General features: G+C 46.6%; 76 protein-coding genes, 1 tRNA gene and 1 pseudogene. 53 read left to right on the top strand and 25 right to left on the bottom strand.

All coding sequences use genetic code 11. The annotated features are described in order from the left end of the window. Positions 1 to 231 precede the first annotated feature (231 nt). The 3 genes from DCCM_RS14770 to DCCM_RS14760 are packed head-to-tail and all read right to left on the bottom strand — an operon-like array spanning position 232 to position 4,826. Positions 232 to 1,962 (bottom strand): hydantoinase B/oxoprolinase family protein, encoded by a 1,731-nt coding sequence (locus DCCM_RS14770; RefSeq protein ID WP_104373155.1) that lies wholly within the window; start codon positions 1,960 to 1,962, stop codon positions 232 to 234. Next, a complete protein-coding gene (locus tag DCCM_RS14765; RefSeq protein WP_104373154.1) occupies positions 1,950 to 4,058 on the bottom strand; it encodes a hydantoinase/oxoprolinase family protein in 2,109 nt (702 codons plus the stop codon). Before DCCM_RS14765 ends, DCCM_RS14770 begins: the two co-directional genes overlap by 13 nt. A gap of 12 nt (positions 4,059 to 4,070) precedes the next feature. Next, on the bottom strand, positions 4,071 to 4,826 hold the full coding sequence (locus DCCM_RS14760; RefSeq protein ID WP_231702785.1) for an alpha/beta hydrolase: 756 nt from the start codon (positions 4,824 to 4,826) through the stop codon (positions 4,071 to 4,073). Between the two features lie 256 nt (positions 4,827 to 5,082). Here DCCM_RS14760 and DCCM_RS14755 point away from each other — a divergent pair, with 256 nt between their 5' ends. The 9 genes from DCCM_RS14755 (at position 5,083) to DCCM_RS14715 (ending at position 16,932) form a co-directional block, all read left to right on the top strand. Further along, positions 5,083 to 5,997, top strand: coding sequence for an isoaspartyl peptidase/L-asparaginase family protein (locus DCCM_RS14755; protein WP_104373152.1), 915 nt, complete (start codon positions 5,083 to 5,085; stop codon positions 5,995 to 5,997). Positions 5,998 to 6,253: 256 nt separating this feature from the next. Continuing rightward, a complete protein-coding gene (locus tag DCCM_RS14750; protein WP_104373151.1) occupies positions 6,254 to 6,673 on the top strand; it encodes a nucleoside recognition domain-containing protein in 420 nt (139 codons plus the stop codon). Positions 6,674 to 6,682: 9 nt separating this feature from the next. Continuing rightward, a complete protein-coding gene (locus DCCM_RS14745; RefSeq protein ID WP_112787740.1) occupies positions 6,683 to 7,117 on the top strand; it encodes a nucleoside recognition domain-containing protein in 435 nt (144 codons plus the stop codon). 314 nt (positions 7,118 to 7,431) lie between these two features. Beyond that, positions 7,432 to 8,499: a DUF6765 family protein gene (locus DCCM_RS14740; RefSeq protein WP_104373149.1), complete on the top strand. Its 1,068-nt coding sequence runs from the start codon at positions 7,432 to 7,434 to the stop codon at positions 8,497 to 8,499. 88 nt (positions 8,500 to 8,587) lie between these two features. Next, entirely contained in the window at positions 8,588 to 9,397 is an 810-nt protein-coding gene (locus DCCM_RS14735; RefSeq protein ID WP_104373148.1) for a class I SAM-dependent methyltransferase, read from the top strand. Positions 9,398 to 9,462: 65 nt separating this feature from the next. Further along, positions 9,463 to 9,951, top strand: a complete 489-nt coding sequence (locus tag DCCM_RS14730; RefSeq protein WP_104373147.1) for a hypothetical protein — start codon at positions 9,463 to 9,465, stop codon at positions 9,949 to 9,951. Positions 9,952 to 10,125: 174 nt separating this feature from the next. Beyond that, a complete protein-coding gene (locus tag DCCM_RS14725) occupies positions 10,126 to 14,553 on the top strand; it encodes a DEAD/DEAH box helicase (RefSeq protein WP_165792184.1) in 4,428 nt (1,475 codons plus the stop codon). 444 nt (positions 14,554 to 14,997) lie between these two features. Next, complete coding sequence (locus tag DCCM_RS14720) at positions 14,998 to 15,204, top strand: transposase domain-containing protein (RefSeq protein WP_444979470.1); 207 nt, start codon at positions 14,998 to 15,000, stop codon at positions 15,202 to 15,204. A 222-nt stretch (positions 15,205 to 15,426) separates the two neighbouring features. Further along, positions 15,427 to 16,932, top strand: coding sequence for a hypothetical protein (locus tag DCCM_RS14715; RefSeq protein WP_104373144.1), 1,506 nt, complete (start codon positions 15,427 to 15,429; stop codon positions 16,930 to 16,932). A gap of 184 nt (positions 16,933 to 17,116) precedes the next feature. On the opposite strand, the gene DCCM_RS14710 is transcribed toward DCCM_RS14715, so the two are convergent. Next, entirely contained in the window at positions 17,117 to 17,953 is an 837-nt protein-coding gene (locus tag DCCM_RS14710) for a TrmB family transcriptional regulator (protein ID WP_104373143.1), read from the bottom strand. Between the two features lie 187 nt (positions 17,954 to 18,140). Here DCCM_RS14710 and DCCM_RS14705 point away from each other — a divergent pair, with 187 nt between their 5' ends. Continuing rightward, positions 18,141 to 19,088, top strand: a complete 948-nt coding sequence (locus DCCM_RS14705) for a DMT family transporter (RefSeq protein WP_104373142.1) — start codon at positions 18,141 to 18,143, stop codon at positions 19,086 to 19,088. 467 nt (positions 19,089 to 19,555) lie between these two features. On the opposite strand, the gene DCCM_RS14700 is transcribed toward DCCM_RS14705, so the two are convergent. Together DCCM_RS14700 and DCCM_RS14695 are read right to left on the bottom strand one after the other, a co-directional pair. Beyond that, positions 19,556 to 21,280: a stalk domain-containing protein gene (locus DCCM_RS14700; RefSeq protein ID WP_104373141.1), complete on the bottom strand. Its 1,725-nt coding sequence runs from the start codon at positions 21,278 to 21,280 to the stop codon at positions 19,556 to 19,558. A 157-nt stretch (positions 21,281 to 21,437) separates the two neighbouring features. Beyond that, positions 21,438 to 23,009, bottom strand: a complete 1,572-nt coding sequence (locus tag DCCM_RS14695) for a diguanylate cyclase (protein WP_165792183.1) — start codon at positions 23,007 to 23,009, stop codon at positions 21,438 to 21,440. Between the two features lie 656 nt (positions 23,010 to 23,665). Here DCCM_RS14695 and DCCM_RS19540 point away from each other — a divergent pair. Together DCCM_RS19540 and DCCM_RS14685 are read left to right on the top strand one after the other, a co-directional pair. Continuing rightward, positions 23,666 to 23,800, top strand: coding sequence for a hypothetical protein (locus DCCM_RS19540; protein WP_269433759.1), 135 nt, complete (start codon positions 23,666 to 23,668; stop codon positions 23,798 to 23,800). A gap of 137 nt (positions 23,801 to 23,937) precedes the next feature. Then, a complete protein-coding gene (locus DCCM_RS14685) occupies positions 23,938 to 24,618 on the top strand; it encodes an N-acetylmuramoyl-L-alanine amidase family protein (protein WP_104373139.1) in 681 nt (226 codons plus the stop codon). 69 nt (positions 24,619 to 24,687) lie between these two features. Here DCCM_RS14685 and DCCM_RS18740 read toward each other — a convergent pair whose 3' ends face one another. Then, on the bottom strand, positions 24,688 to 24,861 hold the full coding sequence (locus tag DCCM_RS18740) for a hypothetical protein (RefSeq protein WP_165792182.1): 174 nt from the start codon (positions 24,859 to 24,861) through the stop codon (positions 24,688 to 24,690). 76 nt (positions 24,862 to 24,937) lie between these two features. Here DCCM_RS18740 and DCCM_RS18335 point away from each other — a divergent pair, with 76 nt between their 5' ends. After that, complete coding sequence (locus DCCM_RS18335; protein WP_128739161.1) at positions 24,938 to 25,123, top strand: hypothetical protein; 186 nt, start codon at positions 24,938 to 24,940, stop codon at positions 25,121 to 25,123. Here DCCM_RS18335 and DCCM_RS14680 read toward each other — a convergent pair. From DCCM_RS14680 to DCCM_RS14660, 5 genes are all read right to left on the bottom strand, one after another. Next, positions 25,062 to 26,282 carry an MFS transporter gene (locus tag DCCM_RS14680; RefSeq protein ID WP_165792181.1) on the bottom strand — a complete coding sequence of 407 codons (1,221 nt, stop codon included), beginning with the start codon at positions 26,280 to 26,282 and terminating at the stop codon, positions 25,062 to 25,064. The two genes, DCCM_RS18335 and DCCM_RS14680, sit on opposite strands and share 62 nt — an antisense overlap. Positions 26,283 to 26,407: 125 nt before the next feature. Beyond that, positions 26,408 to 26,596 carry a hypothetical protein gene (locus DCCM_RS14675; protein ID WP_104373137.1) on the bottom strand — a complete coding sequence of 63 codons (189 nt, stop codon included), beginning with the start codon at positions 26,594 to 26,596 and terminating at the stop codon, positions 26,408 to 26,410. Between the two features lie 236 nt (positions 26,597 to 26,832). After that, positions 26,833 to 27,303 (bottom strand): bifunctional nuclease family protein, encoded by a 471-nt coding sequence (locus tag DCCM_RS14670; protein WP_104373136.1) that lies wholly within the window; start codon positions 27,301 to 27,303, stop codon positions 26,833 to 26,835. A gap of 126 nt (positions 27,304 to 27,429) precedes the next feature. Further along, a complete protein-coding gene (gene asnS, locus DCCM_RS14665; RefSeq protein WP_104373135.1) occupies positions 27,430 to 28,719 on the bottom strand; it encodes an asparagine--tRNA ligase in 1,290 nt (429 codons plus the stop codon). A gap of 67 nt (positions 28,720 to 28,786) precedes the next feature. Then, entirely contained in the window at positions 28,787 to 29,242 is a 456-nt protein-coding gene (locus tag DCCM_RS14660) for a pyridoxamine 5'-phosphate oxidase family protein (RefSeq protein ID WP_104373134.1), read from the bottom strand. Positions 29,243 to 29,428: 186 nt separating this feature from the next. Between DCCM_RS14660 and DCCM_RS14655 the strand changes: the two genes are divergently transcribed. Further along, the gene (locus DCCM_RS14655; RefSeq protein WP_104373133.1) at positions 29,429 to 29,653 is read left to right on the top strand and encodes a hypothetical protein; all 225 of its coding nucleotides are present in this window, start codon (positions 29,429 to 29,431) and stop codon (positions 29,651 to 29,653) included. Positions 29,654 to 29,840: 187 nt separating this feature from the next. Further along, on the top strand, positions 29,841 to 31,298 hold the full coding sequence (guaB, locus tag DCCM_RS14650; RefSeq protein WP_104373132.1) for an IMP dehydrogenase: 1,458 nt from the start codon (positions 29,841 to 29,843) through the stop codon (positions 31,296 to 31,298). 62 nt (positions 31,299 to 31,360) lie between these two features. Here the strand turns inward: guaB and DCCM_RS14645 are convergent, their stop codons facing one another. Further along, positions 31,361 to 31,999 carry a GNAT family N-acetyltransferase gene (locus DCCM_RS14645; RefSeq protein ID WP_104373131.1) on the bottom strand — a complete coding sequence of 213 codons (639 nt, stop codon included), beginning with the start codon at positions 31,997 to 31,999 and terminating at the stop codon, positions 31,361 to 31,363. Between the two features lie 262 nt (positions 32,000 to 32,261). Here DCCM_RS14645 and DCCM_RS14640 point away from each other — a divergent pair, with 262 nt between their 5' ends. The 11 genes from DCCM_RS14640 (at position 32,262) to DCCM_RS14590 (ending at position 46,456) form a co-directional block, all read left to right on the top strand. Beyond that, positions 32,262 to 33,665, top strand: a complete 1,404-nt coding sequence (locus DCCM_RS14640; RefSeq protein ID WP_104373130.1) for a phage-shock protein — start codon at positions 32,262 to 32,264, stop codon at positions 33,663 to 33,665. 63 nt (positions 33,666 to 33,728) lie between these two features. Next, the gene (locus DCCM_RS14635) at positions 33,729 to 34,445 is read left to right on the top strand and encodes a response regulator transcription factor (RefSeq protein ID WP_269433758.1); all 717 of its coding nucleotides are present in this window, start codon (positions 33,729 to 33,731) and stop codon (positions 34,443 to 34,445) included. Beyond that, the gene (locus tag DCCM_RS14630; RefSeq protein ID WP_123057290.1) at positions 34,442 to 35,944 is read left to right on the top strand and encodes a sensor histidine kinase; all 1,503 of its coding nucleotides are present in this window, start codon (positions 34,442 to 34,444) and stop codon (positions 35,942 to 35,944) included. Before DCCM_RS14635 ends, DCCM_RS14630 begins: the two co-directional genes overlap by 4 nt. 71 nt (positions 35,945 to 36,015) lie before the next feature. Beyond that, entirely contained in the window at positions 36,016 to 37,599 is a 1,584-nt protein-coding gene (locus DCCM_RS14625) for an ASKHA domain-containing protein (RefSeq protein ID WP_104373128.1), read from the top strand. A 20-nt stretch (positions 37,600 to 37,619) separates the two neighbouring features. Next, positions 37,620 to 38,657 (top strand): threonine aldolase family protein, encoded by a 1,038-nt coding sequence (locus DCCM_RS14620; protein WP_373855488.1) that lies wholly within the window; start codon positions 37,620 to 37,622, stop codon positions 38,655 to 38,657. A 60-nt stretch (positions 38,658 to 38,717) separates the two neighbouring features. Further along, on the top strand, positions 38,718 to 39,989 hold the full coding sequence (locus tag DCCM_RS14615) for a M48 family metallopeptidase (protein WP_231702783.1): 1,272 nt from the start codon (positions 38,718 to 38,720) through the stop codon (positions 39,987 to 39,989). Between the two features lie 111 nt (positions 39,990 to 40,100). Beyond that, positions 40,101 to 40,421 carry a sporulation peptidase YabG gene (locus tag DCCM_RS14610; protein WP_104373126.1) on the top strand — a complete coding sequence of 107 codons (321 nt, stop codon included), beginning with the start codon at positions 40,101 to 40,103 and terminating at the stop codon, positions 40,419 to 40,421. Between the two features lie 132 nt (positions 40,422 to 40,553). After that, positions 40,554 to 40,820 (top strand): hypothetical protein, encoded by a 267-nt coding sequence (locus DCCM_RS14605; protein ID WP_104373125.1) that lies wholly within the window; start codon positions 40,554 to 40,556, stop codon positions 40,818 to 40,820. A gap of 328 nt (positions 40,821 to 41,148) precedes the next feature. Further along, positions 41,149 to 42,675, top strand: coding sequence for a hybrid sensor histidine kinase/response regulator (locus DCCM_RS14600; protein ID WP_104373124.1), 1,527 nt, complete (start codon positions 41,149 to 41,151; stop codon positions 42,673 to 42,675). 121 nt (positions 42,676 to 42,796) lie between these two features. Further along, complete coding sequence (locus DCCM_RS14595; protein ID WP_165792180.1) at positions 42,797 to 45,733, top strand: ATP-binding protein; 2,937 nt, start codon at positions 42,797 to 42,799, stop codon at positions 45,731 to 45,733. A 120-nt stretch (positions 45,734 to 45,853) separates the two neighbouring features. Next, complete coding sequence (locus tag DCCM_RS14590; protein ID WP_104373122.1) at positions 45,854 to 46,456, top strand: DUF2680 domain-containing protein; 603 nt, start codon at positions 45,854 to 45,856, stop codon at positions 46,454 to 46,456. Between the two features lie 91 nt (positions 46,457 to 46,547). Here the strand turns inward: DCCM_RS14590 and DCCM_RS14585 are convergent, their stop codons facing one another. The 3 genes from DCCM_RS14585 to DCCM_RS14575 all read right to left on the bottom strand — a co-directional run bounded on the left by DCCM_RS14585 (position 46,548) and on the right by DCCM_RS14575 (position 50,205). Further along, positions 46,548 to 48,407, bottom strand: a complete 1,860-nt coding sequence (locus DCCM_RS14585) for a SpoIIE family protein phosphatase (protein WP_104373121.1) — start codon at positions 48,405 to 48,407, stop codon at positions 46,548 to 46,550. Between the two features lie 28 nt (positions 48,408 to 48,435). After that, positions 48,436 to 49,413 carry a sensor histidine kinase gene (locus tag DCCM_RS14580; RefSeq protein ID WP_104373120.1) on the bottom strand — a complete coding sequence of 326 codons (978 nt, stop codon included), beginning with the start codon at positions 49,411 to 49,413 and terminating at the stop codon, positions 48,436 to 48,438. A gap of 81 nt (positions 49,414 to 49,494) precedes the next feature. Further along, positions 49,495 to 50,205, bottom strand: a complete 711-nt coding sequence (locus DCCM_RS14575) for a response regulator transcription factor (protein WP_104373119.1) — start codon at positions 50,203 to 50,205, stop codon at positions 49,495 to 49,497. 290 nt (positions 50,206 to 50,495) lie between these two features. Between DCCM_RS14575 and DCCM_RS14570 the strand changes: the two genes are divergently transcribed. Beyond that, positions 50,496 to 52,124: a bifunctional diguanylate cyclase/phosphohydrolase gene (locus tag DCCM_RS14570; protein ID WP_104373118.1), complete on the top strand. Its 1,629-nt coding sequence runs from the start codon at positions 50,496 to 50,498 to the stop codon at positions 52,122 to 52,124. A gap of 137 nt (positions 52,125 to 52,261) precedes the next feature. Here the strand turns inward: DCCM_RS14570 and DCCM_RS19535 are convergent, their stop codons facing one another. After that, complete coding sequence (locus DCCM_RS19535; protein ID WP_193872611.1) at positions 52,262 to 52,390, bottom strand: sporulation protein YjcZ; 129 nt, start codon at positions 52,388 to 52,390, stop codon at positions 52,262 to 52,264. 318 nt (positions 52,391 to 52,708) lie between these two features. Between DCCM_RS19535 and DCCM_RS14565 the strand changes: the two genes are divergently transcribed. Continuing rightward, positions 52,709 to 53,134 (top strand): DUF2680 domain-containing protein, encoded by a 426-nt coding sequence (locus tag DCCM_RS14565; protein WP_165792179.1) that lies wholly within the window; start codon positions 52,709 to 52,711, stop codon positions 53,132 to 53,134. A 187-nt stretch (positions 53,135 to 53,321) separates the two neighbouring features. Here the strand turns inward: DCCM_RS14565 and DCCM_RS14560 are convergent, their stop codons facing one another. Further along, positions 53,322 to 53,768, bottom strand: a complete 447-nt coding sequence (locus DCCM_RS14560) for a DUF3795 domain-containing protein (RefSeq protein WP_104373116.1) — start codon at positions 53,766 to 53,768, stop codon at positions 53,322 to 53,324. 450 nt (positions 53,769 to 54,218) lie between these two features. Further along, positions 54,219 to 54,401, bottom strand: coding sequence for a diguanylate cyclase (locus tag DCCM_RS19765; protein ID WP_373855487.1), 183 nt, complete (start codon positions 54,399 to 54,401; stop codon positions 54,219 to 54,221). Here DCCM_RS19765 and DCCM_RS19530 point away from each other — a divergent pair. Together DCCM_RS19530 and abc-f are read left to right on the top strand one after the other, a co-directional pair. Next, a complete protein-coding gene (locus DCCM_RS19530) occupies positions 54,381 to 54,629 on the top strand; it encodes a diguanylate cyclase (RefSeq protein ID WP_104373115.1) in 249 nt (82 codons plus the stop codon). The genes DCCM_RS19765 and DCCM_RS19530 overlap by 21 nt on opposite strands. 354 nt (positions 54,630 to 54,983) lie before the next feature. Next, positions 54,984 to 56,819 carry a ribosomal protection-like ABC-F family protein gene (abc-f, locus tag DCCM_RS14545; protein ID WP_104373157.1) on the top strand — a complete coding sequence of 612 codons (1,836 nt, stop codon included), beginning with the start codon at positions 54,984 to 54,986 and terminating at the stop codon, positions 56,817 to 56,819. A 219-nt stretch (positions 56,820 to 57,038) separates the two neighbouring features. Here the strand turns inward: abc-f and DCCM_RS14540 are convergent, their stop codons facing one another. Next, on the bottom strand, positions 57,039 to 57,641 hold the full coding sequence (locus DCCM_RS14540) for a class I SAM-dependent methyltransferase (RefSeq protein WP_104373114.1): 603 nt from the start codon (positions 57,639 to 57,641) through the stop codon (positions 57,039 to 57,041). A 122-nt stretch (positions 57,642 to 57,763) separates the two neighbouring features. Continuing rightward, complete coding sequence (locus tag DCCM_RS19850) at positions 57,764 to 58,012, bottom strand: DUF7670 domain-containing protein (RefSeq protein WP_444979468.1); 249 nt, start codon at positions 58,010 to 58,012, stop codon at positions 57,764 to 57,766. Positions 58,013 to 58,376: 364 nt separating this feature from the next. On the opposite strand from DCCM_RS19850, the gene DCCM_RS14535 reads away from it, so the two are divergent. The 4 genes and pseudogenes from DCCM_RS14535 to DCCM_RS14520 all read left to right on the top strand — a co-directional run bounded on the left by DCCM_RS14535 (position 58,377) and on the right by DCCM_RS14520 (position 61,856). After that, a complete protein-coding gene (locus DCCM_RS14535) occupies positions 58,377 to 59,930 on the top strand; it encodes an eCIS core domain-containing protein (protein ID WP_104373113.1) in 1,554 nt (517 codons plus the stop codon). 189 nt (positions 59,931 to 60,119) lie between these two features. Next, positions 60,120 to 60,461: pseudogene (locus tag DCCM_RS14530) on the top strand (MerR family transcriptional regulator). 12 nt (positions 60,462 to 60,473) lie between these two features. Next, entirely contained in the window at positions 60,474 to 60,815 is a 342-nt protein-coding gene (locus DCCM_RS14525; protein ID WP_444979469.1) for a cation transporter dimerization domain-containing protein, read from the top strand. Between the two features lie 63 nt (positions 60,816 to 60,878). Further along, a complete protein-coding gene (locus DCCM_RS14520) occupies positions 60,879 to 61,856 on the top strand; it encodes a cation diffusion facilitator family transporter (protein WP_104373111.1) in 978 nt (325 codons plus the stop codon). Between the two features lie 289 nt (positions 61,857 to 62,145). On the opposite strand, the gene DCCM_RS14515 is transcribed toward DCCM_RS14520, so the two are convergent. After that, positions 62,146 to 62,577 (bottom strand): hypothetical protein, encoded by a 432-nt coding sequence (locus tag DCCM_RS14515; RefSeq protein WP_104373110.1) that lies wholly within the window; start codon positions 62,575 to 62,577, stop codon positions 62,146 to 62,148. A 544-nt stretch (positions 62,578 to 63,121) separates the two neighbouring features. Between DCCM_RS14515 and DCCM_RS19525 the strand changes: the two genes are divergently transcribed. Together DCCM_RS19525 and DCCM_RS14505 are read left to right on the top strand one after the other, a co-directional pair. Next, positions 63,122 to 63,247: a hypothetical protein gene (locus tag DCCM_RS19525; RefSeq protein WP_269433757.1), complete on the top strand. Its 126-nt coding sequence runs from the start codon at positions 63,122 to 63,124 to the stop codon at positions 63,245 to 63,247. A gap of 699 nt (positions 63,248 to 63,946) precedes the next feature. Further along, positions 63,947 to 64,804, top strand: coding sequence for a class I SAM-dependent methyltransferase (locus DCCM_RS14505; RefSeq protein ID WP_104373108.1), 858 nt, complete (start codon positions 63,947 to 63,949; stop codon positions 64,802 to 64,804). A 377-nt stretch (positions 64,805 to 65,181) separates the two neighbouring features. Here DCCM_RS14505 and DCCM_RS14500 read toward each other — a convergent pair. Next, positions 65,182 to 65,256, bottom strand: a tRNA-Trp gene (locus DCCM_RS14500). Positions 65,257 to 65,529: 273 nt separating this feature from the next. Between DCCM_RS14500 and DCCM_RS14495 the strand changes: the two genes are divergently transcribed. The 13 genes from DCCM_RS14495 to DCCM_RS14445 all read left to right on the top strand — a co-directional run bounded on the left by DCCM_RS14495 (position 65,530) and on the right by DCCM_RS14445 (position 77,259). Then, the gene (locus DCCM_RS14495; protein ID WP_104373107.1) at positions 65,530 to 66,468 is read left to right on the top strand and encodes a D-alanine--D-alanine ligase; all 939 of its coding nucleotides are present in this window, start codon (positions 65,530 to 65,532) and stop codon (positions 66,466 to 66,468) included. A gap of 107 nt (positions 66,469 to 66,575) precedes the next feature. After that, entirely contained in the window at positions 66,576 to 67,598 is a 1,023-nt protein-coding gene (locus DCCM_RS14490; protein WP_104373106.1) for a hypothetical protein, read from the top strand. A gap of 144 nt (positions 67,599 to 67,742) precedes the next feature. Continuing rightward, complete coding sequence (locus tag DCCM_RS18735; protein WP_165792178.1) at positions 67,743 to 67,919, top strand: hypothetical protein; 177 nt, start codon at positions 67,743 to 67,745, stop codon at positions 67,917 to 67,919. A 39-nt stretch (positions 67,920 to 67,958) separates the two neighbouring features. Beyond that, entirely contained in the window at positions 67,959 to 70,709 is a 2,751-nt protein-coding gene (locus tag DCCM_RS14485; RefSeq protein WP_104373105.1) for a UPF0182 family membrane protein, read from the top strand. Positions 70,710 to 70,778: 69 nt separating this feature from the next. Further along, positions 70,779 to 70,931, top strand: a complete 153-nt coding sequence (locus DCCM_RS18330) for a hypothetical protein (RefSeq protein ID WP_207655614.1) — start codon at positions 70,779 to 70,781, stop codon at positions 70,929 to 70,931. Between the two features lie 98 nt (positions 70,932 to 71,029). Then, positions 71,030 to 71,791 carry an alpha/beta fold hydrolase gene (locus DCCM_RS14480; RefSeq protein ID WP_104373104.1) on the top strand — a complete coding sequence of 254 codons (762 nt, stop codon included), beginning with the start codon at positions 71,030 to 71,032 and terminating at the stop codon, positions 71,789 to 71,791. 45 nt (positions 71,792 to 71,836) lie between these two features. Beyond that, positions 71,837 to 72,931: a 6-phosphofructokinase gene (locus tag DCCM_RS14475; protein ID WP_104373103.1), complete on the top strand. Its 1,095-nt coding sequence runs from the start codon at positions 71,837 to 71,839 to the stop codon at positions 72,929 to 72,931. Positions 72,932 to 72,952: 21 nt separating this feature from the next. After that, a complete protein-coding gene (locus DCCM_RS14470) occupies positions 72,953 to 73,828 on the top strand; it encodes a radical SAM protein (protein ID WP_104373102.1) in 876 nt (291 codons plus the stop codon). Between the two features lie 155 nt (positions 73,829 to 73,983). Then, the gene (locus tag DCCM_RS14465) at positions 73,984 to 74,448 is read left to right on the top strand and encodes a hypothetical protein (protein ID WP_104373101.1); all 465 of its coding nucleotides are present in this window, start codon (positions 73,984 to 73,986) and stop codon (positions 74,446 to 74,448) included. Positions 74,449 to 74,527: 79 nt separating this feature from the next. After that, positions 74,528 to 75,682, top strand: coding sequence for a glycosyltransferase family 4 protein (locus tag DCCM_RS14460; protein ID WP_104373100.1), 1,155 nt, complete (start codon positions 74,528 to 74,530; stop codon positions 75,680 to 75,682). Between the two features lie 30 nt (positions 75,683 to 75,712). After that, positions 75,713 to 76,198: a ferritin family protein gene (locus DCCM_RS14455; RefSeq protein WP_104373099.1), complete on the top strand. Its 486-nt coding sequence runs from the start codon at positions 75,713 to 75,715 to the stop codon at positions 76,196 to 76,198. A 113-nt stretch (positions 76,199 to 76,311) separates the two neighbouring features. Further along, the gene (locus DCCM_RS14450) at positions 76,312 to 76,854 is read left to right on the top strand and encodes a DUF2179 domain-containing protein (protein ID WP_104373098.1); all 543 of its coding nucleotides are present in this window, start codon (positions 76,312 to 76,314) and stop codon (positions 76,852 to 76,854) included. 108 nt (positions 76,855 to 76,962) lie between these two features. Then, entirely contained in the window at positions 76,963 to 77,259 is a 297-nt protein-coding gene (locus DCCM_RS14445) for a DVU0772 family protein (protein ID WP_104373097.1), read from the top strand. Positions 77,260 to 77,300: 41 nt separating this feature from the next. Here DCCM_RS14445 and DCCM_RS14440 read toward each other — a convergent pair whose 3' ends face one another. Further along, positions 77,301 to 77,873 carry a hypothetical protein gene (locus DCCM_RS14440; RefSeq protein WP_128739158.1) on the bottom strand — a complete coding sequence of 191 codons (573 nt, stop codon included), beginning with the start codon at positions 77,871 to 77,873 and terminating at the stop codon, positions 77,301 to 77,303. A 13-nt stretch (positions 77,874 to 77,886) separates the two neighbouring features. Then, the gene (locus DCCM_RS14435; RefSeq protein WP_104373095.1) at positions 77,887 to 78,474 is read right to left on the bottom strand and encodes a 5' nucleotidase, NT5C type; all 588 of its coding nucleotides are present in this window, start codon (positions 78,472 to 78,474) and stop codon (positions 77,887 to 77,889) included. A 231-nt stretch (positions 78,475 to 78,705) separates the two neighbouring features. Here DCCM_RS14435 and htpG point away from each other — a divergent pair, with 231 nt between their 5' ends. The 4 genes from htpG to DCCM_RS14415 all read left to right on the top strand — a co-directional run bounded on the left by htpG (position 78,706) and on the right by DCCM_RS14415 (position 84,031). Next, positions 78,706 to 80,580, top strand: coding sequence for a molecular chaperone HtpG (htpG, locus tag DCCM_RS14430; RefSeq protein WP_373855484.1), 1,875 nt, complete (start codon positions 78,706 to 78,708; stop codon positions 80,578 to 80,580). Positions 80,581 to 80,758: 178 nt separating this feature from the next. Further along, on the top strand, positions 80,759 to 82,126 hold the full coding sequence (locus DCCM_RS14425) for a TrkH family potassium uptake protein (RefSeq protein ID WP_104373094.1): 1,368 nt from the start codon (positions 80,759 to 80,761) through the stop codon (positions 82,124 to 82,126). A gap of 71 nt (positions 82,127 to 82,197) precedes the next feature. Next, positions 82,198 to 82,866: a class I SAM-dependent methyltransferase gene (locus tag DCCM_RS14420; protein ID WP_104373093.1), complete on the top strand. Its 669-nt coding sequence runs from the start codon at positions 82,198 to 82,200 to the stop codon at positions 82,864 to 82,866. 280 nt (positions 82,867 to 83,146) lie between these two features. Then, complete coding sequence (locus DCCM_RS14415; RefSeq protein ID WP_373855483.1) at positions 83,147 to 84,031, top strand: ABC transporter substrate-binding protein; 885 nt, start codon at positions 83,147 to 83,149, stop codon at positions 84,029 to 84,031. Positions 84,032 to 84,451 lie beyond the last annotated feature (420 nt).

Below are 84,451 nucleotides of genomic sequence, written 5' to 3'. Positions count from 1 at the left end.
GTGGCAAGGCCTCAAGCGGAGGCGTACTCATAGTACGTCGAGCATTGAGGCCGCAGCCGCAACGCAGCAGATGGACTTTTTCAACGGCCTCCTAGAACCGGCAGAAAAAGAAAATCGCACCGGTATAAGGTGTGATTTTTTTAAAATTTAGAAATACCTATGCTTAATTCTGTCGAAGTCTGAAACTTGTTCGGCAGAAGTGAATTTCCCCATATATTCATTACAGGAATGCTATCGAATTGACAGCCGGTTTCTTTTTTCCGCAGTGGCGGAGGTATCTATTTCCAGGGTGCCTTCCTTAAAAATTACCCCGTAAATTTCCTCAGCCCGGCGTTTTGAAACCAGTTCTTCCAGGACATCCCGGCGCACATTTTCAGGGTCCCTCTCCAGCGGGCTGCCGAAGCCCCCGCCGCCGGCGGTTTCAAGCATGATGGCGTCCCCTTGCTGTAGCGTTCCGGTGAATTTGCCGCTTTTTATCAATTCCCCGCCACCATTTTTATAATTAACGGAGAGCCTGGAGGGAGCCCCGGGCAGTCCCCCGGAAATTCCCCAGGGGCTGTTCAGGGAACGCTCGGTGCTGACCGCGGCAGCCGCTTTTTCCCCCAGTATATTTATGGCCCGGTACATGCCGGCTCCACCCCTGTATTTACCGGCTCCCCCGGTGTCCGGCAGGAGGCCGTAACCCTGGACCAGGAGTGGATAATAAAGCTCAATTATCTCCACCGGCGTGTTCATTGTATTTGTCATGTTGACGTGAACCCCGTCCATGCCGTCCTGGTCCGATTTGGCACCCTGCCCGCCGCCGTATGTTTCCACGTAGGAATAATACCTGCCGGTGGCCGGGTGGATTCCGCCAATGGTAAAATTACTCATGCTGCCGGTTCCGGCGGCGGTGACCCTTTCCGGGGAGGCCTGGGCCAGGGCGCCGAGCATGGCGTCCGCTATGCGCTGGGCCGTGTTGATGTTGGCATGGGCCACCGCCGCGGGAAACAGGGGATTGACCAGGCTGCCCGGCGGCGTGATTACCTCTATGGGGGCTGTCATGCCGTGATTGGAGGGAATTTCGGGGTCCACCACGGCTTTAAGCGAGTAATACACGCAGGCCAGGGTTACTCCCCTGGTGGCGTTGACCGGCCCGCTCACCTGGGGATGGGTGCCGGTGAAATCCACGGTAACAGAATCGCCCTTTATGGTGAGGGCCACTTTAATGTTGATTTTATCCTCAGTGACACCGTCTCCCTCCAAAAAATCCTCAAAGCAATAGATGCCCCCGGGCAGTCCGGCCAGGCCGGAGCGCATGCGTTTTTCGGAGTATTTTATTATTTCCGCCATGTATTCCAGCAGTCTTTTCGGACCGTACCTGTCGGCCAGTTCCTGGATGCGCCGTTCCCCCGCGGCGTTGGCGGCAAGCTGGGCCTGGATGTCTCCCCGAAATTCCTCCGGGGTACGGACATTATTGGCAATTAGATCCACAAGCTCCTGTTTTAATTTTCCCCTGCCGCATAATTTCACCGGTGGAATTCTGATGCCTTCCTGAAAAATTTCCACTGCGGAGGTGGACATGCTGCCCGGAACTGCTCCCCCCACATCCACATGGTGGGCAAGATTGGCTGCCAGGGCGATGGGGGTGCCCCTGTAAAACAGGGGTGCTATCACGCAGACGTCGGGCAGGTGGGAGCCGCTTATATAGGGATCGTTGATGATAACGGCGTCCCCGGGATTCAGTGAGCCGGGAGGAAACCTTTCCAGCACCGCCCTTACCACTGTCGGCATGAGGCCCAGGTGCAGGGGGATATGCTCGGCCTGGGCCACCATTCGTCCATCGACGGTATATAATGCTGTGGAGCAGTCCCTCCTGTCCTTTATGTTGGGGGACAGGGCTGTCCGTATCAGCGAAAGGCCCATTTCCTCCGCCGCGGACTGAAGGGCGCAGCGTATTACCTCAAGGGTTACCGGGTCCATTGTGCCACCCCCATGTCAATAACCAGATTTTGCAAGATATCCACCCTGGCCCTCATGCCCGGCGGGATCAGTGTGGTGGAATCCTCCTGCTCCACCACCGCCGGACCCTGTATCTGGTCCTCGGGGTATAGGTTTTGGCGAAGATAGACAGCCGTGCTGTGGGAAATTCCGTTAAATATAACCTTTCGCTGCGGCACGCTGCCGCTTTTTGGGGCGAAGGTCTCCTTCCTTTTAAATACGCCGCCGGGGCGGGAAGAATCAGCGGGGCGGGAGAGGGAAACCACGGCGGCAGCCCTTATGGCGGTAAGTTCAATAGGGGCGTCTTCCCTGGCGAAACCGTACTCCGCCCGGTGAGTCAGGTGAAAAGATCTTGCCAGCAGTTTCATGTCTCCCGGGGTGAGTTTGCCCGCGGGAGCGGGCAGGTTCAATTCATAGGACTGTCCGCAATATTTGACGTCAAAACTGCGGGTAATGACAACTTTATCGGTATCAAAACCTTCTGTTGAAAAATCGCTCTTCGCCCTGTTTTCCAGGGAGATAAATCTTTTCGTCAACGCATCCGTGTCAATTTCATTCCAGGGCGTGATCACGGCGGAAGAATAGTCCCTGCGGCCGTCCGCGAAAAGAATGCCGGCAGCCGAGGAAACCCCGGGATACCTGGGAATCAAAACGGAGGAAAGGCCTATTTCCCCGGCCAGTTCCGCGGCATGCAGGGGACCTGCCCCGCCGAAGGCCAGCAGGGCAAAATCCCTGGGATCGTATCCCCTTTGAACGGATATCAGTCTGATTGCCCTGGTCATTTCGGCGTTTACCACGGTTATTATTCCCTCGGCGGCCTTTTCCAAGGACAGTCCCAGGGGGATGGCTATTTTTCCCAGGATGGCCCTCCGGGCGGCGTCCATATCCAGATGGTTGTTCTCTCCCATTTTTACAGCAGGGTTTAAACGGCCCAGAACAAGGTTGGCGTCTGTAACCGTGGGTTCCGTTCCGCCAAGGCCGTAACAGGCCGGACCGGGCGCCGCCCCCGCGCTTTGCGGGCCCACTCTCAAGGCTCCTCCCCGGTCGACAAAAGCAATGCTGCCGCCGCCGGCGCCGATGGTATGGATGTCCAGCATGGGCAGTCGCAGGGGAAAGCCGCCCACGCACCCTTCGGTGGTTTGCCGGGGACTGCCCCGGAATATCAGGCTGACGTCGGTGCTTGTGCCCCCCATGTCGGCGGTGATGATGCTGGGCCTGCCTGTTTCCCTGCCCAGCAGCACTCCCCACAGCACCCCTCCGGCGGGGCCGGACAGCACTGTGCGGGCGCTTTCGGCAGCGGCCTGGCCGGCGGAGAGTACCCCGCCGTTGGACTGCATAACAAAGAGTCCTTTTTTACCGGATGTTTCAAGGTTTGATAGTTTGGATTGCAATTCCTTTAAATAGTACGACATCTCCGGCATTACCACCGCGTTGATGGCGGTGGTGCTTGTCCTCTCGTATTCCCTTATTTCCGGCAGCAGCTCCGAGGACAACGTTACCGGCACGCCCGGCAGTTCCCTTTGCAGCGCCTCTTTGATAATGATTTCGTGGGCCGGGTTGGCGTAGGAATGAAGGAAGCTCACCGCCACGGAAACAGGATTAATGGCTTTCAACTGTTTTATAACGTCTTCAACGCCGCTTTCGTTCAGGGGTTTTAAAACCCTGCCGCCCGGAAGCATTCTTTCGTCGGCCTCCACGGTCATATGGCGGGGAATCAGGGGAGAGGGCCTGTTGATTCTGAAATCATATAAATGGGGGCGGTTCTGCCTGCCTATATGCAGCACGTCTTTAAAGCCCCGGGTTATAACCAGGGCTGTTTTTGAGACCCTGCACTGGAGAAGGGCGTTGGTGGCCACGGTGGTGCCGTGCAGCAACAGGTACAGCCCGGAAAGGTCCATCCCGCTCTTTTCAGTCAGCCGGTGCAGCGCCCGCATGATGGCCCGGGAGGGATCCTCAGGGGTGGATAGCACCTTCACCACGTGCAGTTCTCCGGTGGATTCATTCAGCATGCAGCCGTCCGTGAAGGTTCCGCCGGTATCAACGGCGGCTCTCCAGGGCCGGTTTTTTGTATCAGACATCTTTTTCTCCATTTAATTAAAAAATTTATTCAGCCATTGCAGCACAACATCCCAGGCTTCCCGGTAATGCCGGGTAAATTGGTGGTCTCCTTCTTCTATCCAGTGAATATGCTTTGGGTTGCCCGCGCTGTTATATATTTTTAAGGCGTCTTCCGGCGGAACCAGGTCGTCCTTGCGCCCTTGCATCACCAGCAGCGGGCGGGGCGATACAGTTCCGGCCAGGGCGCAAACATCGTATTTTTTAAGGTCGGTAAAAAAACTTTTTCTAAGGTGCAGCAAATCTTCCTCCCCGGCCAGCATAACCGGTGTTTCTTCTTCCTCCGGTAAATCACCGTCGATAAAGGACAGGAATAAATCTTCAAGAGCCGCCGGGGCTGCCCAGGTGCACACTCCGGCAATCCTCTGATCCTTCGCCGCGTGGCATAGGGCGGTGGAGCCGCCGAAGCTTCTGCCCAGGGTAACAATGGGCCCGAAGCCGGCCTCCGCGCAAAAATCCGCCACCGAGAGCAGATCACCAATCTGGCCGCTTAAAGTAAGGTTGATGAAGTCGCCCTGGCTTTCACCGTTGCCGGAGAAATCAAAAAGCATTGAGGACCAGCCCTGCCTGCCCAGTTCTTCGGCCATTTCCAGCGCCTTGCCTTTTCCCTCCTTGCTGCCGGTAAAGCCGTGGCAGAAAATAACCAGCGGTCCCGTGTCCTTTCCGGAATATAAAAGTCCCGCCAGGTCAAGGCCTATTCTGTTTTTTACCGTTATTTTTTCCCATTTCAAATGCCCCGCCACCTTGTATAAATCTTATATTTCAGAGAACCGGTATAATGTCAATTTTTTTACTTAATATTAGGCAACCGGCAAAAAATATCCTTCCAAAAGGATATTTCGAGGATATTTTTAATATGTTTAGCCCTGCTGAAGGTCTCCGTATTGCCGATGCAAAATAAGAATGCACGTAAATAATAACTGCGGGCATATTATTAAAGACGGTGGTAATCAATATGGATAATATACTTTTAAATGGTATGATGTCATGAATTTAATCATTGTGCATGGCGGTGTGGAAACCGGGACGGGGCCTCCCTATCTGGAGGCCCTGGGAAAAGCGGCCCTGGCCGGGTATAAGGCCCTGTCCAAAAGCCTTCTGGACGCCGCCGAGGAAACAATAAAAATACTGGAAGACGACCCTCTGTTTAACGCCGGTTACGGTTCGGTGTTGAATTATGACGGGGAGGTTGAGATGGATGCTGCCGTTATGGACGGCCGCACCAGCGGCTTTGGGGCGGTGGCGGCAATTACGGGGGTGGCGCATCCCATTTCTGTTGCCCGCCTGGTGCTGGAAAAAACAAGCCATGTGCTGCTGGCGGGCCCGGGTGCCACCAAATTTGCCAGGTCCCAGGGCTTTCCCGAAGTCAACTGTGTTTATCCGGAAATGTTGGCCGCCTGGAAAAGGGCAAGGGAAAAAATTGCCTTAAGCGGCAGTTCCCGGGCCTGTCCTTACACCGGTCTGGATGACCCCGGGGAAAGAGCCTGCGACACGGTGGGGTGCGTTATTTTTGACCGGGGTATGCTGGCGGCGGCTTCCTCCACCGGCGGCTCTTTTCTGAAAATGCCGGGAAGGGTCGGCGACACTCCTGTGCCGGGGGGTGGAATATTCGCCTCCGGTAATTGCGCGGTGGTGTGCACGGGTTTGGGGGAGGCTTTTATAGAAACCCTGACCGCAAAATATGTTGATTCACTGGTGCGGGATGGAATTCACCCCCGGGAGGCGGCGGAAAGGGCCATGAAAAGACTGCACCGGCTAAAAAAAGGAGCTGTGGGCGGCCTGGTGGCGGTGGACTCTAAAATGCGCTACGGGGCGGCTTATAATTGCCGGAGGTTTCCCGTGGCGGTGTTTGAAAACGGAGTTGTGGCGGGAGATTACAAACCTGTAAAAATAAAGGAATAGGGGCGATTACACCCGGCATTCCTGTTTTGGAAGGAGAAAACGGAGCTTTATCATAGGGATTATAAAGAGAGAGTCCGTTAAAAGCAGGACTCTTTCTTTTTACGTTTTTAACTTTTCACAGACATTTGAGCCGCAGTAAACTTATGGTGAAGGCAAATGGTTTATATGGTAATATATAAAAATGGGTTAAAGGTGCAATCTGAAAAGTTTTAACATCTTTGCTGATTGACCAGTAAAAAACCCCGGGGGTGATGCGATGGATACCGTGGCAGTATTAAAACGGGGTATGCAAAAGGGACTGCAGACCATGTGGGCGCTGGCAAAGGTAATAGTGCCGGTTTATGTAGGGGTGACATTTTTAAAGCACACCCCCCTGATGGAAATAATAGCTAACTTTTTCGAACCCTTCATGAGCATTTTCGGTCTGCCGGGAGAAGCTTCCGTTGCCCTGGTGCTGGGAAACCTGTTAAACATCTACGCCGCTCTGGGGGCAATTTCGTCACTGGATCTTTCGGCCAAGGCGATAACCACAATAGCGGCAATGCTGCTGATATCCCACAGCCTTTTGATAGAATCGGCGGTATCCGCCAGAACCGGGGTCAGCGCCGTAACAATGACTGTTTTCAGGTTGTCCCTGTCATTGGCGGCCGGGGTGTTGTTAAATATCATGCTGTAGGTGATGGACATGGAATGGCAGGCTTTTGGCCGCGAGGCCGCTCACGGTGTGGCATATAATGTTGCCTTAATGGCGGCCATTATAATTCCCCTGATGACAGTGCTTGAATTCGCCAGGGAGCTGAAGCTGCTGGATCGATTTTCCTCCAGGGTGACTCCGCTGTTAAGGATATTCGGCATGAGCGGCGAGGCTTCGCTGCCGCTGCTGGTGGGAGGGGTCTTCGGGCTGGCTTACGGGGCGGGTGTGATTATAGAATCGGCCAGGAGCGGCAAAATCAGCTGGCGCGATCTTTTCCTGGTAAATATTTTTCTTTCAGTTTTTCACGCGGCCATTGAGGATACCGCCCTTTTTATTGCCGTGGGCGCCGATCCCGTGGTGATACTGGGGGGCCGCTTTTTACTGGCGGTTGTAATAACACTGGCGGCCAGCCGGATAATCCGTTGAGTGACTTGGCTTAAAAGATAAACAGGTTGGGGCATTTTATTCCATCCTTATCTGGTTGAATTTTATGTCAATTAACCTCGTCTCATGGAAGGAATAATTGACATACGTGCCGAAAAACAATAGAGACAATAGTCCCATAAGAAAGCCCGCGCCAATTGGTGTGGGTTTTGTGATGTTTTGGGGATTCGACATTTTTAAACAATTTATTTGTCGTTTGCAATAAAGCCAAATGCCTGGGATATTTGAACATAATTTAAAAGATCTTTAGCCTGAGGTTAGTACACTACAACTTAAAAACATAAGGGGGAAGATTGATGCAGATAGATTTTCATCATGGTGTAATATATGTTCTTGCACGATTGGCAGGCTTCACAAAACAAAAAGCCAGTACAATAGCTTTTTGTTCTCAATACGTTGACGATGCCACACGTTGTACCCCTGTCAGGTTTAGTAATGGCGCAATCTATGACCCTATATGTTCAGCTCATAAAATGCTTGATTACAGAAATTTTAATACTTTAGCCAATCACCTGGTCTGGGTGCCGTTTCACTTTTTACCGGGGAATAATATGCTGCCTGCTGAATCAGAAGCAAAAGGAGATTTTATAACCAGAACAGTTTGTAAACCTGATAGTTATATTGCAAGGGATATGGTTGGTGAGTGTATAAATAATGCAAATAATATAAATGGACTTCACAGATTAGGAATAACTCTGCATGTCTATGCCGATACCTGGGCACACCAGGGTTTTGCAGGCATTCAAAATGATATTAACAAAGTTCAATATTTTACAGATGATTCAATATCCGAAAATCTTATTGAAAAAGTCTCTCAGTATTTTAAAGACCGCTTTAACAATAGCTGCAGTGAATTTGTAGATGGAATTTCGCCTCTAGGTCATGGAGCTGTACTTAGTTACCCGGATAGACCGTATTTAAAATGGAGATACATGGATTCTGGCGGGAAAGAAATATATAGAAACAACTTGGCTGAGTATAAAGATGCAGTACAAAAAATATATACTGTTATGAAACGCTTTCAAAGCAGAAATACTGATGAGCAAGTTGAGGAGATTAACCAGCAGGATCTTGAGCAGATTCTTATATTATTTGAAACATTTAAAGACAGTGACGGTGAAGTCCGTCATCAGAAATGGCTGAAAAAAATAAAAGAAGGTTTTTTCAGTTTTGGAGCAGAGGATGTTGAGTATTCTTATTTAGTTGAAGAAGATGTTTTTGGCGAAGAGAGTGAAGACAATAGATATATTTATACCAATGCTTTTTTAAAAAGTGACTGGAAAATGTTTCAGGACGCTCTCAGAGATCATCTCTATTTTTTGCAGCGCAAGCTATTCCCCAAATATGGATTATGCCTTGCGTAAGATGACTGGTAATAGTTGATAAATTTGAAAGTATATCTATAATGCCAATAAACCGGTAGCGTTTTCAAAAGTATGGGGGGATGAATAAATGTCTGGAGCGGAAGAATACCTCAAAAAGCTGGAGTTATCTAATATTTTCCGGCAACATATTATAAGAAATATAGTAGATACACTGCAGCTTCCTTCCGGGAGCAAGGGGCTGGATGCAGGATGCGGAACCGGTTTCTATACTTTGATGCTGGCAGAGGCAGCAGGAGTTTGCGGTCATGTTACCGGTCTTGATATTGAAGAAAAATTTTTAGCGAAAGGACGCTCTTTGGCATCAAAGTCAGGCCTCACGGAAAGAGTTTCTTTCATGAAGGGTGATATAAGAAAACTTCCATTTGAGGAAAATTTATTTGACTGGGCTTTTAGCATGGACCTCGTCGGCTATCCGAAAATAGACCCTGTTTTACTACTGAAAGAGCTCGCCAGGACCGTGAAACCGGGGGGTACCATATACATCCTTAACTGGTCCTCGCAAATGCTGCTTCCCGGATACCCGTTTTTAGAGGCCCGGTTGAATGCAACTTCTTTAGGGATAGCTCCCTTTGATGCGAAAATGAAACCGGAGTTGCATAGTATGCGTGCACGGGAATGGTTTAAACAGGCAGGTTTGAATAACACAAAGGCACAGACTTTTGTCGGTGATATTAATCCTCCTTTAAGTCAGGAAATGCGAAAAGCCCTGGCAGCTCTTTTTGAAATGCGTTGGGGGAAAGATAATCCGGAATTGTTGGAGGAAGAGCAATTAGAATATCAGCGTCTTTGCAGGGATGATTCACCGGACTGCATACTGAATATGCCCGGCTACTATGGATTCTTTACATATTCGTTGTTTCGGGGCAGAGTGATGTAAGAAAATGTCTATTAGGCGAATTTAAATTTATTTTATGTCATATAAAAAACCAGGAGGATTGAAATATGGATGTAAATTATACGACTACTTTGATTGAAATGGGAAAATCCCTTACAACACTTGCAGTAAAAGGAACCGTATCAGCAGTAAATACTAAAGTCAAAGCAATTAAAGAAGAAAAAAATGCAGAAAAAATAAGAGCTACTTATGATGAGATTATTAATGAATTGATTTCAGAGCGAGAGGAAGCCGTTCGTATTGCTCAAGCCTATAAATCTGAATTAGACCGGATTGAAATAAGTGATGAAAATATTAAGCATCTGAATAATACAGTGGAACGTGTTTTAGAGATATTAAAAGTTATGGCTCCCAATACTCCTCTCGAAACGTATGAACAAATAAAAGAGCTTATTAGTGTGGATACATTAAAGGCAATACAGTTGTTGGGATTTAATTATAAAGCTGCGATAGGGGAACCTTTAACACAACTTTGTGCTGATGCTATCTTATCTAAAGTAAAGGGCACTAGTAATCAAAATAAAACGAGACGATGAAATATTCTCATCATCCTTTATACATATACCAATTAGGCTAATAATGGGCAGTTTGTGAAGTTAGCGATTATAGCAATAATACGATACTCAAATTAAATCAATTGCAATATATCGTATTTTTCTTTATTTGCTCAATGGCAAATAAATTATATGTTTTTGCGGAAAGGAAATACCATGGATATTGACAAATATGACTTTGCCGCTAAGATTTTGAAATATTGGTATTTGGTTGAATTTCTTGACCAGGCTAACTTCCCTGTGGAAAGCAAAGAAAATCAGGATAACAACAAGAAAGTGGCAGATGGAAAAACCAATTGGCGTAAACAAATCACCATATATCATTCGTTCTCCCCGAAGGAGAAAGGCCCAGTTGTCGCTTTTGAGGACGACTCCCAAACCTATTCGGCACATCTGGAAATGTCTGATGAAGTTTGTATCTGCATGGGGAAGGTGCGCCGGGGGGAATGTGATGAATATCTCAAGCAGAAATTTGGCCTGGGGGATGACGCTGTCGAGAAGGATTACAGCAAAATTTGCTTAATTGGGCTCAAGTGTGATTCGCAGGGTACTTATATTGAAAAGAGTCTCAGCATTTCTCCGCTGATTTGGGGAATCGCACGCTTACAACATTGCACAGGTAAGGTAAGCAACGAAGACTTGGCAGGGTTTCTGTCATTGAATAATTACGGCATAGACATGTCCTCGATGGAAGAACAACTGATGCATAGCGACGCGGACGGAAAACGTAGCGGACAAGCACTGTCTTCCGAGTTACTGCAACAGCTATTTTATTCCGTTGCAAATTCATATATCCTCCCGCTTTTCGGCAGCAGCGATTCCGTAACATTGGAAGGTGTCATGATATACAAAAGATACCAATCCGAAGAGGACAAGGCTAAAGACGATGACTCGCTTTATTTCAGTGATCTGGGCAAAAGCTTTTTCACGAATGATTTGCAGATGATCCTTAACAGCAATATTCTACACCGTCCCCTCCGCAGCAAAGATGCTGTGCAAGAGGCGTTCATCGATTATATTGTAGGTGCTTACGCCGAAGAGCACAAAGAAACCAGCTGGATTGATTTTTCTAAACGAGTGGATATCCGAAAAGGCTGGGAGGGAAGTAATCAGGCTAACCGGGAAGATTTCTTCAACCGGTATTTTGACGTTGCTCTGGCACCAACAGGAAAATGGCCCTCAAAATACATGCCGGCGTTTATGCAGCAGCTGGCTGTCAATTTTGGCATGCATCCGGAGGAAACCGGCAGACCCATTTTTTCGGTCAATGGCCCTCCCGGCACAGGGAAGACCACGCTTTTAAAGGAAATTATCGCAGGCAATCTTGTTGAGCGGGCTAAGATTTTGGTGCAGTACAACAATCCCGATAATGCGTTTGTAGAAAAACGCTTCCAGGACGGCGACAAATCAAAAAATGGGTACAGCAATCATCACAATGTATACTACGAACTAAAAAACAGCGAGCTCAAAAAATATGGGATGCTGGTTGCCTCCTGCAATAACGCGGCAGTTGAAAACATCACAAAAGAGTTGCCCGACGGAACGGCTTTGTGCAAGGGACTGATGGCGGATGAGAAAGATGATCCAGCGGTTTGTAGCGGTTTGCATGAGGTACGTAAGCTGTTTGATATACAGGAAGCCACCCATACAGAGGACCATAAAGTCTGGAATGGCGAGCAAAACCAATATTGTTTTGAATCGTATTCCGATATTTACTTCACCAAATACGCCAATGATATGGTGAAGCCAAAAACAGAGCAGAACCGCTGGGGAATCATCTCCGCGCCGTTCGGTAAGGCAAGCAATATAACTCACTATGCTCAAAAGGTTCTCCTTCCTTATATCCAGGATTTTGGCACGAATGATAAAATTACCGAGCGCAAAGGGCAGTATACCGAAGCCGTGCGGCAATTCAAAAATCAGCTTGCCACAGTGGAAGGAATACAGCGGCGTATTGGGACCGTCAGTCACGCGAGATGTGATTTTTTGAAGAAAAAATCCCAGCTTGAACAGCAATGTAGCCATCTGTTCGAAACGATAGAGAAAAATAGACAGCATATCAAGCAGCTTCAAGCAAAGACTGCGGAATTGGAGCGCCAACAACAAGAATTGGCGGTAGCAGAACAAGAGGCAACACAAACGGCTGGTTCTCTGCAAACACAAAAAGAACGTCAGTTAAATCTTATACAGGAATCAGTGAGCAACATCCAAGACGTTCGACAGGAAATCATGGAGCTTGAGGGTAAGCGCGGTGTGAAAGACTGGTTTTTCGGGCTAATTGGAAAAGTCAGCATGCTTATCAAAACCATTGATGAAAAATATGCCGAGCTTTCCCGGAAGGAAGAAATATATTATAAGCATAACAACCAGTTACAGCAAATCCTTATGCAAATGCAAGCACAAGAAAAACGCTGCGATGAGCTGTCCTTACAAGCAGAACGGATTAATCGGGAGCGGCAGGAAGCTATCGACCTAACAAAAACATCCGCCGCCCAAATGGATCAGATGCATCAATCGATAGCTGATGCTAAGAATGCGATTAAAAAGGTCCAGGTGGATTATCAGGGCATTTTGCAGGCTGCCAAAAAGGCAGAAGATATTTTACACCAAATGACTGTTCTGGACGAAGCATTTTGGCAAATGTACGACAGCAAATCGGAAGTAAAAAACACCAAAGCACAGGTTTTGAATCCATGGTTTACCATTGAGTATAACCGGGAGCGGGAAAAGCTGTTTCACCTTGCCTTGCAGGTGCATAAGAACTTTCTTTTGGCTTCCAAGTCCTGTTTTTTCAACATCAAGAATCTCGCTCTAATGTGGCGCTTGAAAAAAGACAACGAGGACAAGTTGGCGACTTTCTCTTTCAGAGACCGGGAAAGCTGCTTTAGCGCATTGTTGAATACCCTTTTTCTATTGACGCCCGTGCTTTCCACAACCTTTGCCTCTGTGGGTAGCATGCTGTCGGATATCAAGCAACGGGGCGAGATTGGCCTGCTAATTATTGATGAAGCAGGTCAGGCCCAGCCCCAAATGGCACTGGGAGCTTTGTACCGTTGCCAGCGTGCCATTGTTGTGGGTGACCCAAAGCAGGTGGAACCGGTTGTTACCGCAGAGATGAATACAATTAAAAAAATCATCTGCAATGATGAAAACCAGTTATATCAATCAAAGAGCCGTTCCGTTCAGGAATTTGCAGATCGCATCAACCCCATCGGTACATACTACACGGATCCATCGGGAGAGCATAAAACCTGGGTCGGATGCCCCTTGGTGGTGCACCGGAGATGCATCAGCCCTATGTATGAAATATCGAACGCCATCTCGTATGACAACACTATGAAGCAGCAGACGCAGAAGCCCAAACCGGAAGATGAGGCAAACTTCTGTCTGGAGAGTTCCCGCTGGATCAATGTGTGTGGTACCGAAAACAACAGCAAGGCCAAAGACCACTATGTGAAGACACAGGGCCAGAAGGCAATAGAGCTTATTTTGCAGGCGTTTTCGAAAACAGAGGAAACGCCGAGCCTGTATATGATCTCTCCCTTTACCACAGTAAAGGAGGGCCTCAAGAAAGAACTGAAAAACTCGCCCGAATACCGGGACAACAGGCGTATTAAGGATTGGGCGGAGACCCATATTGGCACTGTCCATACCTTTCAGGGAAAGGAGGCCGACGAGGTAATCTTCCTACTCGGCTGCGATAAAAATGCTCTTCCCGCGGTGCGCTGGGTAAACACAAACATTGTAAATGTCGCTGTCACCAGAGCCAAGTACCGCTTGTACATCATTGGAGACTATATCGTTTGGCAGCATTCCAATGTGATGCAGCAGGTAAAATGCATCATGGACAGTTATGCCATCCGTGCGTTACACGAAATTGCTGAGCACCCGGAGTCAGCCGCTAACCAAAGCCAGGTAAAATCTTTGCTGAAGCAGGTTCCATCCGGCGAGTCCTTTCAGGTGGAAGATGAGATCAACGATGTTATGGTCAGCACCTTTTTGAAGGCGATTTCTGACATATGGACCGACCAGAATAATCTGCCGAAAGAAGATTTGGCCACATTTGGCCTTTCACGGCTCCATCTGCAACGCATTGAGCCAAAGGTGAAGCAGAGGATTACATGGGGCCTCAAGCTCTATTCCCTTTTTGCATTGCTAAAAGACCGATATCAATTGGAGCATATGGATTACTCCTGCAGCGGCATCATGTTGTGCAAAGCAATGGAACTGCAGCTAAAAGACTGTCTGCTGCCCAGCTTTCAGAAGCTTTTCCCGAATCTAAGTACCAATAGGACCAGATTGTCTCAGATACAGCCTGAAAAGGCGACTGTTGGAACCTTCACACAGGTTTTGAAGGAGGAAAGTAAGCGAGAGCAGTTGGTGCAGAGACAGGCAACGCATAATAACGAGCTATGTGATAAAAAGTGGTGGGACACATATTACAGAGATCTGCTTGATTTCAGGGAGCTAAGGAATACCTGCTGTCACTCAGGGTATTTTGGGTGGGGCAAAGTAGAAGAGTTAATTAATAATCTTTTTACCAATGGTGAGTTTTTAAAAACTACCGTAGGGAAGAGTTTATAACACACCACTCACTTATAGAAAATGGATGATTCAGAGAAATCTTTGTAGATACACAACAACACCCATTAGAGTGAATTGGATAGATATATGGGTTGTTGATAATTATCAGATATACTTGCAAACAGGTAAGCGGTGGAACAAATAGCAAGCCTTAGAATATCGCGGTAATTGGTCATATTGATGACCTCCTATGTTGTATTCACGCACTTGCGTGTAACAACATAGTACCGCGTGTGTGGTGTTCAAAGGCGCCGGTAACCGTGTTCAATCTTGGTGGTCGAGGTGTTCAACTCGTGCGGTCGAGCTATTCAACCTCACGCGGAATATTCAGAAAAGATGCTTCTCAAAGAAAATGAGATAAACAGAAACGGATTGAAGATCTGGAACGTAACGTTGAAGCTTGACCCAGGCACTCCTGCAGATGGCCAAGCAGCGTTTCGGTGCATCCAGCGAGAAAACGCCTTCCTGGTATTCAGCATTATTGAAACGGCGACTGCCAATGATTTGGATCCTTATGAATATCTGGTTTATATATTTAAGAGTCTGCCCAATCTGGATTTTCAAAATAACCCTGAAATCTTAGATGACTGCATCAGATCCGATTGTGATTATACAAGAGGTATTGGATGCCCGGAATCCTTTTTGTATTGAGGGTTAAAAAACACTGCTTTACGATTTGACCATTAATATGCAAATCGTCAAATTACATGTTATCTATATTGTAGTTACTGGTAAAGACTTAATGGAAGCAGTTGCAGCCCATGTATTACTAGCAAAAATGGGATCACACCCAACGACAGCAAATCTCCCTACTTTACTGGGACAGGCAATAAATCCAGATTAGTCAGGGAATACATAGAACGCGAGGTCATGATGGCAACCATTTATGAAAGATATCTGAAACTGAATATTGACGGCTCCCGCATTGGCTTGGATCGTGGCGAGAGCAAAAGCAACTACTTCTGCACACCCAAGGGTGCGAAAGTGATTGGCTGGGCCGGTGTGGATGGTATCCACTATTGCTTCGTACGTGGCTTTGGCGAAATGGTGTTTGCCGTCAGCCCGATGAACACACCGGGAAACTATGTGCAACCGGTGGCAAGAGATTTTATGGACTTTCTGCGGCTCCTGCTGGCTTGCGGCGATGCTGCGGCACTGGAGCAGGTGTACTGTTGGGAACAGGCGCAGTTTGACGCCTTCCTGCAGGACAATCCTCTTACCGCTGAACAGCAGGCTGTGCTGGATGCCATTCGGGAGATGCTGTTGCTCGCGCCAATGGAGCAGCCCTTTGCTTATATCAAAAAGCTGCAGGCTGGGTTTGATTACAGTCGCATCAAATATACGGAAGATTACTATGAGTGGGTTCCTGCCGAGCCGAAGATACCCGAATGGAGGGTTTACTTTGACGGCAACTTTTGGGGGCGTCATGGCCGTGAAAGAGCCGGCAAGGAAATTTCTCTCGATAAGCAGTTTGTCTGGAACGATGAAGTCTGGTATATTCCGGCGATTTACATCTGCAGTAAAGGCCTGGTCGTAGACTTTTGCGTACAGGTTCCAACTGAGCGCATCCGTTCCTTTGTGGACAAGTGGAATCTCTCTATTGAGAACGATGGAGCCGACTTTACCGATGAACAGCAGATGCAGATCGATGGAGAAAATCCGCTGTTCATCAATATAAATGCTGAAGTTGTGTTGAATGGAACTGTCCTTTCAGTATCTCATGGCTGCGGCGTGTCATGGAATCCCTGCTTCCCGGAGGGCAACGACCTTGAGGCCAAGAGCGCGACCCGGCATTATGGCCTTGATCCTGCCTATGGCTGGGCAATCTGGCGCGCTGCTTTTCCCTGGACGAAGAAACGCAAACCGCCGCTAACGACGCTCAGCGTAACTCTGATACAGGAGCCTGTCGCTATGACGGGACCGCATTTCCATGGATCAGCGCCTGGTGAGCGCATCGCGTTTACACACCCGACCACCGGCGCACAGCATACGCTGACCGTGCAGGAATATGAGCGGCAGGAAATGTCCCGTGAGCATTTTGTCAGGCAAAATCAGGAACTCCCGACGCACTATACTGTGATGCGCTATACGCTCTCGCCGGATCTGCCTGATAGTGCATTCACTGTCACTGATTGCGTCCGTTCCGACCAACCCCGGCAGAAGCGCACCTATCCCTATGAGCCGCAGGCATCTGGCAGCATTTGCATCGGCATCATTGGCGGCGCGGATGGTCCGACTGCCATCATTTCCGGCGGCAGCGGCCAAGGCCAGCTCCATGCAGCCTGCTCCGCACTGCACTTTGAGCCGGCGGACAAGGTGGAGTGGCGCATGGTGTTTTATGAAAAAAGACACGAAGATATTACGGTGGAGCTGATATAAACCTGATACTAAGAGATTATGAGTAATGTGCAAAATATGTCACGAACATGTTTAGTCCTAAATGTGTTTTGTCCGAGGAGTTAGGACATATTCTATTTCCACCCCGGCCGGGACATATAAGATACCACTCAAGAGAATTCCACGAACACGAAAACTATCTCTCAAAATTTTTAATTTCATATTTTCACATTCCCAATTTGGATGCAATACTAACCCCTGTCGAGCCGAACTTAAAACGGTTACGGAGGTGAATAAGATTTGGGCCAAAACTGGTTTCGAGAATAGTACGGTGCTCCTTTAGTATTTCCATAATATAAATGTCATGTTTAATAACCTCGGTCATAGGCATGACTAAACCCGGGTGCATTGTCCATGCGGCACGGCTGTCATCCCCTAACGACACTATTCCTGCCACAATTTCCCTGCCGTCAGCACTCAAAACAATCCAACGCCCGCCCCATTCGCCGGTTATTTCTTCGCTGAGGTCGTGTTGGTAAACCTGCACAAAGCCAAATTCCAAATTTCCATAAGCTACGATTAGTATTTTAACGCCATTTTTTGATGCTTCCATAAATTCTTCCTTTAATTCTTCCGCATCTTCCTTCCATATTTCAACCAGAATATGTCCTTTTGCGTTTCTTATGACTTCCCTGACACGGTCTAATATATCCTTTCGTCCTGTAATATTCCAAATGTTTTCTCTGTTTTCTTTATTATACATATATTGTTCAAGGGCATTTTGAGCCAGATCAAGTGTAGTTTCCGCTTTACGCCGTCTTTTTTCCAGTAACTCTTTCGGAGGCAGCGGAGTGTATAATGCAGGGGTCCCAGGGCTCATAATGACCTCTCCACGTGCTACCAATCCACCCAATACTTCATAAATTTTAGACCTGGGGACTCCTGAATTTAAAGCGACGGCATATCCTGAAATGGGTGATTTCTCAAGTAAAGCTAAATATGTTTTTGACTCATACTCTGTAAATCCCAAATCCTGTAAAATTTTTATTATATCAGGTTTCATAAGTCTTTCTCCCCAAACTTTAAAGCAAGTCAACTTAGTATACCATTAAATACTTGACAAAAAAAATGTCTGGAATATATGATGTTTAGTAGCTACCAAGTTAGTTACTAATATAATGCTGATGGTTTATGTTTCTGGTAAAAATTAGTGCCATTACTTATTTATGTTAGCTGGAGGAGTTTTAAAAATGGCTACAATTGTCGAACCACAAAACAAAAGTTTAAAAACAGTAAAAATCTCGAAAGATAGTTCGTATTTTTTAGCTGCAATACTCGCCATTATCATATGGAGTACATCTTTTGTCGGAACAAAAATAGCCTATACTTCGTTTTCACCTTTAACCCTGGGTGCGGCACGCTTTGTTATTGCCACTGTGGTTCTAGGGATAATTTTCCTGATTAAGAGGGACTTTACAAAGCCTACTGTGAAAGACATGGGGCTTATTTCAGTTAGCGGGATACTTGGAATTACAATATATTTTGCTTTGGAGAATATTGGGGTAAAGTTAACCACAGCTTCAAATGCCGCCCTTATTGTAGCTTCTTACCCTGCAATTACCGCTCTTTTTGAATTATTACTTTACAGAACGAAAATTTCATGGGTAAAGTTATTTGGAATTGCAACGGCTATCGTAGGAGTTTACCTGTTAGTTGACAGCAACCATGGGGATGGAGGAAAGCAACAGCTAATAGGTAATATTATATTAATAGCAACAGGAATAGTCTGGGCGTTTTACAATTTCGTGACTCGAAAAGTGGTAAAAAAATATTCCATGATTACCGTGTCTTTTTACCAAACCGTCGCAGGAACGATTGCATTTATACCGCTGGCATTGGTCGAAAGAGCAAGCTGGCAGATACCGACATTAACATCATTTTTGGTACTGCTTTATTTAGGAATATTCTGCTCTGTTACTGCATTTGTGCTATATAATTTCGGACTGCGCAAGTTGTCTCCAAGCTCTGCCGTGACCTTATTGAACCTTGTACCTGTATTTGGCGTCATATCCTCAGTAATTTTCCTCCATGAAGTGATACGGGTTAACCAATTAATAGGTGGGGCGATTGTTATTGCCGGTGTTGTTTTAAGTGTTAGACAAGTGGATGATAACTCCGCCAGGGATATCTCAAATTAACTATAAGATTCATGTTTTATTTGAAAATATATTCCTGTCTTTTTGCAGTATTTTCTTGCTAAATAAACTCCGGTGATGAAAAAGCACCGGCTCTGTATGACATGCCCAGCGCTAAAAAGTTCGACACCGGGATCGCGGCAACTGCCGTAGTAGCTAATGTTGTAACTTCTGCTCCCAGGTAAAAATGACTGGTGCTGCTCCGTACATTAAGGAACAGACAAAATTAAGGCTCAACAGGCAGTGAATAGCCGGTTGAGCCTTAAAGATGCTTATTTTGAAGTAAGCGGCGGACAAATAGCGTTATCAAAAAATCAGCCCTGATTTCAGTTTTGAAATCAGGGCAATTTATATTTCAAAATTAATCCTTAACTGGAGACATCCTGGATATACTTAGTGATTAATCGCAGCAATTTCGTAGAGATAAAATGTATATTACCTTAGAAATTCAAATAAAAATCCTGCTTTAGTCATCTTACCATGTAAATGCATAACATCTCAGGATAATAACTGCCGTAAAATCCCGGACTGCCTGTAATTCCACGTATTAATTCCACCTCACGGCCGCCGGCGGGGGGCTTATAATACAATGAACCGTTATCATAGCGCTGTAATCTCAAATAAAACAAATTACTCCCGTCCGGGGAAAGTCTCGGCGCATAATCGGCAGTATCGGCCTGACCGCTGGTAAGGCTCTTCTTCTCCCCATCAGCTGTCATGCTCCAGATACGCTGCCCGGGTACCAGTACCTTTCCCTGAAAGTTTGACGTTCCGGACATCCAATTATTCTCTTTTCCGCGGCAAAATAGCAGGCCGTATGGTTTAGTGAGTGACCAGACCGGCTGGGAATCCACCTGCCCGGCGCCCCCGCAATCAATAATTTTACCGCCCGCCTGCATATCCGCAATATAAAGGCGCTTGTCCACCGCTGCGTCACGGCCATAGCCCCTTATATAAGCCAGCCTGGTACTATCGGGAGACCAGGCCAGCCACTGGGCATATCCCAACCCGCTTCCCAATTCCAGGGGAGGTTCCGTCTGCTTTAAATCCAGCACTTGAATGTTCACGCCGTCCGCCGTCATGGAGGCTGAGCCCGGCTCCATGTAATATGCGAGATAGCGCCCGTCCGGCGACCATTTAAGACCTGTGGCGGACCGGTTTAACAAATACTGATACTCGCCTGCCGGATAAGGCTGGCCGTCTGTCAACAGGTTGGCGCTTTCCCCGTTTAAGTCGACCCTGTTTATTAACAGCGGCTGCTTTTGGCTGCGAGGTATGGAAACAGCAAGGCTTTTACCGTCAGGCGCCCAGGAAAAGCAGTCAACACCGCTGTTATCCGGTAAAAGCAGGGAGGTTGTTGTTTTTTCGTTATCTGTGCCGTCAAGAAAAGCTAATTTTAGATTTCCATCAGGCTCATAGCCTTCTTTGGAACTTTGGGTACTGTAGGCAATAATATTTGTTTTTGGCGACCAGGCAGGTGTGCCGTGCACGCGTTTCGGGTCAATCTGGAATGCCCCGGTGCCGTCGGCTTTTACCGCCCATAAGTAGTATGTATCGTCATAGTCTTTGGATGATTCACTGTATCGATACATTAGCCACCGGCCGTCGGGAGACCAGCCCTCAATTTCCGCGGTGCCTCCCCTGGTTACCTGCACAGGCCCGGAGCCGGGTTTAGTGCCGTCCACCAGCCACAAGTCACCGTTATTGGTCAAAGCCACCCTGGCCGGGAAAGAAGAATTGTACTCCAGTACCGGTTTCTCAGGAGGAGAGGAGATTACGGTCACGGTATCATTAAGCAGGCTGTACTGAACAGAAGCATGCAGGGCTTCCGACACAAATCTCAAAGGTACCATAAGCCTGTCCCCGGCCATTTGCACCGGTACGTCCAGTGTGACGCGCCGGCTGTTTTTAATCGCTTCCCCGCTGCCGTAAACCAGCTGTATTGTATCGCTCCCTTTGGTTACCGTTGCCGTGCCGGTGGCGGAATCCCAATCCACATGCGCCTGGAGAGCAGCCGCCAGACTGCGCGCGGGGGCCAACACACGGTTATCCTGAAACAGCAGTCCTTCAATGTTAATCAGTTTACTGTCGGCGGTTGTCACTGTGGCCGTCCATTCTGCGAAAGCGGGAGCGGCAGGAATTAAACCCGCCAGCAAAATCAGCAAAAGACTAATAAAATGTTTTAAAGAGCTCATTTTAACACTTCTTTCCAAGTTAATATTTACTTTCAATAGTACGGTCTTGTGGGCTTTGGATTCTTACCACAATTTACTGTTTTATTATCTGGTAGCCCTCTTTGTCATACAAATACCCATAATTTTCAATGCGCGCCTGGTGGGTTATAACCCCTGATTAGCTAACGCCCTGTTCTTTAAGGCCGCTTTCAACAATACTGAGGAATTTAGAGACTAAAAAGGGATCAAACTGAACTCCCGCGTTACTTTCTATCTCAGCCAAGGCTTCAATATTCGACATGGCCTTGCGGTAGGGGCGGTCATTGGTCATGGCGTCGTAAGCGTCTGCAATGGCCAATATGCGGCACTCCAGGGGAATCGCAGCTTCCTTTAATTTTAAGGGATAGCCGCCGCCATTCCACCATTCGTGATGTTTAAATATAAATTCGGCTATATGAGCAAGTTCCGGAGATGAACGGGCTATGCGATACCCTATTTCACAATGCCGTTCCATTTCTTTCTTTTCATCAGAATTAAAAGGGCCGGGTTTAAAAAGAATGCCATCGGGTATGCCTACCTTGCCAATATCATGAAACTGGGCAAGCAAACGCAAGTCGGTTATTTGCCTTTCGGATAGGCCTATGGCGGACGCTATGTAACAGACCAGTTGCTGTAGCCGGTCCGCGTGGCCCTCGGTTATGAAATCCCTGGCTCTCAATGCCTTCATCAGGGTCTGTACTATGGCGCTTCTGCTGCTGGTGCCATGGTGCAATTTTTGCCGGTACATGTAATCGTCTGCTTCTTTGAATAAACTTTGAATGTTAATTTTACCGCCGGGACTTAATGCGTAACCTATAGAAATACTTAACGGCAGCTCAGGATTTTGGCTATTATTAATCTCAATTTTTCGCTGCAGTTTTTTAACCGTGCGAGGTACTATGCCGTCATCGGTTAGTGGAATAACTATACAAAACTCATCTCCACCTACCCTGGCGGCAATGTCTTCCGGCCTGGTTATTTCTTTAATTATGCCGGCCGCCGTTTTAAGCAGCTTATCACCAACATCGTGGCCCAGGGTATCGTTGACCAGCTTTAAACCGTCAACGTCGCAGATGATAAAACCGACGCCAACCTTACCGTTATTAGTTTTTAAAAACTTTTCAATGGCATGTGTTAATCCGTGCCGGTTCAATAATTCTGTTAAAGAGTCATGACAGCTCAGGTATTGCATTAGCATTTCATTGTTTTTGAGCTCGGTAATGTCAATAATAAACCCTCTAAGCCCGACGGCCTTCCCATCTCTAATAACCGGAGTCGAGCGGATGATTACCGGAAATCTGGTGCCATCCCTGCGCAGCCCCATATATTCGTTAAGGCTGCTTTCCATACCAGCCGATATTTTTAGAGCGTTTTCTTTGGCCCCGGGCCTATCTTCCGGAACTATATAATCAAAAACATTGATCTGGCCGCAATCTTCCCGGGTTGCCTTAAAGAATGCGAACGCATTCTTATTAGCGTACGTTAGTCTCCCCCGCAGGTCAACCTCAAAAACAACGTCTGGTAAAGAGTCGGACAACTCCTGGAACCTGGCCTCACTTTGAGTCAGTTTGTTGTTTCTGTTTTCTAAATAGTGGATTAAAATACCGGCGGAGATGCCCATAATAAGGGCCATGGCAATAAGATAACCCCATGCAATGGCGTCCCCAATCCGTATAATAAATGGATAATCCAACAGGTGTATGCCGTACATAATCAAAAACCAGCCAACAATACTCTTTTTATTTTTTTGCAAAAACAATCTTGCATGAACAAAGTATAGTAAAACCAAATTAAGTATTGTAGGAATTATATAGATATAATAAGGTAATAGCAAAAATATGCCTGCCACATTAAAAACACTGACTGCCATAGTGACGTATATAATATGTTTTTTGACGGGTATATTAAGGAACCGGCAACTGCCAATAAATGTTAGCAGGGGGTAGAAAAAAAGTGTTAGATTATGAGCGGCAAAAGGAATTATATTATCTGCCGGTATGGGGTTTTGTATATCAAGGGGTAATACAAACCTGTTTTCCGGTATAAATAAATCCAATAGCCACAGCAGTCCGAGCAGGTTTATAAACAAGGCCCAGGTCCAGTAAGCTACATAACGCTCCCGGCTTTGAAGATATAAGGAAAAATAAATAATTGTAAAAACTGCTGTGGCGGACATTGCGCCAATTAAAACCGGAATCATTATAACCATTTTAACTTAAACCCTCGCTGTCAAGAGAGAAAGTCCATAATATATTGGTAAAAATGCAGGAGTTCTGGTTAAATTTTATACTTTTTTTTAATATTTTTAAATAGACCCGCTGAAAATAAAGGTTTCGCAGGGACGAAATTCAACAAAAGGAGAAAAAAATGATTATCAGAAGAGAAACGCCGGAAGAGTTTTCCCGGATATATGATTTGGTTAAATTTGCTTTTCAAACAGCAAAGGTTTCAAACGGCAAAGAACAGGATTTTGTTAATCAGCGGCGCGGCAGGCCGCGGTGACTGATGGATTTAAAAGAACAATGCTTTGAAGGGTGCTATAAACTTCCCCGGGCGTTAAATAACAAAACAATTTTTGCGCCATAATAACTTAAATAAACCTGGGTTCCGGTACAGATAATCTTCACCGGAGGATAGTGATGGCAAAATTTATACTGGTTCTCTTTACCTGTTTGATGCTGCCGGCCCTTGCCGGCGCTTCCTGGGCCAGCGAAATTGCTTTCATGAGCGGAAAGGTGATATTGATTGACCCCGGTCACGGCGGGTTTGATCCAGGTACTGTGCGCAAAGGTATATACGAGAAGCAAATTAATCTGGAGGTGGCGAAAAAGCTTAAACAAACCCTTGAGGAAACCGGAGCCAAAGTGACGCTCACCAGAACCGGGGATTACAATCTGGCGGTGGTGGGACTGCATGGCAAGGAGGCGCACCGTTACGATTTAAAAAAAAGGCTGGATCTGGTGGATAAAAACAAAGCGGTGCTGCTTGTCAGCCTGCATGTTAACGCATTCGGGATGTCCAACTGCAGGGGATCTGAAGTTTTTTATTATCCGGATAAACCGGGGAGTAAAGAGTTGGCTGAATACATTATGGATGAACTGCGGCAGATTCCCGGAACACCCCCGAAAAGAAGCGTTAAATCAAACGACTATTTTATTCTCCGAAACTCCGGAGTTCCCGCGGTGCTGGTGGAAACCGGCTATCTCAGCAATCCGGCGGACAGGGACAACCTGGTAAACCAGGATTATCAAAAGAAACTGGCGGAGAAAATTTCTTTCGGAATCGTTAAATACCTTGCCGTGAACGCAGCCTGCCTTTAAATCGAGTTCAGGAAGCGGGATTTCTGCCTTTAATGAGCTTAAAAGATCCGGAAAATAAATTGGCCGGCATTAAATCAAGCGCCCTCCGCAGTGGGGGCAGCTTGATATTTTGCCCCGTTTTGACACCAGCACGGAACCGCCGCAGGCGGGACACCGGGTTTGCCTGGATGTGAGAAGTTTGACCGGTATCATCAGGATCATTGCCGTTACCACAATAAAATATATTATTATAATATATTTCATAAATTCACATCCCTTTCCATATGGTAATGAATTTATAGCAAACGCCCCTCATATATTTTCCCGGGGGTGTTTTTTTGTGGAAGCGTTATTGTCGGTTCTGAGCGGCGCCGGGGGATTGGCCCTGGGAGTATGGTCTTTTTGGGATCTGGCAGTCATGGGCTCATCCGGGATCGGCCGTGGCCGGGTGGTGAAGTGTGCTCTCAAAATGCTGGGGGCTTTGTTGCTGCTTCATTTTCACTTTGAGCTTGACATGCTTGAGTGACCCGAAGGTCATCACCGGCTATGGTTGTCTTAAAAAGGCAAAGGGCCAATAAGGGTATCAACGCCGAAAGCAAAAAACCAGTGCTGAAACCCAGGTACTGGCAAATTATGCCCATGAACACGGGCCCCAAAAAGGCGCCGGCATCCACCGAGGCGGAAAAAACTCCCATGGCCAGACCGCGTCCGGCAACGGGTGAGTGCTCAACCACCCAGGCATTAAGGCTGGGGTAGGCCAGGGCGTAGCCGATGCCGTAAAGAGCCGCGTTGAGCGCCAGCGTTAGGGGGGTACGAACAGCCGACAACAGGGCAAGGGCAAAGGATAAAAGCAGCAGCGAAGGGAAAATCACCCTGGTCTTGCTGAACCTGTCGGGCAGGCCGCCGGCCAAAAATCTCATGCCTATAAGGGTTGCTGAGAAAACGCTGAAAAATATACCGGAATTGTTATAACCCCAGCTAATTGTATAAAGCGGCAAAAAGGCGGTTATTGTGCCCAGGGAAAAGGAGCAGGCGGTGAATATCAATGTTGGCACCATAACATGCGGTGATTTGAGCACTTCAAAGAAGGGGGTTGTATTTCCGGCATTTCGGGGCGCGGGTTCCTTTATCAGTAATACCATAACCAGAGCCAGCAGGGAGGCAATGCTCGGGACTGTCATCTGCACGGCAAAATCCGTTGTGGCGGACATGTGGCTGCCCAGAAGCGGGGCAAGGCCCGTGGCAATGCTAACCGAGGTGACATACAGACCGGTGGCCTGGCCAAGCTTTTCCAGGGGAACAATTTCAGGAACCAGGGCGGCCGACGCCGCGGCGAAGGAGGCGATGCCGACGCCGTGGAATATCCTGACAATGGCCAGTATATATATAGATTCAGTGGCGGCGTACAGAGGCGGAGCGGCGATAAAAATCAAAGCCCCCAGCGCCATCAGCCATTTCTTTTTAATTATGTCGGAGATCCTGCCAACCACTGGCCGCAGGAAAATAGCCGTCAGGGAAAACGCCCCTATCACCAGTCCGATCTGTGCCCTGGTGCCGCCCAGTCCGTCCAGGTGCAGGGGCAGCACCGGCACTAGATAAAAATTGGTGCCGAAAAAAAGAAAGTTGGCCACAAAGCCCAGTATAAAATTTCGTGATATTATACCGTTGTTATTTTGTCCGGGCAACTCATTAAACCTCTCATTTAATATTCATGGTTTAAAGATAAATATATTCCAGCAGTTTTTACTTGTCAATGAAGGCAAACAGCCACAGGCAAGGAATAACACCGGGAAAACCCGGTGTTTACTTTTTATCCCTGGCTTTTGGTTTTGTGAGACATGGGAAGCTTGATATCCTTGCCGTGTCCATGGTCGTGCCCGCTTTTCAACTGGGCCTGCTGGGATTTTATTTCCCTGGGGTGGGGCGAGCCCGGGGGACGGTGCAGGTCTTCAATTGTTTCAGGTTCCCGGTAATCGCCGGGCAAATCAAATCTTTTCAAATTGCAACCTCCTTGTACACACCTGCTGTGCCGGCTTAAGTTTCTTATTTATAGAAGGGGACTCAATGTGGCGGATATGATTTATAGTCCCCGTTATCGTGGAGGTTTATTAAAAGATAAATGGCCTTGCTGTGAAGGCCATTTATCTTTATTTCCTTTGTCAATGCCTTGTTTTTTAAACCGCAAATAAAAGAATCCGCCAAGGGTTCCAGGATTAAGGATAGAATCCCGGTTTTTTAGTGCAGGGATTTTTTAAAATCCTTCATGTTGAAAATTTTATCTATTTCTTTTCTGGTCTCTTCGTCAATCAGTTCTGAAATGGACAGCATGTTGTCCGCCAGCTCGTTTTTCAGGTAGATGGGGGCGGAGGATCTGATGGCCAGGGCAATGGCGTCACTGGGCCTGGCGTCCATGGGTATTGTCGCAGTCTCCGTGCTTATATATATGCTGGCATAAAAGGTGTTGTCCCTCAGGTCGGTTATTATAATCTCGGAAATGGCGGCATTGAACTGTTTGCAGATGTTCAGTATCAAATCATGGGTCATGGGCCGGGGCAGTTCGGTTCCTTCAACGGCCAGGGCAATGGAATGGGCCTCCAGCATTCCTATCCAGAGGGGAAGGACTTTTTCTTCTTCCTCATCAGTCAGCAATATGATCGGGCTGCCGCTAACGTCATAGGCGAAGCCTTTGATCATCAGTTTGATCATTCTTTCTTCCACCTCCCGTGTTTAATATATTTCGCCGGGGCTCCGATGATAATATATTAATTTTACTAATTTTATCATAATTTTTAAAAAAATAACCTTATATTATATTGTATTCTCCGGGAGAAATTAGGGATACAACCGGTAAAGGGTTCGGGGAAACGGTATGGTCTCCCGGACGTGTTCCGTGCCGCAAAGCCATGCCACGGTTCTCTCTATGCCCAGACCGAAACCGGAGTGGGGGACGGTGCCGTATCTTCTGAGGTCGGTATACCAGGCAAAGGCCTCCCCGGGAAGATTATGTTCCCGGATGCGCTCTTCCAGCAGGGAGAGATCGTCCAGCCGCTGACCTCCGCCTATTATTTCCCCGTAACCTTCGGGGGCCAGAAGGTCCGCCCCCAGGACAACGCCGGGATCCGAGGGGTCCGGCTTCATGTAAAAGGCTTTTATTTTTGTGGGGAAGCGGTGAACAAATACCGGAGCATCGAAATTATCGGATATCGCGGTCTCGTCCGGGGCGCCGAAATCATTCCCCCATTCAAACTGCCGGCCCTTTTGACGGAGCAATTCAACCGCCTGGGTATAGCTCAGCCTTGGAAAGGGAAGGCTTATTTTTTGCAGCTTTTCCACATCCCTGTTGAGGATTTTGAGGTCCGTGGCGTGTTTTTCCAGTACGGACTGGATAATGTAATAAATCAATTCCTCCTGGAGCTTCATGTTGTCTTCAAAATCAAAAAAAGCGGCCTCAGCCTCCAGCATCCAGAATTCCATCAGGTGCCGGCGGGTTTTCGATTTTTCCGCCCGGAAGGTTGGTCCGAAACAATAAATCCGCCCCAGGGCCATGGCGGCGGCCTCGTTGTACAACTGGCCGCTCTGGGACAGATATGCCTTTTCCCCGTGATAGTCAAGCTCAAACAGCGTGGTGGTGCCTTCACAGGCTGCCGGGGTAATGATCGGGGCATCCGCCAGCACGAAGTCCCGCCTGTTCAGAAAATCCCTGCAGGCCTGCTCCACGGTGGAGCGGATTCTGAGCAGGGCCGACTGTTTTGGTGTTCTGATCCATAAATGTCTTCTTTCGGCCAGGAAATCGACTCCGTGTTCCTTGAGGGTGATGGGGTAGTTTTCAGCAATGCTGATAATCCGGATATCCTTCGGCTGCATTTCCATTCCGCCGGGTGAACGGGGTTCCTCCCTTACGGCGCCGGTAATAATTATGGAGGATTCCTGGGTGATGCCCTCGACCAGTTGGAATAATTCGGGCTGTTCTTTTTTGGCTATAACGCACTGCAGCAGGCCGCTGCCGTCCCTTACAATTAAAAATATAATTTTCCCGGAGGATCTTTTATTATATAACCATCCCCTGACTTCCACTTCCTGCCCGGAATGATTTTTTAAATTTTTAATTAGCACCCATTCCAATGGCGGTCACCTCTCTTGTTAATTTATATTTTTCCCAATTGCTATTTTTCATGCTAAAAATAATGTTTCAGCCATTATTTTGCCTGCCGGATACGTGTTCAGCCGGTATTTTAATCACTGCCGCCGCGGCCGCCGCCTTTGGGGAAACAGCTTCGAAGGGCGCACCCCCAAGGTATTTTTCCGACAGTAAGTTTAAAGCCCTGACCTTTTCTTCACCCTGGGGAAGTATCCGGGCCTTTCCAAATACTTGGACGCTGCGGTAGTTTATGGAATAAGCGCAGGGCTTTTCCCGGGGCAGCCATTTGTCAACCCGGCTGATTTCAAAGCAAATGGAAGGATTGGAGATAATATTGTCAATTTTAGTGCCTTTAGGCCTGGAGTGGAGATATAGCACATTATTATCCCACACAAAACACATGGGAATAATATAAGGTCCGTCGCCGCCCAGGGTGGCAAGCCTGCCGACTTTTTCTTCGGTAAGCATTTTATGTATTTCACCCGGGGGAAGTTCTTTATGGGGCAAAATAATACACTCCTTTTAGCTGAATAATCAAAAGCCGTTTACACTATTATAGCCAGCAGCCTGTAATTTTGGAAATTAATATATTTATTTAAAAAGGAACCAAAAAAGAAGCTGTCTAACAGGTAATAAAACCTCCGGCAACGGAAAAAAATAAGATTTATTAACATAATAAAAGGGTGGTTAAATATGGAAGAGTTTATTCGTTCCAGGGTGCCCTGGAGCACCGAGCCCAGTCTTAAATTTAAAACCGAGGAAGTGGGCATAGATTTTGACGATTTCATAGACGGTCTGAAGGATAATAAAACCGACTCCGAGATGGCGGAGGAGTTTGATTGCACGGAAAAGTTAATCTATCATTTAAGGGAGCACTTTATGAGATACGGGGTAGGTTCCATCATGGGGCAGGACTGAGAGTCCGGTGAAATCCGCACCTGGCCTTGTCCGGCTTCGTCTTAGGCGCCGGGCCTGTTTTTAACCGGCCCGGTGATTTTTAATCTGGGTGGCTTTGGCCACCCTTTTTATGTTTAAAAAACACATGACCTGTTAACCGGGCTGTGCTATAATATTTGAATACAATTTGCCTAGGGGGGTTGGTATTTTGTTTCCGGACAGGTTTGCAAAGGTCGGTTTGACCTTTGATGATGTTCTTTTAGTCCCAGCTGCAAGTGAAATCCTTCCCAGGGATGTTGCCACAGGGACTTATCTTACCAGGGATATTAAGTTAAACATTCCTCTGATGAGCGCGGGTATGGACACCGTTACCGAATCCCGGCTGGCCATAGCCATGGCCAGGGAGGGCGGTATAGGCGTAATTCACAAGAACATGTCCATAGAAAAGCAGGCCATGGAGGTGGACAGGGTCAAAAGGTCGGAACACGGGGTAATTTCCGATCCGATCTATCTTTCACCGGAAAGTCCCATTAGTGAAGCTCTGCTTTTGATGGAGCGCTACCGCATTTCCGGGGTTCCCATCATCCGTGACGGGCGGCTGGTGGGTATTCTTACCAACAGGGACCTGCGCTTTGAGAAGAATTTCTCCCAGCCGGTGGGAAATGTGATGACCAGGGAAAATTTAATCACCGCCCCGGTGGGCACCAATCTGGAGCAGGCCAAGGAGATACTGCAAAATCACCGGGTGGAGAAGCTGCCCATTGTGGACGAGGAATACAACCTTCGCGGCCTGATAACCATCAAGGATATCGAGAAAGCCAGGCAATACCCCAATTCGGCCAAGGACGGGAACAGCAGGCTGCTGGTGGCGGCGGCCGTTGGTGTGGCCTCGGACACCATGGACAGGGTTGACGCTCTTATTGACGCCAAGGTGGACGTAATAGTGGTGGACACGGCCCACGGTCACAGCAGGGGAGTAATCGATATAGTTAAAGCAATCAGATCCCGCTATCCCAACATAGCCCTGGTAGCCGGCAATGTGGGAACCGCCGAAGGTGTGCGGGATTTGGCGGAGGCAGGCGCTGATTCCATTAAAGTGGGTATCGGGCCCGGGTCCATCTGCACCACCAGGGTGGTGGCGGGTGCCGGGGTGCCGCAGATCACGGCGGTTTACGAGTGCGCCATGGAGGCCGCCAAACATAACGTGCCGATTATAGCGGACGGCGGTATCAAATACTCCGGGGATATTACCAAGGCTATTGCCGCCGGCGCCGATGTTGTAATGGTGGGAAGCCTGTTTGCCGGAACGGAGGAAAGCCCCGGGGATGTGGAAATATACCAGGGCCGCAGTTACAAGGTATATCGCGGCATGGGGTCCCTGGGTGCAATGAAGGAAGGCAGCAAGGACCGCTATTTCCAGGAGAATCAGAAGAAGCTTGTTCCCGAAGGGGTGGAGGGCAGAGTGCCCTACAAGGGAGCGCTGGCCGAGACGGTTTACCAGTTAATCGGAGGACTGCGGTCCGGTATGGGCTATTGCGGCTGCAAGGACATACCGGAATTGAAGACTAAAACTTCCTTTATCAGAATAACCTCCGCCGGATTACGGGAAAGCCATCCCCATGACGTGGTGATTACCAAGGAAGCTCCGAATTACAGTTTTGAATAAGGGGCACACCTTTCGATAAGAATTGGCTCCTGAAAAAAATTAAGCAGCCCCCAGGGGGCTGCTTAATTTTTTGAGAAAATACCTTCATCGATGAAGCGCAGTTCGTCGAACTCGCGGACATCTTCCTCGCTTACATTCTTTCCTATCCTCACCATCAGCACGTTGGCCGGGTGTTCGAGTATGTCGGGGTCATTGGTGGGCATTTTTACAAGTCCCACCGAACCGAAAACACTGGTAAGCATTCTCTGATAATTCCAGAGGTCCAGTCCGGTGTTTTCCAGATCCCAGTGCCAGCTGAATTCAATGGTGAGCACAATATAATCTTCCATAACCGGGTTTTCAAACGCCACTTTCAGCAGCTTTTTGGCCAGCTTATATTTTCTCCATTTGGAACTGATCTCAATTGCCCCAAGCTCCATTATCCTGGGGTGCCTGCTCCAGCGGGCATAGGGATCGGGTTCGTGAAAGCTTACGTATCCCGCAATGGTATTTTCATGTCTGATTATGTATAGTATCCCGTCCCTTGAATCGGCGATCTGCATCAATGCTTTCTTTTGTTTTTCGGGGGGCCGGAAATTTTTTAAATCCTCTTCCATTGCCAGTTGCCCGATGTCGGTTGATTTAACCGGCCCTTCAATATAAACCTTTCCCGCAGGGGTTTCCACAACTCTGTCCGGGGGATTGTTAATACTTTCACACATAATGCCACCTCCATTGGGTTTACCGGGTGCAGCGACCAGTTTTACCGTTACAGCAGGCTTTTGTGTGTTATTATACCCTTTTTATACAATTGATTACAATACTGTACAAACAAATTTTAAGCCAATGAAAATTGGAGAACAGGGAGTGAAAATGTAGGAAAATTTTAACAGTTAATTTAAAGGAAAATGGTAATAAATGGTGTATATATCAAATGTATGCAAAGGAGATAAATAATTCAACATAAAAGGAAGGTGATGCAGGGTGAATGGCAAACTCCATTCATTAACCGATGTGCTGAAAAAAACTCTTTTTTTCTTTGAAACAATGACGGTGGCGGAGATGGCCCCACATGTACAGAAAATAATTTTGAGGGATTTTAACGGGGTGCAGGCTGAAGACAAAGTAAGCCGCTGCCTGAAGCAAAACAGGTGTTTTGAGGAAAACGGCAGCGGCCAGTGGAGTCTTAACCTTGAGGGGGAAAGGGACAATGACAGTTTTTACGCCATATTGTTGAAGCGGCAGCAGCCCATGAGCATCAAGGAGGTTTACAGGGGGGGCTCAAAGAATAAAAGAAAGTTTAAATCCATGGTCTCCGAAGTTGCCGGGTTGATATCCGACGGCAGGTTCATACAGCTGTCCAACGGATACTGGGGGCTCACCGAGTGGGAGGTGGAGACCGGGCGGTACTCATTGAAACAGCTGGTGATCAAGGCGTTGAAAACCCATCCCGGCGGACTTTCCGCCAATCAGGCATACGAGTTGGTGAATAGCTGGAAGCCCACAACAATTAAAGCCATAGAAGGAGTTTTAGAGAAATTCCCTTATTTTGAAAAGGTGGGGGACGGGGTATGGAGTTATAATTCCGCCGGTCAGATAGCTTACGACGCCCTGACCAAAAGGTTCCTGGTGTCCCTTACCCGCCAGCGGGAGCGGTGGGTTAAGGAAAGGGACAAAAGAAACGGCAAGCAGGCGGCAATTGAAAGGCAGCTGCGGGAAATAGAATCCGCCTACCGGGAAACCGCGGCGGCCCTGGCGCTGAAAATGGAGGAGTCCGGCAGGCAGGAGCAGCTGGTGACCCAGATGGCGGAGAAGGACCTGCTTCTTTCCCTGAGGAAAAAAGAAATTTTCAGATACAGGGAGCACATAATGAAATTGGAGGCAAAGTCAAACAGTATATTGTACCAGTGCAGGCTGTGGGTCAAAAAGGCCAGGGACGGCGAGGAGGATAACAGAAAGTTAAGGGAAGCCCTGCGGAAAAACCAGACAAGCCTGGAAACACTCTTCACAAAACTGCAGCAATATAAGGAGAAGGACAGGGAGAACAAGGCCCGCCTGGTGGAATTGAAAGACAGGCATGCCACCAGGGTCGCGGAGCTTCAGACGGAAATAGTGGAGCTTAAAAATAAACTGGACAGAACACTGGAAATCGCTGTTCACGAGGAAAGAGGGCTCAAGGAAGAGATTAATTCATTAAGCAATGATCTGAAGGAGGCGCTGGAGACAAGGGATGAGGCGCAAAGAAATCTGCGCTTCGCCCAGCAGGAGCTGAACAGGCACAAGGAAGAAAAAAAGAATATAGAAAGCAGAGTAAACAACCCCCTGGTAAGGATGGCCATGCGCATATATTCATGGTTCGGGGGCTATAAAAATTACACGGCGTCTTAATTGACGCCTTTATTGTTTTTGGGAGGGCAATGGCTGTGGTATATTTTAGAGGGGAAATTATATGTGGTGGTGAGAGGGTTGGCGGCTTTAAGGATTCTGGTGGTTGACGACGAAGAAAAAATACGTGATTTGGTTATAACCTATCTGCTGGCGGAAGGCTACGACGCCGAAGGGGCGGCCGACGGCAGGCAGGCTGTCCGGGCGCTGTCCCAAAAAGATTTCGACCTGGTGATTCTTGACCTGATGATGCCGGGGATGGACGGCTGGTCGGTTTGCCGGGAAATAAGAAAAAGCTCGGATATACCGGTAATTATTCTTACCGCCAGGGGCGATGAAATAGACAGGGTGCTGGGACTGGAGCTGGGAGCGGATGATTATGTGGTTAAACCCTTCAGTCCCAGGGAACTGGTGGCAAGGGTAAAGGCGGTTCTGCGGAGAGCCAGAAAACAGGAACCGGAGGCGGCTGAAGGGGAAAAGGATATTCAGCACAACGGTTTAAGGATAAACCGGGCCTCCAGGAAGGTAACCGTTAATGGACGGCTGCTTCAGCTTACTCCCAAGGAATATGATTTGATGCTTAATCTGGCCGGCTCCCCGGGCAGGGTGTTTACCAGGGAACAGCTTTTGGAAAACGTCTGGGGATATAATTTTTTCGGAGAGGCGCGCACGGTGGACACGCACATCACCCGGCTGAGGGAAAAAATATCCAGGGTGCCCGGCGCCCGGCAGTATATTCATACGGTCTGGGGAGTGGGCTATAAATTCGAGGTTGAAAAATGAAAAGAAAGACAATATTGTTTAAACTCTGGCTCGCCATGCTGGTGCTGATAACGGCGGTACTGGTTTTTTCGGGACTGATTCAGGCCGGAATACTGCAAAAGATTTACCTGGAGCAGCAATCCGGGAGAATAATTGAAAGCGGCTTGAAACTGGCCGGGTCAATGGATATATCGGATAAACCACAGTTAAACAGCCTGGCGGAAAATACCGCCGATACCCTTGGGGCCAGCGTGCTGGTTGTAAATTCACAGGGAGAAATAATTGTCTGGAAGAGGTCCGAAGGGGCCCCGGGTATGGGCATGGGAATGGGCATGGGGCACGGTGCCGGTATGGGAATGGGCATGGGTATGGGCTACGGGATGCAGCAGAAGATAAACGCGGGAATGCCTTTTACCTCCGCCGACGTGTCAAAGGTGCTGGCCGGAGAGCAATTGGTGAGACGGGAATACAACCCCTATTTCAAAACAGACATAATGCAGGTGGGCATTCCGGCTGAAAAGAACGGAAGAATCCTTGGCGCGGTTATGATCCAGACACCCCTGGCACCCATTGTGAACAACCTCAGGGCGCTTCAGCAGTCAAGCCTGTACGCCCTGGCCCTGGGCGGGCTGGCCGCGGTGCTGCTGGCGCTGCTGCTGGCCAGAGGCATCGTGCAGCCGCTTTTGAAAATGAACCGGGCGGCCAGGTCCATGGCGGAGGGAGACTATGACATACAGGTTCCGGTTGAGTCCAAGGATGAAATCGGCATACTGGGGGAATCAATAAATCTGCTGTCGGCAAAGCTAAAGGAAAAAATATCCCAGCTGGAAAAAATGGATAACACCAGGCGGGAATTCGTGGCCAGTGTATCCCACGAGCTAAGAACCCCCCTGACCATAATACAGGGCTATACCGAGGCGCTGGTGGACGGCATGGACAGGGATCAGGCGCAAAAGGAACAATACTTGAGCAATATACTGGAGGAAACCAACAGGCTGAAAAGGCTCGTGGATGATTTGCTCAATCTGGGCAGGATGGAGGCAGGCCGGGTTACCATTGAAGTTAAGGAAGTGGATATGCTTGCCGTTGTGCGCAGGGTGATGGAAAGGTTTGAAAGCCCGGCCCTGGAAAAAGGCCGGAAACTATTGGTGGAGGCAACCGGCGGAAGCTATATGGCAAAAGTAAATGAGGATAAAATGGAGCAGGTGATAATAAACCTGGTGGACAATGCGCTGCGTTTTACCCCGCCGGGCGGTGCGGTTAACGCCATAATTGACAGAACCGGGAGTCAAATCAGAATTTCGGTAAAGGATAGCGGCTCCGGAATACCGGAAAGGGAACAGCCCCTTGTCTGGGACCGGTTCTACAAATCCGATCCCTCCCGGAGCAGGGGGCAGTCGGGCAGCGGGCTTGGGTTGGCCATCGTGCGCGGAATAGTTGAATTGCACGGCGGCCAGGTGGGTGTGCAAAGCCGCCCGGACGAGGGAGCAACCTTTTGGTTTACAGTACCGGCGGTATAAATCTTAAAATTTTTGGCTCACCAAATTATGATATAATTTTCTATATTTTTATTAAAATGTAGAGGTGTGTAATGGCCGGTAAGGAAAAAACTCCAATAATACTGGAGGACAGGATCACAGCGGAATTAAATATAGACCCGTTGACTGAAAAACACTTTTTAAAACTTGTGGAGCCGGACCTGTCGGATAACAGGGGGGACGTTGACAGGGTGAGGGATGCCCTCTCCGGTAAATACGGCCCAATCGCCGTTCCCCGGGATATCATGAACGGCGTTTCCCTGGCCTGCCGTCAGGGTAATTGGGAAGTTACCGCCACTGTGGGAAGCCTGCAAAACGGATTCGGCCTGGTGGACATACAGCCCGGGGATACCAGTTCGCTGCACCTGGGGGCTGCCGTGGACATAGGGACCACCACGGTGGTTGCCTATCTGGTGGACATGAGCACCGGGAGGATTTTGAATACCGCCGCGGATTATAACGGACAGATAAAATTCGGGGAGGATATTCTCACCAGAATTTATCTGGCCGGCGAGCCGGACGGACTGGAAGCGCTGCGCCAGTCCGTGCTCCAGACCCTAAACGGCATATTTTTCAGGCTGACCGAGGGAGTGGCATTTAAGCCGCGGGATATCTCGGCTGCGGCCATCGGGGCAAATTCCACCATGATTCACCTGCTGCTGGGGCTGGACCCTTCCAGAATCTGCCTGGCGCCGTATATTTCCGTGGTCAACGCGCCCGGGGTGCTTGGCGCCGCTGAAATAGGGCTGGAAATCAATCCCCTGGCGCCGGTTTATTGCCTGCCCGGGGTGGGAAGTTATGTGGGAGGCGATGTGCTGGGAGGGGTGCTGGTATCAAACATGTACCGTAATGATGAACTGGCATTCCTGGTTGACATAGGAACAAACGGTGAAATGGTGCTGGGCAACAGGGACTGGCTGGTCGCCTGCGCCGGGGCCGCGGGACCGGCCCTGGAGGGCGGGGTTGTCAGAAGCGGAATGAGGGCTGAGCCGGGCGCCATCTGGCAGGTAAGAATCGACCAGCAAACCCGCGGGGTTGAATACAGGACCATAGGTGACCTGCCGCCGGTGGGCATCTGCGGCTCCGGTCTTATCGACTGCCTGGCGGAGATGTTTTTATGCGGAATAATTGACCGGGCGGGTAAATTTAAAGGCGGCCTGGAGCAATTTGTGGTGGTTCCCGCGGCGGAAACCCCGGCGGGGGAAGATATAGTGGTAACCCAGACGGATATAAACAATTTAATGAGAACCAAGGGCGCCGTAAACGCGGCCCTGGAACTTCTGCTGGAAAGCGTGGGCTGCGGGCTGGAACAGATTGAAAGGTTTTATGCCGCCGGGGCCTTCGGCCAGTATCTGGATCTGGAGTCCTCCATTACCATAGGGCTGTATCCGGATCTGCCCAGGGAAAAAATGGTCAGGCTGGGTAACAGTTCCGGCGAGGGGGCCAGGCAGGTGCTGCTTTCCTCCGAAAAAAGAAAGGATATTGAGACCATAGCAAAAAACATTACCTATTTTGAGCTGAACGCCAATCAGACCTTCATGAATAAATTCGTAAGCAGCAAATTTTTGCCTCACACCAACATGGACTATTTTCCCACGGTGAAGGCGAGGCTTGCGGCCCGGGGAATGCTGAAATAATAATGCGGGGAGTGTTTGATATTAAAGCGGTGGATTTGCGCAGCGACACTTTGACTTTGCCCTCGGGGGAGATGAGGGAGGCAATGGCGTCCGCCCTGGTGGGGGACGATGTTTATGGAGAAGATCCCACAGTAATACGTTTGCAGGAAGAGGCGGCAGCCTTGGTAGGCAAGGAGGACGCCATTTTTGTGCCCAGCGGCACCATGGGCAATCAATTGGCCATATTGGCGCATACCGAGCGGGGCGACGAGGTGCTGGCCGACAGCCAAGCCCACATTTATTATTACGAGGTGGGCGCCCCGGCCATGTGGGCCGGTGTAAGCATAAGGCCCCTGGACGGATTGCTGGCGGGCGGGGGCCTGGATGTGTTGCGGAATGCCCTGCGCCCGGCGGATATTCATTTCCCCGCCACCAGGCTTGTCTGCCTGGAAAACACCTTTAACCGGGGCAGCGGCACGGTAATGTTCCCGGATGAAATGAAAGACATATACCATTTTGCCGGCAGTAAAGGGCTGAAGGTGCACCTGGACGGGGCAAGGCTATTCAACGCGGCCGTTTTCCTGGGCAAGGATGTCAGGGAATTTACGGCAAATTGTGACTCCGTGATGTTCTGCCTTTCCAAGGGACTGGGCGCCCCGGTGGGCTCAATGCTGGCAGGGGACAGCGGCTTTATCGCCAGGGCCCGCAAATATCGCAAGGCCCTGGGCGGAGGAATGCGCCAGGCCGGGGTTCTGGCGGCGGCGGGGTTGGTGGCCCTTAAAAATATAAACCGCCTGGAAGAGGATCACCGCCACGCCAGGGTGCTGGCGAAGGGGCTGTCCGCATTGCCGGTTTTTGAAATTGAACTGGACAGGGTGCAGACAAACATTGTGGTGGCCAGGGTTGCAGGCGGCATACCGGCTTCCGGCCTGGTGCGCATGCTGGGTGAAAAAGGGGTAAAATGCAGCGCCTTTGGCCCGGACCTGGTAAGGTTTGTTACACACCTGAACGTTGGCCCGGAAGATGTGGAATATACCCTTAAAGCCGCCGGAGAATTGTCCGTCAATACGCCGGGGTAAAACCTGCGCGGCATACCAAAATATAGGCGGCATATTTTATTCCCTTTAAGCAATATAATTATGGTATTATCCCATGGAGAACGGGAGGGATTTAAGCTGCAGCCGAGATTCAATGTCATCTGGCTTTTCCTTATGCTGATAGCGGGGATTTTCAGCCTGCTGTATCTCTGGTATGTATTATTTCCCGGCAGGGCGGACCCGGAGGTTTTTAAATATTTCACCGCGGATCAATTCAGCCGGGCCAGGGAATATACCACTACTTTGAGACTGTTCTTTATCGGCAGCTTTTTAATACAGGCCGCCGTGCTGGGCTGGCTGGTTTTCGGCGGCAGGGCCGCCGGGTTGTCCTCCTGGGCCCGGGAACTGGCCGGAAACAGCTATATCGGCGGAGTGCTGGTGCTTTTTTTATCGGTTTGGATGTTGCAAAGGCTGATAAGCCTGCCTTTTCTCCTGTACGGGGACTATTACTGGCAACATCGCTGGGGCTTTTCGACCCAGACCATGGGCTCCTGGTGGATAGACTATTTAAAAATGGCCGGTATTGAATTGGTGCTAACCTCCCTTGGGGTTGCGGTTTTTTTCCTGATATTAAACCGCTGGCCCGGGACCTGGTGGATTGTCGGCGCATCCTTTTTATCCGTCTGGCTGGTGATACAAAGCTATATCTGGCCGGTGGCGGTGGCGCCGCTTTTTAATAGCTTTGAGCCCGCTAAAAACCAGTCGCTGATAGAAATGGTTGATGCTTTATCCTCCAAGGCCGGGGTGCCGGTGGACAAGGTGCTGATAATGGACGCCAGCCAGCGTACCACTAAAGCCAACGCCTATTTTGCCGGCCTGGGGAAAACAAAACAAATTGTGCTATACGACACCCTTTTGGAGAAATATCCCATGGAGCAGGTGGAGGCCGTTGTGGCGCATGAAATGGCCCACTGGCGCCAGGGGCATATCGTAAAGGGCATTGCCCTGGGCATTGCCGGTAATTTTCTGCTCTGGGGGCTGCTTTTCCTGCTAATAAGACTCACTGTCAGCATACCGTGGTACATGCATTATCCTCCCCATACCTGGATAATTGTCATGTTGTTTTTTACCCTGGTATCATTTAGCTCAAGCCCTTTGCAGAATTATTTTTCCAGGGCCATGGAGCGGGAGGCCGATCTGGTGGCGGTACAGCTGACGGGCAACCCCGCGGCGGCAAAAAATTTGCATATTAACCTGGCTGCCGGGAATTTATCCGATCTGTCGCCTAATTATTTTATACGCTGGTTTTCCTACAGCCATCCCCCGGTGCTGGAAAGAATAGAAACAGTTAATCAGGCTGTTTCCAAGCAATGATAAACTCCATGGGAATCAGTTATGCAAAGACCCCAAGTTTATTAATATGCACGTGCATATAAATGCCGGAATAAACATAAATAGAACAAATAACCTCCGGGGGGGCTTTACATGGATTGTATAAGGGCAGGTGATATCGTAAGACGTAAATCAGATGAGTGTGATTTGTATTTCAAGGTGGTTGAAATAAACACCGGGGAAGACGGAAAGGAGATGGCCCTGCTAAAGGGTATTGATCACCGGTTGCTGATCAAATACCCGGTTGAGGAGCTTGTTAAAGTGAAAACCTTTGAAGTGGATCATTACTGGCATAATGTTTTTGCCAAAAATGTCGAGCAGGTTAAACAGGTCTTAAGCCGCCACCAGCAGGAACATGCCGTCAATGTCGCCAGGGCGCTGGGAGGGGTTAAGGAGAATGGAGAGGACATCTGAAAATTATTTTAGTTAATAATGACCCTGGATTATCGGGGTTTTTATTTTTTTGTTTTGAACATAACGTTGTTTTTGTTGCACAGGTGAATTAAAATTGTAATAAAAAAGATGTCAGGAGGTAAAAAAACCAAAATGCGACATCCCACCAATACCAGGGTAATTTTTGCAGCATCGACGGAGGAAGCCAGAGAAAAATATTTGCGGCTGGGCATTGAAACCAAGGATAAATCCCCTGTTCTCGAGTGTTTTAAGATAACCGGGGTGGAAGACTTTGACGTATCCGCGGAATTCAATTTTGTTGGTGAAATATCCGTGGGACCTTCGGTAATGGAAACCATCCGCCAGGATCCTGAAAAAGCCTATGTATTGTATTACATGGAGGATATTACAAATAATTAAAAATAAATAGAATAAATTCATATCAAAATCTTTAACCCATTTGTAAAAAGTAGAAAACCCGGTGGTGGAACCGGGTTTTCTACTTTTTATTATCCGATAAGTGGTTTACATCAATATGTTTTTATTACCTGCCGGATTCTATCCCTGTCAAGGAGACATTATCTTAAGTTATGCGACAAATAATAACACGCAATTTAATAATAAATGCCAGGATATTTAATGCTATTATAGAAGTATTAAATAGATAAATGTAGTGACTAAATACTAAAGATAATGTTTATAAACAAATGCCCTGAATGTGATCAATTATTGAAAGAGGTTGATAAAAATGGTTTGCGACAATCTAAACAGTTTTTGTTTAGACGAAAACATGATTAGTGAAAGCAAGGACGATGCAACAGAAAAATGGAGGATTTTGATTGTTGACGACATGCAGATGCATCTTGAAACTGCCAAGCTATACCTGGAGAAGGAAGGAAATAAAGTTTTTCTGGCTTCTGACGCCAATAGCGCGTGGGCGCTTTTGGAGAAGGAGGCGCCCGACCTGATTCTTCTTGACGTTGTATTGCCGGGGGAAAATGGATTGGAACTGTTGACCAAAATAAAAACTTACCATCCCGGTATCGGGGTAATTATAATGACATCTTACAGCAGTGAAGAAGTGGCAACCGCCGCCTTAAAACTGGGAGCCACGGATTACATAAAAAAACCGCTGAAATATAGTTCGCTTAACCTTGTGGTGGAAAAAGCCCTGGCTAAACTTAAAAAGGTTAAGGACCATCAAACAGAAGTGGAATCTTTGAAGAATGCCTTCGAAGAATTACAGGTTAGCGCCGAATCAATATTGCACTGTATGTCTGCCGGTGTCGTGGCTGTGGATATTAACCTTAAAATAAAAATTATAAATCAAAGGGCCGAAATACTGCTGGGTGTGAGAAAGGATGATGTAATCGAAAAATATTACTATGACGCCTTTCCTTTTTTTGTTAATACCAGTTTACTAAAAAATACTTTGGAAAATGAAAAAAACATACGCATGTATGAAGTGGAAATCGCCGGCAGGGGCGGGGTGAGGACTTTAAATATAAATACCGACATAATATATAATTTGCTGGGTAAAAAAATAGGCGCTGTTGCGGTTTTCGATGACGTGACGGAACTTAAAAACAAGGAGCAATTGTTAAAGGAACGGGAGAGGCTGGCCATTATCGGCCAGATGGCGGCGGGTATGGCCCATGAACTTAAGAATCCTTTGACCTCCATTAAAGGATTCGCCCAGCTATTATTAAACAGATCTAATGCCGCCGCAATACCTGATGATTTTTTACAGGTGATGATTAATGAAACCAACCGGATGAACCAGGTCATTCAAGATTTTCTGCAACTGGCCAGGCCCAAACCTCCGGAGTATAAAATGGTTAATATTAACGATATCCTTATGGAGATAGCCCCGATTATAGAGCCCCAGGCCTTTTTAAAAAATATATCGTTAAATATCAATACCAGTGACGGCATGCCCCGGGGAATGATGGACCCCAACCAGATCAAACAGGTTATTTTGAATATATTGCAAAATGCCATGGAAGCCATGGAAAACCGGGGAAACATTGTGGTTGAAACAAGGTTCGTTGAGGAAAACAATGAAATCAGGATGGATATCAGGGATACAGGACCCGGAATACCGCCTGATAAAATCAATAAAATAGGTGTGCCCTTTTATTCTTCAAAACCCAACGGGACCGGGCTGGGGTTGAGTATTTCCTTTTCTTTGGTGGAACAGCACAGGGGAAGAATTGAAATACAAAGCCGGGAGGGCAGGGGGACAACTTTTTCAGTTTTTCTTCCGGTCAATTAATTAAGAAGACATTATATAAAGAAGGGAAAATTTTATGACATCGCGGTTTGAAAGACTATATAATTATTTGCCGCACTCTTTGAGAAGCAATCTCCGGTTGAAATTGCTGACGGTTACATTTATGGCGTTACTTTTACTGGGAGCCAAAAACCTTTATCTTAGCTACTGGCAAGAGATAAATAGAAGCAATGAACAAATTACAAATAATTTTACAATTATAGCGGATATATTGAAGAATGATATCACCCGGTGGCTTAACAACAGGGAAAATGAAATACTGGTTATGGCGCAAAATCCGTTGGTGAAGGAATTTGTGGATAAGGTTACTGAAGAAAACAATAATTCCGGTCAGGCTGCCGGTGATTTGGAGCGTTACTGGAAGGAACTGAGCGCCCAATACGGCATTTACGACGAAATTTATTTTGTAAACAAATCCGGCCGGATTTTGGCCTCCAGCAATTCAAACCGCAAAAATTCCTACCGGCCCGTTGATGATATAATCAACGTCCCGTTGAGAACCGGAGGCATGTATTTCCAGGATGCTTACCTGTCCCCGTCCACGGAAAAGCCCTGCATAGCTCTTTCCGTTCCGGTGGCGGCGGATAAACCCGGGGCTACGGATGCTTCTGAATATGCGGGTGTGCTGGTATACCGCATTGACATAGGCTCTGTTATACAACCTTTGCTGGAAAGCAGATTTAATCTTGGCAATACCGGCGAGGTTATTCTTATAGCAAATAATAGAACGGTTATCAGCGATTTGCGGGGTATGCCCGGAAGTGCCCTTAATTATATTTTAGATTCCGAGCCCGCCTTGAGGGTTGTCAGGGGCGAGGAAGGTTTCTGGCGAGGAACCGGTTATAACAACCGGGAAATGATAGCTGTCTACCGGCATATACCCAAAGTGCGATGGGGCTTAATCGTTAGACAGGAAACATCGGAGATATTTGGCCCGCTTAAAGTTCAATTATATAAATCTCTCATGACCAATCTTTTGGTGGTATTATTGGTTTTAGGTTTGTTCTACGGGTTGTTGTCCAAGGTTATCAGCCCTGTCACCGACATGGCAGGGGTGGCTAAAGCCATTTCCTCAGGGGATTTCCACAAGCGCGTTAAAATCCGGACAAATGATGAAATCGGGGTTCTGGGCCAGGCTTTAAATACAATGTCCGATGAACTGGGACATCATTTTACAATGCAGAAATGCGAGCAGAATGTTCTTAAAGCACTGGTCTCCACCCTGGAAATTGAAAAAATGCTGGAAAAGGGTTTGGATACGGTATGCAGGTCATTTGTTTTTAGGGTGGGAGCAATTTTTTTGCTTGATATGGAAAAAGGGGTTTTGAACTGTAAAGCATTATATTGCCCGGATCAGCATTTAATGGAGCAAAGAGAGGCAATTAAACTGGGAGAGGGACTGGAAAGCCTTTCCGTCAGAACCCGGCAGGTTCAGGTCATTACAGATTTACCCGAAGATACCTGTTATACGGTCAACTGGCTGGGAGGCAATATAATGCCGGTCAGCATTGTAGCTGTGCCGCTGTTATTCGGCACAGAGGTTATGGGTGTAATGAGCCTGGCATCCCTGCATAGGTTTGATGAGCGGTTTACCAGGGAGTTGAAAATAATCGGCGCTTTGATGGGGGTAGCCATTAACAATGCGCTGTCCTATAAAAGAACTCATGACCTGTCCAGCCGTCTTCAGCATGCCAACGAATTACTGGCTCAACAAAATGAAGAACTGACCACCCAGAGTGAGGAATTAGCCTCCCAATCAGAGGAATTGCAGACACAGACCGAGGAATTGCAGGCCCAGGCCGGGGAACTCAGGAATGTCACCCAGCAGCTTAAAGATAAAAACAAAGAACTGGAAAGGCTGGGGGAGAATAAAACCAAATATTTCGCGGCGTTGTCACATGAGCTGAGGGCGCCTTTAAACGCTGTGATTAGTTTTTCCGATGTGCTGCTGGACAAAGTGGTGGGCGGGTTAACCCGGCAGCAGGAGAAATACATACGTGAAATATATAACAGCGGGCAGCATTTGCTGAATTTAATTAATGATTTGCTGGATCTTTCCAAGCTGGAAATCGGCAAAATAGAACTTAATCTGAAAAAAATAGATCCCTCCATCCCACTGGAGGAGGCAATATCCATTGTCAGCGCGGAGGCCGCCCAAAAAAATCTGCAGGTAACCAGCATGGTTGCCCCTGATTATTATTCGGTTTATGCCGATCCGGTAAGGTTAAAGCAAATATTTTTAAACCTTCTGTCCAATGCGCTTAAATTTACCCCCCAGGGCGGCCGGATTGCCGTCGGGGCAAGGGAAAACAAAAAATATCTCCATTTGTGGGTTTCCGACACCGGTATAGGAATTCCCGGGGATTGTCATGAATCAATATTTGAAGAGTTCAACCAGGCCGGAAATGTTGCTTCTGCCGGAGTATACCCGGGTACGGGCCTGGGTCTGGCAATCACCAGAAGAATGATTCAAATGCATGGCGGAAGCATTTCCGTGGAGAGTGAGCCGGGGCAGGGCGCCACATTCACTTTTACCCTGCCCCTGGCTAACGGGGAGGACTCTTTTGTCCCGGCGCGGTCAGAATGTAAAATACAGTGTCCGCAGCAGGGTAATTGCGCCGGCTGTGACTGCCCCAGGACTGCCGCTGCTTACCTGCCGAAGCCGCTGGTTAAACCGGTTCTGATTAATAGCCTGGAAAGTATTGGATGCCGGTGGCTGGGCGGGAATCCCACTGTTCTGGTGGTTGATGACGATTCCTCGGTGAGGGATTATGTCGCCGGGATTCTGGAACCCCGCGGCTATAAAATATTAACGGCGGAAAACGGCAGGAAGGGTATTGAACTGGCCTTAAAGGAGGAGCCGGATATACTCATTTTGGATATATCCATGCCCGGAGTGGATGGTTTTAGAGTTCTGGAGGAAATTGGCAAGCACTGCTGGGAAAGAGGCCTTTCGGTTTTTATTTGCACCTCCAGGGATTTATCGATTAAAGAAAAGCACTATCTGGAGACATTGGTGAAAAAATTATATCAAAAGTAATTCTAACAATATATGGCATGGATTTTACATATCTTTTTAAGTGTTCTTTAAGAAACAAGGGTTAATATACAAACAGTCGGTGCACCGCTAATATAAATCAATTCAAAAGGAGGATTTATTTTGAAATCCAGAAAATGGCGCATTGGATCTATTCTTTTAGCCATGGTTATTTTGGTGGGGACTATGTCAAGTATGGCCTTTGCCGATACCGAACAGGCAAAAAAACCGGATTTCGCCGCCGTTTATCAAAGCTTTATATCGAAATTCGCGGCTAATCTTGGGGTGAGCGAGGAGCAGGTAAAAACAGCGGTGGAGGCTACCAAAGATCAAATGATCGATGAAGCCGTGCAGCAGGGCAAGCTCACCCAGGAGCAGGCTGATAAAATGAAATCCAATGAAGGTTTTGCCTTTTTCGGGTCTGGACATGACAGGGGCCATGGTTTTATGGGACCTGGCGGCAATCCTGAAGACATAGCCAATATACTGGGCATAACCGCCGAACAGCTTAAAACCGAGCTGCAATCAGGTAAAAAGTTTGCGGATATCATTGCCGAACATGGCATCACCATGGAGCAATTCAAGGAAAAAATGCAGGAAATCAGAAAGGATGCCATCTCCAAAGCAGTTTCAGACGGCAAGCTTACCCAGGAACAGGCGGACAAAATGATTCAAAAAATGGAACAGCGTATTAATGACATGAATCAAACGGACAATAACAATTAAACTGATAACAATATATCTTTTCGCAGATTTAACTTAATAGCAGCTTTAATATCAGGCAGTATAAAATAAAACCCCGGGATATCCCGGGGTTTTATAAAAACTTAAATGCCATAACGGTAATGTCGTCCCTTTGAATTTCGTCGCCCATGTATTTGTTCAGTTTGTCAATAAAGATATCGAATTGCAGGGCCAATGGCTTTTGATAACAGCCATTGATAACTTCAATAAACCGTTTTTTGCCAAAGGAATAGGTGTTTGACCCGCCGCCCTGGTCGATATATCCGTCGGTGGTCATATAGAGCACGTCATTCTCCTCAATATCGATCAAATTATTGGTGTAGGCATAATTTGCGTCTGTTTTTACATAACCGATGCTTTTTCTGTTGCCCTTCACAATTTTTAACTCATCATTTTTTCTGGTGTAGAGAGAGCATTTTGCCCCGGCAAAGGTGATGGTGTTTTTCCCGTTGAAATAGCAGATACCGATATCCAGGCCGTCGTCGGTGAGGGCTTGCCTATTTTGCTGACCCAGGGTCTGTTTAATTATATTATTTAGTTTTTTCAGGAGCAGGGCTGGATTTTCTTTATTATGCCCATCAACTATTTGATTGAGAATGGAGATGCTCAACATGGTCATCAGCGCGCCGGGAACCCCGTGTCCGGTACAGTCCCCCACCACCACAAGGCAATCCTTTTTAAATCTTTTTACCCAGTAAAAATCTCCTCCCACCAGGTCTTTGGGTTTCCACAATATAAAGTGTTCTTTAAATAAACCGCTTAACTTATCCTTTGAAGGCAGTACGGCTTCCTGTATTCTCACGGCGTATTCTATGCTGTCTATAAGTTTTTGATTTTTCTCGTGCAGCTCCCTGGTTCTTTCGGCCACCTTGCTTTCCAGTTCCTGGTTCATCTGCAGGGTTCTTTTATAGGGATTCGCTAAATAACGGGATACAAAATAGAAAAAGAAAGTGATCGATATAAGGGCTATTAACGTGGCTGACAGTGTATTCAACTTGATGGTTTCCAGGAAGGAAACAGTGTCGTTCCTGGGGATTTGCAATACCAGCACCCAGCCGGCGGATTTAACCGGGTAGCTGATTAAATCAATTAACTGGCCCTTTGAATTTTTATAATCCAGGTCGAAAGCACTGTTATTATTTTTGTTAAAGTTGTTAAGCAGCTGATTTTTAACGCTGTCCGGAACAAAATCCCGGATGTTTTTGCCGTTTTGTTCCACGTTGTCTGAAAGGTAAATTTTGCCCTGTCCGTCAATCACCCAGAGGTCACTGTCCTCACCGTATTTAAACCTCTGGAATTCTTTGGACAGGCTGTCCAAACTAAGCCCCACCCCGGCTACGCCCAGGGGATGTTCTATATTTCCCATCAGGGCGTCAACAAAAACAAAGGTGCCCTTGCGTTCCGCATTGTAATCAATTACAACGGAAACGGGCCGCTTGGAGGAAATTACTTCAAAAAACCAGGAGTCATCCGGATCTGCCGGAGTCATGGTGTCGATGATCCGGCCGCTTTCGGCCCAGTAGTGGTTGGTTACGGTACTGACCACAAAAGAGTTGTTGTAATCATATTTTCTGGACAGTTCCGTAATTCTTTCTATTGCATGTTTTCCCGCCGGAGAATCAGCTCTGTCTCCCCCGGTAACCCACTGGATAATTTCCGGGTCCCTGGCCAGCAAGAGGGAGGTTTCTTTTGCTCTTTCAACGCGTCCGTCAATTTTTGAGGCGATGGATTCAGCTATATATACCAGGTCTTTGCTCTTTAATTTACGGACAACTTCCTTTTCAGTGAAAAAGTAAACAAAGGAGCCCACCAGTATAATTGATAGTATAATGATGGCGCTGGCAAAAAGAATAACCTTCATAACGTCGCGATCAGGCTTAGCCGTATTCTTATTAATTTGTTCAACGTAACTGTTCTTTGATTGTTCAGACATATACCGTACCCTTTTGTTGAGATATGATTTACAGATGAGGAACAATTCTGACGGGGAGGGAAAAATAAAAGGTGCTTCCGGCATTAAGCCGGCTTTCCACACCTATTTGTCCACTGTGTTTTAGAATAATCTGTTTGGCGATGGCAAGGCCCAGCCCTGCGCCACAGAACTTTTGCGCCCTGCCCTCCCTAAAAAAGCGGTCAAATATGTAGGGAAGCGCGGACTCGTCAATTCCCGGCCCGGTATCAACTACTTTGATTATCAACTCGCCCCGCGCTTCAATGCCATTATATTTCTCCAAAAATCGCAGCTCAGGCTTAATACCTATAGTTCCTCCCGGCGGAGTATACTTCATGGCGTTTTGAACCAGGTTGTTCATTACCTGCTCAATGCGAACGGTATCAATGGAAAGAATAACCCAGGCGTCTTCCGGCAGGCTCGCGGTGAAACCCGGGGAAAAATTAAATCCCTGTTGCGTAATGTCTTCTCCAAACCTTTGGATAAGGTTGTCAACCAGTTCTTCAAGCATAACCTGCTTGTAATAAAACTTAATTTGGTCGGACTCCAGTTTGGATAATTCGTATAGATCTTCAACCAGCTGGTTTACCAGCAGTATTTTATTGTAGACCATTTCCAAATGGTATTCGTCCGGTTTTACAACCCCGTCCAGCATGGCCCTGACATAACCCTGAATGGTGGTCATGGGAGTTCCCAATTCATGAGAGATATCCGAGAAAAGCTTGCGCCGGGACTCCTCCATATGACAAAGGTTTTCATTGGCCTGTTTAATTTTGTACTCATGCTCCTTTAAAACCTGGCCCTGGATATCGCTTATCTTAGATATTTTGGCTGTGACTTTCAGTAATTTTTCGTAATGTAAAACAAGTTCTTCATATAAAGGCCATAATGGATTATCTTTAAATTGAGCGCCATTGACAGCCTTCGCCGACTCTAGAACTTTGTTTTCATTTGTAAATAGCGCTTTAGTGTCGTAATCCCTGGACAATGGATAATTAGCCGCCTTTCATTTTGACAAAAGTACTATTCTTTTCCCGGGAATAATGTTATTTTATTTACCATAACTGAACTATTCACCGTCAAATTTGTAACCGATGCCCCGGATATTTTTGATAAATTCCTTGTTTGAATGGCTGGACTTGATTTTCTTCCTGATATTGCTGACATGGGTCATTACGGTCCTAACGTCTCCGGCGCAGTCATAACCCCAAATTTTTTTGTACAAGTCTTCTGATGTAAAAACCTGGTCAGGGTGCTGCGCCAAAAAAAACAAAAGCTGAAACTCTTTGGCCGAAAGAGGAATGGGGTTTCCATCCACCAGAACCTGATAGTTTGATAAATTAATTTCCAGGTTGCCGCAGGTTAAAACATCTTTTTTCGGTGTCTCCTGAAATGTTGAGGTGCGCCGGAAAATCGGAGCCCGGCGGAGCTTGGCCTCGACCCTGGCCACCAGAACATTGGGGTCGAAGGGTTTGGTAATGTAGTCGTCTCCCCCCAAATGGAGTCCCTGAATAATGTCTTCGGAGTCCTTCTTGCAGCTAATAAATAAAATAGGCACGTTTGAGTACTTTCTTAATTCCTGGCAAACCTGATAACCATTTAATTGGGGCAGAAGAATATCTAATATGATCAGGTCCGGCTGTTCATATTCGAAAAGACGCAGCGCCTCATTACCATCTTCAGCCAGCACAACGTGGTAACCCTTTTTATTGAGGTACAGCTTTAGAAGATTCCTGATTTCCAGCTCATCCTCCACAACCATAACTTTATTGCCGGGCATGTGCTTCCCCACTTTTCAACAATATTTGATATTTTAATTTCATTTATTAATGCTCTTTTCCTTCTTAAATTTAATCTTTTTTTTCAACAGGTGCCCCGGAGTAATTTTAAGAAGAATTTAATTTCCTGTAATATATTTTAAATAGCTGACGCATTGTACGGATTATAATGTTATTAATTTAAAAAAGACGGCTGCCTGTCTTTTTCAGCACCGGTATTTATACGCAAAAAAAGAGTTGTAATTAAGTTTAGGCTTCTATATTCTGAAATAAATGATTGAAGGATAAATTGATGATAGATTGTGATTCTGAGAAGAAATTGTTTGAAAAAGAACTAAATATTTTAGAAACCGCCATGGCGGAAATTGAAGCGGGCGGGTTAACGGAGGGTGAACTATTATCCAACTATAAATCCCTTGTCATGAATTATAAAAAACTGCTTGATCTAACCAGGAAGATATTTAGAATTAATGATATCCAGACTAAAAATTTGTTCAGGCGGGAGAAAGAAATAAAAAATTTGCTGGACAATGCCGGCCAGGGATTTCTCTGCTTTGGGAAGGATCTGACTGTTAAAAGTGAATATAGCGCCGAGTGTATACGTATTTTCGGCAGGAGAATAGGTAAGGCAAATATTTTATCATTGCTGGCCGGTGACGATTTCCAGCAAAATGAACTTTTGGCCGGCGGGTTAAAGGCTGTCTGGCAAACAGAAAACGAGACACTGCAACGATTGTATCTGGACAAGCTGCCGGGATTGGTTAAAATTAACGAAAGTTACCTGACAATTGAATACAAATTAATCCCGCCGGATGAAAATGGGCTTGAGACCCAAATCATGCTTATTATCACGGATGTTTCGGATAAATATAAAGCGGAGGAGCAGGTGGCTTATCTGAGCTGCCATGACAAGCTCACATCGCTTTACAACCGTGCTTATATTGAATTATGGACATCCCAAATGCAAACCGGAGAAAATTTACCCCTCAGTGTCATTATGGCCGATTTAAACGGACTAAAATTAATAAATGATGTCTTTGGGCATCTGCAGGGAGACCTGTTGCTGGTAAAACTGGCCCGGGTATTTCTGGATTGCTGCAGGAAAAAGGATATAGTTGCCCGCTGGGGCGGTGATGAGTTTTTAATTTTATTGCCGGGTACTGACGAAAATGCATGCGCCAAGGTTTGCCGGAGGATTAAGGCGGCCTGTGGGCAGGTTAAGGATATGCCCATTGAATTGAGTGTGGCGCTGGGGTCGGCCACACAGCACAGTCCGGGCAGCGGTATATCCGAGCTGTTTAAAATAGCCGAAAAAGTGATGTACAACAATAAGCTGCTGGAAAGTCAAAAAGTTCGCCGGAAGATAATTATGAGCATGGAAGAAATCCTATATGACAGGTGTTTTGAAGACAGGGGGCATATTGAAAGGATTAAAATTTTAGCCGTCAATTTTGCCAAATATTTAGGATTTAAGGCTAAATCGGTTCAGATGCGAAATTTAAACTTGCTGGCCGCACTGCATGATATAGGTAAAGTGGCCATACCCGGGGAAATTCTGGGGAAGCCCGGTCCTTTGTCTGCGGGAGAGTGGGAAATTATGCAAGGCCATAGTGAGATAGGATTTCGCATGGCTCAATCCATTGGGGAAACCGCGGTGGCGGAAGCTATTTTAGGGCTCCATGAGCGCTGGGACGGGCAAGGTTATCCCCTGGGATTGCGGGGTGAAGAAATCCCTTTGCCGGCACGCCTGCTTGCCATTGTGGACGTTTATGATGTTATTACCCATGACCATCCATACAGGCAGGCGGTCAGTAGGAAGGAAGCCCTGAAGGAGATTGAAAAGGGTAGCGGCTCCCAGTTTGATCCGGAGCTTGTACGGTTGTTTTTAGACAATGCGAACAGACTATTACAGCATTTTTAAAGGGGCTTAGCGCCCCCCGCTTTCCATTTTCACAGACCGTTTAACTGGCGGACGGTAAAGTGATTATATGTTTTGTCAAGGCATAAAAGCCCCCCGGGTCTAGTTACCTAAACCCAGGGGGTTTTTATTTATTTTTTCTAACACCCGCCGCAATAAGGCATCGAGAAGACCAGTAGTATGAGTATTAGGAAAAGAATAAAGCTTCCATCAAAATAAGGATATCCGTAGCCGCCGCCGCCGCAGTCGCCGCCATAACCGTAGCCCATAAGAAAACCCCCTTTGTTTTTACTGACATAATATGGGAAATGGGTGGAAAGCGTTACTTTTTTATCGCATTTGGCGCGTAAAATCGCCACAGTATCTTTAAGGCGCGCGGCGCGCCGGGAGAGGAATTTTTCCTGCAAAAAATAAAATTAAATGGCCTATATATTGGGGGCGGGGTATTTAATTTACAGCTTATTTTCAGCTTGTTTACAGGTTGTTTTAAGTTAGTCCTCAGGTTGTTTTCAGTTTATTGCCTTATTATTACATTAATCGGTGCACCGCATTTAAAATAAAAACAATACATAAGGAGGAGCATGATTTTGAAATCAAAGAAATCGCGCATCGGAGCAATTCTTTTGGCCATGGTTATTTTTGCGGGGGCTATGTCCGGCATTGCCTTTGCCGATACCGGCCAGGCGGCTGACAGACCGGAAAAACCGGATATGAGTGCCATAAAAGCTAATTATGATAGCCTTATATCAAAATTTGCCACCAATCTTGGCGTTACTGAGGACCAGGTAAAGGAAGCCCTGGAGGCTACCCAATTGGAAATGATTGATGAAGCCGTGGAGGCAGGCACTATTACACAGGAACAGGCCGAGCAAATGATCGAAAGAATCGAATCCGGTGAAGATTACGGGATTATGGGATTTGGTATGGGCTTTGGCGGCCCCGGCGGGCATGGCCCCGGTCCCGGCAGGGACGGTAATGGAGCTGGCAGCAATTCTGTTAATGCAACGAATTAGCAGTTTAATCCCGGTGTAAAGAAATTCCCGGGTACGGGAACAACTAAATACCATCACCTGATCACAACATCCAAGTCGCCTGATTAAGGTGACTTTTGGGAAATAAAAGCCCCGGGGAATGAACTGAACCCCGGGGTTTTTGTTTATATTTTTTTCAGGTGAAATTTTGGGGTATTCAAAATTAATATCAATACCTTGGCAACTTAACCTGCTCAAAGTAATATTCCACTACTCCAATTTCTTTCATGCGGTTATTTATTGTTATCCATAGCTCTTTAAGCTTCCCGCTAAACTGTTTATCGCAGGGATAATCGGTACATTGAAAACAAAAATCTATGCCCTTCTCCCTGTTACAGATTTTTGCGGTACACTGAATCGGGCAAAGATCGTTTTCTCCCCTGCATCCAGTGCATGAAGCCTGCGAGAAAGAACTCAATATTTCTTTAAAATTTGAGTAATTCTTAAATATGGGATTTTTGTCGGATTTCATTTTTGCCACTATGTTGTAGTTTTTACCAAGGGCTTGCAATAGTTTTGCACTAAGTTTTCTTATTTCTCCATTTTCATAATCGGCACACCGGCCGCAGTCAAGCCCACATGGCGATAGTTGTTTTAATACCTCGTCATAGTCCATAATTCGCACCTCTTTTTTATAAATTCAATTTGCCATGTAAACTGGCAGAGTTAAATGGTTGTCCAAATTAAAGGAAAAAAAGTTCTGTCTAAATATTACTTCGTCCGGTGACGTGGGTAAATCACCCAAATAGGTGGAAATAGGGGGCATAAGGATTACGCCAATTGTGTAACTTCCGGGTTATAAGCTGGAGGCATTACTGAAGAACCAATAACTATGGACAAAAGGAATCCTGTAGAGGAAACCGCTTCTCCTCCGGCCAAATGTTATTGAGGAATAACCACTCACCGGAGTGGCCGGAACGTGGGCAGGTTCCGGATAAAGTTGGTGACGCGGAAGTTTCCAGTATTTATATACTAGTCGAGCGGTCAGCGAATTCTAAGTCAATTACTGGACAATGATTATTGCATAAGAAAGCAGGGGAACGTCCCCCTGCTTTCTGCTTCACTCCTAAATAAATCTGTTCCGGCCAGCCCGTTTTGCCCGGTATAGGGCGTCGTCCGCAGCAGTGATGATGGATATCGGCAATTCTTCATGGTTAGGTTTTCGGCATGCTATACCAATACTGATTGTCAGGTAATTGTAGGGTGAAAGTGGGTGTTTAATATTTAGATTCCTTATTTCATTGCACAGCCTGAGTGGAGCCAGGCTATTCGGAATAAAAAGGAATTGGCTCTATTGATGATCGATATAGATTATTTTAAAAAATACAATGATAATTTTGGTCACTTGGCAGGGGATAGTTGTTTTGAAAAATGTAGCCATGCTGGGGAACCAGTAATTAATATTTATATGGCATTTACTTCCAATTCTGTATTAGTTTATAATGATTCATACATATATTCTATTATGATGTGTTAAAAAATGTAAAGAGGGACAGCGATTACAGTGTGGACTTTTTAAGAAAAAACTACTAAAATATATTATGAAAAAAGCTGGAGGTATAAAAAATAGACATGCGTTCCGACCGGTAAGTCCGTAACCAAATTGGATATGGTTGCCTGGAATCTGTCTGCGGGTGCAGTGGTCGGGATAAATGTGCCTTTTTTTAATCCTCTGGTGAAGAAAAATATTTTAATCATGAGGCATTCCATAATAACACACAGGTTATTTGTGTTATGGGGCTTTAACCACTTGGCTATATCGACTCTTCGTATCCTTGCAGGCAGGAGCCTGTTTTTTTATTTGCAAAATAAGGATGCGGGGGGTTTTTTTATGTTGATATTGAAAGTTGAAGGGCTCAAAAAGGATTGGAATGGAAAGCAGATATTCGAAAATGTTAATCTTGAAATAAATCAAAGAGAACGTATTGCCCTGCTGGGACGAAACGGGGTGGGAAAAACCACACTCCTGGGGTGCCTGTTGGACCAGGTTTCTCCAGACGGGGGAAAAATTTTTCGCCGCTTGCCCGTGAAGGCATGGGGGATTATCGAACAGCATTTAATGGTCCCGGATACCTTGACAATACGGGAATTTATTCAATCGGGGCATTCGGTTTTATACCGGCTGAAAAAGGAATTGAACCTGTTGGAGGGCATATTGGAATATGAAAAAGGGGAAGAACTGAGCAGTGCCCTTGAACGTTACAGTACCGCCCAGGAACGTTATCAATCCTTAGGGGGATATGAATGGGAGTATGAGGTGGAAGCTATCCTTGGCCGGTTTACCATTTCAGGGGATGTTTTGTACCGGGAAATAAGCGGGGGGCAGAAAACAAAGGCTCAGTTGGCCCGGGTAATGGCGGGGAACCCTTCATTTCTGCTCATGGATGAACCTACCAACCACCTGGATATGGAGACGCTGGACTGGCTAACCTGCTGGGTCCAAACGTACCACGGCACTGTTCTGTTTGTGTCGCACGACCGGGAGTTTATCGATCGGGTAGCAGATAAAACGGTGGAGCTTACATCAACAGGAACCAAAACATACCCGGGTGGATACACGAATTTTCTTCGGGAAAGGGAACATGAGCGAAGGGAACAGGACTCCCTTTATAAAAAACAACAGCAGGATAAAAAGAAACTTGAAGAAGCAATTTCCCGTTACAGGGAATGGTTTGGGAAGGCCCACGAGGCAGCGGGGGAGCGGAATCCCTTTTACAAGAAAAAGGCTGAAAAAAACCGGACCCGTTTTAGAGCAAAGGAAAAAGCACTGGAACGGTTGGAAAAGGAACAGGTTGAAAAGCCAAAAGATCTCCCCGGCGTACACGTTCACTTTAAAGAAAATGTTTTGGAAGCCCGCCAGCTTGTGCGAATAGAAGATATGGAGTTCTCTTATGGGCATAAGTCGGTATTCCAGGGGGTGAATATAACCATCTCCAGGGGTGACCGGCTGGCAGTGGCGGGTCCGAACGGAAGCGGTAAAACGACACTCCTGAAACTGTTGTCTGGAAAGCTTCAGCCCCGGTCAGGCGCGGTCATCCATCATCCAAGATTAAAAATCGGTTACTTCGCCCAGGAACTGGATAACCTGAATAGTGAAGATACTATCCTGGACAGTCTGCTCCGTCTGCCGGGGATGACGCAACGGGAGGCACGGAACATTCTGGCGGGTTTTTTCTTTCGGCAGGATGAAGTATTTCGTAAAATCAGTACCCTCAGTATGGGAGAACGTTGCCGGGTAGCCTTTGTCATCCTTTATTTTTCTGAGGCCAACCTGATGGTATTGGATGAACCCACAAACTATCTGGACGTTTCCACCCGGGAGCAAATTGAGGAAGCCCTTATCCGTTATCCGGGTGCCCTGGTGGTTGTTTCTCATGATCGATATTTACTAAGAAAGGTTTCCAACCGGGTTGCCATTCTAAATGAAGGTCAGGTGGAATATTACCCCGGTAATTTTGAAGAGTTTGAAAATTACTTTCATAAGCGAACCAGCCGGCCTGCTGACCGCCGAATAGAAGACCGGATGCTCTCCCTGCACTTGAAACTGGCCCAACTGATGGCCGGGGAAGAGCCGGAAAGAGAGGATGATAGAAAAGCCTTCTATGCCGATATCCAAGAAATAAAGGTGGAATTGGACAAGTTGAGGACTGATAGCCGACTTAAGTGAACTCTCACGGATACGGATATGGTAGAAAACCTCGGGTGCGCCCTCCGAGGTTTTCTATATTATAACGCTTATTGTGATTTTTGCCGCAGCCAAAAGGGACGGGGGTTGAACCTGCGGGTTTTAGTTTTTCAGGGGTACTTGAACTATTTCCGCCGGCAGCCAGGGGAACCCGGCAAATATATAAGACATGGCCAATTTTCTTAATAGTGTGCTAAAAATTTACCCGGAACGCCTTTTCCGCATTAAGCAAACCCATGCTCTAGGCGGGTTTGGACTGTTAGAGCCAAAATGGCCTGAAACAAGCGAAAGGATTTCGAAGCAGGGCTCCACAGAGTTTACAATATCTTTAGCAGTACGCTGAGGTGGACCCGGTCTGTTGCGCTGTTCATCGGCGTTGCCAATTATACTAAGCCACAGGCCGTCTTTTTCCAAATGGGCGGCTACATTTTCAGCAAAGCTTTTCCGTTTTTCATCCGAATTTAATGAGTGAAAACAGCCTCTATCAAAAGCAAAGCCGTATGGTGCCCCTTCAATTTTGTTTGTCAGGAAGTCAATCACAATAAAGGTACATTTGACATTAGCTTTTGAAGCTTCTTCCATAGCCTTCTTTATTGCAATCTCCGAGGTGTCAATACCTGTCACCTCAAAGTCCTTTTGGGAAAGCCATATGGAATTGTTCCCGGTTCCGCAGCCGATATCCAGTGCTTTACAGGGTTTTATCGCCATCCCGGAGACAGCCTGAATAAGGTTGAAATCAGGTTTGCCAATATCCCAGGGCGTATCGCCTGCTTTATATCTTGTCTTGTAACGTTCCTCTGTCATTATGTTTTTTCACCTCCAACAACACATAGCCTGTTCTTCAATGGCGCACTATTTTCCACATCCGATGGTATAAATTAATAGGCTGTATTTCTATCCACTCTGTTTATAATGTACAATTCTCTCTATGATTTAATATCTTTTAATAGAAAATCAGAAATAATAAACAATAGTCCGGTCAATATTAATGGAAATGAAATAATTAAAAAATTAGTGAGTTCCCTATATGTTTTAAAAAATAGTGTAAATACCATACTTAGAACAATTAACACAATACCGCCAACTACTGGGCGTTTCCAAGCGATTATAAGAACGACAATCAAGATAGAGGAAGGAATGAGATGGATTATTTTAATTCTAACATTTTTTGGCATTTACCACAATAATCTACTTGTGAGTTCAAAGAAAATATATACCAGTAATTATAAGGGGGTGTCCAAACGAAAATATAGGAAAAACGGGGACAACTAACCCCAGCTTAATCCTAGACACTTTGGCCGGCTGTATTATTATCCATTGTTTTCGAAATAACCATTATTCTGCCCCCAGAGGTTTATGAGTGGTTTATAAAAGGCCTTCATGATTAGCGGAGGCCTGAATATTTTGAGTAAACCCCTGTTTACCCCAGCAAATTTGACGTAAACTGTCGATTATTGATGAAAAAAAATTACAGGAAGAAGGGAAATTGTAGAGAAAAGGTAATAATTGTTTGATTTTATAAGGAAGGGGTTGATTGGGATGAGAAGTCAAATTGACAAAAACAATAAGGAGCCTAATAAAAACCAAATGCCACAGACTAAAGCTCCAGGTAATATATTGACTCAGCAGATGAATCCATCCGCAATTATCCAGAGAGCGGAAAATACTCCTGAATTATTATCACCTCAAAATATATTACAACTTCAGCAAGCCATTGGTAACCAGGCATCTATAAGGCTTTTATCGGGAATGGTTCAGCGGCAATCTGAAAATGAGAAAGGTAATGAAGCTATAATACAGAATGCCAAAGAAGGTTTACATTCGCCATCAAGTGCTCTTCCTTATGAAGGGCAAATTCAAAAGTCGTTTGGCCAGCACGACATTAGCCAGATTCATGCCCATATCGGGCCAAAGGCTACGGAGAGTGCTTCAGCTATAAATGCGTTAGCGTATGCAACAGGTAATCATGTAGTATTTGCCGGCAGACCAAACTTACATACCGTTGCCCACGAAGTTGCCCACGTTGTTCAGCAACGCCATGGCGTATATCTTCAAGGAGGAGTTGGCAAAACAGGGGATATTTACGAACAGCAGGCTGATGCTGTTGCAAGGCGGGTAACGAAGGGTCAATCAGCGGAAGATTTATTGGCTTCTTGCCCCCAAGAGATTATAGATACATCATCAAACGTCATCCAGCGCATCTACATTAAGCGAGGCACTAAATATGAGTGGAGCGAACAAGTTCCAACCAGTGGTTACGTAAAAACCAGTGAGCGCTACAACGATGGTAGTCATGGTGAGGATGACGTATATGTCTTACCTGAGGAAATTATAGAAAAAGATAATGGTAAGGAAAAGGAAGAAGAAAAAATAACTGAAATTAAAAAGGAAGAAGAAATTAAAATAGATGAAGAGAAAAGGGGAAAGCTCTATAAATGTATTGATTTTCTCTATGAAAAGTTTCAAAATCAATCTACCGAGAAAGCAACTCAAATAATATATCAGTGGCTTAGAAAAACAGGTGAAACTAGAAGTATTACGTGGAACGAAGCTGTAAATGTATTGCCTTATTCTTTAGATAAACTGGGAAGCAGTGATATTGACTCCTTTTTACTGATGTTGACCGCTTTTGATGACAAAGAAATCGAAGAACTGTTTCCCTTGGTTTCGGATCTGTACAAGGTTATGGTAGAGGTCCTAAATAATCAGGATGACATTAAAATGAAAACTGATTACACTGATTTTTTCTATGGAGAAATGATTAGGGCTAACACCGCATTTGAGAAAATTAAGAAGGGCGAGTTTGAGGGTGGCGGAGCTGATATTAAATTTATTCTAAAATTGATCATAGGATATGAAAAAGAATTCGGCACAGAAGCTGAGTGGAATTTTGGTGACGAGTACTTTAGTAAGGAGCTTGCAGTAAGGGCTAGGGGTTTCTATAAGCTTTTGGCTGATTTGGCCGAGGCCGTAATTAATCTACCAAAAAGTGAGCGTAAGAAGCTAAATGAAAAGTTTATTGAGGATTTGCTTGGTTATCAACAATTTCAATGTCATAATAATTGTGTTAAGAAATTAAAATCTTACATGTAAGAAGGTTGAGCTATACTTCAAATATAGTAAAATAATGGTCCGGAGGGTCATGGCGAAAAAGCCTTTGTCATGTTGTATGAGTCATATAATTAAAGAATTAGACATTAACAAACCTCAAAAGTTTTTTTACATAACGTTTAACTGTACAGTTTGCGGGGCAGTTTTATATAATAAGGATGAGGTGATTCCATTGGGGAATTAAAGAAATATAAAATTGGAGAAATTGCGGAGCTTGCAGGGGCTAGCAGAAGAACAATCGACTATTATACCAACCTTGGCTTGTTAAGTCCTGTCAGGTCCTAAAGTAAATACAGGTACTATTCCGACGATGCCCTGGTCAGGCTGAAGTTGATTGAAGGTATGAAAACACAGAGGTTTACCTTGGAGGAAATAAGGGAAAGGCTAAACCTTCTGGACGGCCATTTGCCGGAGAAGGGTAAGGAAATAAGCAGAGGAACATTATTCAAATGGCTATCTCCCGTTCAGGGGATACATGGCGGATGCCACCGGGGCGCCGGAACACACTGTTGAAATTGGAATCGGCTGCTCACCGACTTAATTATCGGCTGTTCGGCCAGTCAGATAACTGTTCAGTTGATTGGCGATCTTGCCATGAAGGTGCCGGGAGTAACGGATATCCGTGAAATAAAAACCATGTATGTTGGCCCTCAGTCACTGCTGGTAAACATGGAAATTAAGATTAAAAATTATTTAGATGTTCAATCTGCGGAAAACATCTCCGACGAAGTTGAAAAAGTTATAAAAGCAGACTTGAGCTTTGTAACACACATAAATATAGAGATAATCGTAGATGATATGGTGCAGGGATGGAAAAGAAAAACAGTTTCTTGTCCTGATTTAAAGTCCTTCAGTGAGGTTATGTAATAGACAAACCTGCCTCTTTTGTGGGGCAGGTTTTATTCTATATTAAAAGGATGGTGCTGATAATTGGACGAAAGCGGCCATAAAGCCGTATGGATTGCCCTGTTTGCCAATCTATCTATTTTTTTAACAAAAGCCATAGCTGCCTGGATAGGTAACAGTGCCGCCATGTTTTCAGAAGCCTTGCATTCTTTGTCTGACTTGGTGAACAGTATATTCTTGCTTATCGGTATAAAACTGGCCTCCCGGCCCGCTGATATGGAACACCCATTCGGTTATGGTAAAGAGGTATATTTTTGGTCCTTTATTGCCTCGGTTTTCATGTTTGGCGTAACCAGCATGGGTTCATTGACCAGGGGGTATCACCAAGTGGTTAATCCGCACCCAATTGCAGCCATTGAGCTTATAACCATCGCACTGTCCCTGGCGGTTTTATTTGAAACATATGCTGTAAGGGCTGCGATGCGTGCCGTCACAAGGGATGTAGGTGTACAAGCCCGGGGCCTTAAGGTCATAACTGCTTCGATTAAAAATATAAACAGAGTAGCAAATCCTGCGGTAAAATTCGTCTTTTTTGAAGACGTTGCAGCCCTGTTGGGAGTAATCATAGCACTGATTGCAGTATTCGTCAGCAAGCTTACCAACAATATTGTTTACGACGGTATAGCCTCAATTATAATCGGAGCCATGTTGGGAGCTTTAGCCATTATGCTGGCTTACGAGAACAGGGATATGATCGTGGGTAGGGCTGCTCACCCTAATATTGTAAAACGTATTGGAGATATTGCCATGAATGTTTCCGGTGTTACGGATGTAAAAGAGATAAAAACCATGTATATTGGATCACGCTCTTTATTGGTTAATATGACTATTGAAACCAAGCCAAGGCTTAATATTGAATTGGCCGATGATGTAGTGGCTGAAGTAGAGAAAAAGATTATTAAAAAAATCAGCATTGTAAAGGAGATAAACATAGAAGTAGTGGCTGATGATAATGTTCCGGATTGGCCAAGGCAAAAAAGGAATTATGATAAAATAGTATAATCAAGGATGAATTGGCAACGATATGACGACATTCTGCGATGAGGCATTATAGTGTTCGTATAAAGAATGATTAGCATTTGATGATTATACAAAAATAATGGGCTTTTGTGGGCCGACTGACGCGGCACACATGGCCCCTTTTAAATGCCATTTATTGGGGAGACACACGGAGCATAACGAAAGGAGAATGCTGTAAGCCAGGGCGTTATCCCAGACAACCCCGTTCAATACGTCACGGCCCCCATTGTTGTCAAAACGGCTCCGAGATTTTGGGATTAAAATTTTGCTGTTATTCAACCTTTATTAAATCAACAGACCAGGATGATAATTTTTCATCACCTTTAAGAGCATAACCCTTCGCTTTATAAATTGCATCGCTGGTTTTAACCAGGCATTCCGAACCGGAATATTCTCCATTCTGAGAGACATAAGTTGATATAATTGTATTTTCAATTATCATAAACTTGCCGATAAGAGTTCCTAAATCTGGATTATAGGATTGCCAGCCGGTATGCTCTTTATTAAACGGAGTAATTTCATATTTATTGTGGAACTCAATGGGGTTATCCAGCAGCAATTTCATATAACTTTCAATTAACCACAATCTTTTTCGGTGTGTGATTACTGATTTCCCTTCAACAAGGATTATATTATTGTTCGGGTCAAAGTAATTACCCTTAGCTAACCAGGTTCCCTCTAAAAATAAAAACGTGTGTTTCATCTCTATAAACTCCTTGGAATAGTAATAGGTAAATATTAACACCGGTAAGCTATTAAATCAATTAGCCACAAGAATCCTAGTTTAAAATATAGTTAAAATTTTGCAAGACAAGCGAGGTGGCAATAATGGCTGGAACGGTTAATGGAGCGGGAGTCTATTTCGCGACAAAAGTCCTCCATAATGACGAATGTATTAATGCCGACTCAGCCGTTAAGCAGAGGACTTTGGATGCTGCCTCTATTCAACTATACATGATTTTAAAAACTATAGCGAAACCGACAAAACCATTCCTGATGAGGCGATTTACGAACAAGCCCTCTGGATGTTGCGGATCGACAATTCGATTAGGAAAGCCGAACAGGGTGTTCAGTCAGTGTCGGTGGGAGGGGTAGCCATTTCCGTAAACCGGGTTAACCTTGCAGTGGCTCCGAATGTGTGGCAGCTACCTTTTTCTATCAGCCTGACCGGAACCGGAGTTCTGACAAAGACCTATGGCAGCTAATAAACTGGCCAATTATTCAAATTAGTGGGGAGGGCTTATGAAATGGCTGAGAATAAAAAAAGAGGGATCGTTGAAATGGAGCTGAACGGTGAGGTCAAAAGGCTCCGGTTTTGCGGATTACAGCGGACTTTACCCGGACTCCTATTGATTAAATATATTAATAAGTGACTATTAGACATATTTCACCAAAGTCTGAACGCAATAGGGATATTAACAGTTTCGTGTATATGCATTGGCATTTATCACCCCTAATAAATTTTTCATAAAATAAATATTCATGTACTAATTCCATAAGAACCTATAGAGACTTAAACTTTTTTGTTTGCATTCTAAAACCTGATGCACAATTCAATATGTAAGGATAAGCAAGTTGGTAAACCCTGTCATCAATAATATCCAAGTCCGCTACGAGGCGTGAGCCTCGTTTTTCTTTTACCCGTTAGGGGGTGAGTATTTGTCCGCTCCGGGTGAAGTGGCTGCCAGGGAAATGTATGTTCCCCTTTACTTTTTTTGCTCGGCATGTTATTTTTTACAGGTAAGGTAAAGTTAAAGGGGTTGATTAATCCGGTTCATTGTAACAATTGAATGAATTGGAAACGGATATTTAAAACAACGATTTATAATCCAAATAAACTATTTTGCATTACCATTTAGTTTTTCTAATGGTTTATTTGTGATGAGTTGTTTTAAGTATTCTGAGTGTTTTTGATTTTGACGTCTCAGAATTCTGAGGCGTTTTTATATTCTCAAAAGTAATCAATATGGATTTAGCTTTTGAGAATAACGACAGAATTAGCACGGCTTATTCTGTACTCACTAACTTTACCTTAGAATCTTAAAGAATTACTTAAAAGGAGACTTTAAATTATGAGAATTATTAATGATAATAAAATTGATTTACAAGCACTGAAGAAATTAATTGCTAAACCAGAAATTTTCGAAAAAAGCACCGACAAATTTTGGGATGATAGGCATATATCCGGGCAAATGCTTAGGTTACATTTGAATCCTGAAGTAGAGGCTGCCAGTAAAACTAAAGAGACGATTAAAGCCGAAACCAATTTCATTATCAGATGGACTAATATGGGTGCTGACAAAAATGTGCTGGACCTGGGATGCGGTCCTGGTCTGTATGTCAAAGAATTTGCCAAAACGGGAGCCAGGGTTACAGGCATAGATTTTTCTGAGAGATCGATAAATTACGCTAACAAATATGTTAAATCAACCTATAAAAATACAGAATTCTTCGAGATTAATTATCTTGATATCGGCTTTAAAAAATCCTTTGATATTGCCACACTTATCTTTTATGATTTCTGTGCCCTTAATACTAATGAGCAGAAAAGACTGCTTTCCAAAATTCATGATTCACTAAAAGATGATGGAGTTTTTATATTTGACGTAGTTACCGATAACAGGAAATCTTCTGTAACAACCAGTATTTCTATTTGTGAAGGAGGGTTTTGGAGCCCTAATCCGTATATTGAAATAGTTAACATATTTATGTATGATGAGCCAAAAACCGAAGGAAATCAGTATACAATTATAGATAAAGACGGTGCCACAAGGGTTATAAGACTATATCACAGGTTGTTTGGGCTAGAGGAAATCACAAAATTGCTTAACGACTATAATTTTAAGGTTGAAAAGGTTTATAAAAATTTAAAAGGTGAAGCTCTTAGCGAGGACTCCGAGACATACGGTATTTTTGCAAGAAAAGCGTAACCGGAGTGTGCAAAAGCGGGGATAATTGGTGCTGGTGAAAGACTTGAAATCATCCTTGGTGAAATTGACGAGCTTGAGAAAAAGATTCGAAACCTAAAAATATGGGCGGCCAAAAACGGCATTGAAGGCCGTAAAAAAGAGAAACCACCGGCTGCTGCTTACGGCGCAGATATGGTGGCTCGTTACAATACCTACTAAAAATTTTACCAGAAAAAAGATATGAAGACAAGTTGGCTGGAGGGGTTATCATGAACAACCACCTGCAGGGCGGGGAGATACCTGGCCAGGAAATGCTTGACTGCTCTCCATAAAGTAAGGGGACAGTTAGAAACAAAAAAGCAAAAGCGCCTCAATCCCTTGAGGCGCTTCACTTTTTCTGGCAGGGGAGACAGGACTCGAACCCGCAGCCTACGGTTTTGGAGACCGTTGCTCTACCATTGAGCTACTCCCCTGTAAACATTGGCGGTGTGTGACGCAATAAACATTATAGCACATCGGCCGGCTGTGTCAAGGATAAAAGTTTAAACAGTTCTGGCAGGGTCGGCCGCTTTTGTTGAATTTGAAATTATACTATTATTATAGCATGGCTAATTGATACCGGTCCATCACCATTTATCCGGCATATTCTCTTGACGTTGTTCTTCATAATATTCACCGGTTTAAAGGATTATTGCGGATGAATAAGAATATAGATTAAGGTATAAATAATCAAAGGGGTGAGAGCATTGTCTGTTAAAATAGGCGTTCTGCTGGGCGGCCGGTCGGCGGAAAGGGAGGTCTCCCTGCGCACCGGCGGGGCCATTTACAATGCCCTTGTAAATAAAGGTTATGACGCGGTTAAAATTGATGTTGCCGGGGATTTTGTAGGGCAATTGAAAAATGAAAATATCACCCTGGCCTTTCTGGCGCTGCACGGGCCATACGGTGAGGACGGCACCATCCAGGGCCTGCTTGAAATGCTGGGAATACCCTACACAGGCTCCGGGGTGCTGTCCAGCGCCATGTGCATGAATAAAATTGCCACCAAGAAAATTCTTATTTATGAGGGGCTGCCGACTCCGGATTTTCTGGTTGTTGACGTAAACACATGCAGGGAAAAGGGAATGCAGACAGCCGTTAAGGAAATTCTGGGCATTATTTCCCTGCCCCTGGTGGTAAAAGCCCCCACCCAGGGTTCCACCATCGGCATCACCTTTGCGAAAGAAGCAAAGGATGTGGCTCCCGCCCTTGAAGAAGCCTTTAAATACGGGAGAGAGGCACTGGTGGAAAAAATGATCGGCGGAATTGAAATTACCTCCTCCGTCCTGGGAAATGATAATCCCGTGGCCTTGCCCCTGATAGAAATAGTTTCCGCCACCGGGGTGTATGACTATACCGCCAAGTATACCGCGGGACTTAGCGATCATATCATACCCCCGAGGATTCCGGCCGAAATCCAGGAAACAATTAAGAATCTGGCTGTCAAGACTTTCAAGGCGCTGGGCTGCCGGGGACTGGCCAGGGTGGACTTTATACTGGATCCTGAGGGCAAGGCCTATATACTGGAGGTAAACACAATTCCCGGGATGACTGAAACCAGTCTTTACCCTGACTCCGCCAGGGCTGCCGGCATTGAATTTGACGATCTGGCTGAAAGACTCGTTAATTTTGCATTGGAAAGATAATTTATGAATAAACGTCCCGGTGAGGGGCGCTTATTTTTTTTTGTGTGAAAAATTGTTACAATATATTTAGTACCAGTTTTAACCTGATAGGAGGTTGGATTTTAATCATGACCGTAAATTTAAAACGTGTGGTTAATAAAACATTGTATCACGATCCCATGAACAATTTTGAGCTAAGGGAAGCTGACAGTGAAACCCGCTTCGACCCCTTAACCGGACAGCTGGTGAGGATTTTCCCCTTTCGTAAAATTGGCTTTCCCAGATTTGACTGGACTCCCTACGTGGAAGAGTCAAGAAAAAGGTTCTGCCCTTTTTGCCCGGATAGCCTGGAGGCGGCGACTCCCCGCTATCCTGACGATTTTATCCCGGGCGGACGGCTAAAGGTGGGGGAAGCGGTGCTGGTTCCAAATCTGCACCCTTATGAAAAGCACACCGCGGTGGTGGTTATGACTCCCAGGCATTATGTGCCCATGCGGGAGATAACGGTGAAATTGATGCTGGACAGTTTCAATGCCGGGCTGGAGTTTCTCAAAATCGCCGCGGAGAAGGACCCCGGCGGGACCGGATATTGCTCAATCAACTGGAATTACATGCCTTATGCCGGGGGCTCTTTAATCCATCCCCACCTGCAGGTGATTAGCGGCCCGGAACCTTCCAGCTACGACGGACAGATGATAACAGCCGCCAATGAATATAAAGAGAATAATGGCGCCAACTTCTGGGACGACCTGGTAAAAATTGAGAGAGAGGGCGAGAGATACATAGGCAAAACCGGCGCGGCGGACTGGCTGGCTACCTTCGCCCCCAGGGCGCTGGTGGATGTTACCGGGGTTCTGCCCGGGGGCGTATCGCCGGAGGACCTGTCCCAAAGTGCTCTGGAAAATGTTCTGGAAGGCTTTAAAAAGGTAGTCGATTATTATGATTCCGTTAACGTGCCCGCGTTCAACGCCGTTTTGTATTTTGCCCCCAGGGCGGAGGAGGGTTTTAGAATACATGCCAGGATTGTGGGGCGCTATACCATTTTCCCGGTGGTGGGAAGTGATGTTAGCCATCTGCAAGTGCTGCACAACGACCCCTGGACCCTGCATATGCCTGAAAGCCTGGCGGGAGATTTGAAGACGCGCTTTTAATGCCTTTATCCCTTTCCATTAATGGTTGGCCGCTTGACTGATTAACAATAATCGACACCCCTGAGCAGGCAGGAATTTAATAATCCCGGGGCGAAAATACACTGATGGCGCATTAGACATATATTATACTTGGAGGTGTTTTCCATGCAAATTCGCTGCATGATGTGCGGAAGGCCCGTTGAACTGGAGGAGTTTAAGCCGGATCCCTACGATGATGAGGATGAGTCCCAAAAAAAATCACCGGTGGTATTTTGCCAGATGTGCGAGGCAAAAATAAGACACGAATCCGATGAATCTCAAAAAGTGCCCAAACCCATGTAATGTTCTTCCATCGGGTAGTGCGAAAAAGGGGGAGAATTTTTGAGTCAGGGACTACGCAAGGTAACAATAGCGGCATTTGTACTTCTGATAGTACTGCTGGCTATGGTTCGCTGGGGCGCAAGTCTTTACATTGACTGGCTGTGGTTTGCCAGCCTAAGCTACCAGAATGTTTTTCTGAAAATACTGCTGTCCGAAATCGGTTTAAAAATTGTTGTTGGCGCGGTTGTTTTCGTGCTGATGTTCATAAACCTGCTTCCCGCCCGCAAGGCGTTGTTAAAGGCGGTGGAGTCGGCTAAACAACTACAGCAGGATGACAATATAATAACCCTGTACCAGTCTCCCTGGAGCAAATACGTGAGCTCCGGGCCGGTGATAATGGTGTTTGGGTTGATCAGCCTGGTAATGGCCTTCTTTATAGGAACGGCGGTTACCGGAGACTGGGTTATTCTGCAGAAATTTTTCCATCCCAGCTCCTTCGGGTATAGCGATCCCATTTTTAACAAGGATGTGGGGTTTTACGTATTCCAGCTTCCCTTTTATCAATTTATCTACAGGCTGCTGACCTGGATAGTTCTGCTGCTTGCCCTTTGGGCCGCGGTAGCCTATTTTGTGGCCGAAACAGCCCGGGGAGGCGGACAGGCCAAGCTTTTCCGCTCGGAATCCGCGCGCTTCCACCTTTCGGCGCTGGCGGCAGTCTATTTTGCCATCAGGGCATGGGGATACCGGCTTGAGCAATACAATCTCATGCATACCCAGAGCGGCATAGTATACGGACCAGGATACACCGACGTGCACGCCACACTGATCGCCTACAAAATTCTGTTCTTCGTATCGCTGCTGTGCGCCGCGGTGGTTCTGGTCAACGTTTTTCTCCGCCGCTTCAGGCTGGTAATGTACACCATAGGATTTTTGCTGGTTGCCTCGGTGGCCCTGGGGGGAGTATATCCCGCCCTGATTCAAAAATTTATAGTGGTTCCCAATGAGCTCAGCCGGGAAAAACCGTATTTGGAGAACAGCATTGAGTTTACCAGAAAAGCCTATGGGCTGGACCAGGTGGAAAGCCGGCCCTTCCCCGCCGGCAAGACCTTGAATGCGGAAGACATCCGGCAAAACCCGGAAACCATAGAAAATATCAGGCTGTGGGATTACCGGCCCCTGCAGCAGACTTACAGCCAGCTGCAGGAGATGAGGCTGTACTACGAGCTTAAAAATATTGACGTGGATCGTTATAATATTAACGGCCAATACCGCCAGGTGATGATATCCGCCAGGGAGCTTAACCAGGAGCAGCTTTCCGAGCAGGCCAAAACCTGGGTCAACCAGAGATTAAAATATACCCATGGCTACGGTATAGTGATGAGTCCGGTAAATGAGGTTACCGGAGAAGGACTGCCCAATCTGTTTATCAAGGACATTCCACCGGCGTCCGGTGTGGATTTGAAGGTTGAGCGCCCGGAAATCTATTTCGGGGAACTGACCGACAATTATGTAATCGTCAATACCAGGGAACTGGAGTTTGATTACCCCAGGGGCGATGACAACGCTTACAGCAAATACGAGGGAAAGAATGGAGTTAAGGTAGGCTCCATATTTAGAAGGCTCATGTTTGCCTTCGTCATGGGCGATTACAAGCTACTGCTTTCCGGCGAGGTAAACAGCGGCAGCCAGGTGCTGTATTACCGCAACATTAAGGAAAGGGTGCCTAAAATAGCGCCTTTCCTGCAATATGACTCCGACCCCTATATGGTGGTTGACGGCGGAAAACTGTACTGGCTGTGGGATGCCTACACGGTGACAAACATGTATCCCTACGCCGAGCCCTTTACCGGGGGATTGAATTATATCAGGAATTCGGTTAAGGTTGTGGTGGACGCCTATAGCGGTGATGTTAAGTTTTACATCGCCGACCAGAAGGATCCCGTGATAAAAACCTACAGCCGGATTTTCCCCGGGCTTTTCCTTCCCCTGGACAAGATGCCGGAGGGTATAAAGAGTCATATCAGGTATCCCGAAGACATGTTCACTATCCAGGCGCAGAAATACACGGTGTTCCATATGGACGACCCGGAGGTGTTCTATAACAAAGAAGACAAGTGGAACATGCCCACGGAAATGTTTTACGACCAGGAGCAGACCCTGGAGCCCTACTACACCATTGTAAGACTGCCCGGGGAAAAATCCACGGAATACATCCAGATACTGCCCTTTACCCCGCAGAACAAGAAGAACATGATCGCCTGGCTGGCCGGCCGGTCTGACGGGGAGAGTTACGGCAAACTGCTGATGTATGAGTTTCCCAAGCAGGAACTGGTCTACGGTCCCATGCAGGTGGAGGCCAGGATAAACCAGGACACCACCATATCCCAGCAGATAGCCCTGTGGGACCAGAGGGGGTCACAGGTAATCCGGGGCAATTTGATGATTATACCTATAAAGGATTCACTGTTGTACGTGGAACCGCTTTACCTGCAGGCGGAGCAAAGCAAAATGCCTGAATTGCGCAGGGTTATAGTTATCCACGGCGACAGGGTGGTAATGGAGCCCACCCTGGATATTGCGCTCCAAAAGATATTCGGCGGCAAAGAGCAGCCGGCGGCGCCGCCCCAACAAGTTGAAGGGCAGCAGCAGCCCCAGGCCGACAGGACTGTCAGCCAGCTGGCCTCCGAGGCCAATAAAATTTATGACGAAGCCCAGGCCAGATTAAAGGAAGGCGACTGGTCGGGATACGGGGACGCCCAAAAACGTCTTAAGGAAGTATTAAACGAGATGGCACAAAAAGCGGGACAATAAATTTTTATGAACCGTCCACCCCCTGCGCCAGGAGGGGGCGGACGGCTGCTGGAAGGAGTGAAAACCGGCATGTTTTTTGATAACTGGTTATTAGGAATTATTTTTGGTTTTATAACCACCGTGGCGTTGCTGGCCATAGGCTATCCCTTTGCCAGAATGTGGGACAAATATGAGGATCCAAAACCGGCGGCCGGAAGCCACGGTTGCGATCACGGCCATTAGAATTTAAAATAATAAAAGCAAGTGCCTTATCATCATGATTTAAGACCTACCGGAACCTGGCGCCGGTAGGTTTTTCATCTGAAAGCGGAGGGGTTCCCATGCCTTATGTTACCATGCGGGGAGAAAAATACCATTACGGCGCAGGACTGCCGTCCCCGGGCAATCCCAAACAGGCCATAATATTCGTCCACGGCGCCGGCGGAAGCCACAGGCACTGGAGCGAGCAGGTGGCGGAATTGGGCAAGAAATATCTGGTAATAGCACCGGACCTTCCCGGTCATGGACTGTCCGGAGGCGCGCCCCTGGACAGTATTTCAGCTTACAGCGCATTCATCCGGGAGCTGGCGGAGATACTTCTGGGCATTCCCTTTTATTTGGCGGGACATTCCATGGGCGGCGCCGTGGCCCTGGATTATGTCTTGAACAATCCAGGGAGGCTGGCCGGTCTCATTCTCATAGGAACCGGCTCCAGGCTGAGAGTAAAGCAGGAATTGCTGGAAACCTTTAAAAACGGAAATATCCCTGAGGGAATGGAGAATTTCCTGTATAGCAAGGATACTCCCGGGAATATGCTGGACGCGGCCGCCCGGGAATTAAAGTCGGTGGCCCCTGAAGTGTTTTACAAGGATTTTTTAGCCTGCGATAATTTTAACGTTGATACTTTGCTGGATGATATTAATGTGCCCACCCTTGTGGTTTCGTCAGCCCAGGACGTCATGACTCCGGTTAAATATGGCCGGCGGCTGGCGGACGGCATACGGAAAGCGGAATTTAAAATTATCGACGGCGCCGGGCACATGATGATGCTGGAACAGCCCGCCGGTTTAAATAAGGCCATAGCTGAATTTATAAATACATAGGACGAATAATAGAGTAACAAATATTAATGACCCGGAGGGATACCCATGACCAAAGCTATTAGAAGAATAGGCTTACTCACCGGGGGGGGAGACGCCCCGGGGCTGAATGCGGTTATCAGGGCAGTTGTAAAAACGGCAGTCAGGCAGTACGGACTGACTGTAATAGGCTTTCAAAACGGTTTTGGAGGCCTGATTAAAAACCAGGCCAGGGAAATGGGCGAAAATGACGTGGCCGGGATTCTTCCCCGGGGAGGCACCATACTGGGCACCACCAACAGGGATAATCCCTTTCATTACCCTGTGCTGAAGGGCGGGGAAATGGCCTTTGTGGATGTTTCAGACAGGGTTTTTGAAAACATCAGCATTCATGAGGTGGACGCTCTGATAGTGATAGGAGGGGACGGAAGCCTGTCCATTGCCAGGGAATTGCACGAAAAAGGCCTTAACGTGGTGGGAGTGCCCAAGACCATTGATAACGACCTTTCCGCCACGGATCAGACTTTCGGCTTTGACACGGCCCTGACCACAGCCACCGAGGCCCTGGATAAACTGCATACCACCGCGGAGTCTCATCACAGGGTAATGGTATTGGAGGTAATGGGCAGGTACGCCGGCTGGATTGCACTGGCGGCAGGCATTGCCGGCGGAGCTGATGTGATACTTATTCCTGAAATACCCTTTGACATCAACAAGGTAATAGAAAAGGTCAATCAGCGCAGCGCCAGCAACAAAAAGTTCAGCATCATAGTGGTGGCGGAGGGGGCAAAGCCCCAGGACGGCGACGTGGTGGTGCAAAGAATGGTGGAAGGAAGCTTTGAGCCGGTTAGGCTGGGCGGAATAGGCAACGTGGTGGCCAAACAAATAGAGGACTTGACGGATAAGGAATCCAGGGTTACGGTATTGGGCCACCTGCAAAGGGGCGGCTCTCCCACGGCCTTCGACAGGATACTGGCCACACGTTATGGAGTTGCGGCGGTAAATCTTATAATGGATGGAAAGTACGGCCACATGGTAAGCCTGCAGGGTATAGATATCACTTCGGTTCCCCTGGGCAACGCCGTAGGGGAGCTTAGAAAGGTGCCGCTGGATAACCATTTGGTGCTAACTGCCAGGCAGCTGGGGATTTCCTTCGGAGTATAGTTTTAAGGAAGTGCTTTTCACATGCGTTACGAAGAACCGTTATTCAGGCCGCCCAGCGAGGCGTTCAGCCTAATATTGCAGGTAACCATCGGATGTTCGCATAATGCCTGCACCTTTTGCGGCATGTATAAGGGAAAGAAGTTTAGAATCAGGGAATGGCGGGAAATTGAAGAGGATATAGCAGACGCCTCAAAGTATGCCGGGGATGTAAGGAGAATATTTCTGGCGGACGGCAACGTACTGGCCATGCCCGCCGAACAGCTTATCCGCCTTTTGAAAAGGCTTGAGAGTGCCTTTCCCCGGTTGCAGAGGGTTACCGCCTATGCAGGGCCCAAGGACATACTGAGGAAGTCTCCCGGCGAGTTGCTGGAAATAAGAAAGGCAGGTTTAAAAATCCTTTATCTCGGCGTTGAGAGCGGTAATGAGAACATTTTAAAAGAAATTAACAAGGGTGTTACCGTGGCTGAAATGGAGGAAGCCGGCAGGAAGGCGCTGGAAGCGGGCTTTAAACTGTCCGTGACAGTGATCACCGGGCTGGGGGGAAGGGAAAAGTCCAGGGAGCACGCGGTGGACACCGCAAAGCTTTTGAGCAGGATGGACCCCACCTATATTGGAGCTTTAACCCTGATGCCCGTGCCGAAAACGCCAATCTACGACAAAATTAAACAGGGCGGGCTGTCATTGCTGAATCCTCTGGAATCATTGCAAGAAATAAAATGGATGCTGGAGAATATGAACCTTACAGGCTGTGTTTTCCGCTGCAATCACGCCTCCAATTACCTGCCGCTGAAAGGTACGCTGAATAAAGACCGGGAGCGTTTGACAGAGCTGCTGGACGACGTGCTGAGCCGGCCCGGGAAGTACAACCTCAAGCCGGAGTATATGAGGGGGCTATAACAAAAATTAATGAGTGAAAAAAATAAGATCATCTTTTTTGAACACCATAGGGTGTTCTTTTTTTATGATATATATTATGGTAAAATTAACATAAAATGGAAGGCTTAATAGTTTAAAGGGTCAAATATATAAACAGGGGGTGACGGAAAGGGCATATGAAAAGGTGGTTATTGTTACTGCTGGCGTTGGCATTATCTCTTGCCACATACCCTGCCGCACTGATGGAAAGGAACGGGCTGGCTGCGGCCGGCGGTGATTTTGGTGAAATAAACTCGGTAATAAAGGGAGCGGTGGAAGACGATTCGTGGCTTTATTTAAAAACGGAGGATGAAGTCAAGGCATTATTAAGCAAGTATTATGACGGCGAGCTGCTTGTAAAATTGACCCGGGACGCCTGGAACTTCAACCGCAAAAGCACCGACTGGTACAGCCGGGCAAAACTTGTGTCGGTGGACGTAAAAGAAATAAATCCCCAAAGCGCCACCGCCGAAGCCGTTCTGGAAGTGGAGGACGTAATATCCGGGGCAAGGCAGCGGGGCAAGGCCGTCTACACCATGAACAGGGGAAAAGAGGGCTGGAGGGTAAACAATGTTTGTTACAAATGGACAGTGGAGGTTTAAATAACTGAATACTGGAAATCATGATATAATAAAACCAGTTTATATTAGGAATATCAGGTAATTAATTCAGGAGATACCAATGAAAATAGGAATTTTTACGGACAGTTACCTTCCCTATACCAGCGGGGTGGTAAAGTCAATAGAAGTATTTACCCGGGAATTGACGGACATGGGACACGATGTATATATTTTTGCTCCCAGTTATCCGAAGTGCGCCAAGGAAAACAGGGTATTCCGATTCGCCTCCCTGCCGGCGCCTACCAATCCGGGCTACACCCTGGCAATACCTTTCTCAATCCGGCTCAAGCCGGTAATAAGAAACTTAAAACTGGACATTATTCATGTGCACTCCCCCTTCCTGCTGGGCAGACTGGGGGCTAAATACGCCAAAAGGCTTGGCATTCCGCTGGTGTTTACCTTTCACACCCTTTACGACCAATATGTTCATTACGTGCCCCTGGGACAGGAAATAACAAGGGAGATTACCAGGCGCCTGTGCAGGGATTTTTGCAACGGCTGCGATATGGTTATCACCCCCACCGGGATAATCGCCAAACACCTGGAGGAGCTTGGCGTGAACGCCAGGGTGGAGACCATACCCACGGGCATCGAGGTGGAAAAGTTTATTAATAGTAATCCCGGCTGGCTAAGACAAAAATACAATATTGACCGGGAGAAAAAAATACTTCTATTCGTGGGCAGGCTTGGTGTGGAGAAAAATATTCATTTCCTGCTGGAGGCGTTTAAAGAAATACACCATAGAAGCGCAGACTCCTGCCTGGTGTTGGTGGGTGGAGGACCTGAAGAGGAAAAGCTGAAAAAACAGGCCAAGGTGAGCGGGCTGACGGAAAAAATTATATTTACCGGGAAAATGCCCTGGCAGGATGTGGTTAACTGCTATGTGGGAGCGGATATATTCGTATTTGCCTCGGTAACGGAAACCCAGGGTCTGGTAATAGGTGAGGCCAAAGCCGCGGGATTGCCCGTGGTGGCGGTAAAAGCTTTTGGGGTCAGTGAAATGGTGGAAGACGGAAAAGATGGCTTTCTTACCGGGGAAGACCGGGATGAGTTTGTGGAAAAGATTGCGCTGTTGTTGAAGGACCGGCTGTTAAGGGAAAAAATGAGCTTAAAGGCCAGGGAAAACGCCTGGCACATATCCTCCCGGGGCACCGCGAAAAAGCTTGCTGACTGCTACCGGTCACTGCTGGAGTGGAAAAAAAGCGCCTCCGGATAGTATGTTTAATAATTTTAAAGGGGTGAGTTTATGGAGCATGATTTTTCCTTGCAGGATATTGTCAGCATGGCCATGGAGAACGAAGAAAAAGGACACAGATTTTATTCCCACATGTCGCTGAAGGTGAAGAATCAAGCCACCAGGGATATTTTTCATAAACTGGCTCTTGAGGAAATAGAACATAAAAAATCCTTCCAAAAGCTTTTGGGAATGGAGCTGTCCGGGCAAAAAGAGGACGCCCTGGACGGGGCGACAAAAAAATATTTAAAAGCTATAATCCTGGCCGATGTGTTTCCGGAAATTGATGAAAGCCGGGGAGGCGGCAATGACTGCGACACTCCCTTATGGGCCTTGGGCATTGGAATTCAGGCGGAAAAGAATTCTATACTGGTATACCAGGAAATGTACAATAAAATTCAATTTCAGCCTGCCAGGGACCTGTTCAGCAAGCTGCTGGAGGAAGAAAAGATGCATCTGGTGGAATTGCGGGAGCAGGTGGAGGAATTAAGCAAATAATCATTGAAATTTTAAAAGGGGAAGGAATTATATATTTTGTATTGAATAAGTACAATTAATAAAACTGGGAACGCTTGTATTAGTGTTCCCAGTTCCTTTGGGGGAGGCTTTACATGGAGAACTGGCTGCCTTTGGTATTGGGCTACCTTTTTATTTTCACTGCCAGGGTGGTTGACATGTCCCTGGATGTAATAAGAATATTAATGCTCACCAGGGACCGGCGTTTAATGGCTGCTGTCATCGGGTTTGTGGAAGTAACGGTTTTTATACTTGCCTTAAGCCAGGTTTTGTCCGGCGGGCTCACGGATCCATTAAAAATTGTCGCCTACGCGGGGGGGTTTGCCACGGGCAATTATGTGGGAAGCTTAATTGACAGCAAGCTGGCCCTGGGATTTTTGTCCCTGCAGATATTCCCCAAGGCCGACAAGGTGAGAGAAATTACCGAGCGGTTGCGGAGCGAGGGCTTTGGGGTGACCAGCCTGCAGGGTCAGGGCAGGGATGGTGAGCGGGTAATACTGTTTGTCAATCTTAAAAGAAAAGATCTGGACAGGGCGCTTGATCTACTGGAGTGCATACAGCCCGGAACATTTTACCACATCTCCGACACCAGGGGTATCAGGGGTGGAGTCTTTCCGGGCAAGAAGAAATGCAAATAATTATTATTTCCTGCTAAAATTAACAAAGCACTCCTATTGCTAAATGAAGAAGGACTTAAACCAGTCATTGTTAAACAATATAGTTAATAAAAGAAAAGGAGAGATATCATGGGAGCTCTTGAAGCTATCAAGGACAGAATAATCTGGGATATAAACCTGAAGCAGGAATTTAAAGATGAGCGCACCGTCGGTTACAGCTTTGTTATAGACGTATGCGACGGCAATCCGCAGCTGGCGCTGTACCGGATGAAAAAAAGACTCAGTGACAGCACCATATTGAAAGAACAGCCGCCTAAGGAAATCCTGGACAAGGCCCTGGAGGAACAGGGTATAACCAAACCCCGGGATAATATTTATAACATTACCACCGATGTGAGAAAGTGGATTGAAGATAACCTGTTATAGGAAAGACCCCTTTAATAAGGGGTTTTTGTTTTGGACTGAAGTTACCCGGAATGCTTTTCGTTGAAATCCTTTTTCACCCGGATTATGAAATCGTAAAATTCCGGGTCAAACATTTTAAGCTCCCATTTTGTTTTAACAGCCGGGTGCATGGACAGCATGGTATTATGAAAATGCATGAAATACTGCGCGAAAAATTCCTTTTCACTGGTGTGGGAATAGCTGTCCAGAAAACGGTTTTTTTCTTTTCGGCATTGATATTGACGGGTTATTTGCCGCGCCAGGCGGATATCATTTTCCTGCAAAAAGTGATGGCAGGCGTGTCCCAATTCATGTACCGGGGAATTGTAGCCCCTGGCTTTTTTGCGGGAATAATCATTTAAATTGACAAAGACCGCCCTGTCGGGCCAGCTGTAGAATGATGAGGGAAAGGACAGCAATTCCTCCAGGGAGCCTGCTGATTTGTTTATTTCAACAATCCCGGCGAACTCGGGAAATAATACAATATCCCCGGGCACACCGTATTTTAATTTTAATCCCCAGTCAATTAAAGCTTCTGAAATGTCCCACACAGGCGAAAGGTCGTTTATAATCATCCAGGCGCTTTTTTCTTCCAAAACAGACACCCTTTCAGGCTGATGTTCCGGCTTTGTCAAGGCAGAAATCCTTTAATATATAATTAAACAGTTCCTCCCAGTTATATACTCTTTGAATTGATTCCGGGAGTTCACCCTGGTTATAAGTTGCGTCAAACAGGTAGACGGGAATGCCGCAGGTGTTTATCTGATAGGCATTTTTTTTGTTATCCTCCACAAATAGGATTACGCCCTCGTCCAGGCAGGATTGCCGTTTGTCATGATGTCCCAGCAGGATAAGGTTGTCACACTTAACGCTGTGCATTTCCAGCCAGTCCAACGTGCTGTGGTAAAACGACGGAGTTCGGGCGGAGATAAGATGAATTGAAAAAACCTCCCGCAGTTTATCTATTGTTTCCGCAGCCCCGTTTATGGGTTTGACTCTTTTGATAATATCCAGCTCCCGTTCCATAATCAAACGGTCAACTGTATGGCGATCAACACCAAACATGCGCGCCGGGTCAAAATTAAAAAAATCGCCGCGCTTATAATTTTTATCGAATATCAGGTTAAGGTGTTCAATTATCACTTCCTGGGAATCGGCTATAACCCCGTCTATGTCCAGTCCCAGTTTTTTCTTCATATGTCCCTCCACAGTGTCCTTTGGCTAAATATTAATTATAATATTATCATTAATTATTCAAAATGCCAGAGAAAAAGGATTGCCATTAATATGACAAAAATTAAAAAAAACTTTTCCGGAAAACAAAGGATGAGTATAATATATCTTGGAAAAACAGCTTGTTGAAACTGTATTGCAGCCTTTCCAGTGAAGGCTGTGAGTGTTCAGAATAATGGAAGAGGAGGTTTACGGATGATGTCTGATACGGATGAAGTAAAAAGCTCTGAAACAATGGAATTTCAAGCGGAAGTAAAACAACTTCTGGATATTGTCATTAACTCCCTTTATACCGATAGGGAAATATTTTTGCGGGAACTTATTTCCAACGCCGCGGACGCGCTGGAAAAATTTCGTTATCTGAGGCTCACGGAAAAGGATGTCCGCGATAGCGAACTGCCTCTGGAAATTAAAATAGAGGTTGATGAAAAAGAAAAGACCATAACCATCACGGATACCGGAATAGGTATGAGTAAAGAGGAGATTGTGGAAAACCTCGGCACCATAGCTCACTCCGGCTCCAGGGCTTTTTTAAGGCACCTGGCCGAAACGGATAAAAAGGATGTAAATTTAATAGGGCAGTTTGGAGTGGGATTTTATTCCGCCTTCATGGTTGCCGGAAGGGTTCGGGTACTCACCCGTTCATACAGTCCCGGCAGGCAGGGTTACGTCTGGGTATCGGACGGGACAGGCAACTATTCCCTGTCGGTCCGGGAAGATTTGAGCAGGGGCACCAGTATATTGCTTGAACTAAAGGAAGAGGCCGGGGAATTTGCCTCTCCGGATAAGATTAAAAATATTATCAAAAAATACTCCGGTTTCGTGCCTTTCCCAATAACGGTTAACGGTGAAAAGGTTAATACCGTACAGGCTATCTGGTCCCTGAATAAAAATGAAATAAAGGAAGAAGAGTACAACGAGTTTTACAAATATATTGCCAATGCCTTTGAAGAACCGATGTACAGGCTGCATTTCTCCGCTGATGCCCCTCTGTCCATTAATGCGCTGCTGTTCGTGCCGGAAAATAATTTTGAAAGATACGGATTCGGAAAAATGGAACCGGGGGTGAATTTATACTGCCGCAAGGTGCTGATTCAGCAGCAGGCCGAAGGACTGCTGCCCGAGTGGCTGCGTTTTTTAAAGGGCGTGCTGGACAGCGAGGAAATACCCTTGAACATATCAAGGGAGACCATGCAGGACAGCGCCCTGATGGCAAAACTACGCAGGGTTGTTACCGGCCGGTTTTTAAAATTCCTGGCTGAACAGGCGAAAAACGATTCTGATAAATACGTAAAATTTTGGGACACCTTCGGTATGTTTTTAAAAGAGGGAGCCACTTCGGATTTTCAGCATAGGAAGGACATAGCTCCATTGCTTCGTTTCGAATCGTCAAAATCCGAACCGGGTAAATATACATCCCTGGGCGAGTACGTGACCCGTATGAAGGATGAACAGAAAAACATATACTTTATCAACGGGCCCAACCGGGAAATCATAGAGGCGGGGCCCTACCTCGAAGCTTTCAGGATCAGGGACGTTGAAGTGATATACACTCACGAGCCCATAGACGATTTTGTGTTGAGCAACCTGGCCGAATTTGAAGGCAAGAAACTGGTTTCCGCTGATCAGTCGGAGCTTGATCTCCCGGAGGCAAAGGAGACTGTTCAGGATAATGAAGAAAAGCTCGACAGTCTTAGCCTGGCCAACCTCACCACCTGGCTGCAGCAGACCCTGGAGGGCAAGGTGAACGAGGTAAGAGAGTCCCATCGGCTGGTGGACAGCCCTGCTGTCCTGATTAATCTTGATAATTACATGACCGGCACCATGCAGAGGGTAATGCAGATGGTAAACAATGACTCTGCGGGATTGGCAAGAAAGGCGCTGGAAATAAACCCTAAACACAAGCTTATAAAAGGGTTGGCGGAATTGCGCAATAAGGATGAAGAGTTCGCCAGGCTTGCCGCGGAGCAGCTTTATGACAACGCACTGATTGCCGCCGGTCTGATAGCCGACCCCAGGGGCATGGTGGACCGCATGTACAGGATACTGGAAAGGGCGGTAAAGATATGACTTAAGGGGAGAACCTCCAGGTTCTCCCGCTTTTTTGAGTGCGTTTATATTAATAATCTTTTTTATTCGGGATATAATTATTGAGTTTGCAGGAAAAATAGAAAATAACTATAAATCCTTTATTGGTGCGATCCGGTTATTTTTATCCATTATCTATAAGGACTAAAGCGGAGGAAAAATGCCGTCATTTGAACAGTTACAGAGAAAGAGTGTGTTTAAAAAAGCTATTAGCCTGACCCCTCCACAGTTGCTGGTACTGGGCTTTGCCCTTACCATACTAACCGGGGCCGTTGTCTTAACCCTGCCCGGGTGCTCAGCCGGCGGGGAATACACGGATTTTATCACGGCTCTATTCACCTCCACCTCGGCGGTTTGCGTAACCGGACTTGTGGTGGTGGACACCGGCACCTACTGGTCGCCCGTGGGACAACTGGTGATACTTCTGCTGATCCAGATCGGAGGCCTTGGTTTTATGACCATGGCAACCTTTTTTAACATGCTGATGGGCAAGAAAATAGGACTGAGGAACCGGCTGATTTTACAGGAGTCGTTAAACCAGAACAGCCTTCAGGGTGTGGTCAGGCTCAGCAAATACGTACTGATTATTACATTTTTACTGGAGCTTTTTTTTGCGGTGATACTGGCCGTCAGGCTGGGAGCGGACTTGGGGTATCCAAGAGCCCTCTGGTTCGGTATTTTTCATTCCATCAGCGCCTTTAACAACGCCGGTTTTGATATCTTCGGAAATTTCAGTTCCATTACCGGCTATGTTAATGACACGGTGGTCACAATGTCCGTTGCCACGCTGATAATTCTGGGGGGCATTGGTTTTGGTGTAATAATCGACATTTTGAACTACCGTCACAGAAAGATGCTTTTCACCCATACAAAACTGGTGCTCTGGACCTCGGGGATACTTATCGCCGTAGGCGCCGTTTTTATTTATTTTTTTGAAATGGACAATACCCTAAAGGGATTGACCCCCTGGGGAAAATGCCTGGCTTCGTTTTTTCAGTCGGTAACCCCCAGAACTGCCGGTTTCAATACCATTGACATCAGCCATCTGCACAGTTATACGCTTTTCTTTATAATCATACTTATGTTTATAGGGGCCTCGCCGGGTTCCACCGGGGGTGGAATCAAAACCTCCACTTTTGCGCTGCTGGGTCTATCCGTGCTTTCTCTGACCAGGGGCAAGAGTAATACCCAGCTGTTCAAAAGAACCATCACCCAGGACCAGGTAATAAAGGCGCTGGCCGTTCTATTGCTGGCCATTTTACTGATCGTCGTCGTCAGCATAGCCCTTATGGCGGTGGAGAGGGAGGAGAATTTTCTTCTGGTGCTGTTTGAAACGGTCTCGGCTTTCGGTACCGTGGGCCTTTCCATGGGTTTGACACCGGAGCTTAGCCCGGCGGGGAGGCTGCTGATTATCATGACCATGTTTTTGGGCCGGGTGGGCACCATCACCGCCGTATTTGCCTTGACCCAGAGGACAAAACGCAGGGAAAAGATTAAATATCCCGAGGATAAAGTAATGGTGGGATAAAAGGACGTCCATGTCCGTACGGTTTTTAGGCACTGCCCATAATAAATTTTCCGGACGAAAAGGCGAAAAGAATGACCCGAAGCAACAACGAAATCTGCAGGCTTTGTGGAAGTACGGCGGCGGAATATGGAATATATGGCAAAAAGAAATACTACCATTGCCCGGAGTGCGATTTAATATTCCTGGATGAAAGTTTTTTCCCCGGCAGGGAAGAGGAGTTCGGGCGTTATAAAAAGCACGACAACACTATTAACAACAGCGGGTATGTCAAATATTTAAGTGGTTTTATTAAGGACGCCGGAATTGACAAAATAAATAATATCAAAAGAACCCTTGATTTTGGTTGCGGCCCTGAACCCGTGTTAAAGACGCTGCTGGCAGGGCTGGGTATTAATACGGATGTATACGATCCTTTTTTCTATCCGGATGAATCGGTTTTGTGTAAAGAATACGACCTGATTACAAGTACCGAAGTATTCGAGCATCTACGGAATCCGGGGAAAACACTGAATTTACTGGAACCCTTGCTGGGGACGGGGGGTATTTTAGCTGTTAAAACTCTTTTTCACACCACCTGCCGCGATTTTAACGGCTGGTGGTACCGCAGCGACATTACCCATATATGCTTTTACAGCCCCAAAACCTTTGCCTGGATCGCGGAAGCTTTCAAATTAAAAATAAGGACCATGGATAACCACAGTATCTGCGTTCTGGAAAAATACCCAAATACGGATACATGATTGCCTATTTTGGCGTAAAGGGACGGCTAATATTGTTCAGTCCCCTATGCCCAAAAGTATACCATAACAAGGAGGTGCTGCCAGGGGAATCACGTGACAGGATTGGGGTTGTGAAGGCTTGCCGGTATGCTCGGCAGGCAAAGGCTATCTTAAAAATTAGATATAAAAAGGACCGGGGGAGAACTGAGAGAGATTAGATTGCTATTAAGGCCGGTAAGGAATTATCCTTAAGGCCAAATGTTTAAGATATGCTGAAAAAAGTACAATAGGAGAGATGTGCGTGTTGAAAAAGAATGTTATAGCATTACTGGTGGCTTTATTCGCCCTGGCTCTGGTTGGCTGCCAGGCTAAAACAGAAACCAAGGATGCGCCTAAGGAAGCCGCCCAGCCGGAAGTTAAAGACGTTATATTGGCCACCACCACCAGCACCCAGGACAGCGGACTGCTGGACGTACTTATTCCCGATTTTGAGAAAAAGACAGGCTACAGGGTTAAGCCCATTGCCGTGGGAACCGGCCAGGCTCTTGCCATGGGGGAAAAGGGAGAAGCGGATGTTATGCTTACTCACGCTCAGAAATCAGAAAAGCCCCTGGTGGATTCAGGCGTAGCTACAAACTATCAGTTGGTAATGCATAATGATTTTATTGTGGTGGGACCGGAAAATGACCCTGCGGGCTTAAAGCAGGTAAAGAGCAGCACCGAGGGATTTAAAAAGATAGCGGAAAAAGGAGCAATATTTGTATCCAGGGGGGATGATTCCGGTACAAATAAGAAGGAACAGGACATTTGGAAAGCCGCCGGCATTGACCCTAAGGGGCAAAAATGGTACCAGGAAACCGGCAGCGGCATGGGCCAGACATTAACCATCGCCAATGACAAGCAGGGCTATACCCTTACCGACAGGGCCACCTACCTTGCACAGAAGAAAAATCTGAAACTGGCTATATTATGCGAGGGCGACAAGGGATTGCTGAATATATATCACGTAATGCAGGTTAACCCGGAGAAATTTCCCAAGGTTAACGCTGCGGGAGCAAAGGCTTTTGTGGAGTACATGATAAGCCCGGAAACTCAAAAAATAATCGGTGACTTCGGCAAGGATAAATTTGGCGAATCACTATTCTATCCCGATGCGAGGAAAAAAGCAGAGGATCTGGGTAAGTAACCGGATTGCTGTTAAAAGGGCGCGTTGCAGCACTGCAGCACGCCCTTTGCGGTAAATTATCACCGAAGGGATGCTTTCCATGAATTTCTGGTTGATTAATAGACATAGCCGGTGATAAACTTATACCTTGCCGGCGGAAAACGCCGCATATAAGTGAGCCCTGGGTTCGGAAGGGCTTATTCAGGGCCTTGCAATCTGTTGGCGGTATAAAGGCAAAGGGTGGAATAAACTACCGGTTGACCCCGGACGAGCAAAGTGATAAAATTATAACTCCCGGCGGCAAACGCCGGGGGAGTGCCGGAGAAAGAATCCGGCAGGAATAATGACCGGGCAGTGGGAAAAAATACCGGTTGACCTGGAGAAAGAAAAGTGATAAAGTAATGACTTGCCGGTGGTAATAATACCGGCAAAAAATACCGG

The sequence above is a fragment of the Desulfocucumis palustris genome (genome assembly GCF_002933875.1).
Lineage (GTDB): Bacteria > Bacillota > Desulfotomaculia > Desulfotomaculales > Desulfocucumaceae > Desulfocucumis > Desulfocucumis palustris.
This window is presented reverse-complemented; position numbering and strand designations above follow the sequence as displayed.

Bases quoted from the DNA above. Each gene is read 5' to 3' on its own strand.
- DCCM_RS14770 (WP_104373155.1), bottom strand. From the start codon at position 1,962: ATGGACCCGGTAACCCTTGAGGTAATACGCTGCGCCCTTCAGTCCGCG.
- DCCM_RS14765 (WP_104373154.1), bottom strand. From the start codon at position 4,058: ATGTCTGATACAAAAAACCGGCCCTGGAGAGCCGCCGTTGATACCGGC.
- DCCM_RS14755 (WP_104373152.1), top strand. From the start codon at position 5,083: ATGAATTTAATCATTGTGCATGGCGGTGTGGAAACCGGGACGGGGCCT.
- DCCM_RS14750 (WP_104373151.1), top strand. From the start codon at position 6,254: ATGGATACCGTGGCAGTATTAAAACGGGGTATGCAAAAGGGACTGCAG.
- DCCM_RS14745 (WP_112787740.1), top strand. From the start codon at position 6,683: ATGGAATGGCAGGCTTTTGGCCGCGAGGCCGCTCACGGTGTGGCATAT.
- DCCM_RS14740 (WP_104373149.1), top strand. From the start codon at position 7,432: ATGCAGATAGATTTTCATCATGGTGTAATATATGTTCTTGCACGATTG.
- DCCM_RS14735 (WP_104373148.1), top strand. From the start codon at position 8,588: ATGTCTGGAGCGGAAGAATACCTCAAAAAGCTGGAGTTATCTAATATT.
- DCCM_RS14730 (WP_104373147.1), top strand. From the start codon at position 9,463: ATGGATGTAAATTATACGACTACTTTGATTGAAATGGGAAAATCCCTT.
- DCCM_RS14725 (WP_165792184.1), top strand. From the start codon at position 10,126: ATGGATATTGACAAATATGACTTTGCCGCTAAGATTTTGAAATATTGG.
- DCCM_RS14715 (WP_104373144.1), top strand. From the start codon at position 15,427: ATGGCAACCATTTATGAAAGATATCTGAAACTGAATATTGACGGCTCC.
- DCCM_RS14710 (WP_104373143.1), bottom strand. From the start codon at position 17,953: ATGAAACCTGATATAATAAAAATTTTACAGGATTTGGGATTTACAGAG.
- DCCM_RS14705 (WP_104373142.1), top strand. From the start codon at position 18,141: ATGGCTACAATTGTCGAACCACAAAACAAAAGTTTAAAAACAGTAAAA.
- DCCM_RS14700 (WP_104373141.1), bottom strand. From the start codon at position 21,280: ATGAGCTCTTTAAAACATTTTATTAGTCTTTTGCTGATTTTGCTGGCG.
- DCCM_RS14695 (WP_165792183.1), bottom strand. From the start codon at position 23,009: ATGTACGGCATACACCTGTTGGATTATCCATTTATTATACGGATTGGG.
- DCCM_RS19540 (WP_269433759.1), top strand. From the start codon at position 23,666: ATGATTATCAGAAGAGAAACGCCGGAAGAGTTTTCCCGGATATATGAT.
- DCCM_RS14685 (WP_104373139.1), top strand. From the start codon at position 23,938: ATGGCAAAATTTATACTGGTTCTCTTTACCTGTTTGATGCTGCCGGCC.
- DCCM_RS18740 (WP_165792182.1), bottom strand. From the start codon at position 24,861: ATGAAATATATTATAATAATATATTTTATTGTGGTAACGGCAATGATC.
- DCCM_RS14670 (WP_104373136.1), bottom strand. From the start codon at position 27,303: ATGATCAAACTGATGATCAAAGGCTTCGCCTATGACGTTAGCGGCAGC.
- DCCM_RS14655 (WP_104373133.1), top strand. From the start codon at position 29,429: ATGGAAGAGTTTATTCGTTCCAGGGTGCCCTGGAGCACCGAGCCCAGT.
- DCCM_RS14645 (WP_104373131.1), bottom strand. From the start codon at position 31,999: ATGTGTGAAAGTATTAACAATCCCCCGGACAGAGTTGTGGAAACCCCT.
- DCCM_RS14630 (WP_123057290.1), top strand. From the start codon at position 34,442: ATGAAAAGAAAGACAATATTGTTTAAACTCTGGCTCGCCATGCTGGTG.
- DCCM_RS14625 (WP_104373128.1), top strand. From the start codon at position 36,016: ATGGCCGGTAAGGAAAAAACTCCAATAATACTGGAGGACAGGATCACA.
- DCCM_RS14615 (WP_231702783.1), top strand. From the start codon at position 38,718: ATGGTATTATCCCATGGAGAACGGGAGGGATTTAAGCTGCAGCCGAGA.
- DCCM_RS14610 (WP_104373126.1), top strand. From the start codon at position 40,101: ATGGATTGTATAAGGGCAGGTGATATCGTAAGACGTAAATCAGATGAG.
- DCCM_RS14605 (WP_104373125.1), top strand. From the start codon at position 40,554: ATGCGACATCCCACCAATACCAGGGTAATTTTTGCAGCATCGACGGAG.
- DCCM_RS14600 (WP_104373124.1), top strand. From the start codon at position 41,149: ATGGTTTGCGACAATCTAAACAGTTTTTGTTTAGACGAAAACATGATT.
- DCCM_RS14595 (WP_165792180.1), top strand. From the start codon at position 42,797: ATGGCGTTACTTTTACTGGGAGCCAAAAACCTTTATCTTAGCTACTGG.
- DCCM_RS14585 (WP_104373121.1), bottom strand. From the start codon at position 48,407: ATGTCTGAACAATCAAAGAACAGTTACGTTGAACAAATTAATAAGAAT.
- DCCM_RS14575 (WP_104373119.1), bottom strand. From the start codon at position 50,205: ATGCCCGGCAATAAAGTTATGGTTGTGGAGGATGAGCTGGAAATCAGG.
- DCCM_RS14570 (WP_104373118.1), top strand. From the start codon at position 50,496: ATGATAGATTGTGATTCTGAGAAGAAATTGTTTGAAAAAGAACTAAAT.
- DCCM_RS19535 (WP_193872611.1), bottom strand. From the start codon at position 52,390: ATGGGCTACGGTTATGGCGGCGACTGCGGCGGCGGCGGCTACGGATAT.
- DCCM_RS14560 (WP_104373116.1), bottom strand. From the start codon at position 53,768: ATGGACTATGACGAGGTATTAAAACAACTATCGCCATGTGGGCTTGAC.
- abc-f (WP_104373157.1), top strand. From the start codon at position 54,984: ATGTTGATATTGAAAGTTGAAGGGCTCAAAAAGGATTGGAATGGAAAG.
- DCCM_RS14540 (WP_104373114.1), bottom strand. From the start codon at position 57,641: ATGACAGAGGAACGTTACAAGACAAGATATAAAGCAGGCGATACGCCC.
- DCCM_RS19850 (WP_444979468.1), bottom strand. From the start codon at position 58,012: ATGCCAAAAAATGTTAGAATTAAAATAATCCATCTCATTCCTTCCTCT.
- DCCM_RS14535 (WP_104373113.1), top strand. From the start codon at position 58,377: ATGAGAAGTCAAATTGACAAAAACAATAAGGAGCCTAATAAAAACCAA.
- DCCM_RS14515 (WP_104373110.1), bottom strand. From the start codon at position 62,577: ATGAAACACACGTTTTTATTTTTAGAGGGAACCTGGTTAGCTAAGGGT.
- DCCM_RS19525 (WP_269433757.1), top strand. From the start codon at position 63,122: ATGGCTGAGAATAAAAAAAGAGGGATCGTTGAAATGGAGCTGAACGGT.
- DCCM_RS14505 (WP_104373108.1), top strand. From the start codon at position 63,947: ATGAGAATTATTAATGATAATAAAATTGATTTACAAGCACTGAAGAAA.
- DCCM_RS14490 (WP_104373106.1), top strand. From the start codon at position 66,576: ATGACCGTAAATTTAAAACGTGTGGTTAATAAAACATTGTATCACGAT.
- DCCM_RS18735 (WP_165792178.1), top strand. From the start codon at position 67,743: ATGCAAATTCGCTGCATGATGTGCGGAAGGCCCGTTGAACTGGAGGAG.
- DCCM_RS18330 (WP_207655614.1), top strand. From the start codon at position 70,779: ATGTTTTTTGATAACTGGTTATTAGGAATTATTTTTGGTTTTATAACC.
- DCCM_RS14480 (WP_104373104.1), top strand. From the start codon at position 71,030: ATGCCTTATGTTACCATGCGGGGAGAAAAATACCATTACGGCGCAGGA.
- DCCM_RS14475 (WP_104373103.1), top strand. From the start codon at position 71,837: ATGACCAAAGCTATTAGAAGAATAGGCTTACTCACCGGGGGGGGAGAC.
- DCCM_RS14470 (WP_104373102.1), top strand. From the start codon at position 72,953: ATGCGTTACGAAGAACCGTTATTCAGGCCGCCCAGCGAGGCGTTCAGC.
- DCCM_RS14465 (WP_104373101.1), top strand. From the start codon at position 73,984: ATGAAAAGGTGGTTATTGTTACTGCTGGCGTTGGCATTATCTCTTGCC.
- DCCM_RS14460 (WP_104373100.1), top strand. From the start codon at position 74,528: ATGAAAATAGGAATTTTTACGGACAGTTACCTTCCCTATACCAGCGGG.
- DCCM_RS14455 (WP_104373099.1), top strand. From the start codon at position 75,713: ATGGAGCATGATTTTTCCTTGCAGGATATTGTCAGCATGGCCATGGAG.
- DCCM_RS14450 (WP_104373098.1), top strand. From the start codon at position 76,312: ATGGAGAACTGGCTGCCTTTGGTATTGGGCTACCTTTTTATTTTCACT.
- DCCM_RS14445 (WP_104373097.1), top strand. From the start codon at position 76,963: ATGGGAGCTCTTGAAGCTATCAAGGACAGAATAATCTGGGATATAAAC.
- DCCM_RS14435 (WP_104373095.1), bottom strand. From the start codon at position 78,474: ATGAAGAAAAAACTGGGACTGGACATAGACGGGGTTATAGCCGATTCC.
- htpG (WP_373855484.1), top strand. From the start codon at position 78,706: ATGATGTCTGATACGGATGAAGTAAAAAGCTCTGAAACAATGGAATTT.
- DCCM_RS14425 (WP_104373094.1), top strand. From the start codon at position 80,759: ATGCCGTCATTTGAACAGTTACAGAGAAAGAGTGTGTTTAAAAAAGCT.
- DCCM_RS14420 (WP_104373093.1), top strand. From the start codon at position 82,198: ATGACCCGAAGCAACAACGAAATCTGCAGGCTTTGTGGAAGTACGGCG.